Source organism: Aeromonas sp. 600282 (genome assembly GCF_049175755.1).
Lineage (GTDB): Bacteria > Pseudomonadota > Gammaproteobacteria > Enterobacterales > Aeromonadaceae > Aeromonas > Aeromonas veronii_A.
In genome coordinates this window covers 286,095-376,646 of the sequence record NZ_JAAKVR010000002.1, presented here as the reverse complement: position 1 = coordinate 376,646, position 90,552 = coordinate 286,095, and the positions used below count along the sequence as shown (strand labels likewise).

General features: G+C 59.6%; 77 protein-coding genes, 1 tRNA gene and 2 pseudogenes (1 of these 80 cut by a window edge). 24 read left to right on the top strand and 56 right to left on the bottom strand.

Annotated elements, in window-relative coordinates; all coding sequences use genetic code 11:
- Positions 1–1,233: hypothetical protein (locus G5137_RS04400; protein WP_421254994.1), on the bottom strand; the 1,233-nt coding region annotated here is incomplete at its 3' end.
- 305 nt (positions 1,234–1,538) lie between these two features.
- Here G5137_RS04400 and G5137_RS04395 point away from each other — a divergent pair.
- The 3 genes from G5137_RS04395 (at position 1,539) to G5137_RS04385 (ending at position 5,626) form a co-directional block, all read left to right on the top strand.
- On the top strand, positions 1,539–2,777 hold the full coding sequence (locus G5137_RS04395; protein WP_005347636.1) for a uracil-xanthine permease family protein: 1,239 nt from the start codon (positions 1,539–1,541) through the stop codon (positions 2,775–2,777).
- Positions 2,778–3,327: 550 nt separating this feature from the next.
- Positions 3,328–4,059: a substrate-binding periplasmic protein gene (locus tag G5137_RS04390; RefSeq protein WP_227342193.1), complete on the top strand. Its 732-nt coding sequence runs from the start codon at positions 3,328–3,330 to the stop codon at positions 4,057–4,059.
- Positions 4,060–4,099: 40 nt separating this feature from the next.
- The gene (locus G5137_RS04385; protein ID WP_421254993.1) at positions 4,100–5,626 is read left to right on the top strand and encodes a methyl-accepting chemotaxis protein; all 1,527 of its coding nucleotides are present in this window, start codon (positions 4,100–4,102) and stop codon (positions 5,624–5,626) included.
- A 154-nt stretch (positions 5,627–5,780) separates the two neighbouring features.
- Here the strand turns inward: G5137_RS04385 and G5137_RS04380 are convergent, their stop codons facing one another.
- Positions 5,781–6,203, bottom strand: a complete 423-nt coding sequence (locus G5137_RS04380; RefSeq protein ID WP_266134392.1) for a GNAT family N-acetyltransferase — start codon at positions 6,201–6,203, stop codon at positions 5,781–5,783.
- A gap of 155 nt (positions 6,204–6,358) precedes the next feature.
- Between G5137_RS04380 and G5137_RS04375 the strand changes: the two genes are divergently transcribed.
- Positions 6,359–6,859, top strand: coding sequence for an SRPBCC family protein (locus tag G5137_RS04375; RefSeq protein ID WP_005347626.1), 501 nt, complete (start codon positions 6,359–6,361; stop codon positions 6,857–6,859).
- A gap of 205 nt (positions 6,860–7,064) precedes the next feature.
- On the opposite strand, the pseudogene glk reads toward G5137_RS04375, so the two are convergent.
- Positions 7,065–8,036: pseudogene (glk, locus tag G5137_RS04370) on the bottom strand (glucokinase); the annotation flags it as partial.
- Positions 8,037–8,380: 344 nt separating this feature from the next.
- Here glk and G5137_RS04365 point away from each other — a divergent pair.
- The 4 genes from G5137_RS04365 (at position 8,381) to G5137_RS04350 (ending at position 14,430) form a co-directional block, all read left to right on the top strand.
- The gene (locus G5137_RS04365; RefSeq protein ID WP_005347620.1) at positions 8,381–9,238 is read left to right on the top strand and encodes a MurR/RpiR family transcriptional regulator; all 858 of its coding nucleotides are present in this window, start codon (positions 8,381–8,383) and stop codon (positions 9,236–9,238) included.
- 174 nt (positions 9,239–9,412) lie between these two features.
- On the top strand, positions 9,413–10,852 hold the full coding sequence (pyk, locus tag G5137_RS04360; RefSeq protein ID WP_216953140.1) for a pyruvate kinase: 1,440 nt from the start codon (positions 9,413–9,415) through the stop codon (positions 10,850–10,852).
- Positions 10,853–11,065: 213 nt separating this feature from the next.
- Positions 11,066–11,842, top strand: coding sequence for a beta cell expansion factor BefA (gene befA, locus G5137_RS04355; protein WP_323912847.1), 777 nt, complete (start codon positions 11,066–11,068; stop codon positions 11,840–11,842).
- A gap of 224 nt (positions 11,843–12,066) precedes the next feature.
- Positions 12,067–14,430: a YgiQ family radical SAM protein gene (locus tag G5137_RS04350; RefSeq protein ID WP_421254992.1), complete on the top strand. Its 2,364-nt coding sequence runs from the start codon at positions 12,067–12,069 to the stop codon at positions 14,428–14,430.
- A gap of 128 nt (positions 14,431–14,558) precedes the next feature.
- Here the strand turns inward: G5137_RS04350 and G5137_RS04345 are convergent, their stop codons facing one another.
- The 3 genes from G5137_RS04345 to G5137_RS04335 all read right to left on the bottom strand — a co-directional run bounded on the left by G5137_RS04345 (position 14,559) and on the right by G5137_RS04335 (position 18,044).
- On the bottom strand, positions 14,559–15,368 hold the full coding sequence (locus G5137_RS04345) for a GIY-YIG nuclease family protein (protein WP_421254991.1): 810 nt from the start codon (positions 15,366–15,368) through the stop codon (positions 14,559–14,561).
- Between the two features lie 322 nt (positions 15,369–15,690).
- On the bottom strand, positions 15,691–16,167 hold the full coding sequence (locus G5137_RS04340; RefSeq protein ID WP_236301740.1) for a hypothetical protein: 477 nt from the start codon (positions 16,165–16,167) through the stop codon (positions 15,691–15,693).
- A 377-nt stretch (positions 16,168–16,544) separates the two neighbouring features.
- On the bottom strand, positions 16,545–18,044 hold the full coding sequence (locus G5137_RS04335; protein ID WP_421254990.1) for a histidine-type phosphatase: 1,500 nt from the start codon (positions 18,042–18,044) through the stop codon (positions 16,545–16,547).
- 345 nt (positions 18,045–18,389) lie between these two features.
- Here G5137_RS04335 and G5137_RS04330 point away from each other — a divergent pair, with 345 nt between their 5' ends.
- From G5137_RS04330 to G5137_RS04320, 3 genes are all read left to right on the top strand, one after another.
- Complete coding sequence (locus G5137_RS04330) at positions 18,390–19,340, top strand: transposase (RefSeq protein WP_421244320.1); 951 nt, start codon at positions 18,390–18,392, stop codon at positions 19,338–19,340.
- 187 nt (positions 19,341–19,527) lie between these two features.
- On the top strand, positions 19,528–19,779 hold the full coding sequence (locus G5137_RS04325; protein ID WP_227342210.1) for a hypothetical protein: 252 nt from the start codon (positions 19,528–19,530) through the stop codon (positions 19,777–19,779).
- Between the two features lie 128 nt (positions 19,780–19,907).
- Positions 19,908–20,822, top strand: coding sequence for a Gfo/Idh/MocA family protein (locus tag G5137_RS04320; protein WP_421254989.1), 915 nt, complete (start codon positions 19,908–19,910; stop codon positions 20,820–20,822).
- 113 nt (positions 20,823–20,935) lie between these two features.
- Here the strand turns inward: G5137_RS04320 and G5137_RS04315 are convergent, their stop codons facing one another.
- The 3 genes from G5137_RS04315 to G5137_RS04305 all read right to left on the bottom strand — a co-directional run bounded on the left by G5137_RS04315 (position 20,936) and on the right by G5137_RS04305 (position 24,370).
- Positions 20,936–21,286, bottom strand: coding sequence for a TusE/DsrC/DsvC family sulfur relay protein (locus G5137_RS04315; RefSeq protein ID WP_019446869.1), 351 nt, complete (start codon positions 21,284–21,286; stop codon positions 20,936–20,938).
- A 24-nt stretch (positions 21,287–21,310) separates the two neighbouring features.
- Positions 21,311–23,464 carry a YccS family putative transporter gene (yccS, locus tag G5137_RS04310; protein WP_100646502.1) on the bottom strand — a complete coding sequence of 718 codons (2,154 nt, stop codon included), beginning with the start codon at positions 23,462–23,464 and terminating at the stop codon, positions 21,311–21,313.
- A 249-nt stretch (positions 23,465–23,713) separates the two neighbouring features.
- Positions 23,714–24,370, bottom strand: coding sequence for a Bax inhibitor-1/YccA family protein (locus G5137_RS04305; protein WP_005338308.1), 657 nt, complete (start codon positions 24,368–24,370; stop codon positions 23,714–23,716).
- Between the two features lie 208 nt (positions 24,371–24,578).
- On the opposite strand from G5137_RS04305, the gene G5137_RS04300 reads away from it, so the two are divergent.
- Positions 24,579–24,666 (top strand) — tRNA-Ser (locus tag G5137_RS04300).
- Between the two features lie 84 nt (positions 24,667–24,750).
- Here the strand turns inward: G5137_RS04300 and chbG are convergent.
- From chbG to G5137_RS04175, 25 genes and pseudogenes are all read right to left on the bottom strand, one after another.
- Positions 24,751–25,515 (bottom strand): chitin disaccharide deacetylase, encoded by a 765-nt coding sequence (gene chbG, locus G5137_RS04295; protein ID WP_421254988.1) that lies wholly within the window; start codon positions 25,513–25,515, stop codon positions 24,751–24,753.
- Between the two features lie 53 nt (positions 25,516–25,568).
- Positions 25,569–26,915, bottom strand: a complete 1,347-nt coding sequence (locus G5137_RS04290; protein WP_421254987.1) for a 6-phospho-beta-glucosidase — start codon at positions 26,913–26,915, stop codon at positions 25,569–25,571.
- A gap of 145 nt (positions 26,916–27,060) precedes the next feature.
- A complete protein-coding gene (gene chbR, locus G5137_RS04285) occupies positions 27,061–27,888 on the bottom strand; it encodes a transcriptional regulator ChbR (RefSeq protein WP_069554568.1) in 828 nt (275 codons plus the stop codon).
- A 54-nt stretch (positions 27,889–27,942) separates the two neighbouring features.
- Positions 27,943–28,296: a PTS N,N'-diacetylchitobiose transporter subunit IIA gene (gene chbA / locus G5137_RS04280; RefSeq protein WP_005350025.1), complete on the bottom strand. Its 354-nt coding sequence runs from the start codon at positions 28,294–28,296 to the stop codon at positions 27,943–27,945.
- A gap of 36 nt (positions 28,297–28,332) precedes the next feature.
- Complete coding sequence (locus G5137_RS04275; RefSeq protein ID WP_421254986.1) at positions 28,333–29,715, bottom strand: glycoside hydrolase family 1 protein; 1,383 nt, start codon at positions 29,713–29,715, stop codon at positions 28,333–28,335.
- A gap of 68 nt (positions 29,716–29,783) precedes the next feature.
- Complete coding sequence (gene chbC / locus G5137_RS04270) at positions 29,784–31,145, bottom strand: PTS N,N'-diacetylchitobiose transporter subunit IIC (RefSeq protein ID WP_421254985.1); 1,362 nt, start codon at positions 31,143–31,145, stop codon at positions 29,784–29,786.
- A 10-nt stretch (positions 31,146–31,155) separates the two neighbouring features.
- Positions 31,156–31,476, bottom strand: a complete 321-nt coding sequence (locus G5137_RS04265) for a PTS sugar transporter subunit IIB (RefSeq protein WP_005350034.1) — start codon at positions 31,474–31,476, stop codon at positions 31,156–31,158.
- 631 nt (positions 31,477–32,107) lie between these two features.
- On the bottom strand, positions 32,108–32,875 hold the full coding sequence (gene exeN, locus G5137_RS04260) for a GspN family type II secretion system protein ExeN (protein ID WP_421254984.1): 768 nt from the start codon (positions 32,873–32,875) through the stop codon (positions 32,108–32,110).
- Positions 32,872–33,363 carry a GspM family type II secretion system protein ExeM gene (gene exeM / locus G5137_RS04255; protein ID WP_216953154.1) on the bottom strand — a complete coding sequence of 164 codons (492 nt, stop codon included), beginning with the start codon at positions 33,361–33,363 and terminating at the stop codon, positions 32,872–32,874. Before exeM ends, exeN begins: the two co-directional genes overlap by 4 nt.
- Positions 33,360–34,544: a GspL family type II secretion system protein ExeL gene (exeL, locus tag G5137_RS04250; RefSeq protein ID WP_421254983.1), complete on the bottom strand. Its 1,185-nt coding sequence runs from the start codon at positions 34,542–34,544 to the stop codon at positions 33,360–33,362. The genes exeM and exeL overlap by 4 nt, the downstream gene beginning before the upstream one ends.
- 122 nt (positions 34,545–34,666) lie before the next feature.
- Positions 34,667–35,668: a GspK family T2SS minor pseudopilin variant ExeK gene (gene exeK / locus G5137_RS04245; RefSeq protein ID WP_421205436.1), complete on the bottom strand. Its 1,002-nt coding sequence runs from the start codon at positions 35,666–35,668 to the stop codon at positions 34,667–34,669.
- Positions 35,669–35,780: 112 nt separating this feature from the next.
- A pseudogene (gspJ, locus tag G5137_RS04240) lies at positions 35,781–36,428 on the bottom strand (type II secretion system minor pseudopilin GspJ); the annotation flags it as partial.
- Complete coding sequence (gene exeI, locus G5137_RS04235; protein WP_201938365.1) at positions 36,425–36,784, bottom strand: GspI family T2SS minor pseudopilin variant ExeI; 360 nt, start codon at positions 36,782–36,784, stop codon at positions 36,425–36,427. The gene exeI and the pseudogene gspJ, both read right to left, overlap by 4 nt.
- A gap of 82 nt (positions 36,785–36,866) precedes the next feature.
- Complete coding sequence (gene exeH, locus G5137_RS04230; protein ID WP_421205433.1) at positions 36,867–37,439, bottom strand: GspH family T2SS minor pseudopilin variant ExeH; 573 nt, start codon at positions 37,437–37,439, stop codon at positions 36,867–36,869.
- Positions 37,440–37,486: 47 nt separating this feature from the next.
- Positions 37,487–37,918 (bottom strand): GspG family T2SS major pseudopilin variant ExeG, encoded by a 432-nt coding sequence (exeG, locus tag G5137_RS04225; protein WP_421205431.1) that lies wholly within the window; start codon positions 37,916–37,918, stop codon positions 37,487–37,489.
- A gap of 97 nt (positions 37,919–38,015) precedes the next feature.
- On the bottom strand, positions 38,016–39,236 hold the full coding sequence (gene exeF / locus G5137_RS04220; protein WP_005338296.1) for a GspF family T2SS innner membrane protein variant ExeF: 1,221 nt from the start codon (positions 39,234–39,236) through the stop codon (positions 38,016–38,018).
- Position 39,237: 1 nt separating this feature from the next.
- On the bottom strand, positions 39,238–40,743 hold the full coding sequence (exeE, locus tag G5137_RS04215; protein WP_075115638.1) for a GspE family T2SS ATPase variant ExeE: 1,506 nt from the start codon (positions 40,741–40,743) through the stop codon (positions 39,238–39,240).
- Positions 40,743–42,782: a GspD family T2SS secretin variant ExeD gene (gene exeD / locus G5137_RS04210; RefSeq protein ID WP_040065842.1), complete on the bottom strand. Its 2,040-nt coding sequence runs from the start codon at positions 42,780–42,782 to the stop codon at positions 40,743–40,745. The genes exeE and exeD overlap by 1 nt, the downstream gene beginning before the upstream one ends.
- Before the next feature lie 21 nt (positions 42,783–42,803).
- The gene (exeC, locus tag G5137_RS04205) at positions 42,804–43,637 is read right to left on the bottom strand and encodes a GspC family type II secretion system variant ExeC (protein ID WP_005359021.1); all 834 of its coding nucleotides are present in this window, start codon (positions 43,635–43,637) and stop codon (positions 42,804–42,806) included.
- 227 nt (positions 43,638–43,864) lie between these two features.
- Positions 43,865–44,560 (bottom strand): GspB family T2SS assembly factor variant ExeB, encoded by a 696-nt coding sequence (gene exeB, locus G5137_RS04200; RefSeq protein ID WP_346196432.1) that lies wholly within the window; start codon positions 44,558–44,560, stop codon positions 43,865–43,867.
- Complete coding sequence (locus G5137_RS04195) at positions 44,560–46,128, bottom strand: ExeA family protein (protein ID WP_421254982.1); 1,569 nt, start codon at positions 46,126–46,128, stop codon at positions 44,560–44,562. The genes exeB and G5137_RS04195 overlap by 1 nt, the downstream gene beginning before the upstream one ends.
- A 327-nt stretch (positions 46,129–46,455) precedes the next feature.
- On the bottom strand, positions 46,456–47,901 hold the full coding sequence (locus tag G5137_RS04190; protein ID WP_421254981.1) for an HD domain-containing phosphohydrolase: 1,446 nt from the start codon (positions 47,899–47,901) through the stop codon (positions 46,456–46,458).
- A gap of 49 nt (positions 47,902–47,950) precedes the next feature.
- Positions 47,951–49,072, bottom strand: coding sequence for a beta-ketoacyl-ACP synthase III (locus G5137_RS04185; protein WP_206900249.1), 1,122 nt, complete (start codon positions 49,070–49,072; stop codon positions 47,951–47,953).
- Positions 49,073–49,126: 54 nt separating this feature from the next.
- Complete coding sequence (locus tag G5137_RS04180) at positions 49,127–50,290, bottom strand: vWA domain-containing protein (RefSeq protein WP_421254980.1); 1,164 nt, start codon at positions 50,288–50,290, stop codon at positions 49,127–49,129.
- Positions 50,291–50,293: 3 nt separating this feature from the next.
- The gene (locus G5137_RS04175; protein ID WP_421254979.1) at positions 50,294–51,136 is read right to left on the bottom strand and encodes an AAA family ATPase; all 843 of its coding nucleotides are present in this window, start codon (positions 51,134–51,136) and stop codon (positions 50,294–50,296) included.
- 159 nt (positions 51,137–51,295) lie between these two features.
- On the opposite strand from G5137_RS04175, the gene cysK reads away from it, so the two are divergent.
- From cysK to crr, 4 genes are all read left to right on the top strand, one after another.
- A complete protein-coding gene (gene cysK, locus G5137_RS04170; protein WP_005338267.1) occupies positions 51,296–52,264 on the top strand; it encodes a cysteine synthase A in 969 nt (322 codons plus the stop codon).
- A 440-nt stretch (positions 52,265–52,704) separates the two neighbouring features.
- A complete protein-coding gene (locus tag G5137_RS04165; protein ID WP_005338266.1) occupies positions 52,705–52,962 on the top strand; it encodes an HPr family phosphocarrier protein in 258 nt (85 codons plus the stop codon).
- A gap of 46 nt (positions 52,963–53,008) precedes the next feature.
- The gene (ptsI, locus tag G5137_RS04160) at positions 53,009–54,736 is read left to right on the top strand and encodes a phosphoenolpyruvate-protein phosphotransferase PtsI (protein WP_421254978.1); all 1,728 of its coding nucleotides are present in this window, start codon (positions 53,009–53,011) and stop codon (positions 54,734–54,736) included.
- Between the two features lie 44 nt (positions 54,737–54,780).
- On the top strand, positions 54,781–55,290 hold the full coding sequence (crr, locus tag G5137_RS04155; RefSeq protein WP_216953167.1) for a PTS glucose transporter subunit IIA: 510 nt from the start codon (positions 54,781–54,783) through the stop codon (positions 55,288–55,290).
- Positions 55,291–55,389: 99 nt separating this feature from the next.
- Here crr and G5137_RS04150 read toward each other — a convergent pair whose 3' ends face one another.
- The 3 genes from G5137_RS04150 to pykF all read right to left on the bottom strand — a co-directional run bounded on the left by G5137_RS04150 (position 55,390) and on the right by pykF (position 61,397).
- Positions 55,390–56,322, bottom strand: coding sequence for a GGDEF domain-containing protein (locus G5137_RS04150; RefSeq protein ID WP_421254977.1), 933 nt, complete (start codon positions 56,320–56,322; stop codon positions 55,390–55,392).
- 182 nt (positions 56,323–56,504) lie between these two features.
- Positions 56,505–59,834, bottom strand: a complete 3,330-nt coding sequence (gene mscK, locus G5137_RS04145) for a mechanosensitive channel MscK (RefSeq protein ID WP_064338454.1) — start codon at positions 59,832–59,834, stop codon at positions 56,505–56,507.
- A gap of 150 nt (positions 59,835–59,984) precedes the next feature.
- Entirely contained in the window at positions 59,985–61,397 is a 1,413-nt protein-coding gene (gene pykF, locus G5137_RS04140) for a pyruvate kinase PykF (protein WP_031227651.1), read from the bottom strand.
- 308 nt (positions 61,398–61,705) lie between these two features.
- Here pykF and G5137_RS04135 point away from each other — a divergent pair, with 308 nt between their 5' ends.
- Both G5137_RS04135 and G5137_RS04130 read left to right on the top strand, forming a co-directional pair.
- Positions 61,706–61,948: a hypothetical protein gene (locus tag G5137_RS04135; RefSeq protein ID WP_421254976.1), complete on the top strand. Its 243-nt coding sequence runs from the start codon at positions 61,706–61,708 to the stop codon at positions 61,946–61,948.
- A 167-nt stretch (positions 61,949–62,115) separates the two neighbouring features.
- Positions 62,116–62,880: a DODA-type extradiol aromatic ring-opening family dioxygenase gene (locus G5137_RS04130; protein WP_421203093.1), complete on the top strand. Its 765-nt coding sequence runs from the start codon at positions 62,116–62,118 to the stop codon at positions 62,878–62,880.
- A gap of 93 nt (positions 62,881–62,973) precedes the next feature.
- Here the strand turns inward: G5137_RS04130 and G5137_RS04125 are convergent, their stop codons facing one another.
- From G5137_RS04125 to G5137_RS04115, 3 genes are all read right to left on the bottom strand, one after another.
- Entirely contained in the window at positions 62,974–66,726 is a 3,753-nt protein-coding gene (locus tag G5137_RS04125; protein ID WP_421254975.1) for an AAA family ATPase, read from the bottom strand.
- A complete protein-coding gene (locus G5137_RS04120; RefSeq protein ID WP_421236153.1) occupies positions 66,723–67,949 on the bottom strand; it encodes an exonuclease SbcCD subunit D C-terminal domain-containing protein in 1,227 nt (408 codons plus the stop codon). Before G5137_RS04120 ends, G5137_RS04125 begins: the two co-directional genes overlap by 4 nt.
- Positions 67,950–68,052: 103 nt before the next feature.
- Positions 68,053–68,481: a GNAT family N-acetyltransferase gene (locus tag G5137_RS04115; protein WP_216978334.1), complete on the bottom strand. Its 429-nt coding sequence runs from the start codon at positions 68,479–68,481 to the stop codon at positions 68,053–68,055.
- A gap of 179 nt (positions 68,482–68,660) precedes the next feature.
- Here G5137_RS04115 and rdgC point away from each other — a divergent pair, with 179 nt between their 5' ends.
- The gene (rdgC, locus tag G5137_RS04110; protein ID WP_005350107.1) at positions 68,661–69,572 is read left to right on the top strand and encodes a recombination-associated protein RdgC; all 912 of its coding nucleotides are present in this window, start codon (positions 68,661–68,663) and stop codon (positions 69,570–69,572) included.
- A 191-nt stretch (positions 69,573–69,763) separates the two neighbouring features.
- On the top strand, positions 69,764–71,545 hold the full coding sequence (gene ggt / locus G5137_RS04105) for a gamma-glutamyltransferase (protein WP_421254974.1): 1,782 nt from the start codon (positions 69,764–69,766) through the stop codon (positions 71,543–71,545).
- Between the two features lie 54 nt (positions 71,546–71,599).
- Here ggt and G5137_RS04100 read toward each other — a convergent pair whose 3' ends face one another.
- Together G5137_RS04100 and G5137_RS04095 are read right to left on the bottom strand one after the other, a co-directional pair.
- On the bottom strand, positions 71,600–72,070 hold the full coding sequence (locus G5137_RS04100; RefSeq protein WP_005347462.1) for an FKBP-type peptidyl-prolyl cis-trans isomerase: 471 nt from the start codon (positions 72,068–72,070) through the stop codon (positions 71,600–71,602).
- A 174-nt stretch (positions 72,071–72,244) separates the two neighbouring features.
- On the bottom strand, positions 72,245–73,393 hold the full coding sequence (locus G5137_RS04095; RefSeq protein ID WP_005359054.1) for a sodium:phosphate symporter: 1,149 nt from the start codon (positions 73,391–73,393) through the stop codon (positions 72,245–72,247).
- A gap of 249 nt (positions 73,394–73,642) precedes the next feature.
- On the opposite strand from G5137_RS04095, the gene G5137_RS04090 reads away from it, so the two are divergent.
- Positions 73,643–74,017 (top strand): hypothetical protein, encoded by a 375-nt coding sequence (locus G5137_RS04090; protein ID WP_236726868.1) that lies wholly within the window; start codon positions 73,643–73,645, stop codon positions 74,015–74,017.
- A 94-nt stretch (positions 74,018–74,111) separates the two neighbouring features.
- Here the strand turns inward: G5137_RS04090 and G5137_RS04085 are convergent, their stop codons facing one another.
- The 5 genes from G5137_RS04085 to G5137_RS04065 all read right to left on the bottom strand — a co-directional run bounded on the left by G5137_RS04085 (position 74,112) and on the right by G5137_RS04065 (position 80,839).
- The gene (locus tag G5137_RS04085; protein WP_005350109.1) at positions 74,112–75,458 is read right to left on the bottom strand and encodes an APC family permease; all 1,347 of its coding nucleotides are present in this window, start codon (positions 75,456–75,458) and stop codon (positions 74,112–74,114) included.
- Complete coding sequence (locus tag G5137_RS04080) at positions 75,458–75,598, bottom strand: hypothetical protein (RefSeq protein WP_005338239.1); 141 nt, start codon at positions 75,596–75,598, stop codon at positions 75,458–75,460. Before G5137_RS04080 ends, G5137_RS04085 begins: the two co-directional genes overlap by 1 nt.
- Positions 75,599–76,245: 647 nt before the next feature.
- A complete protein-coding gene (locus G5137_RS04075; protein WP_227343014.1) occupies positions 76,246–77,595 on the bottom strand; it encodes an APC family permease in 1,350 nt (449 codons plus the stop codon).
- A 366-nt stretch (positions 77,596–77,961) separates the two neighbouring features.
- Complete coding sequence (gene gabT / locus G5137_RS04070) at positions 77,962–79,251, bottom strand: 4-aminobutyrate--2-oxoglutarate transaminase (protein WP_421254973.1); 1,290 nt, start codon at positions 79,249–79,251, stop codon at positions 77,962–77,964.
- A 124-nt stretch (positions 79,252–79,375) separates the two neighbouring features.
- The gene (locus tag G5137_RS04065) at positions 79,376–80,839 is read right to left on the bottom strand and encodes an NAD-dependent succinate-semialdehyde dehydrogenase (protein WP_216953177.1); all 1,464 of its coding nucleotides are present in this window, start codon (positions 80,837–80,839) and stop codon (positions 79,376–79,378) included.
- Between the two features lie 418 nt (positions 80,840–81,257).
- Between G5137_RS04065 and puuR the strand changes: the two genes are divergently transcribed.
- Positions 81,258–81,794, top strand: a complete 537-nt coding sequence (gene puuR, locus G5137_RS04060) for an HTH-type transcriptional regulator PuuR (RefSeq protein WP_337072501.1) — start codon at positions 81,258–81,260, stop codon at positions 81,792–81,794.
- A gap of 45 nt (positions 81,795–81,839) precedes the next feature.
- Entirely contained in the window at positions 81,840–83,117 is a 1,278-nt protein-coding gene (locus G5137_RS04055) for an NAD(P)/FAD-dependent oxidoreductase (RefSeq protein WP_227342264.1), read from the top strand.
- A 128-nt stretch (positions 83,118–83,245) separates the two neighbouring features.
- Here the strand turns inward: G5137_RS04055 and G5137_RS04050 are convergent, their stop codons facing one another.
- From G5137_RS04050 to tsaA, 6 genes are all read right to left on the bottom strand, one after another.
- Positions 83,246–83,494 carry a DUF3297 family protein gene (locus G5137_RS04050; protein WP_005347440.1) on the bottom strand — a complete coding sequence of 83 codons (249 nt, stop codon included), beginning with the start codon at positions 83,492–83,494 and terminating at the stop codon, positions 83,246–83,248.
- Between the two features lie 206 nt (positions 83,495–83,700).
- Entirely contained in the window at positions 83,701–84,189 is a 489-nt protein-coding gene (locus G5137_RS04045) for a TIGR00645 family protein (protein WP_040065876.1), read from the bottom strand.
- A gap of 181 nt (positions 84,190–84,370) precedes the next feature.
- Complete coding sequence (locus G5137_RS04040; protein WP_421254972.1) at positions 84,371–85,753, bottom strand: ATP-binding protein; 1,383 nt, start codon at positions 85,751–85,753, stop codon at positions 84,371–84,373.
- A complete protein-coding gene (locus tag G5137_RS04035; RefSeq protein WP_216953181.1) occupies positions 85,753–86,427 on the bottom strand; it encodes a response regulator in 675 nt (224 codons plus the stop codon). Before G5137_RS04035 ends, G5137_RS04040 begins: the two co-directional genes overlap by 1 nt.
- A gap of 230 nt (positions 86,428–86,657) precedes the next feature.
- Positions 86,658–87,206, bottom strand: a complete 549-nt coding sequence (locus G5137_RS04030) for a cytochrome b (protein ID WP_064341216.1) — start codon at positions 87,204–87,206, stop codon at positions 86,658–86,660.
- 288 nt (positions 87,207–87,494) lie between these two features.
- Positions 87,495–88,199, bottom strand: coding sequence for a tRNA (N6-threonylcarbamoyladenosine(37)-N6)-methyltransferase TrmO (tsaA, locus tag G5137_RS04025; protein WP_421254971.1), 705 nt, complete (start codon positions 88,197–88,199; stop codon positions 87,495–87,497).
- Between the two features lie 212 nt (positions 88,200–88,411).
- Between tsaA and G5137_RS04020 the strand changes: the two genes are divergently transcribed.
- Entirely contained in the window at positions 88,412–89,407 is a 996-nt protein-coding gene (locus G5137_RS04020; protein ID WP_421254970.1) for an NAD-dependent epimerase/dehydratase family protein, read from the top strand.
- A 151-nt stretch (positions 89,408–89,558) separates the two neighbouring features.
- On the opposite strand, the gene G5137_RS04015 is transcribed toward G5137_RS04020, so the two are convergent.
- The 3 genes from G5137_RS04015 to cydC all read right to left on the bottom strand — a co-directional run.
- Entirely contained in the window at positions 89,559–89,945 is a 387-nt protein-coding gene (locus G5137_RS04015) for a DUF488 domain-containing protein (protein WP_005338205.1), read from the bottom strand.
- Positions 89,946–89,954: 9 nt separating this feature from the next.
- Complete coding sequence (rcsF, locus tag G5137_RS04010) at positions 89,955–90,326, bottom strand: Rcs stress response system protein RcsF (RefSeq protein ID WP_421254969.1); 372 nt, start codon at positions 90,324–90,326, stop codon at positions 89,955–89,957.
- A gap of 174 nt (positions 90,327–90,500) precedes the next feature.
- Positions 90,501–90,552 carry the end of a heme ABC transporter ATP-binding protein/permease CydC gene (cydC, locus tag G5137_RS04005; protein ID WP_421254968.1) on the bottom strand. 1,679 nt of this gene lie beyond the right edge of the window, so 52 of the gene's 1,731 nt are visible here — the last part of the coding sequence; the start codon falls outside the window, past its right edge; it ends in the stop codon at positions 90,501–90,503.

The following is a 90,552-nucleotide window of genomic DNA, read 5'->3' as shown; positions in this document are numbered from 1 at the left end:
ACCGTTGTCATCGACCGTGCCATCACCTCTTAGTTTGTTGCCGTTGGCATCGACAGCATCCACACCGTTGTCATCGACCGTGCCATCACCTCTTAGTTTGTTGCCGTTGGCATCGACAGCATCCACACCGTTGTCATCGATGGTTCCATCCCCCCTGAGCTTGTTGCCGTTGGCATCGACGGCATCTACGCCGTTGTCATCGATGGTGCCATCGCCTCTGAGCTTGTTGCCGTTGGCATCGACGGCATCCACACCGTTGTCATCAACGCCATTGCCAAACCCGCGGCCACCCCCATGGCGTTCTCCCCCTGCATGTTTTTCTCCACCAGCATGCCGTTCACCTCCACCATGCTGCTCTCCGCCGGCATGCTCGCCTTGGCCGCCACTGTCATCGCTGCCCCCATCGCTGCCACCGCCGCTGTCGCTGCCTCCGCCGTTGTTGCTGCCTCCGCCGTTGTTGCTGCCTCCGCCGCTGTTGCTGCCTCCGCCGCTGTTGCTGCCACCGCCGCTGTTGCTGCCTCCGCCGCTGTTGCTGCCTCCGCCGCTGTTGCTGCCTCCGCCGCTGTTGCCACCACCACTGCTGCTGCCCCCACCACTGCTGCCCCCACTGCCACCATCGCCATCTTTGTTGTGAACGATCAGCTCATTGGCGATGTAGCTATGGCTGCCATCGAGCAGCAGATTGAAGAGTGCGGTAGTGGGAGGCGCCTCGATCCAGCAGAGTGACTCAACCAGCAGTAATTCCGGCTGGGATTGCAGGGCCAGGTTGCCCGTCACCATGACAGGTGCCGGGCGACACATTATCTGCATGCCTGTAAATAGCGGCAGCACTGCCAGTTGCGGGTTTTCGGTTCGTGTCATGGCCGGTGAGATGGCTGCCCAGCCCCGCGTGGTCAGCAGAGGGTGTTCTGCGGTAAAGAACGGGGGCAGATCATTGATCCCGTAGAGTCTGCGTTTGCCCAGTATGACCCGTTCGACCGCCAGGATCCGGTTACTGCCGCCGTGTTGATCCAGCACTCGTTCACCGACCCTGAGCGTCTCTATGGGGCGGGTGGAGCCATCGGCCATCGTGATGCGAGTGCCGGCGATAAAGCAGGACTTGGCATAGGCCTGATTCATTTGCCACTCATTGTGGGCGAAATCATAACTGAACGGGTTCGCAAACAGGGCGAGTGCGATGGCCGAGCCAATAAGCAATCTGCGCTGGCTGGCCTTGAATGAGGGCTGTGACATGGGGACTCCTTGTCCATCTTGATTCACAGGATCCAGTATAGAGCGCCCCCAAGCGGCGGCATTTTTGACTATGAACACAATAAACATGATGGAAAAACGATTGGCGTTCGTCACAATAATGCGTAAAATCGCATACTCGATGCTTGTAGCAACGAATCCCGCCTAAAAAGCCAGTTTCATGCCCTTCCCAAGCAGTAAAAGGTAACAGGTGACGCATTTGTGTTCATTTTGTGCCTTGAAAAAGTCTTGTGATGACTGAAAAGTGATAAATATCCCCATCAGTTATCAAAAAATTAAGGACATCCATGTTTTCCTTAGTCAAGCAAAGTGTCGCCGGGCTGCAAATCCTGTTTGTCGCCTTCGGTGCCATGGTTCTGGTGCCCCTGCTCACCGGACTGAACCCCTCCATGGCCCTGCTTGGCGCCGGTGTGGGCACCCTGTTGTTCCAGCTCTGCACCCGCCGCCAGGTCCCGATTTTCCTCGGTTCCAGCTTTGCCTTTATCGCTCCCATCATCTACGCCACCCAGACTTGGGGATTGCCATCCACCATGTTTGGCCTGTTTGCCGCCGGTTTCATGTATTTCATTCTGGCTGCGCTGATCCGGGCAAAAGGGATGGGTTTTGTGCACAAATTGCTGCCCCCGGTGGTGATTGGCCCGGTGATCATGGTGATCGGTCTTTCTGTGGCGCAGGTTGCCTGCAACATGGCGATGGGCCGCGCCGGTGGTGAGCAGGTGGTTCCTGCGGGGACTGCGCTGACGCTGGCCGGTATCTCGCTGGCGGTCACCCTGATTGCAGCTGTGTTCTGCAAGGGGTGGATCAAGCTGATCCCCATCCTGTGCGGTGTGATTGCCGGTTATGTCTCGGCGGTGTTCATGGGCCAGGTGAGTTTCGATGGCATGGTGAACGCCCCCTGGCTGGCGCTGCCCCACTTCGAAACCCCGGAGATCAACTGGGCTGCTGCGTTGTTCATGTTGCCGGTAGCCATCGCCCCCTGTATCGAGCATATCGGTGGCGTGTTGGCGATTGGTGGCGTGACTGGCAAGGATTACACCAAGGATCCGGGTTTGCATCGTACGCTGGCCGGTGACGGTATCGGAGTCTGCTTCGCCGGTTTCATCGGTGGCCCACCCGTGACCACCTACGCCGAAGTGACCGGTGCCGTGATGATCACTCGCAACTTCAATCCGGTCACCATGACCTGGGCTGCGGTGTTTGCCATCATTCTGGCCTTCTTCGGCAAGTTCAATGCGTTGCTCACCTCCATCCCGATGCCGGTGATGGGCGGTATCATGCTGCTGCTGTTCGGATCCATCGCTGCCATCGGTCTCAAGACGCTGGTGGAATCCAAGGTGGATCTGGGACTGTCGCGCAATATCGCCATCGTCGCCGTGACTCTTACTGTCGGTGTCGGTGCGCTGGAGATGAAGATTGGCGACTTCGCGCTGGCCGGTGTTGGCCTGGCCTCCGTTGCCGCCATCCTGCTCAACCTGATCCTGCCTGCGCACTCCGAAGAAGGTGTGATGGACGCCGCCAAGGATTGAGTATCGCCAGACGTTCATCGTTAACTTGTAGAAGGCCACCTCGCGGTGGTCTTCTCTGTTTCGGTTCTCTCGCGCCACTTTTCGGCTCTGCGGAGCTCATCTGGAATCTAATTTGGAAGTAGATGAGGGGGTTAGCACTCTCATTTGACGTATCTCTTTTCGTGACCTTAGCTAAAGGACAGGTTTGGCTCTGAGGTCTCCTCGAGCAGTATGGGAAAATGGATGTTGGCGTTTTCTATCATTTCTCTCCCAGACCCTGGTCATTAAACGATGCGCTTCTGCTTCGCCACAGCGCTGTTGTATGGCAGAGGTTTATCCGCCCCCTCCACACTCCCCTCATGCTGCCCTGGCATGTTTCCACCTCGATTTGTCGTGAGCCTCCCCCGCCGATTGCGTTTCGTTGCGCACTGGCAAAATCCGGATCTGTTTGCTGCTGCACATGGGTGGGCGGCGAGCCGTGAAAGCCGGCATGACCCCAGCGGGTCAGATGTGCACCGCCATCGGTAACGGCGGATGTTCAGGGATGAATGGCAAGCAAAGCGAGGTTGCAATGAACTATCAACTGCTGTGGAAAAGTGCAATTTTTTCAGTCTCTTCCATGATGGCGATAAGCGCAGTTCAGGCTGCGCCACTGAACGTGATGACCGAGGATTACCCTCCGTTCAACATGCAGGGGGAGGGGGGCAAGATTGTCGGGCTATCGACCGAGGTGGTCGAAGAGCTGCTCAAGCGTGCCGGCGTCGAATACAAGCTGACCCTGATGCCCTGGAAGCGGGCGTATGAAGATACCCTCAGCACTCCCAACACCGCACTCTACTCCACGACTCGTACCCCGGAGCGTGAGGCGCTGTTCAAATGGGTGGGGCCGCTGGTCAATAACAACTGGGTGTTCTTCTCCAGCTCGACGGCCAATATCACAGTCTCTTCACTGGAAGAGGCCAAGCAGTATTCGGTGGGGGGCTACAACGGTGATGCGGCAGCCGAGTATCTTAAGGCACAGGGATTTGCCAAGTTGCAGCTGGCAGCCAATGACACCGCCAACGTGAAAAAACTGGAGGCCGGTCGTATCGATCTCTGGGCAACCGGCCAGTATCTGGCGCCCTATCTGGCCAGCAAGGAGAAGGTGGCCTCACCCAAGCCGGTCTTCGTGTTCAAGGAAACCCAGATGAGTTTGGCGTTTAACAAGGATACGCCCGATGAACTCATCAACAAGCTCAACGAGGTTCTGGCAGCCATGAAAGCCGACGGCACCATCGAGAAAATCAACGCCAAGTACCAGTAAGTTGTACTGTTCCTGCTGCCGTTAATACCGGGAGGAAGTCATGGATTGGAAAAGTCTGAAGTTCAGGATTGCCGTACTGACTTCCCTCTCGGTGAGTCTGCTACTGGTACTGTTTGGTGGTTATAACTACAGCTCGGTGAGGGAAGAGAGCTACAGCAAACAGGCTCAGCTGGTCGAGCAGGCGATCAAGCGACTGCAGCTCTCCTTGCCTGGCCCTTTGTGGAATTATGAGTCGGCCTTTATCGAGGCATCGCTCAAATCCGAGCTGGCGGCCGATATGCTCAGCACACTGCTGGTGGTCAACAAGGAGAAGCTGGTGGCCGGGTTTGCCCGCGATGCAGCGGGCACTATTTCCCCTGTAACGGCCATACCCGCCGATACGGTGGCCTATGGGGGGTATGATCTGGTCTACGACGACAGCGGCCAGAAAAATACCGTGGCCAGATTGCTGGTCGAAACCAGTGATGCGGCCATTCAGGCCAACTTGCGCCAGCAGTTGATCACCACTGTCTGGCAGATCCTGGTACTTGATATCTGTATCATTGCCTTGTTGATGGTACTCATTCATCGCAATGTGCTGAGACCACTTCATCAGATGAATCTGGCGGTGTTCGATTTGGCCAGGGGAGAGGGGGATCTGACCCGGCGTCTCAAGATCCTCCGTCAGGATGAGATGGGCGCGCTGGCCACCAACATCAATCACTTTATTGCCAAGCTTCAGGAGATGGTGGCCGAAATCAACGAGCTCTCTGCTGGCGTGCTGCAGACCGCGGAACGTTGTGACACCCTTGCGGCGGATACTCGGGGCGCCAGTGATGCCCAGCAACTGGAGCTGGATCAGGTCGCGACTGCCATTACCGAGATGAGCCAGGCGGTGCAGGAGGTGGCAGGTAATGCAGTGAAGACTGCTACGGCGACCGATGAGGCCAACCTTTATGTCGAACAGGGCTACAATCTGGCCGGTCATGCCAATCAGGCGATTCACCAGCTGGTGGGAGAGGTGGAACGGGTGGCGGGGCTGATGCGCTCCCTCTCTACCGAGAGCAGCAGCATCGGCAATATTATCGAAGTGATCAATGGTATTGCCGAGCAGACCAATCTGCTGGCGCTCAATGCCGCCATCGAGGCGGCGAGGGCTGGGGATCAGGGGCGCGGTTTTGCGGTGGTGGCCGATGAAGTGCGAACCCTCTCGGGGCGCACTCGTCAGTCGACCGAAGAGATCAGTGCCAGCATCAAACGGCTGCAACAGGCGACCCAGAATGTCGGTGCCGGGATGCAGTTGAGCCAGGAGCAGGCCTCTCGTGCGGGCGCCGAAGCCGCCGATGTACAGGTATCGGTGGAGAAAATTAAAAACCAGGTCAGTCTGATCCGCGAGATGAACATGTATATTGCCCAAGCCTCGGAAGAGCAACACTCGGTAGCAGAGGCGGTGAGCCATAGCGTGAACCGGATTGCCACCCTCAATAGCGAGAGCGCGGCCAGGGTGGTGCAAGTGGCTGAAGCCAGCAGCGATTTGCGCCAGCTCTCCGGTCAGCTCGATACCCTGCTCAAGCTGTTTCGGGTCTAGAGAGCACATACGCCCTGCGTGGGATCCTCGGTGCGAGCGGTGGTCGCGATCACGCGCGCAACGGGGGTCGTGGTGTTCTCATATTCTGCCATGCAATCCCGGATCGATATTTTCCCTTTACGGGCCCATGCATGACAGTCTGGAGAGCTGTTGTCTACTCACGACAAAGCTTGCACCAGGGACCGGTGAGCTCGCAGTACCCGGTCTCGTCGCCATGCTGCCAGCCAAGCCGATGATAGAAGGCCACGGCCGCCGTATTGCGGGTTGCCACCTTGAGTGATGCCGTGCGGGGATTATTTGCCAGACCATGTTCGAGCAGCGCTCGCCCAATCCCCTGACCATGCCAGTCGCTCGCAACGTACAAATGATGCACAAAGTGATCGGGTTGCCATACGGCGATAAATCCGCAGAGCGTCCCCCCTCGCTCAGCCACCCATATCTCTTCTCCCCGGGTCTGCTCGATAAAGTCATCCAGGTGAAACAGGGAGGGGTCTACCCAGTGAAAGGTTTGTCTGCGGCCTTGTAAAAACAGCTTGGCCAGCGGGGTGATATCACGTTCTTCCATGCGCCTGATCATCATGCTCTCCCAAGGGCGGTCACTGTTCCCTGTTGCACGCGGGCAAGGTTATCTGGGGCAAATGACAAGGGTGTGATTAAGGGCTGTCCAATACATTTGTCATGGGGCTATACTGCCGAAGTCCCCTGTATGGATGGCGTGAGGATTGTTGATTTATGGACAATAAACAGATTGAAGGCAACATTTTTGTTCCGGCTCATATCGATGACGTGTGGCACGCCTGGACGACAGAGAGTGGTCTGCGCAGTTTTCTGGCTCCCGAGTGTTTGATGGTAGCCGAACCGAATGGCCCCTTCGAAATCTACTTCAGGCCGGATGCTCCACTGGGTGAACGGGGCAGTGAAGGGTGCAGGGTCATGGCCGTCATGCCCTATGATTTGCTCAGCTTTAGCTGGAATTTTCCGCCCAGTCTGCCCCATATTCGTCAGCAGAAGACTCAGGTTTGTCTGCGCTTTGTGCCGGAAGGGCAGGGCACTCGCCTCTACTTCCTGCAAACCGGTTGGGCCAATGATCCTGACTGGAATCAGGGGTATGCCTACTTTAGGGAAGAGTGGCTGGAGACCAGCCTGCCACGGCTGCAGTACCGCTTTACCCACGGCCCCATCGACTGGAACAACCCGCCCGACAAGACACAGTTGAAGGCGCTGGCCCAGTAGTGTCCGATCTCAGAGATAAAAAAAACCGGCCAGAAGGCCGGTTGAAACAGTTCAGGCTTGTCAGGTGACAAACGTATCCAGCGGATGAGAGTCGCTTTCCACTCCTTGTGAAGTGCGGCCCTCTTGGTTACGTGCTGCTACTATATGCCATCCACACTGAATCGATGCTGAACCACGGATGTTCCAGCTTCACTCCACCTTCCAATCAGATGGTAATCCCCATCGACTGGCGCAGGTAAGCGCCAGCACCGAGCAGGCCAGGCCCTTCATGGGTGATCAGGAATACCGGAATATCCTTGAGGTAGGATTTGAAACGGCCCTTGTCTTCAAAGGCAACCCGGAAACCGGAACTGGTGAAGAACTCCTGGAAGCGCGGCACTATCCCACCTGCGATATAGACGCCGCCAAAGGTGCCCATATTGAGCGCCAGGTTGCCGGCAAAGCGGCCCATCAGCACGCAGAACAGGCTCAGGGTGCGGCGGCAATCCAGACACTCGCCCGCCAGCGCACGTTCGGTAATGTCTTTAGGGGCGAACGGCTCCGGCTCACGACCATCGGATTTCACCAGCCCGCGATAGAGATTGACCAGGCCCGGGCCGGATAAGAAACGCTCGGCCGAGACATGGCCCAGTTCGCCACGCATCACCTGCAGCACCGCATCTTCCTCTTCGGTGTTGGCGGCAAAATCCACATGACCCCCTTCGCCCGGCAGGCTCAACCACTGATCGCCCGCCTTGACCAGATGCGCAACCCCAAGGCCGGTGCCCGCTCCATAGATGGCGATGGGTTTGCCAGCCACCGGTGCGGCGCCGCCCAGCTGGATGCGATCCGATTCGGCCAATACCGGTACCGCCATCGAGACCGCGGTAAAGTCGTTGATTACTTGCAGGCGTGCCAGCCCGAGATTGTTCTGCATCTCGCTGATGGAGAACTCCCAGCTGTGGTTGGTCATGGCGACCCAGTCACCATTTATGGGGCAGGCGATGGCGATGCAGGCTTCAGCCACCTCGACCTTGTGTTCCTCCAGATAGAGGCGAACCACGGCTTCAAGGCTGGGATGGGCCAGACCTGAGTAGGTCTTTGCCTGAGAGATAGTACCGGTGGCCAGCTCACACAGGGCCAGACGCGCATTGGTACCGCCGACATCGCCGACCAGCGCATGGGTATGCTGCATAACAACTCCTTCGTTACAGGATGGGGACGACTGTGGTGTCCCGACATTATTGTTGGATTATGACGGCCCATTCTATCCGAGCTCAGGCTCACTCACCCGCCGGATCGATACAAACGTGCGCCTGCTCACAGTGTTGTTGCTTTGCAACATTTGTAAGCGGTTTCACAGCGAGGTGACGTTTTGTAACGAAAAGTACGAAATAATTAGAGATGAGTCATACTTTGTACGGCAGGCGTTAGTTGCGATAACCGCTTGTCTTGTATAGTCATCAGCTTGATTGGAAACCTGCTTAGCCGTAGATTTAGTGCAAAGACACTGAAGCTAAATTACAAAAACGTCTGGTGGTGATGATGAATACCCTTGATAAAATTACGAACAACCTGGAAAGTTTCAGTAAATCAGAACGCAAGGTTGCCGAGGTGATCCTGGCGTCTCCCCAGACCGCCATCCACTCCAGCATCGCCGCCCTGGCCAAAATGGCCGACGTCAGTGAACCGACCGTCAACCGTTTTTGCCGTCGCCTCGATACCAAAGGCTTCCCCGATTTCAAACTCCATCTGGCCCAGAGCCTGGCCAATGGCACTCCTTACGTCAATCGTCATGTGGAAGCAGAAGACGGCCCCGATACCTACACGGCCAAAATCTTCGAATCCACCATGGCTTGTCTGGATGCCGCCAAGAACAGCCTGGATATCTCGGCCATCAACCGCTGTGTCGATATCCTGACCCAGTCCAAGAAGATCAGCTTCTTTGGTCTTGGCGCCTCCTCAGCCGTTGCCCGCGATGCCCAGAACAAGTTCTTCCGCTTCAATATCCCGGTGGTGAGCTTTGACGATATCGTCATGATGCGCATGAGCTGCATCAACAGCAGCGAAGGGGATGTGGTGGTGCTGATCTCCCATACCGGCCGCACCAAGGCGCTGGTCGAGATCGCCGCGCTGGCGCGCGAGAACGACGCCACCGTCATCGGCATGACCGCCAAGGATTCCCCACTGGCGCGCGAGTGCAACCTGGTGCTCTCCATGGATGTGCCGGAAGATACCGATGTCTACATGCCGATGGCTTCCCGCATCGCGCAGCTGGCGCTGGTGGATGTGCTGGCAACCGGATTTACCCTGCGCCGGGGGATGAAATTTCGTGAAAACCTGAAGAAGGTAAAAGAGGGATTGCGCGAATCCCGCTTTGAAACACCACACTCTTCCTGAATCGTCGGGGGCTTTGGCCCCCGACTGTCTATGCCACCCTCCTTGGTGTAGTCTTGATGTGGTATTGTAACTTAATAACAAAAACCACCCGGATGGTTTGCAAGCGGGTGCATCGAGCCATCGGTTTGATGGGGCAGAATCTCAAGTTATCTCAACTTCATATTGGAGTCTTTCATGCCTAGACGTACAAAGATTGTAACCACACTTGGTCCGGCCACCGACCGCGAAGGGATCCTCGAAGGGATTATCCGCGCTGGTGCCGACATGGTGCGGATGAACTTCTCTCACGGCACTCCTGAAGATCATATCCAGCGCGCCAATCAGGTGCGTGACATTGCTGCCAAGCTCGGCCGCCACGTTGCCATCATGGGTGACCTGCAAGGCCCGAAAATCCGTGTATCCACCTTCAAGGATGGCAAGATCTATCTCGCCATCGGTGACAAGTTCGTGCTGGATGCAGCCCTGGGCAAGGGTGAAGGCTGTCAGGAGCAGGTTGGTATCGACTACAAGAGCCTGCCAAACGATGTAGTGCCGGGCGATATCCTGTTGCTGGATGATGGCCGTGTGCAGCTGAAAGTAGAGAGCGTCGAAGGCACACGTATTCTGACCACTGTCACCGTGGCTGGCCCGCTCTCCAATAACAAGGGCATCAACAAGAAAGGGGGCGGTCTCTCCGCGCCAGCCCTGACCGAGAAAGACAAGGAAGATATCAAGACAGCCGCGCTGATGAACGTGGATTATCTGGCCGTCTCCTTCCCGCGCTGCGGTGATGATCTGCGTTACGCCCGCGAACTGGCTCGCGAAGCTGGCTCCAATGCCAAGATCGTGGCCAAGGTCGAGCGCGCTGAGACCGTCGCCACTGACGAAGCGATGGAAGATATCATCCTCGGCTCTGATGCCGTTATGGTTGCCCGTGGCGATCTGGGCGTCGAGATCGGTGACCCCGAGCTGGTTGGTGTACAGAAGAAGCTGATCCGTCACTCCCGTCGTCTCAACCGTGTGGTGATCACCGCTACCCAGATGATGGAATCGATGATCAATGCGCCGCTGCCGACTCGTGCCGAAGTGATGGACGTCGCCAACGCCGTGCTGGATGGTACCGATGCGGTGATGCTCTCTGCCGAAACCGCTGCCGGTCAGTTCCCCATCGAAACGGTCACCTCCATGGCGAGCGTCTGTGTCGGTGCCGAAAAGCACCCGAGCCTGAACGTCTCCAACCACCGCATGAGCTACACCTTCACCTCGGTTGAAGAGGCGGTCGCCATGTCCACCATGTACGCAGCCAACCACCTGGAAGGGGTCAAGGCGATCGTGGCGCTGACCGAATCGGGCACTACTCCGCTGCTGATGTCCCGTATCAGCTCCGGTCTGCCGATCTTCGCCATGTCCCCCCACAACAAGACCCTGGCCTGGGCCAACCTCTACCGTGGTGTGACCCCGGTGCTGTTCGACGGTGACGAGACCAAACCGGTCTACGAAGTGTGCCGCGACGCGCTGGCCGTGCTCAAGGAGAAGGGGCTGCTGCAAAGCGGCGATATGGTACTGCTGACCCACGGTGACAAGATGGAAACCGTCGGCAGTACCAACACCTGCAAGGTGATGATGGTCGAATAAGCCCGTCCGGTTTCACAGTGTTCAACAAGGCTGCTCCTCTCTGATGAGCAGCCTTTTTATTAACGGCTGTCGCGCTTTGGCGGGATAAACAGGACTCAATGATTGCTTAACCCGATTCCCCTTCCGATAATGCGGGAGTGATTTTCACCGGGTAGCCTGTTGTAGGGGATCGCACCGGGTAACCCAGACACTCGACAATACGGGAGTGAAAAAATGAACAAACGTAACTGGTTGCTGGCCCTGTCACTGACGTTGGTGGTGTCACCCAGCCATGCCGACTGGGAGAAACTGAAGGCTGCCGCCGCCGATCTCGGCACCGCCGTGAGTGAGACTAGCAAGGAGGTATGGCAGGATGTCAGCGACTTCTCCAAAAAGAGCTGGGCCTCCATCTCTGCCTGGGGTGAAGAGGCGTTCAATACCGCCGGGGTCTGGACCGACAAGAGCATCGCCACTGGCAAGGAGTGGCTGAAGGTAGCCGACAAGAAGCTCGACGAAATGCTGGAGCCCAAAACCCCGCAGGAGGCGCGGGTGGCGCTCAACACCATGGCCGACACGGCACTGGTGCGGCTGTTCAATGAACAGCCTTCAGCCAAGTTGCTGTTTGACAAGGCGTATGGCTACGCAGTATTCGATTCGCGCAAGTTCTCCCTGATGCTGCATACCAATCAGGGCGCCGGGGTGGCCATCAATCGCAAGAGTGGCAAACACACCTATATGAAGATGTTTGGCGCGGGGCTGGCGGCCGGTATCGGTGGCAAGTTCTATCAGCAGGTGATCCTGTTTGAAGACAAAGCCAGATTCGATGCCTTCGTGACCCAGGGTTGGGAGGCCACCTCAGAAGTGGGCGTGGTAGCTGGCAAGGAGAGCGCCGAGCTGACCGCCAAATACAACGGCGGCATGGCCATCTACCAGATCGGCGAGAAGGGATTGCTGTTCGATGCCAACATCTCCGGCTCCAAATACTGGATCGACAAGGATCTGAGTCAGTAACCATTCAGGCGGTGAGCCCCCCGCATTGGCCCGGCTCACCGTGCGGCAGTTGCAGTCAAAGATCGCCCGCACTCATCCTGCGGGCGTGCTTGTTTGTGGTGGCGTGATGCGGGTGTTGGATGGCAAAGCGCCTTTTCCCGCGCGAATGCTGGGGACAAAAAGCCATCGCCCCCCTTGGCTGCAACCGGTATAATGCGCGACCCGAATTTTTCCAGGTGTTCAAAATGCAGCCGGTACCCAACCTTTTCTCCTATCCCCGCTATTGGGCCGAGTGCTACGGCACGGCGCCCTTCCTGCCCATGTCCCGCAAAGAGATGGACAAGCTCGGTTGGGACAGCTGCGACGTCATTCTGGTGACGGGGGATGCCTACGTGGATCACCCGAGCTTCGGCATGGCGGTCATCGGCCGCATGCTCGAAGCGCAGGGCTTTCGGGTCGGCATCATCGCCCAGCCGGACTGGTCATCGAAGGATGACTTTATGCGTCTGGGCAAACCGAACCTCTTCTTCGGGGTGACCGCGGGCAACATGGACTCCATGATCAACCGCTACACCTCCGACAAGAAGCTGCGCCACGACGACGCCTACACTCCGGGGGATGTGGGGGGCAAGCGGCCGGATCGCGCCACTCTGGTCTATACCCAGCGCTGCAAGGAGGCCTTCAAGGAGGTGCCCGTCGTTATCGGCGGCATCGAGGCATCCCTGCGCCGCATCGCCCACTACGACTACTGGTCCGAGACCATCCGCCGCTCCATCCTGCTCGATGCCAAGGCCGATATCCTGATTTACGGCAACGCCGAGCGGCCGCTGGTGGAGGTGGCTCACCGCATCGCGGCGGGGGAGACCATCGACACCATGCAGGATATTCGCGGCACCGCCGTCATCCGCAAGGAGCCGCTGCCGGGCTGGAAAGGGGTGGATTCGAGCAAGCTCGACCAGATTGGCCGCATCGATCCCATCATGAACCCCTATATGGAAGGGGCCCCATGCTCGGATGACGCCACCGACGCGGCACCTGCCGCGCAGGAAGCCCAGCCTGTGCTGGTGCAGCCGCCCAAGCCCAAGCCGTGGGAAAAAACCTATGTGAAGCTGCCGGCGTTCGAGCGGGTGAAAGAGGACAAGGTGCTCTACGCCCACGCCTCGCGCATTCTGCACCACGAGACCAACCCCGGCTGTGCCCGCGCCCTGTCACAGGCTCACGGCGATCGCATCGTCTGGGTCAACCCGCCCGCCTTCCCGCTGGAAACCGAGGAGATGGACGGCGTCTTCGGCCTGCCCTACCAGCGGGTGCCGCACCCGGCCTATGGCAATGAGAAGATCCCCGCCTTCGAGATGATCAAGACCTCGGTCAACATCATGCGCGGCTGCTTTGGCGGCTGTTCCTTCTGCTCCATCACCGAGCACGAAGGGCGCATCATCCAGAGCCGCTCGGAAGAGTCGATCCTCAAGGAAATCGAAGATATCCGCGACAAGGTGCCGGGCTTTACCGGCGTCATCTCGGATCTCGGCGGCCCCACCGCCAACATGTACAAGCTGCGTTGCAAGAGCCCCAAGGCCGAGCAGACCTGCCGTCGCGCCTCCTGTGTCTGGCCCACCATCTGCCCGCACATGGACACCGACCACAGCCCGACCATCAACCTCTATCGCAAGGCGCGCGACCTCAAGGGGATCAAGAAGATCCTCATCGCCTCCGGCGTGCGTTACGACATTGCGGTCGAAGATCCCCGCTATATCAAGGAGCTGGCCAAGTACCACGTCGGCGGCTACCTCAAGATCGCGCCGGAACACACCGAGGAGGGGCCGCTCTCCAAGATGATGAAGCCGGGCATGGGCAGCTACTACCAGTTCAAGGAGCTGTTCGACAAATACTCGAAAGAGGCGGGCAAGCAGCAGTACCTGATCCCCTACTTCATCTCCGCCCACCCGGGCACCACCGATGAAGACATGATCAATCTGGCGCTCTGGGTCAAAGAGAACCGCTTCAAGCTCGATCAGGTGCAGAACTTCTACCCGTCGCCGCTCGCCAACGCCACCACCATGTATTACACGGAGAAAAACCCGTTAAACAAGGTGAGCCGCACCGGTGGCGATGTCTTTGTTGCCAAGGGCGAGCGTCGTCGCCGCCTGCACAAGGCGCTGCTGCGCTACCACGACCCCGCAGGCTGGCCGATGATCCGCGAAGCCCTGCTCGCCATGGGCAAGGGCCACCTGATTGGCAACGGCCCCGGTTGTCTGGTGCCGCCAGAAGGACGTAACGAGCGCGCCGCCAGCGGCAAGGGGCTGAAACCGGCCCTGACTCGCCACAGTAACATTGCCCATCAGCGCGGCAATGGCGCGGGCAGCAAGCCGACAGGCGGCAAGCCGGTGGGTTCCCAGTTGCAAAAAGGCGCGGCTAATGGCAAACCGGCCGCACAGGGCGAAGGCAAGAGTGCGGGCCAGAATGCGGGTAAAAGCAAACCTGCCGGAAAACCCGCCCATAAGGGCAAGGCGCCGACCCGCGCTGGCTCTGCCAAGCCGGGCGTCAAACCCGCAGCTCAAGGCGGCAAGCCTGCGGCCAAAGGCAATGGTGCCAAGCGACCGGCGCGGTAAGTTTTCCTGACTGGAAAGCGATATAAATTATAAAGGCGACCGGGTGGTCGCCTTTGTCTATTTCGGGATTTGATTTTTATATTATAGATTAGTGCCAGAGGCCAAATGCATATGTTTTTCTTAGGTGTTTAGTTTTTATTGTAACCAAAAGTATTGGTTTGCAGTGCTCTTTTCCAGTATTGCTCTCTATTTCTAATTGTTTCGTCGTCTGTTCTCATTGATCGAAATTCTAGTATTGAAAACTGGAAGTTTTTACGTGCATGCTCGACACCATGGGTATTAATAAGTTTTGTTAATTCCTCATTCCCTCCATGACCTGTACTGATATAAGAAGTCCACCTTGACCAAATACCTGTGTCGCCATAAGCTGAACCCACGTACATTTTTCCATTACTTTTATCTACTATCAAATAAACACCTTTTACCTTCTCAAGAGCAGCTTTCCAGTCTGATTTATTTTGCTTGAATATAGGTTCAAGTTGCGAAAATCCATGCTCAATATTTTCGTATCCACAGAATGCTTCCCCTTCAAATTTCTTATCGAACAATTGTGATACTGTTAATTCATGGAAATGATTTTCTAGATAAAATGCTCTGCCTCTTACACCTGGACCTGGATAATGAATAAGGAGACGGCCAATGTATTCTTTATGAAGGTCACACAGTTGAACTTTATATGATTCAGAGTCGCGATGAGTTACTTCAAAAATCCCACCAAAGAGCCATTTATCTGACTGATGATAATATCTAATCAAACTGAATATGAATTTTCTACTAAAGTCATTTCGACTACCTCGCCAACTATTCCACCCCTTCCATTCATCTGGATCTCGAACATAAACATCCAATGGTTGCTCTTCACCATTCCAAACTGCAAAATGAATTTTGTACTCAGTTAGGTTATCAATGGGAAGTATTTTACTGGCAGGAATATCCATTAGCGCTCCGGAAAATAAATATATTTATAATGCGCATATGCACTTAATATTTACAGCTGCAGATTTAAGTGTCGTATATTTCTCTTGTGTACTGAATTTTATTGAGGAAGACAATCGGTTGAGCTTATTTTACTAGGGGTGGCTTAAGGTTAACCAATTTCTAGCTACTGAATTTAAATTATATTTTCCAATTTAGTGATAGCAATAATTATATCATTGCATTATGTAATCTTGTTAGTGTTGAAAATTTCGACATCAACATATAAGCTATGTATTACTCTCGACAAAACAATGGAAATTATTGCTTTTAGATGAGCCTGAATTATATGGCATTTCTTTCTATTGTAATTTCCTTCTGTTTTTCGTTATAAATTTTGGTGAACCCTTTTGCGGAAAATAAAGCTTTAAAGCTTTTATCATACGTCATCACTTCAACATTACTTTTCCTCATAAACTCCCTAATTATATGATTAGTTCCTTCCATAGATATAGGATAAAAAGTTCTCCAGTCATTATTGCATGCTTGAGCAAACTTCACTAACGTACCATTTATATATAGAGGGTCATGGGAACTAGAAACTCCATTTTTATCTTTACAACCATCTATATCTACATATTGAATGTAAATATTTAACATGCCATCACGAGACTTTTCCAAAGTAGCGATAAGACCATCATTTATGGAGTCTCGAATTATATACATACCATTTTTTGCTAGATACCACTCATTTTGCTCATCAATAATGCTTGCTTGAGAAAAGAAAGACAAAAGAAGTGTTGATAGTATTATTTTATTCATTATTCACCTTTTGATTAGAGTTTGAAAAATAAGGTAAATTTGGGACATCTACATTTTTAATGTGAAGCGTAACGCCACCAAATCCCACGCTACCGCCCGTGGATTACAGCTTCCAATATGCTCCCCTGATCCGCGCTGGCAGCAACCCATCGCAGCTCAACGGGTTCTGGATGGCTATGGTAAGCCAAACGAAACTGCCGAGGCGAGCCTTTAAGTGATATAACCATCAGAAATTAATCATTTTTTGCGCTTGATCAGCAAATGGAGCCGGAAGGCGGCTTTATAGCCATATTCATCTCTGGCAAGCATGGAAGGGGAGTGAATAGGGGCGACCTGCTGGTCGCCCCTTGTTATTGCCATATCCGGCGCGTGAAGGGTTAGCCGTTATAGCCGTAGCAGCGTTTGAGCTCCTCGAAATCGTAGTAGTGGCTGCCGCTCTGGTAGGGCTGGCAGCCCGTCTTAAAGGCGATCTCCTTTTCGTTGTAGAGCATCTTGACCAGCACCTGCCGCTGCCCGTTCTGGTAGATATCCCACTGAATATTGGCGGTATAGGGGGAGACCCAGCCGCCGCGCCACTCGTTGTTCTGCTGGCTGAACAGCTGATCCGGGCTGGCCCCCTGACGGCTCCCTTCCAGCTTCATCAGGGCGGCGAGGGGGATGATGGCTTCGGCGTGGGCAAAGCGCAGGGTGGCCCGTCGGCTCTGCTCACCCTCCACTACCTGACGTTGCACCTCGCCAAACAGGCCGTCGAGCAGCGGCTGGGCAATGGCGTAGGGGGCGCTCTGGTTGGCAAAGCTCGGCCCCTTCTCGTAGAAATCTTCCGCATCGGAGAGGTAGGAGAACCAGGCAGACTCTTCCGGGGTGAGGAACTGCTCCAGCGCCCAGGGTTCGCTGCCCTGTGCCTGCGCTTCGCGGATCATGCCGGGGCCGATGATAAAGAGGTTGTAGAGCATCAGCGCGGCATCCACCTCGTCGTGCACATAGGTCATGCCGCCATCTTCCGGGTTGACGGCGACAAACTCGACGCCGCCCGCCAGATAGTCGACAAAGCCCTTGCTGTAGATACGCTCCAGCATGCTGCGGGCCATCTCTTTGGTCTTGCTCAGGTTTTTAAGCTGATCCAGCGCTCTGGCCAGCTCGGGGGCCGCGGCGATTCCGGCATCTTCGTCGCCGATAAAGCGCTGGTAGCTCTCATAGGCGGGCAGGTAGCGGGCGTAATCCCCCTCGGGGGTGGTCTTGTGGAAGTAGAGCTCGAACTTGTTGACCAGCTTTTTGTCGATCTTCGAGGGGTCATCCTGCGTGAGGTAGCACTGCGCCGAGTCGCTGACATAGCTCACGTTGCGCTTGAGGCTCTCCATAAAGTAGAAGGCGCTTTCGTTGGCCCTGTCCTTGCCCGAGGTGACCACCTTGATGCAGTGGGGCTCGCTGCTGTTGAGCAGGGTCGGCAGCCGCGCCGCCAGCCGGGTAGCGAGATTGGCGTGCTCCTCCTTGCCCAGCGCCGAGAGCAGGCCGTAGCCCAGCTTCTGGTTGGCGGCCGTCACCAGCTCGACCTTGCCTCCCAGCCCCTGCCCGAGAGTGGTGAGCGCCCCCTGACGCTGCGCCTCTTCCCAGACCAGCTTGGTCAGCACGTCATATTTCGGGCTGGAGAGGGAGCGCGAGCCGTGGCGCGCCACCATCTCGGTAAAGACCGGGCTGAACCCCTGAGGTGCTGGCTCGTAGCTCTCCGCCTGCTGCTGCGGGCTGTAGACCGCTTTGGTGCTGTATTGATAGGCCGTTTTGCCCTGGCTGTCGGCAGACGATTCGTTCTCTGACTGGCAGCCACCAAGCAAGACCAGCGAGACGGCCAAAGCCACATAAGAAGAGCGCGGGAAAGTCATGATGTTCCTTATCTATCCATATGAAAAATAAGTGAAAAACTCTATGGCTTGAAAATGACCGCTGGATGTCAGCCAGATGACAGGCTGATGACTTCTGATAAAGCAGTAAGCAAAGGGAGAGAATCTCTTTTTCGGAACCCCCACCTTGTTGATGCAAAAAGCCCCGAGAGCTGGCGCTTTCGGGGAAGAGGAAAAACATCGACAAGGCATTACAAAGGCATTCGGTTCACACCTGAACCGTATCAGGCATCGACATAGAGCACTTCATTTTTTCGGGACACCCACCTTTTTGACAGTGGCGTAGGGCTGTTCTTGACTTAAGAGGTCACCGTTGAGGGATGTGCCATGACCATTGCCCGTTCACGTCAAATCAGCTTGCAGGATACGCCTTACTACCATGTGGTCAGCCGCTGTGTGCGGCGAGCCTTTCTGTGTGGTGACGATGCCCATTCTGGCCAGAGTTATGAGCATCGGCGTCAGTGGGTGGTCGACAAGTTGGGGCAACTATCGCGGCTGTTTGCAATTGGCATTTGTGCTTATGCGGTGATGAGCAATCATTATCATCTGGTGCTCAAGGTGGAGCCCGATACCGCAGCCAACTGGAGTGAGCGGGAGGTGGCTGAGCGCTGGGCGGCGCTATTCCAGTGGCCGCATTTGGTCAGGCGCTGGTATCAGGGGGAGATGTTGATCGAGCCTGAGCTGGCTGTCGTGCAGCAATTGCTGGCCCAATGGCGGGAGCGGCTTCACTCCATAAGTTGGTTTATTCGGCTACTCAATGAAAATCTGGCCCGTCAGGCCAATCAGGAAGATGGTTGCAAGGGCCATTTCTGGGAGGGGCGCTTCAAGAGTCAGGCTTTGCTCACCGAATCCGCCTTGTTGGCCTGTATGGCGTATGTTGACCTCAATCCGATACGAGCTGCGTTGACCGATCGGCCAGAGCAGAGTGAATACACCAGTATCAAACAGCGCCTTGACGCGCCTGCTACTACTGAGGTTTTGCCACCACTTTTGCTGCCGTTTGCCCGCCAGGGTAAGCCTGAAGAGCTGCCTTATACCTTCAGCGACTACCTGATGCTGGTTGATTGGACAGGTCGTGCTATTCGGCCCGACAAGCGGGGTCATATTCCGGCCCAATTTGGACCCATTCTGGAACGATTGGGACTCGATGCTGTTCGCTGGTTGAAGCAGGTGACGCTGTTCAGGCGACAAGGGATCAGAGTGGTGGGAGACAGATATCAATGTCAGCAGTTTGCCCGCCACTGTGGCCAGCGACGATGCCATCAACCAAGGCTGTGATAGCTTTGCATCCACCCTGCTGATAGCTCCGGGTATTGCACATAGTCCAATAAATGGCTGTGCAGGGGCTGTTGCTTTCTAAACCTGACAATCTCTCCCACCAGCCTACTTTTGCAGGCATCAGCTCGGATACACACCCCTTATTGGGCCTGCAAGTAGCCTGATAGTGGCTTGCTCAAAAAGGTGGGTGTCCCAATTTGATTCGGCGACGCTCCCCTGTTACACCTCGCTGCAAGCCTTTATGTCGGTCAATGACGTGGCGGCCTGCATTCCGTCGGCCATCGCCACCCTCGGCGATTTTCGCATGCTGGAGCTGGCCGGGGCGCCGCAGCAGTTCGAGGTGGTGGTTGGCAGACACCGTAAAAGTCAGGGCAACCTCGCCATCGAGTGGCTGGCCGAGGTGATCAAGTCGGTCTGCGATCTTGCCATGCCCAAATAACGTCGCCGTTTGCACAGGGCTGCGTACGCCAGCCAGTTTGCTAACGGCAGGCTGGATCTGCGGGACAAATCCTGCGATGGTGCGGGCAGTTATCCGCTTGTCCCGTTATCGAGTGAAAAGGAGTTGAGATGCGCATTGCCATGATTGGTCTGGGGGATATCGCCCAAAAAGCCTATCTGCCGCTGCTGGCGAGTGACGAGCGGGTCACCCCGCTGCTCTGTACCCGCAATCCGGCGGTGCTGGAGAAGCTGGCCCGCCAGTATCGGGTCGCCGAGTGCTTTACCGATGTGGCGGCCATGCTGGCCAGTCGCCCCGACGCCGTGATGATCCACGCCGCTACCGCCGTTCACCGCGAGCTGGTCGAGCAGTGCCTGCGGGCAGGGATCCCTACCTTTGTCGATAAGCCCCTGTGCGACAATCTGGCCGAGGCCGAGGGACTGGCCAACCTCGCCATTGCGCAAGATTGCGCCCTCTTTACCGGCTTTAACCGCCGCTATCTGCCCGCCATGGATGCTGCCCGTGCCCAGCCGCTCACCGAGCTTAACTGGCAAAAACACCGCTTCGCTCTGCCGGGCAAGGCGCGGGATTTCCTGTTCGACGACTTTATCCATGTGCTCGACAGCCTCTGCTTCTATGGCGGCGTGCCGGGCGGCGACTTTCATGCGGTATTGCGACCTGATACGAAGGACAATAGCTTGCTGGCTGGGGTAAGCGTCAGCTGGCAGAGCGGCGATCGTGCCATCAGCGGCAGCATGAACCGCAGCGCCGGGATCACCGAGGAGCGCATCGATGCCTACGGCGACAACCTCTCCCTGCACCTTGAGAACTGCACTCGCGGCATCATCGCCCGCGATAAGCAGGCCGAGATGCTTAGCCCCAACGACTGGCAGCCGGTGCTGGCCCAGCGCGGCTTTGCCGCCATGCTGGAGCACTGGTATCAGCAGATTGAAATCGGCAAGGCCGACAGCGAGCTGATCGCCTCCTACCTGCACGGTCATCGGCTGGCGGAGCAGCTGGTGGCGCTGGCTGACAAGCGGGAATAAGGCTGGCTGGAAGCCTGAGAGATATGAAGACGAGGTGTGCCAAGGTAGCGCACCAAACACAACGGGGGGCCGCAGTTGCGGCCCCCCGTTGTTATGGGATGAGATGCATGGGATCAGATGCACTTCACCGGCTTGGGCAGGCCGCCAATCTTGGTTGCCTGCTTGGCGGGCCCTTCCGGGAACAGCTTGTAGAGGTAGCGGCTGTTGCCCTTCTCGGGGCCGTACTGCTTCTCCATCGCCTTGACCAGCGCGCGGATGGCGGGGGAGGTGTTGAACTCCAGATAGAAGGCGCGCACAAAGCGCACCACTTCCCAGTGTGGCTCCTCAAGCGTGATCCCCTCCTGCGCTGCCAGCACCAGCGCCAGCTCCTCGCTCCAGTCGTTGCTGTTGAGCAGGTAGCCCTTGGCATCGGTCTCGATGAGTTGGCCGTTGAATTCCAGCTGATGTTTTTCGGACGCAGACATGAGGGCTCCTCGCTAATGGGGCTATCAGGATTGGGCGGGCATGGTAGCGCCTTGATCCCCGGTGAGCAACCGGCTCTCGTTGGCCAGATGCAGCAGCTGATCCGCCAGCTCGCTGATCAGGTTGAGCTGCTGGGTCAGCATCAGCTGCTCCTCGCTGCTGTCCGGACTTATCACCGGGCACTGACCACCGATAGAGCTGGATGGGTTGCCCGCCAGATGGCCGGCGGCCTGCTCCAGGGTGTGGCAGATGTGGTGGCGCACCTCATCCAGCCCGCTGATGGCCTCCAGTTTGTCGCGATGGGCTCCAAGCGCCGAGATGTAGGAGAGCAGGGCGTGGTTGCGCCAGGTGAGGGTAAAGCAGAGATCGAGGAAGCGGCGGCGCTTTTGTGGCTCCACCAGCATGCTCTGCCAGGCGGTGGCCAGCTCGCTGTCCGCCAGATGGGCGCTCTTGCGCGCCACCCGATAGTCGATGGACTCGTCCCGCTGCTGCTTGAGGCTCGCCAGCACCGCCGAGAGATAGCGGGCGTTGGCCGAGAGCGAATTGGCGATAAGAGTCGGCAGCCGCTTGTACTGCCAGTCCGGCCAGAGCCAGGCCACCAGCCCGTAAGAGATCAGGCAGCCGAGCAGGGTATCGAGCAGCCGTGGCCCGAGAATGGCAAAGCCGATGCCATCAAGCAGATTGAACGCCATCAGCACGTAGAGGGTGATAAAGCAGACCGCGGCGCTGTAGTTGTTGCGCACCTGGGTAAAGAAGAGGAAAGCGGCCAGCCCCATCACCACCAGCTGGACGTGCAGCTCGGGAAACAGCCAGAGCACCGGAATGCCCACCAGTATGCCGGCGAAGGTGCCGAGCATCCGCTGCACCAGTCGGCGGCGGGTGGCGCTGTAGCTGGGCTGGCAGACAAACAGCACGGTCAGCAAAATCCAGTAGCCCTTATCCATATCAAAGGTTTGCAGTATGCCGTAGCCGATCACCAGTCCGAGCGACAAACGCAGCGCGTGGCGAAACACCATGGAGTGCAAGGTGAGGTGCTGCTTGAGCTGGGCTAGCAGCGGCAGGCGGGGGGGGCGCGCCAGCGCTGGCAGATCCTGCTCCGGCTGCTCGGGGTTTTGCAGCACTTCGGCGCTGCCCAGCAACTGGTTGATGCTGGCCAGATTGCGGCGCAGGAATTTCATCGGCGTCAGCAGGGTTTTCGGGTAGTGCTGCTTGAGATTGGTGAACTCCAGCTGATCGCCTAGGGCCTCCAGCGTCCAGTGGATGCGCTTGTTATGGGCGTAGGGCTTGTGCACCAGAATGGCGTAACCCAGCCGCTGGCATGCCTCGGAGAGTTGCAGGAACACCTCCTGAAATCCTTCCAGTACGATGCCTTGCTTGAGCTCCGCTTCCAACCGGCTGTAGGGATAGTGGCTGGAGGTGGCGCGCTCGTGAATCTCCAGCGCCAGAAGATAGAGGCGCAGCAGGCTGGCCAGCTCGGGGCTCGCCGGATGGCGGCGGCTCAGGCGGGCGTTGAGGGCCGACTTGGTGAGGGTCAGCGCGCTCACCAGATTGATGTTGAGCTGGGCCAGATTGTGGCGAATGGCCTGGGCGCCGTGCTCGTCCGCCGGGAAGAAGCGGGACTTTTCCAGCAGGTAGCGGCCAAGGGCGAAGTAGCTCTGGGCCAGTTGCTCGTGCAGGGTCTTGTAGGGCAGCAGCCAGAGCCAGATAAACGAGACCAGCCCGTACCAGAGGGCGCCGGCGCCGAGTGCCAGCGGCTGGTAGAAGAGATCCGGCGCCTTGGCGGCCCCCAGCATGGTGTAGATGGCGATCAGCAGCGAGCCAAAGCTGATGGTGGCGTAGCGGGCACCGAGGGCCCCCACCATCACAAAGATAAAGGTGGAGCTGGCCAGCCCGATGGCAAACAGCCAGGGTGTGGGGTAGAGATACTGCACGCACAGGGACGCAAACATGAAGCAAATCAGCGTCATGGCGAGGTTTTTAAGGCGTCCCCACAGGCTGTCGTCGGTTTCGGCAATGGCGCCCGCCACTACCCCGAGGGAGAGCAGCACGGTGAGCTGGATATTGCCGGTGGCCAGGGTGAAGGCGAGCAGACCGAGAATGGCCAGCAGCACCTTGAGAGCGAAGTAGATGTGACTATCGGTCAGCAGTCGGCGTAACAAACCGGAGAATTCCATGGGCATGCTAGGCACCACCCTTGAGCGAAGCAAAATCGATGTGACTATCAATCAGCAGTCGGCGCAGCAGGCCAGAGAGATCCATCGGCATGAGACAGGTGAAACCCTTGATCGAAACGAGAGCGAGATAGTAACCCGCCAAGCGTGAAGTGGCCCTGATCCAAATCAGGGCCACTTCGCTTCATATCCTTGATTTACAACTTATCCTGACAGAAAGAGGAGCCAATAAAAACCCCGCCGAAGCGGGGTTTCTGATTAGTTACGGTTGCCGCCAAGCAGGCTCAGCAAGCTCAGGAAGATGTTGTAGATGGAGACATACAGGGTGACGGTGGCAGAGATGTAGTTGGTCTCGCCGCCGCGCACGATCTGCTGGGTAGTCAGCAGGATGGCACCGGAGGAGAAGAGCATGAACATGGCGGACAGAGCCAGGCTCAGGGCGCTCATCTGCAGGAAGATGTTGGCAATCATGGCCACCAGCAGTACCCAGAAACCGACGAACAGCATGCCGCCGATGAAAGAGAGGTCACGCTTGGTAGTCAGGGCATAGGCCGACAGACCGAAGAAGGTGAGCGCTGTGCCGCCAAGGGCGGTCATCACGATCTCGCCACCACCATTGTTCATGTACATGTTGATGATGGGGCCCAGGCTATAGCCCAGCAGACCGGTCAGGGCGAAGGTGAAGACCAGCCCCATGCCGTTGTTGCGATTCTTCTCGGTCAGGAACATCAGACCGTAGACACCGATCAGGAACACGGCCCAGTGCAGCGGCGGCATGTTCATCACGGTAGCGACCCCCGCCACCACGGCAGAGAAGCCCAGAGTGAGGGAGAGCAGCATATAGGTGTTACGCAGCACCTTGTTGGTATCGCGTACGGCACTTTGGGTGCCGGTGTAGATAGAACGGGTATCCATCTTGGGTGTCCTCTTGATGTCCGGGTGAGACGGCGAGCAGCTGCCTCGTGATCGCTGTTTGTTACTGCATGTTTACGCATTGTATGTAGAACAAATAGGGATGACGAGGAACAATTTCAAGCCACCTGCCATTTTGCTCCCGCACACTATCCCACAGGAAATATGTATTGCATATGAACAAGGGCTTAGCGTAGTATGCACGCCGTTCGGAGGGGTGGCAGAGCGGCTGAATGCACCGGTCTTGAAAACCGGCGATGGGCGACCATCCGTGGGTTCAAATCCCACCTCCTCCGCCATATTCAAAGAGAAAGCTCAAGCGATTCAATCGCTTGGGCTTTTTTGTATCTGCGGTTTTTACCGGTCCACCTGATGGCCTGCGGCTATTGCCACTCCCGATAGCTGGCGAGGCGGTAGCCGCGCTCGGCGATAAGGGCGGGCAGGGACGGGTCGGTCAGGATCGCCAGTTCGTTGAGGCGGGGCTGGCAGTAGGAGCTGCCCTGCATTTCAAGATCGACAAAGGAAGGGTGGCACATGATCTCGAGCGAATGGGCCCCCTGTTCACTGGCCTCATCGAGCAGTTGCAGCAGGCTGGCTTGGGTCAGCTGCGCGCCGTAGAAGCTGTCGTCGAACCGATCGCAGCTTTGCGGATGGGTGACGGTCAGGCCGTGGCGGGCTATTTCGTCCCGGTCGATGCGAAGGGGCAGGCCATGCGCCTTGGCGAAAGCCTCCACCAGCGGGTAGATAGTCGGCAACATATGAACATGGTGGTGGCTGTCGATATGGGTCGGCTGCTTGCCGAAAATCGCGACAAAGCGCTGATACTGACTCGCCAGCTCACCGGATATCTCGGCCAGATCCAGCTCTCCCGCCTCGCTCTTGTGCCAGATCCCCTTGTTGAGCTCGCCCTGCTCGTTCACCAGCGAGGTGAGCGGCGTGAGCGGCTTCCCCCAGCTGAGCATAAAGTGCAGCCCGACTGGCAATTCGGGGAAGCGTTCGGCCAGCCAGGCGGCGTGTGCGATAGCGGGGGAGGTGACGATGGCGCTGGTAGAGCTGACGACCCCGTGCTCGAACGCCTCTACGATGCCGTAGTTCTGGGCGCGGCAGAGGCCGAAGTCGTCGGCGTTGATGATCAATCTCTTGCTCATGAGGATTCCCTTGCGGTTAAGCGCCCCGCCAGTTCGGGCGGGGCGTGCTGGCCTCAGGCGAGGGCGTCGATGGCGGCGGCGAAGTTGGGCAGGTGTTCGCGGTGGGCCAGCAGCAGCTCGCGGGCGACGATGCGGGCATCGTTGTCGGAGTGGATCAGCGGGTTGAGGTTCATCGCCAGCAGCAGGTCATCGAAGTCGCCACTGATGGCAGCCTTGGCGGCGGCTATCTCGAAGCTCTTGATGAGGTGCACCAGCCCGTTCACCTTGTCGTCAAAGCGGGTGAGGCGCGGGTGGGGGATGGCGCCATCACGGCCGATCAGGCAGCTCATCTCTACCGTCCAGTCGGCCGGGATATTGGTGACATGGCCCTGATGGGGCACGATGACGTAGTGCTCGCTCTGCTTGTCGTTGTAGATGGCGCTGATCACCTCGCAGGCCGCATCGGAGTAGTAGGCGCCGCCACGCAGCTCCAGCTCCTTGGGCTTTTCGCACAGCTCGGGGTTCTGGTAGAGCTCGAACAGCTTCTTCTCGACCTGCTGCACCACCTGAGCTCGGGCACCGCCCTTGTAGAACTCGCCCATCTCGATCCCCAGCATCTCTTTCTCCTTGAAGTAGTAACGCAGGTAGGAGCAGGGGAGCAGGCGCAAGCCGCGGATAAAACCGGGGTCGAACGGCAAGTCGAAGATGTTTTTGACCGAGCTGGCGCGGGTCAGGCTGCCATCGGCGACCCCTTCCAGCAGCTCGTCAAAGCGGGATTCGCCGTTGACCAGCACATCGCCGATAAAGACCAGATGATTGAGGCCGAACAAATCCATGGAGAGGTGATCATGCTCGGTGAGCTGGAGGGCATCGCGCACAAACATCTGCATGCCGACCGGAATGTTGCACACCCCGATAAAGCGGCGGAAGTTGGTATGACGGCGCACCGCTTCGGTCACCATGCCGGCCGGATTGGTGAAGTTAATCAGCCAGGCATCCGGGCAAAGCGCTTCGACGTCGCGGATGATGTCGAAGATGACCGGTATGGTGCGCAGCCCCTTGAACAGGCCGCCTGCGCCGTTGGTCTCCTGCCCCAGCATGCCGTGACTGAGCGGGATGCGCTCATCCTTCTCCCGCGCCTGCAACTGGCCGACGCGAAGCTGGGTGGTGACGAAGTTGGCACCCACTAGTGCCTCGCGGCGATCCAGGGTTTTGTGCAGGGTCATGGGGATGCCTGCCTGGCGGATCATCCGTTGGCACAGGTCGAAGATGATGTTCAGTTTCTCTTCGCCAGCGGGAATATCCACCAGCCACAGCTCGCTGATGGGCAGCTCGGCATAGCGCTTGATGAAACCATCGACCAGCTCGGGGGTGTAGCTGCTGCCGCCGCCTATGGTGACTACCTTGATCTTCTCGCTCATAAATCCCTCTTTATCGATCTTTCTAGGTTTGATGGTGGCCGCTCAGTCATCAGGGTGAGAGGGGCCGCAGCCGCCTGTGGCAGGGGCTGGTGACAATGGATTGGTTCTCTTGAACCGGGTTGTTTAGGTCAGCAACTCGCTGGTCTCAGGCTGAACTTTCGAATTTCGGATAGAGATATTTGCGGTAACTGCCCGGGGTAAACGAGGTGAGCTTTTTGAAGTTTTTGATAAAGAGGCTGACGTCGTTGTAGCCGGTCTCGAAGGCGATATCGGCCACCGAGTTGTTGGTCACCTCCAGCTGCATCTTGGCGTAGTTGATCCGGATCTCGTTGATGATCTGCATCGGCGTCTTGTTGTAGTAACGCCGGGTGGCCCGGGTCAGATACTCCTGGCTCTTGCCACAGAGGGAGACCATGTTGGCCAGCGCATCCTCGGCAAAGAGGGGGCGATCGTGCATCCGCTCCACGGTTTCATGGAGCCAGAGTGGAAGATCATCGCTGGCGGAGGTGTCCTTGTAGTGACGCAGCCGGTTCATCACCGCGTAGGTCACCACTTCGAGAAATTCGGTCAGCGCCTCTTCCCTAAACCCCGGTGAGACCAGCACCGACTCGATGTAGCTGAGGAACTCGCTCTTGAGCGGATAGGCCTGTGAGGCGACGAAGTGTTCCGGCAGCAGGTATTTGAAGTGCTCGTCAAAATAGGTACGAGTGATCCCGACGTTGAAGATGCGGGTGGTGCCGAACTCGTAGAAGCTTTGATGGCGGGAGCCGAGTGGGATAAACACCACGTCCCCCCGCTCCAGCAGCACCCGCTTGCCGTTGACCTCCTGATAGTAACGACCGGTCAGTACCAGGGTGAACTCGTAGTAGTCGTGCTGGTGCAAACCGGTTCCGCTCACCTGTTTGTTGTAGATGAACATGTGGAACGGTTTGTTGTTAAACAGTTCGGTTTCCCGGATTGTTTTAACGCTCATGAGTCGCTTCCTGATCTGCGGGCCGATGACGGGGCCTCTCGCCCCGTCCGGAGGTTATTGGTTCTGCAGCTTTTCGTGCAGCTCGATCAGCTCGCTGATCAGCTCACGGGCCAGCATGGAGGTCATCAGGTGATCCTGGGCATGGACCAGCACCAGGGTGACCGGGATCTTGCCTTCCCCCTGATCGTCCTCGATCAGCTGGGTCTGCACCAGATGGGCGGCATTGAGCGCCTCGCGGGATTGTGCCATCAGCTGGTGAGCGGCAGCCAAGTCCCCCTCCTTGGCCTTTTTCAGCGCGGTATAGGCGAGACTGCGGGCCTGCCCGGAGTTGATGATAAGCCCCATTACCACCTCTTCCAGATCGTTGCTGGTGGTGGCCTCTTCAGTGATGTTGTCCAGATCGAACATGTGTCGTTCCTTGCGTAAATGCGTTAATTGAAACCGTTAATTAAAACCATGGTTGCGCGCTACCTCGGCAAACCAGTAGCCGCTCTTCTTGATGGTGCGCTGCTGGCTCTCCAGATCGAGGCGGACGAAGCCGTAACGGTTCTTGTAGGCGTTGAGCCACGACCAGTTGTCGATAAAGGTCCACAGGTGATAGCCGCGACAGGCGCTGCCCTCTTCCAGTGCGCGATGCAGCCACTGGAGGTGCTCGCGAATGAACTGGATGCGGTAGTCATCCTCCACCCGTCCCTCGGGACCGATAAAGCGCTCTTCCCCTTCGACCCCCATGCCGTTTTCCGAGATGTAGCAGGGCAGGTTGCCGTAGTTGACTCGCAGGTCGGTGAGGATGTCGTAGATCCCTTTTTCGTAAATCTCCCAGCCGCGGTGGGGGTTCATCTTGCGGCCCGGCATCTCGTAGTAGTCGAACAGATCTTCCGGCGTGCGCGGTACACCCTGCCACGCCACCTCTTTGGCCTTGACCCGGCGCGGCTGGTAATAGTTGATGCCGAGGATATCCACCTTGCCGGCGGCGAGCAGCGCCTTGTCACCCTCTTCGATCTGCGGCAGCAAGTCGTACTGCTCTAGCAGCGCGACCAGCTCGGGGGCGTAGCTCCCCTTCAGGGCAGGATCGAGGAAGCTTTTGTTGAGCAGCAGATCCGCGATGCGGGAGGCGGCGAGATCTGCCGGATCCTGCGAGCGGGGATAGGTCGGGCTCAGGTTGAGGATGATGCCGATCTCGCCATCATGCTGGCAGGCGCGATAGGCCTGCACGGCACCGGCATGGGCCAGCGCGGTGTGGTAGGCGACGGTGGCCGACCTACCAAAATCGACCACACAGGGGTAGTGGTAGTGGCCAAGGTAGCCGCACTCGACCGGCACAATCGGCTCGTTGAAGGTGAACCAGTGCTTGATGCGACCGCCAAACAGGTCGAAGCAGCGGGTGGCGTAGCGCACATAGGCGGCCACCACTTCCCGGCTCTCCCAGCCGCCACGCTCCTGCATGCACATCGGCATGTCGAAGTGGTAGAGGTTGATAAGCGGGGTGATCCCCTCGGCCAGCAGCCGGTCAAAGACGGCGTTGTAGAAGCTGACCGCCTCCTGGTTGATTTCGCCCACCCCGTCCGGGATCAGCCGTGACCAAGAGATGGAGGTGCGAAAACTGTTGTGCCCCAGCTGCTTGAGCAGCTTGATGTCGCTCTCGAAGTTGTCATAGAAGGTGGAAGTGTCGGTCGGGCCGACCCCGTTGTGGAAACGCTGCGGTTCGATGGAGAACCAGTAGTCAAAGATATTGGCGGATTTGCCGCCGCGGTTGGCGGCGCCTTCCATCTGCGGGGCCGAGCTGGCGCTGCCCCACCAGAAGTTATCCGGAAAACGATACTGCATGGGTTACTTCTCCAGGCTGTTAGGGGAGGAGTTTTGCTCCTCCCTTGCTGTCATTGGAATGGCTGTTATCAGAACTTCAGAGCCAGAGCGATATCCTCTTCGCTCTCCTCTTCTTCATCGATGACGTTCTGCGCTTTGTTGGCAATCAGCACGAAGGGGATATACATCATGGTCGCGACACCCAGGTTGAATATCGCCAGACAGAAGGCTGCCACGCTGCCGTTGGTGTTGAAGAAGGCACCCAGGCCGGTCGGCATGGTCCATGGCGCTATGTTGGTGATGGGCGGGATGATCCCGGCGTAGTAGGCCGCCATGGTGATCCCCATCAGTACCGGGTGCACCAGAATGAAGGGCACCAGCAGGATGGGGTTCATGATGACCGGCAAGCCGAACAGGATGGGCTCGTTGATCTGGAACAGGCCGGAGGGCAGACCCAGCTTGGCAACCTGACGGTAGTCATCGCGACGGGAGACCATAAAGATGGCCAGGATAAGGCCAAGGGTGGCACCGGTGCCGCCGAGGAAGACGAAGGAGTCGGTGATCGGTTTGGCCCAGAAGTGGAACTGTTTGCCTGCCTCCAGCGCCGCTTCAACCGAGCCGTACTGGTTGTAGAGGGCGACGTTTTCCAGGGCGAAGGGGAACAGAATGCCGGATTCCAGCGCGGTGAGCGCCAGCATGCCGTGTACCCCGAAGAACCAGAGGAAGGAGGAGAACACCACATAGACCCAGCCGACCAGACCGCTCATATTGGACAGCGGCTTGGCGATGCTGTCCATGATCAGCTGGTGGAAGTTGGTGCCCGCATCGTTCAGCAGATAGGAGATGACCCCCATGATGGAGAGGATGATAAAGCCTGGAATGAGCGCGGAGAACGAGCGGGAGACCGAGGCCGGCACGCTGTCAGGCAGGGTGATCACCCAGTTGCGACGGACGATAAAGGCGAACATTTCGGCCACGACGATACCGATCAGCATGCCGGAGATGATGTTGGCTCCGCCCAGCCAGTTGGCGCCCACCGCATAGGCGTCGCCCACGCTGAACGGCGTGACGGTCATAAAGGCCGCTACCGAGAGCAGGCCCGATGCCAGGGGATCGCTCTTGCGCTCTTCGGCCAGCGCCAGACCGATAAAGAAGGGGGCCATCAGGGACATGATCCCCAGAGTGCCGTTATAGACGTTGCCACCGATGCTTTTGAGGCCGTCTAGGGTGGCGATGGTGGCAGGATCGAGCCGCACACCGATGGAGTAGAAGAAGGAGCCTTCGCCAAAGCTCAGAAAGACGTTGTTGATGAGAACGAACATGGCCCCGACCAGCGTCAGGGGCATCAGCTTGATAAAACCGTTCTTGATGGCGTTGACATGAGGTTGTTTGCCCAGCTTGACTGCTATGGGCAGTATGACCTTCTCCAACGATGCGATGATGTTGCTCACAGGGGTCTCCTTACTGCGCGAGGCTCTTCTTGATGGAGGCTACCGCCGCCTTCAGTACGCCGAGGCCATCGACCTTGCCGTAGAGCAGGGTGTCGATCACCTCGACCGGCTTGCCCGGCAGTTGCTGCTGGATCTCCGGCAGCATGTAGGCGATTTGCGGGCCCAGCAGCACCAGATCGGCATCCTGTCCCTTTTCGCCAGCCAGGGTCTCCGGATAGGCATCGATCAGCACCGGCACATCATATTTTTCCGCCTGCGCCTTCATCTTTGAAACCAGCAGTGAAGTGGACATCCCGGCAGAGCAAAACAGGTAAATACGCTTCTTTTCCATAACCCTTCCCTCAACGTTTGAAAACCAAATGAACAGATCGGTCGAGATGGTTGCCTGTTGTGTTATCAAGACACATCAATCATCTCAAATTGACTTCATTGTATCGGTCTATGGGTTCCATCTGGTATTTCGATGTTTTTATCAATAGTCTCTGGTTGACCTGTTGTTTTGCCGTTGCTCACATTTCTGATGGGTTTGCACAAAGGAAATGAGATTGAATGGGGCGTGAAGAGGATGATTTTCTTTTTTAATCGTTATTTTTCAGCTAGTTATTTTTATGCTTTTGTGGGTGGCTGTAATGTGGCTGAAAAAGATCAATAACGGGTGACAGCTCACATTTATCAAATGATGCAATCTTATTGATATTTAATTTGGCTAGGGCGAGTTGCCGCTTTTTGAGCAAGGTGTGCGCTCATTGACCATTTGCGGCAAGTGGATTGACGAGTGAGGCTGGTTGTTGCTGCACAGCGCGGGTTGAAAGAGAGGGGGGATCAGACACTCTTACAGGGGACGTGGCGGTACGTCAGAGTTAAATGAGTAAGGGCTGAGGGGGTCAGTGCAGTGAGAGGAGAAGGCACAAAGGGATAAACAAGCTGACCCCGGAGTGGCTCCGGGGTCAGCGGGATAGGGGTTAGATCCGCCCCTGATAGCGCAGGGGGAAGCGGCCCTGACTGTCGGGCTGGCCGAGGAAAGGGAGCCCTTGCTGCATCTGCGGTGGCAGTTCCGGGCCCGGTTTCAGGGTGCCCTGGAACAGGTATTGGCCATTGGGTTGCAGCTCGAGGCGACCCATGGTCTGCACCGCATCGGAGCCCTGCTTGAGTTCGGCCACCAGTCTGGAGTCGAGGCAAGTGAGCTTCAGCTCGGGGTCGGCCAGATCCAGCTTGCCCGCCGGGGTATCGGCACTGGCATTGTACCAGTCGAGGTTGCCGTAGAGGTTGTCACACCAGGGGTTGCCTTGGGCAAATTGCTCCACTTTGAGCTGCAGCTGGCCGCTGACGGTGAGCGGGATCGGCAGGCGCATCGGCACCCGGCTCAGCAACCAGGGGGCGGGGGCGTTGAGGGTCAGGTCCCGGCCGAAGGCGGCGCCATTCCAGCCGACAATGCCCTGACCGTTCAGCCCGTTGCGATCGCCAAAACGTATGGCCACTTCGGGGGCGAAGCGCAGCAGCGACCAGCCGTTGAGATCCCAGCGCAACTGGTTCACCGATTCGCTGGCATATTGCAGTCGGGCAATCTGGCCACTCCAGAGGGTGCCGCTCACCCCTTCCAGTTTCAGCAGGTTGGCAATGTTGGCAGGCAGCGGCAGATGGCGAGCCACCAGCGCTGCAGGCAGGGTGGCCAGCAGAAAGACCAGATAGGCTGCCAGAAACAGACTGGCAATCAGGATGCGTTTTTTCATTGTGGACGACTCAACTGCAAACGTCTGACCTTGACCAGACCCGGGGCCAGATCCTCGCGGGCGATCTCGATGATTTGAACCTGAATGCCGTGCTGCTCCACCAGCGTGGAGAGCCAGAGCAGCAAGTCATCGAACTGGACAGTGTCGATCCACACTTGCAGCTCCTGCGCCTGGGGTTGCAGCCGGGCAATCTTGATCTTGTGGTTGAAGGCGGTGCGGTTGACCACCCCTTCCAGGGTGCCGCTGGTATCGATCTGGCGACCCGAGCCCCCCTGCATGGCCAGCACCTCTTCACCCTTCTCCTTGAGCCAGGCGAGGGTCTGCTGCTGGTTCTGCACCTGCCGCTCCCGTTCCGCGATGCGGTTGGCGATGGGCTGCCAGACGCTCCAGTAGAAGAGACCAACCAGCAGCAGAACGCCGCCTACGACCACCAGCCGCTGTTCCCGTGCTGTGATGCCGTGCCACCAGCTCTGCAATTTTTCCATCATGATGATTTACCCTTGAGCACCAGTGCGCCCTCTACCTTGCCCTCGGTGCTGCGCACCTCGCCTTGCTGTACCTCGAATTGCTTGCCAGCCAGCTCGCGGAACCGCTCGATCTCGGCAAAGCCGGGAGCGGTCACCTGCAGCCTCAGCTCGCGGCGACTGGCATCAAAGCGCATCACCTGCGGCTTGAGGCCGGGTACTTCGGCAAAGGTGGGGGCCAGCTCGGTGAGCATCAGCAGTACGCCGTTTTGCGGGGCTTGTCCCATCTGTTGCAGATGCTGGGTCATCTGGCTGCGCACGTTCACGATGCGGCTCTCACCCGGGAAGATACGGGTATAGACGGCGCGGATCTCCGCTTTCAGCGCCTTGTCCTGCTCGGTGAGCTGATAGAGCTGCACCCCGCGCTGGCCGAGGGCCACCAGCAGCAACAAGCCTGCGGTGATTGCCACCTTGCGCCACTGCAACCAGTAGCGGGCATATTCGGTCTGCGGTCGATAGGGGCCGGTCAGCAGGTTGGCGCGGCAGGTGAGGGCCCCCTTGGCCAGCAGCAGCATGGGGAGTTCGGGCTCCGCCGTCTGCCAGTTGGCGGCGGCAATGGCGGGCACCGGTGTGTGGCTGTGGATGGTGACCGGCTCCGCTTCAGTCGCCAGCAAGATGGCCAGCAGCGGCTCGTCGGCGACGATCCCCAGACAGGGGCCCTGACGTACCAGCCACTCATTGCCGAGTTGCAGCGCAGACCAGCCATCAGCGGCCTGTGGCAGCGCCAGCACATCGGGCAGCAGTTGCAGGCTCTTGAGGCCAGCGGCATCGAGCCAGCCGAGCCACTGGGCCATCTTCTGCCGATCCACCGCCATCAGATCCACCTGCTGGCCCTCATGGGCCAGCACCACCAGATGGAGCTCGTCCACATCGGAGGCGATCTGCTCCTCCAGCAGGTAGGGGAGGGCCGCTGCCGACTGGCGGTTGTAGCGACCCGGCAGGGTGACGCGCCGGAAGATCAGATCGCTGCCCGGCACTAGCGTGACCACTGGGCGGCCACCGGCCCGATCCTGCAGCTCGCTCAGGGCATCTGCCGAGGGCAGGGTGCCGGAGGCGATGATCTCCTGCTCCTGACCGGACCAGACCAGCCAGGCCACGGGTTGTTGTTTATTGGTCCCCAGTCGGATGACCAGACTTTCGCTCACGCATCTCTCTCCTGCGATACCGGTTTGCAAATGGCGTTGTGCGCCCTGGCAACCAGTGCGCAGCCCGCAGGCTGCATCCAACATCTCTCGTACCCGCGGGCGATGGCCTGCAGGTGCGCTGTTTATTCGGCGCCGCTACTGAGGCGGCGCAGCATCACCAGTTTATTGTCCTTGCCCCGCTGGAACAGGGTTTCGAGCCAGGCCCGGTTATCGCCGACCTCTGCCACGACTCGGGCTTCGAAGAAGTCGCTCTTGACCACCAGCACCTCTTTCAGCCCTTTCACCGAATCGACCGGAGCGAGCATGTCTGTCATCAGCTTGCTCTCTTTCCACCCCTTCTGTGGCCGCTCGTTCAGCACCCGCTTGGCGTCATCCAGCCCGATAGTGCCCAGATAGAGGGCGACCAGCAGCTCGGGGCGCTGGGGGGCAAGGGTATTGATATTGATCTTCAACTTGTCGCTGGGCAGGGTGCAGACATAGGGGGCCAGTTTGGCATAGACCCTGGCCGTCACCCCGCGCACCGCCCTCAGCTCGTCCTTGCCCAGCATCCACTGGTTGGCGGTCAGATAGGGTGGCTTGAGCCCCTCGTAATAGGCGTCCTCTGCGCCAAGGCTGGATACCAGCACCGTATCCTTGTCGGTCCAGTCACGGATGGCATCGGTGAGCTGGGCTGCCTCGTAATCATCCATCGCCAGCTGTTTGAGCAGTTCGCGAAACACTTGCACCGGATAGGGCTGCTGCGCCAGCTCCTCGCCGCTCCCCGCCTTGGAGGCCACGCTCAGGCTGTTGAGGTTGAAGCAGGATTGCAGGTCGGTCACCTCGCCCTTGAGCTGGCCATCATCGACCGGAAACACAGTATTCTTGCGGGCCCAGTTCTGGCCGAGGTTTACCACCTCGGGATCATCCTTGAAATCCTGCGCCAGTACCTTGCTCACCAGCGCCTCCGCCGAGAGGGCATACCACCAGGCTTGTTTGCCAGCGGTGACATTGCTGGTGCGGCGCAGTTCGAGCTGCAGACGGCCGCTCATGTTGCTGGCGATGATCACCATCACCGAGAGGATCAGCAGCACCACCAGCAGGGCCATGCCGCTCTGGCGACCGGGGCGTACAGGGTTAGCTCGCATTGGTGCTCCCCCCGTTCTGGTTGCCGCCATTGCTGTTGTTACCACTGTTATTGCCGTTGCCGCTGTTGTTGCCGTTATTGCTGTCGCCGCCCGGATTGGGATTGCTGCTCTGGCTGTTCTCTTCGGCGCGCTGGCCGCCGGCGCCAATCAGAAATTGCCGGCGAATGGTGCCGTAATCCTCCAGATCCAGCTCGACCGCGAGCCCGTAGGGGAGCACGCTGCGCTGGGTCCACTCCTCCTTCCAGCTCCCCTTGTCGTAGAAGTAGAGGCGAAACGCGGTGACGCCGGTCAGAAGCGGCTGGGTGCGTGGCTCGGTGCCGATCACCGGATCCGGATAGAGGTAGCTGAGGCGCTCCAGCTTCTGATCCTTGAGCCGCCAACCGACCCGCTGCAGATGGGAGCGGGGCAGCATGCCGTCCGGGTTGAGCCAGCCGCTGCGCATAAAGGCCATGCCCCAGTCATCGCTCTGCTGGCCGAAGCGGGAAGCCGCCAGCAGCACCTTGTTATTCTCCCCCTCGATGCGACCGCTGCGCGGCACCATCTGGGTGACATCCCGCTCCAGCAGGGTGAAGGCGAGCTGCAATTCGTTGAGACGGGCCTCCTTGCGCTTGGCTACCTCGTCGCTGGTGAGCACCCCCTGCAGCACCTGATAGGCGCCCATGCTGAGAGTGGCGAAGATGGCGATGGCCACCAGCATTTCGAGCAGGGTAAAACCGGCGTGACGGACGGGGCGAGGCGTGCGGGCGGATAGCTGGGTCATCGGCTGATATAGGTCCGCATCATGGCGACCGGGTTCTCGGCTTTGGCCTCGGTACGCACTTCCATATCGAGCGCCCGGAAGTTGTTGTCGGCGGTGGCGACGCCGCGATAGCGCCAGTACCAGGTGCTGCCCGCCATCTGCTCATCCCCTTCCACCCAGCTGTCACCAGGCCACTTGTTCTCGAGCTTCTGTTGCACCAGCTGGTTCTCTACCACCCAGGTGGCGAATGTCTTCTGTTCCAGATAGTTGAGGGCCGAGAGGTGTTCGCTGGCGGTTTTCATTACCGCGAGACCCGCTATGGCAAAGACCGCCAGCGCCACCATCACTTCGAGTAAGGTCATGCCACGCGCGTTCATCGTGCCACCTGTTGAGGGTGTGGTTGGCACAGAAGTAGCGCCACCATCACACCTTTCTCAAACAACGTCATGCCGCGGGCGTTCATTCGCTCACCTCTTCATCTTCATCGCCGGTGAGCAGGGTGAGGCGGCCGAACTCGTCCCCCTTGACGATGCGGGTGTAGCGGGCATCGTCATCTTGCTGGGTGAAGGTGAGCACGAACGGGCTCAGCTCGCCGCCCGGGAAGATGAGCAACTGAGGAGTACGCTCCTTCTCGTCGCGCTTCTGTTCGGTTTTCTCATCGGGATCCGGCTGCCAGCCAAAGCCTTCCAGCTCCAGCGCCAGCGTCATGTTCTCGGCCAGTTGCACCGGCCCCAGTTGCTTGTCGCCAGTCAGGGCCAGCCACTTGCGATCTTTGGCCTGACGCTGCATAAACTGCCAGCCGTTATCCTCGATGCGAATACCCACCAGCCGACCATCCATCACCGCATACTCCTGCGCCAGCTGCAGGGTTGCCATCAGGCGGCGCGCCTGCTTGTCGATCTCCCTGTCACCTTTTGCGCCACCCATGCTGAGGGTGACGGCGGTGGCCACCAGCCCCATCAGCATGGCGACCAGCAACACTTCCAGCAGGGTAAAGCCGGATTGGCGACGAGCAGATGGCGCAGCCTTCATTCAGGCTGCTCCAGCAAGGCGGAGTGAATGCGCTGGCGGCACATCACTTATTGGAAATCCTTCAGGTTCCAGTTGCCGATGTCGTCATCGGTACCGGCTTCACCATCCAGACCCATGGAGAAGATGTCGATCTTGCCGTACTGGCCCGGGCTCAGCAGCTGGTACGGGTTGCCCCAGGGATCTTGCGGCAGGCGCTTGATGTAGCCGCCATCGCGGTAGCTGCGCGGCGCCGGATCGATGGAAGGCTTGGTCACCAGCGCATCCAGACCCTGTTCTGTGGTCGGGTAGCGGTTGTTGTCCAGCTTGTACATGTCGAGGGCGTTTTCCAGCGCCACGATATCGGAGACCGCTTTCTGCTGGTCAGCCTTCTCCTTGTTGCCCATCAGGTTGGGCACCACCAGACTGGCCAGAATGCCGAGGATCACGATGACCACCATGACTTCCAGCAGGGTAAAACCGGATTGACGACGTTTGTTCATGAGTTGCTCCGTAACGAATGAGATGGGATGGCCCATCAGAGAGTGATCACTGGGTGGGTTCGACGGGCCGCCAGCGGCGCCACCGAACACCGGAAACTTACATATTCACCATATTGTTGAGCTCGAGGATCGGCTGCAGGATCGACATCACGATAAACAGCACCACCCCGGCCATGGAGACCACCAGCATGGGTTCGAACACCCCGAGGGCGATATTGACCTGGGATTCAAACTCCCGATCCTGGTTGTCTGCAGCCCGCTCCAGCATGCTGTCGAGCTCGCCGCTCTGCTCGCCGGAGGCGATCATGTGCAGCATCATGGGCGGGAAAATCTTGGTCTCGGTCAGCGACTTGCGCAGACTGGTCCCCTCGCGCACCCGTTCGGCGGCCTCGAGAATGCGCATTCTGGCAAAGTCGTTGGAGAGCACTTCGCCGGAGATCTTCATCCCCTCCAGCAGCGGCACCGCACTGGCGTTGAGGATGCTTAACGTGCGGGCGAAGCGGGCGGTGTTGAGACCGCGACTGACCCGGCCAATCACCGGCAGGCCGAGCAACACCTGATGCCAGCGCCGGCGGCGTTTTTCATCGGTGAGCCACCAGCGCCAGACAAAGCTGCCAAGGAAGATCAGCAGCAGGAACCAGAGGCCGTAGGCCTGCATCAGCTCGCTGGTACCGATGAGAAAGCGGGTGGTGCCCGGCAACTGCTGGCCCATGTGTTCAAACTGGGCCACCACCTTGGGTACCACGGCGGTGAGCAGGATCGAGATAACCCCGATGGCGACACAGGTGAGCACGATGGGGTAGATCATCGCCTGCAGCAGCTTGGTGCGCATGTGCTGGCGTTGTTCGGTGTAGTCGGCGAGGCGGTTGAGCACCTTCTCCAGATGGCCCGATTTTTCACCGGCCGCCACCATGGAGCGAAACAGCTGGTCGAACACATGTGGAAAAGCCCCCAGCGAGTCGGCCAGCGAATAACCTTCCACCACCTTGCTGCGCACGGTCGCCACCAGAGAGCGCAAGTGGGCTTTTTCACACTGCTCGGCCACCGCCTTGAGCGCCTCTTCGATGGTGAGACCGGCACCGACTAGGGTGGCCAGCTGGCGAGTGATCAGGGCCAGCTCGGCAGTGCTGGCACCGCGCCGAAACAGGGCGAAGCGGGTCGCTTCCCGTTTTGCCTTCTCGGTGGTCTCGTTTACCTCGAGGGGGGTGAGCCCCTGCTCGCGCAGCAACTGGCGTACCTGACGGGCGGAATCCCCCTCCATCACGCCGCTCTTGCTGCGCCCCTTGTTGTCGAGGGCCTTGTATTCGAATGCCGCCATCTCAATCTTCCCGGGTCACGCGCAGTACCTCTTCGAGGCTGGTCTGCCCCTTGAGGACCTTGTCGATGCCGTCACGGCGGATGCTGGGGGTGTGGCCGCGGATCAGCCGCTCGATGGCGAGCTCGCCGCTGGCACTGTGAATGGCTTCACGCACCGCTTCATCGATCACCACCAGCTCGTGGATACCGGTCCGGCCACGGTAGCCGGTGTGGTTGCACAGCTCGCAGCCGACCGGGCGCCACACCTGCTGATCGGGAGCCAGCTCGATGCCCATGGCGAGGCGCTCCTGCTCGGTGATGGGGCGCGGGGCGCGGCAATCGGGGCAGAGGGTGCGCACCAGCCGCTGGGCCAGCACCGCCAAGAGCGACGAGGAGAGCAGGAAGGGCTCGATCCCCATGTCCCGCATCCGGGTGATGGCGCCGATGGCGGTGTTGGTGTGCAGGGTCGACATCACCAGGTGACCGGTCAGTGACGCCTGCACCGCAATCTGGGCGGTTTCCAGATCTCGAATTTCCCCCACCATCACCACATCCGGGTCTTGGCGCAGGATGGCGCGCAGGCCGCGGGCGAAGGTCATGTCCACCTTGGTATTGACCTGGGTCTGGCCCACCCCTTCGAGGTCATATTCGATGGGGTCTTCCACCGTCAGGATGTTGCGGTCCCGCGAGTTGATTTCAGACAGCGCCGCATAGAGGGTGGTGGATTTACCGGAACCGGTCGGGCCGGTGACCAGAATAATGCCGTGGGGCTTGCGAATGAGCTCGCTGATGATGGTGCGGTTGGCCGCGGTCATCCCCAGCTGCTTGAGCTCGAGGCGCACGTTGTTCTTGTCGAGCAGACGCAGTACCACCCGCTCGCCGTAGCTGGACGGCATGGTGGAGACCCGCACGTCGACGGCGCGGCCGCCGATACGCAACGAGATACGGCCATCCTGCGGCACCCGCTTCTCGGCGATATCCATCCGCGACATCACCTTGATCCGCGAGACCAGCAGTGATGCCAGCTTGCGATGGGGGCGAAGGATCTCCCGCAGCACCCCGTCGATGCGAAAACGAATGACCAGTGCCCGCTCGAAGGTCTCGATATGGATATCGGAGGCCTCCTCCTTGATCGCCTCGCTCAGCATGGCGTTGATGAGACGAATGATGGGGGCGTCGTCGTCGGCGTCCAGCAGGTCTTCGCTCTGGGGCAGCTCTTCGGCCAGGGCGAAGAAGTCCATCTCGTTGCCGAGATCTTCCATCAGCTGGCGCGCCTCGGAGGAGTCGCGCTGGTAGTGAGCCATCAGCAGCTCTTCGAAGGCCTCGTTGTCGAGCTGCTCCACCGCGAAGCTGCAACCCGCGACCCGCCGCACTTCCAGCAAGGCCTGCGGAGTGACGCCTGGGCGGCACTGCAATACAGGTGCCCCCTCCCGCTCAATCAGGATCACCCCGAAATTGCGGGCAAAGACAAAGGGGAGCTCGGGCAGTGGCGCAGGCCCGGCGCTTCCATCCAGATGGTAGGCACTCATCAGGGCTTACTCTGCACAAACGGGGTGGTGGTCTCGACAGTGTTCTGCTGTCTGCTCCGCATCTCGTTGATCTGCTTCTGGATCTCTTTTTGCAGCTCGGGCGACACCATCACATCCTGGCCATAGGCAGGCAATACCTGACGTTTGGGCGAGGTGAGATAGCCCTCCTGGGCAGCCGCATCCAGCTGTTCGGCGCGGAACAGGGAGTACTTGTTGCTGGAGACACCGGTATAGACGTCCGCATCGCGCAAGATGGTCGGCCGGATAAAGACCATCAGGTTGCGCTTGGAGGTGGTGTTGGAGGTGGAGCGGAACAGATAGCCCAGCACCGGGATATCGCCCAGCAAGGGCACCTTGGAGACCTGCTCCTTGGTCTCCTCATTCATCAAACCGCCCAGCACCACGGTTTCGCCGCTTTTGACCAACACTGCGTTCTTGACGGTACGGGTATCGAAGGTGGGGCCAAGGTTGGCAGTACCGGTCGCCTGGGTCTGGGCGACGCTGGAGACCTCCTGCTCGATATTGAGCAGCACCGAATCCCCCTCGTTGATCTGCGGGGTTACCACCAGCTTGGTGCCCACCGTCTTGCGCTCAATGGTGTTGAACACCTGATCGCTGGTGGTAGAGCTTTGCGAACCGCTCTGGACCGGGACCTCCTGACCGACGTTGAAGGAGGCCTCCTTGTTGTCCATGGTGACGATACTCGGGGTGGAGAGAATATCGTTCTTGGTATTGGAGGCCAGCGCCGTGGCCAGCATGGCCCAGTCGCCGTGATAGAAACCGGCGGCCATACCGTTGAACTCTTTCAGCAGACCGGCAGCGGTGTCGGTCTTGCCATTCTGGTAATCCTTGCCCGCCGCGATGGCGCTGCCGAGGGGCAGACCTGAGTTGGTGAACTGGGTGCCACCGCCGTTGGCATTGCCCCACTGGACGCCAAGGGTGAGGCCGTCGCCATCCTGCATCTCGACGATGATCGCCTCCACCAGCACCTGGGCGCGGCGGATATCGAGCTTGGCCACCACCTGCTCCAGTTCGGACATCACGTCCGGCTGGGCGGTGATGACCAGCGCATTGGTGGTCTCGTCGGCGGAGATGGCCAACTTGCCACCGCCGATGCTGGCGCCACCTGTGGTTGCGCCGCCGCCCTTCTTGTCGGCCTCGATGCTGGAGCTGACGCCCTTGAGCACCTCGACCATGTCTTTGGCCTTGCCATATTTGAGGTAGAAGACCCGGGTGTTGCCCTGGCTCTGCAGGTCGCGGTCGAGCTGGCGCACCATCTGGATGATGCGGGCGCGCGCTTTCGGCTCACCACTCACCACCACAGAGTTGGTGCGCTCGTCGGCCACCACCTTGGGGGAGAGCAACAGGGAAGCGGTGCCGCCCTGTGGGTTACCATCCTTGTTGAGATTGGTTACCAGCCGCACCATTTCACCCGCCGAGGCGAACTTGAGCTTGATGATGTCCACATCCTGATCGCCTGCGCGGTCGACCCGGTTCACCACCTCCACCAGACGGTTGACCACGGCGGCGCGGCCGGTGATCAGCAGCACGTTGGAGGGCTCGTAGTGCACCACGTTGCCACCACCGGCGTTGTCGTTGAGCTGGCGCAGCAGTGGCGCCAGTTCACGGACCGAGACGTTGCGCACCGGCACTACTCTAGTCACCATCTCGTCGCCGGAGCCCGGGTTGCTGCCATCCACCACCGGAATGGCGGAGGTCTTGGCATCCCGCGAGCGCAGCACCTTGAGCACCCCGTTGTCCATCGGCACCACGGCAAAGCCGTAGACGTCGAGCACGCTCAGGAAGAACTGGTAGTACTGCTCCTCATTGAGCAGGTCGTAGCTGCGCACGTTGATCTTGCCGCGCACCGAGGGCTCTATGATGATGGTTTTATTGAGGTTCTTGCCCACCGTATTGATGAACTCTTCAATGTCGGCGTTCTTGAAACTGGCAGAGTATTCGGTGGCCCAGGCTGAGCCCGCCATCATCAGTGCCGCTGCGATAGTGGCCAGACGCCAGCTTTTCCCTTTAGTGGTCATTATTGGTACGACTCCAAATCATTATTCTGACAAGCGCACATAGATGTCGAACTGTTCGCCCTGTCGCTCGACGGTCACTGTCATTTCCGTTGCGCCAGCCATCTGCTGCATCGCCTGCATGGCTTGCATGTTGTCCCGTAAATCCAGCCCGTTGATGCTGATGGCCAGGTCATTGGCCTGCAGCCCGCTCTGGTTGAAAAACTCAGGATTGCTGCCCGGATTGAGGCGATAGCCGGTCATGCGGCCATCCACCTGAACCGGTGAAATATTGAGGTAATCGGTGATCTTGCCCGGATCGGCCATCAGCTCGCTGCGCAGGGAGCCAAGGGGGGCGGCGTTGGTCTGCGGCAGCGGCTTGCCATACTCCTCGCCATCCAGCATCAGGGTCTCGTCGCGGCCATCCCGCTCGATGATCACCCGATCCGGATAGACCTGCCGGATCCGCGCCTGGGTGCCGTCAATCATGTCACCGACCCCGTAGGAGTTCTGGATGCCGGACATGGCGATGATGGCGATGGATTTGGCGGGATCCGAGCTGGCCAGCACCCCGTTGAGCTGGGCATTGAGCTGGGTACGCGGCGCATTGGCGGCCACGGCGGCTTTGGCTTGCGCCTTGGGGATCGCCTTGCCAAACAGCGCCAGTCGGCTTACCTCGCCCAGTTCAAGGCGCGGGTTGCTCTGGCCGTTGACCGCTACGGCGGAGGGTTGCCACGGTTGGCTGGTTTGCGGGCTTGCCAAGGTGAGCAGACGCCAGGTGAGGGCGGCGCTCTGCTGGGCCAGCATGATCAGCAGCGCCAGAAAGGCCACCTGGGTGACTCTGGTCATGGGAAGCCGCCGGCACTGGGCCAGTAGCATGGTCAAGATGTCATCCCTGAATCGTAGCGTCATATTAATCAACAAATTCCAGGCTCTGGGGCGGCTGCGTATTGTGTACGGCCGGTGGCTGTGACACAACGGGTCGGGGCGCGCCAAACCGTAAAAATGGATATTTCATCACACCGTAAACCTTTGAATGCTCACAAAAGTGGCACTCAGGTGAGGTGCATCCTGCTTGCCAGCAAACATCAGGGTACGGTGTGTACTCATCCTCGCCAATCCTGCAGCGCCTTGAGGGTCACGCTCTGTCCGGCGACCTGCAGCACTATGTATTGCTGGTCGATGGTGGCGAGCACGACTCCCGGGGCGATTTCGCTCCCCTCCCGGTATTCCCGGCCATTGAGCACCACGGCCCGCTTGGCGGGGTTGGAGGAGAACACATGAGAGCCATAGCTCAATTGCGGTACCTGCTGGCGCACCGATTGGGGTGCCGAGCCCAGCGCCATCAACTGGGCCGGTTGCACGTTGTTCTGGCCGGTGGGGTGTGGCGTCTCCTGCAATGGGGTTTCATTGAGGGCTTTCATCAGCTGCTCGGCCAGACTCAGCGCGGGGGTATTCCCCTGACTGGTTCCTTCGTTTTTGGCTACTGCTCTGGGTTGGGCCACCGGCTCCGGCAGGGGCGGGGGCAGCGGACGGGTCACCATCGCCTTGGGTTCGACCCGCACGAAGGGTGGAGTGATCACCTCTTTCACCTCCACCTTCTCCTCGATGGGGCGCAGGTGGAGCAGATGCCAGCCATAGTTGGCGCCCGCCCCCAGCAGCAAGGCCAGGGGAGCCAGCAGCCAGCCGATGCGGCGTGGGCTGCGCTCCTCTTCCCGGGGCATGGGCAAGCCCATGGCCGGAATATGGGCGGAGAGTTGCGGTTGCTGCGCACGGCGCAGCGCCTTGAGCAGGGTAGACATCAGGAGGCCTCCTCCAGTCTGGGCATGGGTTCACCGGAGAGGGCGTTGAGACGCAGCAGGGTGTTGCTGCCAGCGATGCCGTCAGGGGTGAGTCCTTGATCCCGCTGGAACTGCTGCAGTTTGTCTTTGAGCTCGCCATCGAAACGGCGCACCTTGCGTTCGGGTTGTTGCAACGCACGGCTGAGGGCATTGTCGAGCCACTGGATCTGGGTCTGACCGGCATTGCTGGCGATCAGGCTGACGCCCCCTTTCGGCATGCGCCAGAGCAGGGTGTAGCTGCCGCCCCAGTTGTCGCTGAGCCACTGGCGATCCACCTGCCAGCTTTGGTCACCGATCATCAGACTGGCCTTGTTCGGCCCCAGATTGACCAGGGTCGCGTAGTAGAGGCCGCCAGTCTGGTCAGTGAGTGTGATCATGGCTGGGTACTGCAGGGCGCGCAGCTCGTCAAGGCTCGCCTCGCCCTCCTGACAGCGCAGACCGGCACGGGGGGCGTTATCGCAGGTTGCCTCGAACGGTTCCGGTTCATAACCCCAGACCCGATAGAGATTCTGCATGGCGCTGTCGGGGTCGATGGCCTGATTGATTGCCTCGGTCAGCTGCTCCTGCTGCTCGGCGGTCTCGTCGATGGTGACCGGCACCTCGACCTTGACTACCGGACGGGTAGGGAACACGCCGAAAAATTGCCAACCCCACCAGCCTGCGGCCACCAGCAGGGCGCCCGCCAGCGTCACCATCAGACCGGAGGCCCAGCTTCCTTCGTCCCGAACGCCATTGACCTCGAAGGCGGCCTGGCTGATATCGCTGTGGACAATCTTGTAGCTGCCACGGGCGAAAGCGGCGATCAGGGCGCGGTCGCAGATGAGGTTGATGAAACGAGGGATGCCGCCACTCAGGCGATGGAGCGTCTTGATGGCGCGCGGGGTAAAGATGGGTTGTACGCAGCCTGCAACTTGCAGCCGGAAGCGGACGTAGGCATCCACATCGCTGTGAGAGAGCGGCAGCAGGTGATAGCGGGCGGTAATGCGTTGGGCCAGCTGGCGCAGCAGGGGTTGGCGCAACATCTGTTGCAGTTCGGGCTGGCCGATCAGCACCACTTGCAGCAGTTTTCGTTCGTCGGTTTCGAGGTTGGTGAGCAGACGCAACTGCTCCAGTACGCCGGGCAGCAGGTGCTGCGCCTCATCCACCAGTACCACGCTGCGCTTGCCTGCCGCCAGGTTGGCCAGCAGGTGATCGCGAATAAGGTCGAACAGCCGCTTGATCCCGGCATCTTCGGGATAGGGGAGTTGAAACTCGTCACAGATGGCGGCCAGCAGATCCCGTTCGGTCAGAGAGGGGTTGAGGATATAGGCGATCTCGGTCTCGGCGGGGAGCTGTTGCAGCAGGCAGCGGGAGACGGTGGTTTTGCCAGTGCCCACTTCGCCGGTCAGCAGCACAAAGCCGCCGCCATCCTGCAATCCATAGTTGAGATGAGCAAGGGCTTCGCCGTGGCGCTCGCTCATATAGAGGTACTTGGGATTGGGCGAGATGGAAAACGGGTGTTCCGAGAGGCCGAAGAACTGTGTGTACATGAGGGTATTCTTTTGTAGCCGGCGACAGATGAAAAATGTCTCCGGATGATAGCAAACCTCGCTTTCATTGGAAGCCATCATTGGCGCCGGAGGGCAAATTGCGGCCTTTTCCTGCCATCTTGTGATCCCGGTTGCGTCATTGGCACGAATCCGGATCACAAAATGACAAAAAATAGCTGTAAATAAAGGGAAATATCAATATGGGCGCGGCCTGGCAAATGCCGTCAGCATGGCGCGGAATCGGCCATGGTCAGACCTGTTTGTGTACAATTTATGACGCCGGTTGCCCTGTCAGCCATCAGGGCAAGCTGGTCGGAATGTACTTGCTCAGTGGTGATCCTGAAACTGCGCGGCAATCTCCCTGAACTGCGCTTCGCAGGCGAGAAACGCCGCGACAATGCCGGGATCAAAATGGCTGCCGCTCCCCTTCACGATGATCTCCTTCGCTTCTTCATGGCTGAAAGCAGGTTTGTAGACCCGTTTCGAGATGAGGGCATCGTAGACATCCGCTACCGCCATCAAGCGCCCGGAGAGGGGAATATCCTCACCCGCCAGCCCTGCCGGATAGCCGCTGCCATCCCACTTTTCGTGGTGGGTGAGGGAGATCTCCCGGGCCAGCCGCAAGAAGGAGTTGGAGCCCAGCTGCGCCTCGGCGCTCGCCAGCGCATCGGCGCCGATCTGCGGGTGGCGCTTCATGATGGCGAACTCCTCGTCGGTCAGCTTGCCCGGTTTGAGCAGGATGGCATCGGGAATGCCCACCTTGCCCACATCGTGCAGCGGGGCCGACTTGAACAGCAGATCGATGGTGGCGTCATCGAGCGGATAGCGATCCCAATCACTGCGACTGAGGTATTGCGCCAGCGCCTTCACATAATGCTGGGTGCGGATGATATGGGCGCCGGTCTCGTTGTCCCGGGTCTCCGCCAGCGAGGCGAGGCCAAGGATGGCCACGTCACGGGTCAGGTTGAGCTCGTCGCTGCGGGATTTCAGCTCACCGATCATCTGATTGGTGCTGGCGGCGATAAGGCCAAACTCGTCATCCCGGGTGACCGGCACCCGGGCGTCGAAGTCACCACACTGTACTCTGGCCATTGTGCTGGTCTGCTGGCGCAGGGATAGGCCGAGATTGCGACCATAACCGTGGATGATGAGGGCGAGATAACAGAAGGTCACCGTCATTACGAAGGCGATCTCCCACAGGATGTAGTGCTGGGCATCGACCCTCGGCAGGCTGCGCTCCACCGTCACCAGCCACTCCAGATCCTTGTTGAACAGCAAGAAGAAGACGCCTCCCAGCAGGGTGAGGGTCGCCAGAGTAAAGAGGGTGAACTTGCGTGGCAGCGGCATGGTCAGCGGGTGGCTCAGTGCCAGGCTCTGCTCGGCTTGCCGTGCTCTGGCCCGATGCAAGTCTCGCTCCAGAGTCAGGTCGGCCGCTACCAGAAAGCCGAGGGTGGTCATCCCCAGCAGCACCTTGAGGTGACTCTCCAGCGGGAAGTTGTGGGCCAGGGCGTTGTAGCTCGAGAGCAGCAGTGTCCCCAGCAGGTAGAAACCCACCTCCAGTCCAAACCCATCCAGCCCGTTGCGCGCCAAGGGCCGACTTGAGAGCAGCAAATTGCGCACGGCGAACATGATGGTGAACGTCACCAGGGTCGGCCCCAGCAACTGGGGCAGGGTGAGACTCTCGAGAAACGGGCAAACCTGCCAGCCATAGAGACAAAATAGTGACAGGGTTACCCCGTAGTGCAGGGCGCAGCGCCCCGTGATCCTCTGCATATTCCCACCCATGTTGCTGGTTATTGTTATGTCGGCGGGAGGCCCGCCATTACAGGCGCCGCAGCAGCAGGCTACCGATGGAGTAGCCAGCGCCAAAGGAGCACAGTACGCCGCGAGCCCCCGCAGGAAGGTCGCGATTGTACAGATGAAACGCGATGATGGAACCCGCCGAGCTGGTATTACCATAGCTATCAAGAATGACCGGCGCCTCCTGCTGGCTGGCATCGTGACCGAGCAGCTTGCGACCGATGAACTGGTTCATGGTGAGGTTGGCCTGATGGAGCCAGAGCCGGTTCAGGCTCTCGGCAGGCCAGCCCTGCTCGTCGAGCTGGTTGGCTATCTGGTCGCACACCAGCGGCAATACCTCCTTGAACACCTTGCGCCCCTGCTGGCGAAACAGCTTGTCGTCGCTGTAGCGGGTACGCGGGCTCAGCCGGTTCAGAAAGCCGAAGTTGTTGCGGATGTTGTTGGAGTATTGAGTCACCAGCTTGCTGGCTACCAGTTGCCACGGATTGGCCGCCTTGCAATCGGTCTCCCGCTCCAGCAGCACCGCGGTGCAGGCATCGCCGAAGATAAAGTGACTATCCCGATCGCGAAAATTGAGATGCCCCGAGCAGATCTCCGGATTAACCACCAGCGCCACGTTGGCGGTGCCTGCCGCCAGCATGTCGGCGGCTGTCTTGATGCCGAAGGTGGCGGACGAGCAGGCCACGTTCATGTCAAAGGCCATGCCGCTCGCCCCCAGATAATGCTGCAGCTCGATGGCCAGCGCCGGGTAGGGGCGCGGCATGTTGGAGGCGGCGACGATGACCAGATCGATCTCTCCCGGCTCGCGACCGGCGGCGATCAGTGCCTGCTCGGCGGCAGCCACCGCCATCTCCACCATGATGGAGGGCATCTCGTCGGGCCGCTCCGCCAGCAGCGGCTGCATGATGTCGGGGTTGAGCACCCCTTCGCGGCTCACCAGATAACGGCTCTTGATGCCGGACGCCTTCTCGATGAACTCGCAACTGGAGTGCTGCTTGGCGGGGAGCTGGCCGGCGTCGATGGCGGAGGCGTTCTCCTCGTTGTAGAGATCCACATACTGGTTGAAGGCGGCCACCAGCTCTTCATTGCTGACGGCAAAGGGTGGGGTATAGAGGCCTGAGCCACTGATCACGATAGAGGTCATCTTTGCTCCTCGCCGGGTGCGTTCCCGGCTTGTCGGTTTATAGGGTAGAGAGGGTTACAGCTGGTCGATCGCCGCAGCGAGACCCGCGAGAGTCAGCGGATGCATCCGTCCGCCAACCACGTCATTCATCAGTTTGATGGAGGGATGCCAGAGCCACTCCCGCCGCGGGGTGGGATTGATCCACACCAGTTTGGGAAAGTGCTGCTGCAAGCGGGTAAGCCACACCTGACCCGACTCCTCGTTCCACTGCTCGACACTGCCGCCCGGCCAAGTGATCTCGTAGGGGCCCATGGTGGCATCCCCCACAAGGATCACCCTGTAGTCGCTGCCGTAGGTGCGCAGCAGCCGCAGGGTATCGAACCGCTCCTCAACGCGGCGGGAGTTATCCTTCCAGACGAAGTCGTAGAGGCAGTTGTGAAAATAGAAGTACTCCAGATGCTTGAACTCGTGGCGCAACGCAGAGAAGAGGCGCTGCACCTCGGCCACGTGGGCATCCATGGAGCCCCCCACATCGAAGAAAACCAACAGCTTCACCCCGTTGTGGCGCTCGGGCCGCAGCTTTACATCGAGCCAGCCCTGGCGGGCAGAACTTTTTATGGTGTCGTCGAGATCCAGCTCGTCGGGATTGCCTTTGCGCACCCAGCGTCTGAGCTTGCGCAGCGCGAGCTGGATGGCACGCTGGCCGAGCGGTGAGTCGTCGCTGAAGTTGCGATAGTGACGGGCCTCCCACACCTTGGCCGCCTTGCCGTGCTGCCCCTCTCCACCCATGCGCACCCCCTCGGGGTGAAAACCGCCGTGGCCAAACGGGCTGCTGCCACCTGTTCCCACCCACTTGTTGCCGCCGGCGTGGCGCTCTTTCTGCTCGTTCAGCCGCTGATTAAGGGTTTCCAGCAGCTTGTCGAGTCCGCCGAGGGATTTGAGCAGCGCCTTCTCCTCTGGGCTCAACAGTCGCTCGAACTCCTTGCGCAGCCACTCCTCGGGCAGGCTCTCCGGCAGCAGGGGGATGGCTTCCAGCCCCTCGTAGTATTCGGCGAAGGCGCGATCGAAGCGATCGTAGTGGGCCTCGTCTTTTACCAGCAGGCAGCGGGAGAGTTGGTAGAACTCGTCCATATCGATAGCGACCAGCCGGGCTGCCAGCGCGGCGTGCAAGTCCAGCAGCTCGCGCAGGCTGCAGGGGAGCTTGTGGCGGCGCAAGTGGGTAAAAAAGTCGATCAGCATAAATTAGCTGCCGCGCCGGGCCAGAAAGGCGAGCTTCTCGAATAGATGCAGATCCTGCTCGGTCTTGAGCAGGGCGCCATATAGTGCGGGCACCAGCTTGCCCGGCTCGCGGGCACGCATTGCCTCGGGGGCGATATCGTCGGCCAAGAGCAGGCGGATCCAGTCCAGCAGCTCCGAGGTAGAGGGCTTCTTGCGTAGCCCCTCTACCTCGCGCAGCTCGAAGAAGAGATCCATCGCCTCGCCAAGCAGGCTCTCCTTGAGGTCGGGGTAGTGGAGTTTGACGATGGCCTGCATCTCGGCCTTGTCGGGGAAGCGGATGTAGTGGAAGAAACAGCGGCGCAGGAAGGCATCCGGCAGCTCTTTTTCGTTGTTGGAGGTGATGATGACCACCGGACGCTGGCGCGCCTTGACTCGCTCGCCGGTCTCGTAGACGTCGAACTCCATCCGGTCCAGCTCCAGCAGCAGATCGTTGGGGAATTCGATGTCGGCCTTGTCGATCTCGTCGATCAGCAGCACAGGTCGCTGCTCAGCGTTGAAGGCCTGCCACAACTTGCCTTGACGAATGTAGTGACTGATATCGGCCACTCTGGGGTCGCCGAGCTGGGAGTCCCGCAGCCGGGCCACCGCATCATATTCGTAGAGACCCTGTTGAGCCTTGGTGGTGGACTTGATATGCCAGGCAATGAGATCGGTGCCGAGATGGTCGGCGACCGCTTCCGCCAGCACCGTCTTGCCGGTGCCCGGCTCCCCTTTGATTAGCAGCGGTTTTTCGAGGGTGATGGCGGCATTGACCGCCATCTTCAATGCATCGGAGGCGAGATACTGGCTGCTTCCTGAAAATCCCATAACGTCGGTTCCTTTGACGATTGGCTCCCGGTGTCAGGGGCCAGAGAGAATAAGCTCTATATGTTGTAATACCATATGGTTATAACGAATAGTCACTTCTCATTCAGAAACCACAGGGTAATCTTGTTTCATCGTCGTAACAAACACAGGGATAGCGCCATGAGCAAAATTTTTGAGGACAACAGCCAGACTATCGGTCACACCCCGCTGGTTCGTCTCAACCGTGTTACCAAAGGCCGCGTGCTGGCCAAGATCGAGAGCCGCAACCCCAGCTTCAGCGTCAAGTGCCGTATCGGTGCCAACCTGATCTGGGATGCCGAGAAGCGCGGCATCCTGACCAAGGGTAAGGAGATTATCGAGCCCACCAGCGGCAACACGGGTATTGCTCTGGCCTTTGTCGCGGCAGCTCGCGGCTATCCCATCACCCTGACCATGCCGGCCACCATGAGCCTGGAGCGCCGCAAGCTGCTCAAGGCGCTCGGTGCCAATCTGGTGCTGACCGAAGGGCCCCTCGGCATGAAGGGGGCCATTGCCAAGGCCAACGAGATCCTCGAGTCCGAGCCGGGCAAATATGTGTTGCTGCAACAGTTTGAAAACCCGGCCAACCCGGAGATCCACGAAAAGACCACCGGCCCCGAGATTTGGGATGCCACTGACGGCGAGGTAGATGTGTTCGTGGCCGGGGTTGGTACCGGCGGCACCATTACCGGGGTCTCCCGCTATCTGAAACAGACTAAAGGCAAGGCGGTGGTCTCTGTTGCGGTCGAACCGGCCGAGTCGCCGGTCATCAGCCAGAAGCTGGCCGGTGAAGAGATTAAACCCGGCCCCCACAAGATCCAGGGGATCGGCGCCGGCTTTATCCCGGGTAACCTGGACCTCTCCCTCATCGACCGGGTGGAGAAGGTGACCAGTGACGAAGCCATCGAGATGGCCCGTCGCCTGATGGAGGAGGAGGGGATCCTGGCCGGTATCAGCTCCGGTGCTGCGGTGGTGGCTGCCAGCCGTCTGGCCGAGCTGCCGGAATTTGCGGGCAAAACTATTGTGGTCATCCTGCCGAGCGCGGCGGAGCGTTACCTCTCCAGCGCCCTGTTTGCCGGGGTGTTCAGCGAGCAGGAGCTGCAGCAGTAACTGATCGGAATCTTTCAAAACAGCGGCGCTCCTAGGAGCGCCGCTTCTTTATGGGCTAGACTCAACCCCTGTTAGTGTCACTTGATCCTTATTTTTTGGGGTAAAATAACAAGTTCCGGAGTGAGAAAAAAAGCAGACATTCCGCTCTAAATCTCATATCCTGTGCGGCGTCACGCGGTGTTTGCTGGCTGGGTATCACAAAGTAACAAAGTGTTATTTTTCGTTATAAAATAATTTCAGGCCAGTCCTGATGCGGCTTGTAGCCCAATAACTGAAAATTGCCAACCAGCGCGCCGATTACTGCACAGAAACTTGACCTGGATTAAACCATTGCGGGTCTGCTTTCGTTACTTTACAACATATCCATACTGACACGGTGGGTCAGGTTGCTTCAAAAACGACCAATCCACCAAAAAATATCAATAATATGGGGTGAAACCATGTACGAGAAGTCTGTTGTTATTACTGCTGAAAACGGCCTGCACACCCGTCCGGCAGCTCAGTTCGTGAAAGAAGCCAAAGAATTCCAAAGCGAGATCACTGTGGTCTCCGGTGGAAAGTCCGCCAGCGCCAAGAGCCTGTTCAAGCTGCAGACCCTGGGCCTGACCAAGGGCACCAACGTAACCATCCAGGCTGACGGCCCGGATGCCCAGCAAGCTGTTGAGAAGCTGGTTGCCCTGATGGACGAGCTGGAGTAATCCAGCTTTAGATTCCTCCCCCACAGTCGTTTTAATAGGAAGGATTATGATATCTGGCATTCTTGCGTCCCCCGGTATCGCATTCGGTAAGGCGCTTCTTCTTAAAGAAGATGAAATCGTTATCAATCAGGGCAAAATCTCTGCTGATCAGATTGATGGCGAGATCAACCGTTTCCTCGAAGCTCGTACCAAGTCAGCTGCCCAGCTGGAAGCCATCAAAGAGATGGCCGGTCGCACCTTCGGTGAGGAAAAAGAGGCCATCTTCGAAGGCCACATCATGTTGCTCGAAGATGAGGAGCTGGAAGGGGATATCAAATCCTTCATCAAAGAGAACAAGGCATCCGCCGACAAAGCCATCTATGAGGTGATCGAGCAGTACGCCAAGATGATGGCCGAGCTGGATGACCCCTATCTGCGCGAGCGCGCTACCGACTTCCGTGACATCGGTACCCGTCTGGTGAAGAACGTGCTGGGCATCGCCGTTGTCAACCTGAGCACCATCGACGAAGAGGTGATCCTGGTCGCCAAAGACCTGACCCCGTCTGAAACCGCTCAGATCAACCTGAAATATGTGCTGGGTTTCGTCACCGATATCGGTGGCCGTACCTCTCACACCTCCATCATGGCCCGCTCCCTGGAGCTGCCGGCCGTGGTAGGCACCAACGACATCACCGAGCGCGTCAAGAACGGTGACATGCTGGTGCTGGATGCGATCAATAACCAGATCATCATCAATCCGACCGCTGAACAGCTGAACGAAGCCAAGAAGTTCCAGGCTCAGTTCCAGGCCGAGAAAGATGAGCTGGCCAAGCTGAAAGATCTGCCTGCCATCACGCTGGATGGTCACCAGGTCGAAGTGTGCGCCAACATCGGTACCGTCAAGGATACCGAAGGTGCCATCCGTAATGGCGCCGAAGGCGTGGGTCTGTACCGTACCGAGTTCCTGTTCATGGACCGTGACGCGCTGCCGACCGAAGACGAGCAGTTCAAAGCCTACAAAGAAGTGGCCGAAGCGATGCCGGATCAGCCGATCATCGTGCGTACCATGGACATTGGCGGCGACAAAGAGCTGCCGTACATGAATTTCCCGAAAGAGATGAACCCCTTCCTGGGCTGGCGTGCCGTGCGTATTTTCTTCGACCGCGAAGACATCATGCACGCTCAGCTGCGGGCAATTCTGCGTGCGTCTGCCTTCGGCAAACTGCGCATCATGTTCCCGATGATCATCTCTGTCGAAGAGTTCCGTAGCCTGAAAGTTACCGTAGAGACGCTGAAAGCCGAATTGCGTGCCGAAGGCAAAGCCTTTGATGAATCCATCGAAGTGGGTATCATGATCGAGACCCCGGCCGCTGCCGTGATGGCTCATCATCTGGCCAAGGAAGTGGATTTCTTCAGTATCGGTACCAACGACCTGACCCAGTACACCCTGGCTGTCGATCGTGGTAACGAGATGATCTCCGCTATGTACAACCCGCTGTCACCCTCCGTCCTGACCCTGATCAAGATGGTTATCGATGCGTCCCACGCCGAAGGCAAGTGGACCGGTATGTGTGGTGAACTGGCTGGTGACGAGCGCGCCACTCTGCTGCTGCTGGGTATGGGTCTGGATGAGTTCTCCATGAGCGCCATCTCTGTACCGCGTATCAAGAAGCTTATCCGCAACACCAGCTTCGAAGATGTGAAGGCAATGGCTGACCAGGCATTGAGCTTTGCCACCGCTGCTGAAATCGAAGCGTGCGTAGATAACTTTATCAAGCAGAAGGCAGTCTGCTAAGATCGGCTGCAAACAGCGACAAATCATCTTTAGGAGCTTTTACTATGGGTCTGTTCGACAAACTGAAGAAACTGGTGTCCGACGATAGCGCAGATACCGGCGGCATCGAAATCTTTGCTCCGCTGTCTGGCGAAATCGTGCCGATCGAAGATGTGCCTGACGTTGTCTTCGCCGAGAAGATCGTGGGTGACGGCATCGCCATCAAGCCGGCTGGCAACAAGATGGTTGCTCCGTGCGACGGCACCATCGGCAAAATCTTCGAGACCAACCATGCGTTCTCTCTGGAGTCCGACTCTGGGATCGAGCTGTTCGTTCACTTCGGTATCGACACCGTTGAACTGAAAGGCGAAGGCTTCAAGCGTATCGCTCAGGAAGGCCAGCAGGTCAAGCGCGGTGACACCATCATCGAATTCGATCTGGCCGTTCTGGAAGCAAAAGCCAAATCTACCCTGACTCCAGTGGTCATCTCCAACATGGACGAGATCAAAGAGCTGGTGAAGATGACTGGTGCCGTGACTGTGGGCGAGACTCCGGTTATCCGCATCAAGAAGTAATGGTCGGCTGGCCTATGCCAGTTGCCGCAGTAAAAAACCGAAGCCTGGTGCTTCGGTTTTTTTATGGTTGCGTGCGAGCTTCCCTTTCTGGCTATCAGGCTATTGTGCCGAGATGACCACCCGGTTACGTCCCTGCTCCTTCGCCTGATAAAGGGCTCGGTCTGCCATCATCAGCAGATAGTCGATGCTCTCCTGACCCTTCATGCCGGCACACCCCAGACTGATGGTTAGCGCGATCTGTTCTCCTTGCCATGGCAAGCGGGTGGTACTGACATGCTGGCGCAGTTGCTCGGCACGTTGTGCCGCCTGCTCAATGCTGCAGTCTGGCAGGATCAACAGAAACTCCTCTCCACCCCAACGGGCCAGGCTTTCCCCGGGCAACAACTGGCCCGCCATGGCATGGGCGACGGCGCAGAGTGCGGCATCGCCCGCAGGATGGCCGTAGCGGTCGTTGACCTGCTGGAAATGGTCGATATCTCCCAACACCACCGAGAGGGGCTGGCCCTGCAACCAGAGAGCCTGCAGCTGTTGCTGGGCGCCACGCCGGTTGGTCAGTTCGGTGAGGGGATCGGTGCAGGAGAGGCGGCTCACCTCTTCTACCATGCATTGCAGGTCGTGGATATCGCGAAAGGTGACGATATGGCTATCCGGGATGGCATCTGCCCCCAGCTGGGCGGTGACGATAAACCAGCGAGAGTGGCCACTCTTGCATCGGATCAGCGCCGGCATCTCGGCGACCTCCAGTCCATGGTGCAGGCTCTGCTCTATCTGGTTATGCCAAGCCTGAATTACCGAGTTGCGATAGCTCTCATCGGGATAGGCGAGGTGAAACCAGCTCTCCATGTCCGGCAGATCCTGCAGCTCATAGCCCAGCTGTTCGCGAAAGGCCCTGTTGAGGAAGAGATGGCGACGCAGGGGGATCCGGTCGGGTGACATATGACCCTGGCTGGCTGTCGACTCGGACACCAGGATTGGGAGCGGGATCACATCAAAGGAGCGAAACAGAATGTGCTCTAGTTGTTGGTCATCCATGGGCGAAAACGCGGCTCCCTGCTCTCCCGTTCGTCAGCCTACATTAGGTGAGAGACCGCAGCGGGTAAACTCATTTATCACTCTCCGGCGGTTGCCTGAGTGGACGGTCGTGGCAACGGGAACATAAAAAAGCCGCTCACCTGGGTGAGCGGCTGTTGTCATCAGATCAGTGCAGTTCGCTATCAGGCTGGCTGCTTGCCATCTTCCGCGGGCGGCGGCAGGGCGGCGGAGTTGGACTCCACCTTCTGCTCTTCGCCCTGCATGTTCTTGATGTAGACATCCATCTGGTTGAAGGCGATTTCGATGCCGTTCTCGCGGAACAGCTGGTCGATCTTGCGGTTCAACTCGTCCACCGCCGGGTTGCGGTCTCCCAGTTCGCTCACGAAGAAGCGCAGCTCGTGATCCAGAGTACTGGCGCCAAAGGTGAGGAAGTAGACGATGGGGGCCGGGTCTTTCAGCACGCGGCTGTTTTCGTCGGCCGCCTGCTTGAGCAGGGTGCGGGTCAGCTCGAGATCCGAGCCATACGCCACGCCCACCCGTACGATCACCCGGGTGACGGTATCACTCAGCGACCAGTTGATGAGCCGTTCTGTCATCAGCTGCTGGTTGGGGATGATCACCTCTTTGCGGTCGAAGTCGGTCAGGGTGGTGGCGCGAATGCGGATCCGCGAGACGGTACCGGAGAAGGAGCCGATGGTGACGGTGTCACCGATCCGCACCGGACGCTCGAACAGGATGATGATGCCGGAGACGAAGTTGGAGAGGATCTCCTTCATGCCAAAACCGATACCGACTGACAGACCACCTGCTACCCACTGCAGCTTGTCCCACTGCACGCCCATCATGGAGAGAGCGGTCAGGGAGCCGAAACCGATCAGCACGTAGTTGAGCATGGTGGTGATGGCGTAGGCGGTCCCCTGAGCCAGGTTGAGCTTGGAGAGCACCAGCACCTCCAGCAAGCCGGGCAGGTTGCGCGCCAGTGACCATGCACCGCCGAGCAGCAGGAAGCCGATCAGCACGTCACTCAGGCTGATGGGGAACAGCACGGCGTTGGCGCCGGTGCCTTCACTGCGGTGCCACAGCACCATGCTGTCGAGGTAGGAGAAGACCGCGACCAGATCAGACCAGAGCCAGTAGAAGGCGACACCGAAGATCAGCATCAGCACGGTACGGGTCAGACGCAGGGATTGCTGGCTGACATCCTCCAGATCCATGGGCTGCTCTTCAATGGACTCGCCACCTTCTGCATCTTCCGAAGATTTGTGCTCACGCTTGGCCACCGCACGGCGGTAGGCCAGACGACGGGCAGCCAGCTCAAGACCACGCAGGGCGGTGCGGTAGACCAGGCTCCAGATGATGATGAGGTAGAAGGATTCGATCAGGCGACCGGTCAGCTTCAGCGCGGTGTAGTAGTAACCGAGCACCGCCAGCACGATCAGCGCCACCGGCGCCAGCGCCAGGGCGATGGCGATCAGCGACTTCTGCATGCTCGCCTCGCCCTTGATGCGGGCGCGGGAGATGGGGAACACCAGATAGGCGGCCAGCCCCAGCAGGGTCAGGGTCATGGCCTGGCCGATCACGTCGTTGCCCAGGGTGGAGGGTTCAACCACCGCCTTGGTTGCGAGCATGATGAGCGGCAGCAGTGGCAACCAGATGTAGCGCATGCTGTTGCGCTTGGCCTGCAGCTCCGCTTTCGGGATCCGGAAGTGGGTTTCGGCGATGCCGCCCGGGCGCATCACCGTCAGATAGACGCTGAACACCAGATAACCGAGGGCGAGGTTCAGGGTGATCTGGAACATCAGCTTGGCACTGAGCAGACCGCAGTAGGTGAGCAGCAGACCACCAGCCAGAATGAACATGCTGCCCGGCAGGCGTTGCAGCACGGTATAGAGCAGGGCGCGCGGGGTGTGCCACTGGCTGTCCTGACGGAAACGGCCAAGGTCCTTGGTGATCTTCTTCTCGCGCTCAACCAGCGCCGGACGTTTCCAGACCAGCAGGCCGCCGATCAGCAGCAGCGGGAAGGCGAGCAGGGAGATCCCCAGCAGCTCTTCGCGCCAGCGTTTCCAGTCCGGTTTCAATACCCAGTCGGAGGCCTGTTTGTAGGCCTGGGCGGGCCAGCTGATAAACCACTTGCTGTCGATGGGCTTGTTGCTGCTTACCCAGAAGATATGTTGCTGCAGGGTAAATTCGATAGAGGCATAGACCCGCGCCAGCTGCTGCTGGGTCAGCTGCAGGCTGATGGCATTGGTGAGCTGGCTGTCGAGTTGGCGGTTGAGCTGATCGAGCAGATTGATACGGGTATCGAGCAGCTTGGCAAGGCTCTCCTTGTCCTCTTCGCTGACCGGATCCTTGCTGCCGGCGATCAGATTGTCCAGATAGAGGTTCTTCTGGAACAGCTGGTCACGCTGCTGGCTCAGTTCAAACTGAGCCAGATGCAGATCGGCGATCTGCTCTTCCAGGTTTTTGACGGCGATGGTGGGTGCCGCTTCCAGCTGCTGGTAGAGCTGATAGAGGATGCGCGACAGCAGCAGATTGCCCTTGAGCATCTGCACCTGTTCATTGAGGTTGCGCTCGGTCTGGATGCCGCGCTCCAGCCAGCTCTTGGCTTGCAGATTTTTCTGGACCAGCGAGTTAAGGCTGGTGGTGGCACCGATCAGCTGTTGGCTGAGCTGGTGGTTGAGTTCCTGCTCTTTTTGCACCAGCGGGCTGTCTTCGGTCGCCACCAGTTCACCGGTCTGCTCGGCGGTTTTTTCGGTGTCGCCAAGGCGTTTGGCGCTGCTCTGATCCTGCAACAGCTGCAGTTTCTGCTCTTCGCTGGCGAGACGGGCACTCTGGTAGTCGCGCTGCTTGATCGCCAGATCCTGCATGCTGGTACGGTTATCCAGCTCCTTTTGCAGGTGGGCCAGCTGCAGGTCGAGCAGGGCCAGCTCGGCACCGAGTTTCATCTTCTCGGCGCTGGAGACGCTTTCACCTGCGTTGAGGCGGGTACGGATCTCCTGACTGCGCTGGTAGGCACGGCTCATGCTGGCCTGGGCCCGCTCCGGCAGGGTCTGCAAGCTGGTGAGCTGGCTGCCGATGGCGCCGAGGGCCTCCTGGGCCGCCTGCATGTTGGCCAGCACTTCCGGCTGACGGCTGTCGAGCTCTGCCAGACTCATGCTGGCGTATTCGCTCTTGATCTGCTCCGCACTCTTGCCCTTGGTCAGGGCATCGAGCTTGGCGCTGATCTCTCTGAGTTCGGTGGGCAGGTTGCGGATCCGCTGGGCCTGAGTCTTGGCCTTTGCCTCTTCCTTGTCGATGCTGTCGAGCAGAGCGAGGGTTTCGGTCAGCAACTTCTGATCCGCTTGCTGACTGACGGTCAGGGTCTCTGATTTACCCAGACCATCCAGCGCTCGCTGAACTGCGTTGCGAGAGGGGACATCTTGCGCCATGGCTTGCGGGACGCAGAGGCTGGCGAGGAGACAGAGCAGCGGCAACAGAGTGGCCGAGACTCTTTTAAAACATATTGAGGGCATATAACTTCCGGGTTATTACGCGATATTCGGGAGATTTCCCGCATAGATTAAATTCGCGTGGATTCTAACACCGGGCTTGTCAGGTAAGCAGGGGGGAGGGACAAAAAAAACGGCGCCCGCAGGCGCCGTTTTCAACTCGTTCAGCTCTGATTAAAGAACGTGAACAGAAGCGGTGTTGGTGGTACCGCTCGGTACCAGAGCACCGGAGACCATCACAACCACGTCACCTTTCAGACCCATGCCGATTTCCAGCGCGGCTTCTTTACCGATGCGATAGAAATCGTCGGTAGAGGCGATGCTGTCAACCACGTGGGCAACCACACCCTTGGTCAGAACCAGCTGGGCAGCAGTTTTCTTGTTGGTGGTGATAGCCAGGATCCAGGCTTTCGGGAAGTACTTGCGAATGGCCTTGGCAGACTTGCCGCCTTCGGTAGCGACCACGATCAGCGGGGCGTCCAGCTTCTCGGAGGTCTCTACGGCGCCTTTACATACGGCTTCGGTGATGCGCAGCTTGTTGCTGTCGTTGGCAGCAGACAGGTTGGACGGCATCACGGCATCGGTACGCTCGCAGATGGTGGCCATGATGGTCACGGCTTCCAGCGGGTACTTACCCTTGGCGGATTCACCGGACAGCATGACTGCGTCGGTACCGTCCAGGATGGCGTTGGCCACGTCACCAGCTTCGGCGCGGGTCGGACGCGGGTTCTTGATCATGGAGTCCAGCATCTGGGTGGCAGTGATAACCACTTTGCGGGCTTTGTTGCACTTGGCGATGATCATCTTCTGGGCGAAGATAACTTCTTCAACCGGGATCTCTACACCCATGTCGCCACGAGCAACCATGATGCCGTCGGAAACAGCCAGGATCTCGTCGAAGTTGTCCAGACCTTCCTGGTTTTCGATCTTGGAGATGATCTGGATGTTCTCGCCACCGTGGGCTTTCAGGTGCTCACGGATTTCCAGAACGTCTTCTTTCTTACGGATGAAAGAAGCAGCAACGAAATCAACGCCTTGCTCGCAACCGAAGATCAGGTCGCGCTTGTCTTTCTCGGCCAGGGCCGGCAGCTTGATGGAGACGCCCGGCAGGTTAACGCCTTTGTTCTCGCCCAGGTCACCGTTGTTCAGCACTTTACAGATAACTTCGCGCTCGGTGATTTCGATAACGTCCAGACCGATCAGGCCGTCATCAACCAGGATGCGGTTGCCGACGCGCAGATCGTTGGCGAAACCGGCATAGGTCACAGCCACTTTGTCTTTGTTGCCAACCACGGTCTGGTCGGTGGTGAAGGTGAAAGTCTGGCCAGCGACCAGCGCGACGTCGTTGCCGCCTTCCAGCTTCATGGTACGGATTTCCGGACCCTTGGTGTCCAGCAGGATAGCTGCGTGCTTGCCGGTCTCGGCCATCACAGCGCGCAGGTTGCTGATGCGGCTGCCGTGCTCGGCGTAGTCACCGTGGGAGAAGTTCAGGCGCATGACGTTCATGCCGGCGTCCAGCATTTTGGCCAGCATTTCTTTGGATTCGGTCTTCGGACCGATGGTGCAGACAATTTTGGTCTTTTTCATGTCAATCTTCATGGTTAAGGAATTTCCGCCGAGCAATATACACCAGTTTTTGGAATCTTTTTATGATCCAGAAACAACGTTTTGACCAGATAACGTTTTCTTTTCAGGGATAACGTTTTCCTGTGAGTCACATTTTAGAGCATACGGCCACAGGTTCGGGCTGAAGGGATACAAATGTTGCCATCTGTGGTTGTTTGGCCGGGTTGAGGTTCAGATGTTGTAAAATGACCACCCGTCCGCTGTCACCGTCTTGTCACCGGCTTGCGCAAAAATGTTAGTTCATTGGCGCACGGGTGAAGGAGGCCGAGATGAAAAACAGCCATGAAACCGGATGGGCTTTTCTCTTGCTGTGCGCCGCCCTGCTGCTGGTTCAGACACTGCCAGCCCGCTACTGGCCTGATAATGCGCGACTGCTGGCGATCTTCTCCCATCCGGTGAAAGGGGAGGTGGCCGCCGAGGGATTGGCGTGGCGAGAGTGGCAGGCTCACAGTGCAGCGACCCGGATGGCGCTTCGTGCAGCCCGACCGCTGCCGGATGCTCCTCAGCCTTGATATCTATTGCCGATTACCTGTCGTGAAGGCGTGAAATTATCAACCATTGGTTGATAGTTCTTATCTATCTTGCTGGATTGTTCACCTTTAATGGCAGGGGGATAATCGATTCCAACAGCGATATCCCCTCCGGTATCGCCCCCTGATACTTTGTTGGAGTCTGCTTTATGTCCCTCGCCCCCGTCTGGTTTATCTCTCACGGCGCACCGGATCTGGTGCTGCGTGAGCAACCCGCCACCCGCTTTCTGCGAACCCTGCGTCTGGGTGAGCTCAAGGGGCTGGTGGTCATCTCCGCCCACTGGTTCAGCCGCGAGCTGCAGATCAACGTCGAGCCCAAACCGGAGCTGATGTACGACTTTTACGGCTTTCCCGAGCCCCTCTACCGGATGCGCTGGCCTGCCAGCAGCCCCGAGTGGCTGCAACAAGGGGTGAGCGACCAGCTGGCACTGGCCGGACTGACCGCCACCCCGGTGCGGCGCGAGCTGGATCACGGGGTCTGGTCGCCGCTCTCCCTGATCGACCCAAACAGCGAGATCCCGCTGGTGCAGGTCTCCATTCCCGCGAGCTTCACCCCGGCCCAGTTGTGGCAGTTGGGAGAGGTGTTGGGGGCACTGCGCAGTCAGGGAATTGGCATCCTCGCCTCCGGCGCCATCACCCACAACCTGCGGGCGCTGGCACCGGAAGGCTCGCCAGTGCCGGAGTGGGCCAGCCTGTTTGTCGACTGGCTGGAGCAGAAGATGGCCGACGAGGATCGGCTGGCGCTGCTCGACTATCGTCGGCTGGCTCCAGGCGCGGTGGAGTCCCATCCCCACGACGATCATCTGCGCCCACTCTTTGTGGCGTTGGGGGCCGCTGATGGTGTGGCGCCCGCTCGGCTGCACGAGAGCTGGGATGGCGGCAGCCTCTATATGGGCGCCTACCGCTTCGGCTGATAGCCTCTCAACAAGACCCCGCCAATTGGCGGGGTCTTGTTATTTTCGGCGTAGTGATTTAGCCGATGGTACTGGTGATGGAACTGATGCTACTCAGGGGACCACTACCCGGCTCTCGCCGCCGCCGAGGGCTTCGACTCTGATCTGCACGCCAATCCGTTCTACCAGCGTCTGGACGTGGGAGATGACCCCGATCTGGCGACCGGCGGCCTGCAGGGAGTCGAGGCTGGCGAGCGCCAGATCCAGACTGTCCGGATCGAGGGTGCCGAACCCTTCGTCAATAAACAGCGACTCGACCTGGGTCTGGCGTGACGAGAGGCTGGAGAGGGCCAGCGCCAGCGCCAGCGACACCAGAAAACTCTCGCCGCCGGAGAGAGAGTCCACCGAGCGCACCTCGTCCCCCATATCGAGATCCACCACCTGCAGCGCCAGATCGGTGCCGGGCACCCGCTCCAGTCGGTAGCGGGGCGAGAGCTCGGCGAGCTGGGCGTTGGCCTCCAGCAGCAGACGCTCGAGGGTGAGGCTCTGGGCGAAGGTGCGGAACTTGGCGCCGTTGGCCTGCCCGATCAGATCGCACAGCTGCTGCCAGTGATCCGCGACTGCCTGCTGGGCGGCCAGCTCCTGTTGCAGGCTGCCCGCCTTGAGCGCTGCGGCTTCGGCCTGTGCCAGCTTGCTCTTGCACTCGAACAGCTGCTCTTCAAGGGCGCGACAACGGGCATCGAGCGCCGTCAGCTGCTCGCTCAGCTCTGCATCCGGCAGGGCGGCCAGCTCGGGATGGTGCTCGCGATAGCGATCCCGCTTGCTCTCCTCCAGCGCCAGCGCCCGTTGCCGCTCGGCAAGGCGGGTACGCGCTTCACCAAGGGCATCTTCCAGCCCTTGCAGGGCAGAGCGGCGAGCCTTGAGTTCATCGGGGCTGATGGCGAGCAGGCGGCGAAGGTCGTACTCGGCAATGCCAAGGGTGCTGGCGTGGGCAGCCCAGCGCCCCAGCACCTCCCGCTTGCGGCGGCTGCTGGTCTGCTTTTCCTGCTCCACATGGGTGAGGCGGGTCTTGAGTTCAGTCTGCCGCTCCCGCAGAGCACGGCCGCCGCTTTGCATCAGCTCCAGTTCGCTGGCGAGTTGTTGCAGTCGTTGCTGCCAGCGGCTCTCGACCAGCGGGATCTCCTCGCCACCCAGACAGGCGGCACGGCTGGTGAGCAGCCCCTGACGCTGCTGTTCGTGCTCCTTGTAGTCCCGCTCGAGTTTGTGCAGCAGCTCGCGCTGGGTCTGCAGGCGTGCCTCCTGCGCACTCAGGGCGGGGGTGAGGCTGGCGATCTCGCTGGCCAGCCGCTCCCACTCGCTCTGGCCGTGCAGCCAGGCTTCGCAGGCTCGCTGCCACTCGTGCCACTGCTGGCTGCCGAGCCACTGGCGCCACGGTTGGCCGCCCATCTGCTCGTCGAGGCGGTGGGCGCCTTGCTCAAGGCGCTGGCGCAGGGTCGCCTCCTGCTCGCCCATCCCCTTCACTTCCCCTTCCAGCGCGATGCGCTGGCGATCGGCCTCCTGCCACTGCTGGTCAAACTGCTGGTGCTGGGCAGCCAGTTGGCTCAGTTGCTGACGCACCCCTTGCAGCTGTTGCTGACCAAGCTGGGCCTGACGCAGCTGCTGCTGGCTCTGGGCCAACCCCTGCTCCAGCGCCTGGCCACGGCCAAGCAATGTGCTCATCAGCTCGTTCCACTCAATGGGGCTCTGGCGCAGCGGCAGCGGATGGTCGAGCAGGGTATCGCCCCCCAGCTGTTGCCAGCGCTGGGTCAGCTGCTCGGCGCGGGTTTCCAGCTCCGGCAGATGTTGCTGACGCACCGCCAGCTGGCGGGCCAGCTCCTGACGCTCGCTCTCGCACTGAATGTACTGATGGTTGAGCTGCTCCCATTCGAGTTCGAGGCTTCTGACCCGCTCCGCCAGCTGAGCCAGGATCCCCGCCACCTGGGGCTGGCTCTGGCTGTAGGGGTGCTCCCCGGAACCGCACAGCGGGCAAGGTTCGCCATCGCTCAGGATATGGCGATACTGCTCGAAGCTGGCGATAGCGCGGGACTGCTCCAGCGCGTGGCGCGCCTCATCCCGCTGCAGGGCGAGCCGCTCGCGGGCCGGTGCCAGCTCTTCGCTTAGGGTGGCGAGCTTGCCCAGCGCCTGCTCCAGCTGGGCAATCTCCTGCTGCAAGCGGCCATGTTGCTCGCCGTGGTTGCGGCCATAATCGGCCAGCTCCAGCAGCTGACGCAGCTGACCCAGCTGTTCGGTCTGCTGCTGCCACTGCTCCTGCGCCTTGGCGAGGCGGCTCTCCCACTGTTGCTCCTGCAGCTCGTTCTGTTGCTGTTGCAGCCTGTCTTGTTCATGTTGCCAGTAGTCGCGCTCCTGCTGACCTTGCTCCAGTTGGCGCTGCAACTGTTGCAGGGCGCGCAGCTTGTGATCCCGCAGGGTGAGCAGCTGTTGCAGCTTGTCGGCATCCTCGGCCCAATCCTGCATGGCGGTGAGCAGGGGCTGCCACTGGCGGGCCACCGGTGCCAGCTCCTTGTGCTCTTCGAGCCAAAGCCCCCACTGCTGGTGCTGCTGCTTGAGCAGCTCCACCTGTCTGCTCTGCTCGCGCCAGCCCTGCTCGAGGGTGAGTTGCACTTCTCGCTCCTGCGCCCCCTCCTGCTGGATCTTCTGCAACTGCTGCACTTTTTCCCGGATGCGGGTATCGAGCTCCTGCGCCCGCTTGAGTTCGGGTTGCAGGGCGCCCCACTCCCGCTCGGCGGCAATCTTCTCCGCCAGCAACTGCTGTTCGGTCAGCGCGCTCTGCTGGGTCTGCTCCTCGAGCTTGGCCAGCTCTGGGCCCAGCTCGGCGATCACCTTCTCCTGCTGCTGCACCTCAAGGGTGAGGCGGGCCAGCTCGTCGTGATCGGCGCGGGCTACTTGGGCCTGTTCGGCACGTGCAAACTCCTCGCGCTCGGGGGCCGCGGCGCCGTGGGCCTGCAGGGCGGCATCGAGCGCCGCCTGTCCCTCGGCGCAGCCCTGCAGCTGGGCGGCAATACGGCTGTTGAGGTCGCGCAAGTCCTGCATCAGCTGCTGTTGCTGCTGCTCGTGCTTGAGGGTGGTGGAGAGGCTTATCTGCTGGCTCACCCACTGTTCGCGGGTCGCCTCATCCATCAGCGCCACGTCGCCGAGGCGCTGGGCGATGGTGGCCAGCTTCTGCTGCTCTTCCCGTGCCCGTTCATAGGTCTGGATGGAGATGGCGGAGTAGAGCTCGGTGCCGGTCATCCGTTCGAGCAGGGCGGAGCGCTCGTTGGCATCCGATTTGAGGAAGGCGGCAAATTCCCCCTGAGGCAGGATCACCGCGCGGCGGAACTGCTCCCAGGAGAGACCCACCAGCTCGTCGATGCGATCCTGCAGCTCCCGCTTGCTGCCGGAGAAAACCTGCCCTGACTCCACATCGGTCAGGGTTCGCTCCTGCGCCTGAAAACGCCCCTCCGAGCGGTTTCGCGCCCGGCGCACCGCCCAGCGGGCCAGCCAAATGCGGCCATCGCAGCCACGAAACTGCACCTCGGCAAAGCCGCTGGCGTGGCCGCGACTGAGGATGCCACGCACGTCGTTGGCCTTGAGCTTCTCTTCGTCATCCATGCGGCCCACTTCGGCCACGTTCTTGCGATTGGCAATAAAGCGCGGCATCTCGTCGTAGAGGGCCAGACAAATGGCGTCGAGCAATGTGCTCTTGCCCGCGCCAGTGTTGCCGGTGATGGCAAACAGACCGGCGGCGCCGAGCGCCCCCCTGGTAAAGTCGATGGTGAAGGGGCCGGTCAGACTGGCCAGATTCTCACCTGACAGAGACAAGATTTTCATTGGTTTGACTCCTTCACCTGCTCCAGGATCTCTTCAAACGAGGCGACCAGTTGTGCTTCGGGTTCCCCCTCGAACTGGCGCTGATAGCAGAGGCGAAACACCTCGGTGGGGGAGAGCTCATCGAGCCTGCGCCGCTCGCGACCATCGGCCAGCCCTTCGCCCGAGCCCTGATACTGGGTGCTGATGCGGGCCAGACGCACCGGCTTGTCTGCGATGGCCGCCAGAATACGCTCGCGGATGCGGGCTTCTGGCTTGGGCAGCAGCAGCCGTACTTCGAGGAAAGGCTGTGCTTCTTGTGGACAATCAGGCAGCTCGAGCGATGCGATGGCTTTGAGTGCGTCGTCGAGGCTGCTCTGGGGCAGGCGGATCATCTCCACCGCGCGGGGTACCGGGATCCGCTCCAGCCCGGCCAGTTTCCCCTCTGAAAAGGTCACTTCCAGCACCTGATGGTTGTAGTTGGCTTCGGCCAGCGAAAGCGGCAGCGGCGAGCCGCTGTAGTGCACCCCCTCGGCCGGGCTCTGGGCCAGATGGAGGTGACCGAGCGCCGTGTAGTCGGCACCGGCAAAGAGTTCGGCAGGCAGTGCGTGTTGGTTGCCGCCGAGCACCCGCCGCTCCGACAGCTCCGAGAGCTGGCCCGCCGCCAGATAGGCATGGCCCATGGCGATGAGCGGCAGACCCTCCCCGCAGCGGGCGCGCCCTTCGGCCAATACCTCGGCGTAGATTTGGCGTACCCCTTCGATCAGCCGGTCCTGCCCTTCTTCCAACGGCTCCACCCGCAGATCGCTGCTGCGCAGGAACGGCACGGCGGCGCACCAGGCGGCAATGTTGCCCTCCTTGTCTTGCAGCGGTACCAGCAGGCGGTCGGCCTCGAGCTTGCCCTCACTGTCGCGACTGATGCTGCCCACCAGATGCAGATCAAAGGCCCGCAGCAGCTCGTGGGGGGCATCCAGCTTGGAGGGGGAGTCGTGGTTGCCGCCGATCAGCACCATGTTGAGGTGGGGCATCTCGGCGCGCAGCCGCGCCAGAAAACGGTAGAGCTGTTGCCAGGCGCTGGCGGGCGGATTGGCGGTATCAAACAGGTCGCCTGCCACCAACAGGGCGTCGATCTCGCGCGCCTTGAGGGTGTCGCTCAGCCAGTCGAGGAAGGCATCGTGTTCAAAACGGCGGTCATGACCATGCAGTTGATGGCCAAGATGCCAGTCGGCGGTGTGAAGGATTTTCATTGGAAAGCAGCCCGATTTCAGGGATGGTGCCTGGGGCACCCGATGGAGACAAGATGAGGATGCCCCGTGCTTTTTTCAAGTAAAACAGCGGGCTGTCATCAGTTCATGCGGGTTCGCAGCACATCTTGTACTGGGGGTGACCGGTGAGGGGATCGGACTCTTCACCCTTGATGACGAAACCGTGGCGACGATAGAAACGTACCGCCTGATCGTTCTCGACGAAGACCCGGGCGTAGAGCGACGCCCCCTGACGCTTGGCCTCCTGCAGCAGGGCGTGGCCGACACCGCGACCCTGACGGTCGGGACGCACAAAGAGGGCGGCGAGATAGTTGTCCACCAGCGCCATAAAGCCGAGCAGATCGCCGCGCTCCTCAAACACCCAGATGGCGGCACGATCGAGATAGCGGGTACGCAGATCCTCCTGGGCCTGCCACCAGCAGGAGGCATCGACGAAATCGTGGGCCTGCAGGGAGGCCAGCAGCCAGATTTCGACGATCTCTTCCATATCTTCCGGGCGACTGGGCCGCAACATAAATCCATCCTTGGTAACAACTTGTACACTCGCAGTCTAGGGGAACTTGACGGCCGTTCAGGTGATATAAATGAGACCCTGTGAGGTCGATCGCCCTTTATTTAGCGAGAATGATTGGCTGATCACAAAGCGCCTCTCTAGTACAATGCCCGCCGGACAATCTAGAGACCGAGGACGCCATGTGGTTTAAAAACCTGCAGATTTATCGCTTTACCCGCCCCTTTGACCTGACCGTGGATCAGCTGGAAACCCAGCTGGAAGCCTGTGCCTTCACCCCTTGCGGCAGTCAGGACATCTCCCGTTTCGGGTGGGTCAAGCCCCTTGGCAAATTCGGCTCAACCCTGACCCACTCTGCCTCCGGCCACATCCTCATCTGCGCCCGCAAAGAGGAGAAGATGCTCCCCGGCACCGTGGTCAAGGAGATGCTGGCCGAGAAGGTAGAAGCGATCGAGTTCGAACAGGGACGCGCCCTCAAGAAGAAAGAGAAGGAAGCGCTGAAAGAGGAGATCCTCCACACCCTGCTGCCCCGTGCCTTCAGTCGTACCAGCCAGACCTTCGCCTGGATCAATCCGGCCGACAATTTAATGGTGGTGGATGCAGGTTCTGCCAAGAAGGCGGACGATCTGCTGGCGCTGCTGCGCAAATCCATCGGCTCCCTGCCGGTGGTGCCGGTGGCCCTCAAGAACCCGCCCGAGATCACCATGACCGAGTGGCTGAACGAGGGCAATCTGCCAGCCTCCTTCACTCTGGAAGACGAAGCCGAGCTGCGCAGTGCCATGGAGCACGGCGGCATCATCCGCTGCAAGCAGCAGGATCTGATGACGGATGAAATCAAGAACCACCTGGCCAACGACAAGCTGGTGACCAAGCTGGCCCTCAACTGGGGCGAGACCGTCAGCTTCGTGCTGGGGGATGATCTCTCCATCAAACGCCTGAAATTCAGCGAAGAGCTGCGCGAGCAGAACGACGATGTCACCAGCGAAGATCCGGCCGCCCGTCTGGATGCGGACTTCGCGCTGGTGACCTCCGAGCTGTCCCAGTTTATCCCGGCGCTGTTTGCCGCCCTGGGTGGCGAAGAGCAGTCCATCTAACCGGACATGCGCCTGTTTGGCCTCTGCCATCCCATCGTAAAAGCCGCCTTCGGGCGGTTTTTTTATACCTATTGCGGATAGCCATTATTGATAGATGAGTAAGATATTGATCTTGTTCAATAACTTGAGCTGTCAGCGCCAATCGTGACATAGTCCCTCTTCATGGTCATAAAACAGACAAGGAGAGTGTCATGTTGCGCAAACCTCTGGGGCTGGCTGTCGCCCTTGCCCTGCTGGCCGGTTGTGCCAGTGACAGCGGCTTTCACTACACCCCGCCAGCCCAGACCCTGATCGCGCCGGAGGCGGCCAGTGGCTGGACCGACAAGCAGGGCTGGCAGGGCCATGACTTCATGGTGGCGGCCGCCAACCCGCTGGCGGTGGATGCGGGCTACCAGATCATCAAGGCCGGTGGCAGTGCCGTCGATGCCGCCATTGCGGTGCAGCTGGTGTTGACGCTGGTGGAGCCGCAATCCTCCGGGATCGGTGGCGGAACGCTGCTGCTGGTGTGGGATGGCCGCAAGGTGAGTGCGGTGGATGGCCGCGAGACGGCGCCGGCCGCTGCCACCGACCAGCTGTTTATGCAAGATGGCAAGCCGCTGGCGTTTTATGACGGTGTGGTCGGGGGCCGCTCGGTTGGCGTTCCCGGCACCCTGCGCGCGCTGGCACTGGCCCATCAGCGTTATGGCAAGCTGCCATGGGCTGTGCTGTTCGAGCCCACCATCACGCTGGCAGAGCAAGGATTTGTGATAAGTCCACGGCTGGCCACATTGCTGGCCAAGGATCCCTATCTGGCACGGGATCCGCAGGCGCGAGCCTACTTCTATCAGGTGGATGGCAGCCCCAAAACGGCAGGCACCCGGCTGACCAACCCGGCGCTGGCCAGGGTGCTGCGCACTCTGGCCACAGAGGGGGCGGATGCCTTCTATCGGGGGGCGCTGGCGGATGCCATGGTGGCCAAGGTTCGCCAGCATCCCACCAATCCCGGGGTACTGGCGGCCACCGATCTGGCCAGCTATCAGGCCAAAGTGCGTGATGGCCTCTGCTTTGACTATCGCCAGAGCAAGATCTGCGGTTTCCCCACTCCCTCGTCCGGCACTCTGGCGCTAGGCCAGATCTTCGGCATGCTGGAGAGCCGCGATATGGCGGCCCTCAAGCCGATCACCACGAAGGAGGGGGGGCTGGCTGCTTCCAGCGAGGCTATCCACCTCTATAGTGAAGCGGCGCGTCTGGCCTTCGCCGATCGCAACCAGTACGTCGCCGACAGCGATTTTGTCAGCGTGCCAGTGCAGGGGCTGCTGGACAAGGGCTATCTGGCCGAACGCGGCAAGCTTGTCGGTCAGCACTCCATGGGGATTGCCAAGCCCGGTACGCCGCCACAGGCGCTGGCGCGGGGCCAGGATGCGACTCCGGAACTCCCCTCTACCAGCCATGTCTCGATTGTCGACAAGGCGGGGATGGCCATCTCCATGACCAGCTCCATCGAGGATGGTTTCGGGTCGCGTCAGATGGTCAACGGCTACCTGCTCAACAACCAGCTCACCGATTTTTCCTTCACCTCGGTGGATGCCGCCGGTCTGCCGGTGGCGAACCGGGTGGAGCCGGGCAAGCGGCCCCGCTCCTCCATGTCACCCCTGCTGGTGTTTGACAAGCCAAGCGGCGAGTTGACCATGACCCTGGGCTCGCCGGGGGGCTCCGCCATCATCAACTACGTGGGCAAGACCCTGCTCGGTACCCAGGATTGGGGCCTGAACCTGCAACAGGCCATCAATCTGCCCAACTTTGGCAGCCGCAACGGCCCCACCGAGCTGGAAGTGGGACGCACCCCCATGTCGGTGGTCGAGGGGCTGAAGGCGAGGGGACATGAGGTGGTATTGAACGAGCAGACCTCCGGCCTGCAGGGGGTTGAGCGCAATGGCGGTGGCTGGTTTGGCGCAGCGGATCCGCGCCGGGAAGGGATCGCCAAGGGGGAGTGAGGTTCCCATAGCAACAAGGCCAGCATAATGCTGGCCTTATTGCTGATGGTGCGCTTACTGGATACCCAGCAGCTCCACATCAAAGATCAGGACTGATCCCGGCGGGATTTTGCCTGCGGCACGGTCGCCGTAAGCGAGGTTGGCGGGGATGTAGAAACGGGTCTTCTCACCTTCCACCATCAGCTGCACCCCTTCGGTCCAGCCAGCGATCACCTGATTGAGGCCAAACTCGATGGGCTCGCCACGGGCGACCGAGCTATCAAAGACGGTGCCGTCCAGCAGCTTGCCCTCGTAGTGCACCTTCACCTTGCTGGTGGCGGTGGGGTGAACGGTGCCGGTGCCCGGGGTCAGCACTTCGTACTGCAGGCCAGAGGCGGTGGTGGTCACCAGCGGCTTCTCCTTGTTGCTGGCGAGGAACTCGGCGCCAATCCGCACGTTGTCGGCCGCCAGCTTCTTGTTGTTGCTGCTGGAGTAGAAATAGTAGGCCACACCGGCGATGAGCAGCGCGATCAGTATGAATTTCATCGGTTTTTCCTGTTCCATGAAATGTAAAAAGTGCAATGAGGGCGCCATCTTATCGCGCACAGCCCCTGATGGCGAGCCACAGGGCGGGAGGATGTGAGCGGGCAGGCAAAGCCCGGCGAGCTGGATGCAAAAAGGGGCGAGTCGGTGACTCGCCCCTTGTCATGGCAGCGGCGCTTACTTGGCGGCCACCATCATCAGGGCGGGCAGGGCGAAGAAGAGGCCCGTTACATAACCCAGAGCCAGCAGCTTGTTCTCGCTGCCTACTCGGGCCAGCCCCTCGGCGGCGCGCACCGGCAGGTCGCGCAGGAAGGGGATGCCATAGATGATGACCACGGCAAAGAGGTTGAACAGCACGTGGACCAGCGCGATGGTCAGGGCCAGCTGGGCACCGGCTCCACTGATGGCGGTGGCAGCCAGCAGGGCGGTGATGGTGGTCCCGATATTGGCCCCCAGAGTGAAGGGGTAGAGCTGACGGGTGCTGAACACGCCGCCGCCGGCCAGCGGGATCATCAGGCTGGTGGTGGTGGAGGAGGACTGCACCATGATGGTCACCAGCGCACCGGAGGTAATGCCGGTCAGCGGGCCACGGCCCAGCGCCTTGTGCAGCACCTCTTTGGCACGGCCAACCAGTACCTGTTGCAGCACTTTGCCGAGATACGTGACGCAGGCGAGGATCAGCAGGATACCGATGACGATAGTGGCGATGGCGGCGCCCTTGCCCGGCAGGAAGGCAACGGCGCTGTCAATCAGCTGCTGGGCCGGTGCGGTCAGCGGCTTCATGAAATCCATGCCCTTCATCGACATATTGGCGGAGCCTACCAGCAGGTTGGCCAGCCACTCGGCGCTGTGTTGCAGCAGACCGAACATCAGTTCCAGCGGCAGGAAGATGAACACCGCCAGCAGGTTGAAGAAGTCGTGCACGGTGGCGGCGGCGAAGGCGCGGCGGAACTCGGCGCGATCCCGCACATGGCCCATGGAGACGATGGTATTGGTGATGGTGGTGCCGAGGTTGGCACCCATCACCATGGGGATGGCCATGCTGATGGGCAGGCCGCCAGCCACCAGACCGACGATCACCGAGGTGACGGTGCTGGAGGATTGCACCAGCGCGGTAGCGAGAATACCCAGCAGCAGGGCGACAAAGGGGTTGTTGGCAAAGGCGAAGATCTGGGCTGCGCCCTCGGCGCCGCCGGAGAAATCTTTGAAGCCGTGGGAGATGGCGCCCACGGCAACCAGGATCAGGTAGACCAGTACGATGACACTCATCCAGTTGAACAGGGCGCGGGTCGCGGGCGGCTGTGACAAGGAGTGATGGTGTTGCATAAAGCCTCTTGAGACGGTCGTTCCGTCTTGGGTTGTTGATGACCCGCGCATTTAATCAATGGTTAATGACAGAAATATGACAACGTGACATTTCGATGATGTTTTTATGACTACGAACTGCGGCGACAGGCGCTGACCGAGCCGGTTGGCTCTGGGGTGGCAAAAGGGGGGACGAAAGCACTGCCGCCTTGTCAGCCGGAATGTGATCGCTACACTGCGCCCCTTTATTGGCAAGCAGGAGTAAACAAGATGATGCGTGCATGGATCCTCTCTCTGTCGCTGGGGCTGCTCTCGGCAGGGGCACAGGCCAGCCTGTTGAAAACCGACTGCAACCTCGACAAGGCCCTCAAAAACGAAGCGGTGAATGCCACTCTGGGAGTCAAGGGCAACTGTGATACCAGCAAGCTGGTGAAGCAGGAGAAAGAGAAGGTGAAAGCTGAGGTGCAAAAAGGCCGCAACGACCTGCTGGGCGAGAAGCGTGCCGACCTCAAGGAGAGCGGCAACGGTATGCAGCAGAAGATGGACAAGGCAAACCAGCAGCTGCACAAGGCGGAGCAGGATGCCAAGACCATCGCTCGCGATCCGCTCAAGGCTGCGGCGACCGCCGTACTGAATAAGCAGTAAGCAGACCGGGCCCAAGCCCGTGTGACCGGCCACAGACCGGCAGCAAAAAGGGGAGCCATGGCTCCCCTTCTGTCTATCCATTATCCGCAAAGGATCAGGCGTCAGCCGCTTCCTCGTATTGACGGAACGGGATGCGGAACACCGCCAGACGCAGGAACAGATAGGTTGCGCCAAGGCCCGCCCAGATCAGGCCCAGCTCCAGCGAGCTCTGCTCCAGGTTTATCCACAGAGCACCGATGGTGGCGGCGCCGAGCAGCGGCATCAACAGGTAGATGACGTGATCCTTGAGGGTCTTGTTGCGTTTCTCGCGTACCCAGAACTGACCGATCACCGACAGGTTGACGAAGCTGAAGGCCACCAGTGCGCCGAAGTTGACCAGCGCCAGTGCGGTATCCAGATCAAACGACACGGCGGAGAGGGCCAGACCACCCACCATCAGCACGTTGATAGCCGGAGTACGATATTTCGGGTGGATGTAGCCAAACACCCGCTCCGGGATCATGCGATCACGCCCCATCACGTAGAGGATGCGCGACACACCGGCGTGAGCCGCCATGCCGGAGGCCAGTACCGCGACCGTGGTGCAGACCAGAACCACGGACTGGAAGAAGGTGCCGCCGACGTAGAGGGCGATCTCCGGCAGTACCGCATCCGGATGCTGGAAGCGGGAGAGGCTCGGGAAGTAGAGCTGCAGGCAGTAAGAGACCACCACGAAGATGATGCCGCCGATAAGGGCCGTCAGCACGATCGCCTTGGGGATCACCTTGCCGGCATTCGGGGTCTCTTCGGAGAGGGAGCTCAGACCGTCAAAGCCAAGGAACGAGAAGCAGAGGATGGTGGCACCGGTGAAGAGCGGCACCAGCTGTGCTGACTCGAAGTGGAACGGACGGCTGCTCATCAGGGTGCCAGCCCCTTCACCGTGGTAGATGCCCCACGCCATCAGGCCGATAAAGAGGGTGATGATGGCCAGCTGGATCACCACGATCAGACCGTTGAAGTTGGCCACCAGATTGATGCCGCGCAGGTTCAGGAAGGTCATCACGGTCACCAGACCGAAGATGAACACCCAGGGCTCGACGCCCGGGAACATGGCGGTCAGGTAGATCTTGGCCAGCAGAATGTTGATCATCGGCATGAACATGTAGTCGAGCAGGGATGACCAGCCGACCATGAAACCGACGTAGGGGTTGAACACCTTCTGGGCATAGGTATAGGCAGAGCCCGCAGAGGGGAACTTGCGTACCAGATGACCGTAGCTGAAAGCGGTGAGCAGGATGCCACCCAGAGCCAGCAGATAGGCGGTGGCGACCCGGCCATCGGTGATGTCACCGACGATGGCGAAGGTGTCGAAGACAGCCATGGGGGTCAGATAGGCCAGACCCATCACAATCACTTGTGTCAGGGTAAGGGTCTTGAGCAGCTTGGCGTTTTGCGATGCCATTACGCTTTCTCCTCAATCAGTGCCGCAGCACGTGCTTGCAACGAGCGCAGGGATACGATGGATTCGCAAGCCTGTACATCAAGGGCGCCGGGGAGGCGCATACCGGGCTGTACCGGCAGGAAAGCATTAAAACGCCCCATTGTTATCCTCTCAACGTCGGGAGATTGTTTGGCAATCTCGGATATCACTTCCGGAAATGTTCCGGCCTCTTGTGGTGGGTTTGTACTGCACTTCAAAATAGAAAAACCGATGTCGCAGTGAACATCGGTCCTTTATTGGCGGCGTATTGTGCATTCGGTCAGCCCCCTTGACAAGCAAAAAAGGGCGGATAAACGCATTTTTTTGCATACGCAGGGGGCGGGTAAGTGGTCACTCGCCCCCGGCAGCCGTCCCCGAGCCGCTCCCCCCTTTTCGGGGGGGAAGAGAACCCTGTCGTAACGTATGAAAAGTCGGCAAATTGGGGCTGCAGGGTGCATAGCGCCTCAACATTGATCCTGATCATATTTGCCGGCGTTCCCCCGGGCTCGAGTCCAGCGATCTTATCGGCTGGCGGGGGATGGGAGGGGGTGAAATGGAAAAAGAGTGATTGCATATCCATTCACATTAGTGACTAATGATAGGAGGCGACGCGGCTCGGGCCATGGCACGGCGAGCGGTCCGGCTGGGTAGTTATTTGAAATCAGTCACACTTCCTGCAGAAACCGCGTTTCTGGCAACCAGCTCGCCGCAAAAACAACAAGGAGCCCGCAGGCTCCTTGTTTTGTATGGCGGTATGGTTGAGCCGCGATTACTGGGCGATCTCCACCTTGTCAGCAGGTTGTAGCGGGATGCGGAACACGGTGAGGCGCAGGAACAGGTAGATGGCACCCAGCGCCGCCCAGATCAGCCCCAGCTCGAAGGAGGCGGGTTCCAGATTGAGCCACAACACCCCGATGCAGGCGGCGCCACAGAGCGGCAGCAGCAGGTACATCAGGTGATCCTTGAGACACTTGTTGCGGCCCAGCTTCACATAGAAGTGGGCAATCACCGCCAGATTGACGAAGGTGAAGGCCACCAGGGCGCCAAAGTTGATCAGTGCCAGTGCCATCTCGAGATCGAACGATACCGCGGAGAGGGCCAGCAGACCGACCAGCAGCACATTGCATGCCGGGGTCTGCCACTTCGGATGCACATAGGAGAAGAAGCGACTCGGCAGAGCGCGATCACGACCCATTACATAAAGCAGGCGCGACACCCCGGCGTGAGAGGCGAGTCCCGAGGCCAGCACCGCCACCGTAGTGCAGACCAGTACCACCGCCTGGAACAGTTTGCCACCGACATAGAGAGCGATCTCCGGCAGGACTGCATCCGGTTGCTTGAAGCGGGAGATGTCCGGGAAGTAGAGCTGCAGGAAGTAGGACGTGCTGACAAACAGCACACCGCCGATCAGCGCCGTCAGCACGATGGCGCGGGGGATCACCCGATCCGCGTCCGGTGTCTCTTCCGACAGGGTGCTGATGGCATCAAAGCCGAGGAACGACAGACAGAGGATGGAGGCACCCATCAACAACGGCGAGATGTTGATCTGCTCGGAGAAGAAGGGACGGCTGCTGGCCACGGTCCCCAACCCTTCACCGTTGTGGACGCCCCAGGCGATCAGGCCGATGAAGACGGCGATAATACTGAACTGCATGATGACGATCAGGCTGTTGAAGTTGGCCACCAGCTTGATACCGCGCAGGTTAAGGGCGGTCATCACCGCCGCCAGACCAAAAATATAGGTCCAGGGCTCCACCTCGGGGAAGAGAGCCTGCAGATAGATCTTGGCCAGCAGCATGTTGATCATCGGCATGAACATATAGTCGAGCAGGGAGGTCCAGCCCACCATAAAGCCGACATAGGGGTGAAACACCTTCTGGGCATAGGTATAGGCGGAGCCTGCCGACGGGAACTTGCGTACCAGATGGCCGTAGCTCAGGGCTGTGAACAACATGCCGATGAGGGCAAAGAGGTAGGCGGTCGGCACATGGCCTTCGGTAATTTCGGTGACGATGCCGAAGGTATCGAATACCGCCATGGGAGTGAGGTAGGCAAGACCCATGACCACGACCTGCCACAGTTTCAGGGTCTTTTTCAGACCAACCGGTTGGGCGTTCATCATGCCTGTTCCTCACGCGGTGCCAGGGCGGCACACTCCATCAACGAAACCGGGAGAGAGGCCCGGGAATCAAGGGCGCCAGGGCGGCGCACACCGGCCATGGCCGGTTGGAAAGCATTGAGATGCCCCATGTTGTTCCTCACTAGACTTGGTGTCGGGAGACTGCTGCCAATCTCGCTATCTTTTCCGGGGGTGATCCGGCCTCGTTTATGGGTGTGTTCACTGTCTAAAAAAGAACCGATGCCATTGTTTTACATCGGTTCTTTCAGTGGCGGCGCATTGTGCATTTGCAGGGCCCCCTTGACAAGAAAAAAAGGGGGCAAAATTGCATTTATTTGCACAGGTAAGTGGTCACTTTCCTGCTGGTCAGGCCAGCACGGCCTCCAGTGATTTTTCAAGGAGTTGCAGCCCCTCGTCAATCACTGCCGCAGGGGCTGTCAGGGGGGCGAGAAATCGGATGACATTTGCGCGCACCCCGCATGAGAGCAGGATCAGACCGCGCTTGCCCGCCTCGGTCACCAGACGTTTGGTTAGGTCGGGATCGGGCCGGCTGGCATCACGTTGTTTCACCAGTTCCATGGCCACCATGGCTCCGGGTCCACGAATTTGACCTATGCAGTCAAAACGCTCGGCTATGCGTTCCAGTCCCGCCTTGATCTGCTCACCTTGCGCCTGGGCCTTCTGGTTGAGCTGCTCCTCTTCGATCACCTGCAACACCGCCAGCGCGGCGGCGCAGGCAATGGGGGAACCGGCATAGGTGCCACCCAGGCCCCCCGGCTTGGCGGCATTCATGATCTCTGCCTTGCCGACTACTGCAGAGAGCGGGAAGCCCCCCGCCAGACTCTTGGCCAGGGTCATGATGTCCGGCTCGATGCCGGCATACTCGGTGGCGAAGGTCTTGCCGGTGCGGCAGAAGCCGCTCTGGATCTCGTCACAGATGAGCAGAATGCCGTGCTGATCGCAGATGCTGCGCAGCTTTTGCATAAAGCTCGCGGAGGCAGGATAGAAGCCCCCTTCTCCCTGTACCGGCTCGATGATGATGGCGGCAACGCGGGAGGGTTCGATGTCGGCGCTGAAGCAGAGATCGAGGGCGTGCAGGGCATCCTCTTCACTTACCCCGAGATAATCGGCGGGGAAGGGGATGTGGTAGACCTCACCCGGGAAGGGGCCAAAGCCGCTCTTGTAGGGGACCACCTTGCCGGTGAGCGCCATCCCCATCATGGTGCGGCCGTGAAAGCCCCCCTTGAAAGCGATGGTGCCGCTGCGACCGGTATGGGCGCGGGCGATCTTGATGGCGTTCTCGACTGCCTCGGCACCGGTGGAGAGAAACAGGGTGCGTTTCGGGGTCGGGCCGGGCACCAGGGCGTTGAGCTTTTCGGCAAGCTCGATATAGCCCGGGTAAGGGGTGACCTGAAAGCAGGTGTGGCTGAATTTTTCCAGCTGCTCGCGCACCGCCGCCACCACCTTCGGGTGGTTGTGGCCGGTGTTGAGCACGGCGATGCCGGAGGCAAAGTCGATGTAGCGGTTGCCCTCCACATCCCACAGCTCGGCATTTTGCGCACGGTCGATAAAGACCGGCAGCAGGGTGCCGACGCCGTTGACCACGGCCGCTTCGCGGCGTGCTTGCCACGCCTTGTTTGATTCTGACTGACTCATCTTTCCTCCCTGAGGGGCCGCAGCCCCGGATATTCCCTGAAAATGTGGTGGGCGATCTGGCGCCCATTACCGCCGAACAGCCCATCGGGCCAGATCGGCGGCCTGTCGTCTCTGTTTTACTGCCCTAGCGAATGGCGCCAAAGCAGAGATATTTGGTCTCCAGATACTCCTCCAGCCCCTCGGCGGCCCCTTCCCGGCCCAGACCTGACTCCTTGATGCCGCCGAAGGGAGCCAGCTCAGTTGAAATGATCCCCTCGTTGATGCCGACCATGCCGTATTCAAGCTGCTCGGCGACGCGCCAGACACGGGCGATATCGCGGCCATAGAAGTAGGCGGCGAGCCCATAAGGGGTATCGTTAGCCAGCGCGATGGCTTCGGCTTCCGTCTCGAAGCGCACCAGCGGGGCGACCGGGCCGAAGATCTCCTCCTGCAGGATGGGGTTGGTTTTATCCACCTTGCCCAAAATGGTGGGTTGGTAGAAGAGGGGGCCGGCGGGGTGGGCTTCGCCCCCCAGCAGTACTTCGGCACCGGCGGCGACTGATTGCTGCACCAACTCGGCTACCTTGCTGGCGGCGGCGGGGTTGATGAGCGGGCCGATCTGGGTGCCTTCCGCCATGCCATCTCCCACCTTGAAGGCTCTGACGGCAGCGGTCAGCTTCTCGGCGAAGGCGTCATAGATACTGGCCTGCACCAGAATGCGGTTGGCGCAGACGCAGGTTTGCCCGGCGTTGCGGTATTTGGAGGCGAGTGCCCCGGCCACGGCGGCGTCGAGGTCGGCGTCGTCAAAGACGATAAAGGGGGCGTTACCGCCCAGCTCCAGCGACAGCTTCTTCATGGTGTCGGCGCACTGGCGCATCAGCAGCTTGCCGATGCGGGTGGAGCCGGTGAAGGAGAGCTTGCGCACCACCGGATTGCTGCACAGCTCGTTGCCCACAGCGCTCGCCTGATGGCTGGTGACGATATTGATGACACCGGCGGGGATGCCCGCCTGCTCGGCCAACACCGCCAGCGCCAGCGCGCAGAGCGGCGTTTCTGCGGCGGGTTTGATGACGATGGTGCAACCCGCTGCCAGCGCAGGGCCCGCCTTGCGGGTGATCATGGCAATGGGGAAGTTCCACGGAGTGATGGCGGCGACTACCCCGACCGGCTGCTTGATGGTGGCCAGCCGGCGATCGCCGCTAAAACCCGGGATGGTGCGGCCATAGGCGCGCTTGCCCTCCTCGGCGAACCACTGGATAAAGCTGGCGCCATAGGCCACCTCGCCCTTGGCTTCTGCCAGCGGCTTGCCCTGCTCGCAGGTCATGATGCGCGCCAGCTCGTCGCTATGGGTTGTGATGGCGGCAAACCAGGCGTAGAGCTTGTTGCTGCGCTCCTTGGCGGTCAGCGCAGCCCAGGCGGGTTGCGCCGCGTGGGCGGCCGCGATGGCGCGGCGGGTATCCTCGGCATCCATGTCGGGCACCTGGGTAATGACGGCCCCGCTGGCAGGATTGGTCACCTCGAAGGTGCGGCCGCTGGCGGCCTCGCACCAGTGACCAGCTATATAGGCACGGGATTTGATCAAGCTTTGATTGGAACTGGTAGCGGACATGGCAAGCCTCGATGATGAAACCTGGCAGCAAGGTGGCGATGATGCGGCTCATCCTGTACTGCTGCCGTATAAAATAATAAGCACAGAGAGACCATAAATTGAGCGCAAATGTTTTTCAAGTGTTAAATATATTTGAATTGTTGGTGTGTTGCATGCTAGAAATTGGGCTGTGTAGCGCAGTTTAACCAGATGAACAGGGTATCGCACGATAAGTGGTGTGCAAAATAATGAACGCCAGGCTGTGTAAGATAGCAAACAGTGATGCCATGGCTGGTCCGCTATTTTAACCAGTGGCAACAGGGAGGTGGCCAATGTACCAACGTGACAAGGGAATCGATGGCGGAGGCCTGCCATGAGCGGGGCGCCAACCCAGAGCAGCAGTACCCGCTCCGGTCAGGGGGCTGCACGGCAGGCTAGCATGGGGGAGCGGCTGGCGGCGGTGCGTCATCAACTGGGGCTCTCCCAGCGGAGGGCGGCCGAGCTGAGCGGCCTGACCCACGGTGCTATCTGCATGATCGAGCAGGATAAGGTGAGCCCCTCGGTCGCCTCGCTGCAAAAGCTGCTCACCGTATATGGCTTGCCATTGTCACGCTTTTTTGCCGAAGAGGAGCTGAGTCGCCCGCCGCAGGTGGTGATCAAGGGTGATCAGTTGATCGAGCTGGGCAGTCAGGGGGTCTCGATGAAGCTGGTGCACAACGGCAACAACCGCCGCCAGCTCGGCTTTATGCTGGAGACCTACCCCCCGGGCACCGACACCGGTGGTCAGGTGACCCACCAGGGAGAAGAGGTGGGCACTGTGCTGGAGGGTTCGGTGATCCTGACCGTGGCAGGAGAGAGTTATCAGCTGGAGGCGGGTGACAGCTATGTAATCGACACAGGCGAACCCCACAGCTTCAGCAATCCGTCGGGGGAGACCTGTCGCATCGTCAGTGCCCATACCCCGGCCAGTTTTTAATCTTGGAATAGGGTTTGCCAACCAAACCGGTAAGGAAACAGGATCATGACCGAACATGTAAACAGTTACTACGCAGCCAGCGCCAATAAACACGCGCCCTACCCGACACTGACCGAGCAGCTGGAGTGCGATGTCTGCGTCATCGGGGCGGGGTATACCGGCCTCTCCAGTGCCCTGCATCTGGTGGAGAAGGGCTACAAGGTGGTGGTACTGGAGGCAGCCCGGATCGGTTTTGGCGCCAGCGGCCGCAACGGCGGCCAAATAGTCAACTCCTACAGCCGCGACATTGACACCATAGAAGCGAACTGCCCGCCGGATCAGGCCAGGCTGCTCGGTTCCATGCTGTTTGAGGGGGGGCAGATCATCCGCGAGCGGATCAAACGCTACAACATCCAGTGCGATCTGCAGGAGGGGGGCGTCTTTGCCGCCGAGACCGAGAAACAGTTCCACGAGCTCAAGGCGCAGCAGGCGCGCTGGCAGAAGTGGGGCAACGACAAGCTGGAGCTGCTCGATGCCAGAGGCGTGCGCGAAGTGGTGGCGAGCGATCGCTACGTCGGCGCCCTGCTCGACAAGAGCGGCGGCCATATTCACCCCCTCAATCTGGCTCTCGGCGAGGCTGAAGCGATCCGCATGCAGGGTGGGCAGATCTTCGAGCAGTCTGCCGTTACTAGCATCACCCCGGGCCAGCCTGCTCTGGTCAAGACCGCCAAAGGAGCGGTGAAGGCGCGCTACATAGTGGTGGCCGGTAACGCCTACCTCGGCAATCTGGTGCCCGAGCTTGCCGGCAAGAGCATGCCTTGCGGCACCCAGGTGATCGCCACCGAGGTGCTGGGGGAGGAGCGGGCCCGCGAGCTGCTGCCGCAGAATTACTGCCTGGAGGATTGCAACTACCTGCTCGACTACTACCGCACCAGCGCCGATCACCGGCTGATCTATGGCGGCGGCGTGGTCTATGGCGCACGGGATCCGGCAGATATCGAGCGGCTGATCATCCCCAAGATGCTCAAGACCTTCCCCCAGCTTAAAGACGTCAAGGTGGAGTACACCTGGACAGGCAATTTCCTGCTCACCCTGTCGAGGCTGCCACAGTTTGGTCGCATCGGCCCCAACATCTACTACATGCAGGGCTACAGCGGCCACGGTGTCACCTGTACCCATCTGGCGGGCAAGCTGCTCTCCGAGGTGCTGAGCGGTCAGGCGGAGCGCTTCGATGCCTTTGCCAAGCTGCCGCACTACCCCTTCCCGGGCGGTCGCCTGTTCCGCATTCCCTTCACCGCCGCGGGCGCCGCCTGGTACACCTTGCGCGATCGGTTGGGGGTATAAGGGCTGCCCGGCGAGAAATATGGTCTGGTGCTGGCGACGATGCGAGCGCAGATGCCAGCACAAATGCCGAAAAACAGAAGGCCACCGCGAGGGTGGCCTTCTGTTTTACCCGAAGCGGGTTGCCGCGATTAGCTGTAATAGGCTTCGACGGTGCCCTTGAGTTTGATCAGGATGGGTTGACCACGGCGATCCAGCGCCTTGGGGGAGGGGATCTTCACCCAGCCTTCACTGATGCAGTACTCCTCGACATCGGTGCGCTCTTTGCCGTTCAGGCGAATACCGATCGGGTGCTCGAAGCAGGCTGCCACATAGTGAGGGCTGCGGGGATTGCAGGAGAGGTGATCCGGCAGAGCCGGTTTGGTGCTGGTATCGCTCATCGATATAACCCGAAATGAATAAAAAGTGGGTCATTGTAGAGAATGCCGCCATGGCATTCAAGGCGGCCACAATACCGGCCAAGGCGGGCGGCCATCTATGTTGGTGACTTGCTTATCCCCGTTGCCAATCCATCCCCAGCTCGGGGCGACCGCTATGCCCGATCCGGATTGCGTTATCGGGCATAGCGTCTATTACAGGCTGACTTCTATTTGCGGGTCAGCTTGTCGAGGTAGCCCATGGCGAAGGCCGAGAGGACAAAGGTGATGTGGATCAGCAGGTACCACTTGATCTTGTCGTTGGGGAGGTTTTCGGCATTCATAAACACCTTGAGCAGGTGAATGGAGGAGATGGCGACAATGGAGGCGGCGACCTTGTTTTTCAGGGAGCCGGCATCGAGCTTGCCGAGCCACACCAGTTTGTCGCTCTCATCCCCTACATCGAGGCGCGAGACGAAGTTCTCATAGCCGGAAAACATCACCATCACGATAAGTCCCCCTACCAGGGTGATATCGATCAGCGACAGTGTGACCAGCACCAGATCCACCTCTTTCATCTCCAGTATGTTGGGCAGGATATGGAGGATCTCCTGAAAGAATTTCACCCCCAGTGCCAGCAGTATGAGGCTGAGCCCAAGATAGATGGGGGCCATGATCCAGCGGGATGCGTACATCAATCTTTCAAACATGTTTTCCATAGTGCGATTAAAGATCCATCAAATGGTTAACAAACGAGTCGGCCATAGCTTAACCGAGATGCATCACATCTCAAGTATCTCGATAGCATATTGCTGAATTGGGTGGTGCCAGGCGGGATTTTTTAACCCCGGGGAGGGCGATGGAGCGGTTGGCAGGGCTAGTGGCCTTGCCCATCCGGTGTCAGGGAAGATCCAGGGTAAAGCGGGCACCGCCGAGGGGAGATTCATCGACCCGGATCTGGCCGCCGTAGCTGTGAACGATCTCGGTCACGACAGCCAGACCGATGCCCTGGCCGGGCGAGCTGTCAGCGCGCACGCCACGCTGAAAGATCTGCTCCGATTTGGCCGGATCGATGCCCGGGCCATCATCTTCTACCTCGATGCGTAACCGATCGAGATGGCGGCGTACCGTCACCTTCACTTCGCTGATGGCAAATTTGCAGGCGTTGTCGAGCAGGTTGCCCATCAGTTCCATCAGATCGCCCTGTTCGCCGTGGAAGAGGGCATCATCATCGAACTGGAAGTGGGTCTGCAGCTTCTTGTGGCGATAGACCTTGGCCAGACTGGCCAGCAGCTTCTCGATGAGCGGTACCGGCTCGGTGCCCTTGCTGGCGAGGCGCTGGCGACCGGTGACGGCTCGTCTGAGTTGGTACTGGATCATCTGATCCATGGTGAGGATCTGTTCATTGATGTTGTCGTGGATCTCCCTCCCCAGCTTCATTTCGCGGGTGGTGATCTGGATCAGCGCCAGCCGTGTTTTCAGGCTGTGAGCGAGATCGTTGAGGGCATGCTGGTAGCGCTGGGTCTGCTGGCGTTCGTTCTCCAGCAACTGGTTGATGGAGTCGGTCAGCGGGGCCAACTCCCGTTCAAAATCATGGGCGATAGCATCCCGCTTGCCTGCCCGGATATCGTCGAGCTGATTAGCGATAGTGCGCAGGGAGCTGAGGCTCCAGAAGGTGGTGAGCAGCAGCAGCCCGGCAAGCAGCAGATAGGCGAGCAACGCCTGTTTGGCCGTCTGGTAGAGGTAGGCGCGGGACTCTTCGTGATAGCGTTTGGCCGAGTCAATCATCACCACGTAGTAGGCTGTGGTGCCGCTGCCGGGATTGCGGGTAAAACGCAGGCTGTAGACGAAGTAGCTCTCGCCGTTCTTGATGGTGTGCTTCTTGAAGAAGTAGTCGAGATCCATTCCCCCCAGATACTTCATCAGGTCCCGACAGATGGTCTGTTTGGCCTTGATCACCTCCGGCATATGGAGGCTCGACCAAATCAGCTCGCCATCGGCACGACAGATCAGCGTATCGAGATTGCTGTTACTGACCTGGCGGGAAATGCGCCCGATCTCGGTGGCTTCGCTGTTGACTGGCTTGGTAGAGGAGAACATCTTGGCCAGGTTCTCCTGCATGCCGGCGCTCGCCTTCTGGCTCTGCTCCTCCATATGGCCGAGGTAGAGGGCATAGACGGCGAACCCCATGCTCAGTGCGATGACCAGCAGCGAACTGAGCAGCAGTTTGATGTGCAGAGAGCTGCGGAGCATCCTGATGGGACGTGGCAGATGAAACTGCATCAGCTACAGGAGAGGTTGAAGATGTAGCCCTGACGACGGATGGTCGAGATGGGTTGAATCGTCCCTTCCGGATCCAGCTTTTTGCGCAGGCGGCTCACCATCACCTCTATGGTGTTGGGATCCCCCTCTCCATCGCCGTAGAGCTGGTCGAGTAACTGCTGCTTGGAGACCACCTGACGGGCGTTGCGCATCAGGTACTCCAGAATCAGGTATTCAAAGCTGGTGAGCACTGCCACTTCACCGTCGATGGTCAGCTCCTTGCGGGAGAGATCCAGCTCGTAATCACCGGCCTTCACTCTGGGGGAGATAAAGCCGGCGCTGCGGCGCATCAAGGCATTGAGGCGGGCCAGCAACTCATCTTTCTGGAACGGTTTGACCAGATAGTCATCAGCCCCCGCCTCCAGTCCTTCGACCTTGTCCTGCCAGTTGCCACGGGCGGTCAGCACAATGATGGGGAAGGGGATCTGCCGTTCGCGCAGTTGGCGGATCAACTGCAAGCCATCCATATCGGGCAGACCGAGATCGATGATCGCCACATCAATGGGGTAGTCGGCGGCATAGTGCAACGCAATTCCGGCCTGATCGGTGCTGTATACCTGATTGTTGGCTTCGGTCAGCAGAGAGGAGAGGTGGTGATTGAGCAGCTTGTCGTCTTCGACCAACAGAATTTTCATGATGTGAACGGTCATAGGGGTCCAGACTGTCAATTAGAAAGTGTATGTCGCTTTGAGTCAATTCGAATCCTATCGTGCAGCTCCTGTATCGGGACTGAATCATAAGGCGTTCTGCTTGTAGAGACCTGTCAGAGGCCTGAGCAGTGGGCCGCTTCAGAGACACCGGTCTTGTCGCGTTCAAAAAACAGAAGGGGCAATGTGTGCCCCTTCTGTTTTTGTTCTGCTGCTTGTTAGCTGCGGCGTGGCGGCAGCATATTGGTGAGGGTGTTGTCTTTGAGAATATGGTGGTGATAGAGGGCCGCCACCGTGTGCAGGCCGATCAGGGCGTAACCGATATTGCCTAGGGTCTCGTGTACCTCCTTGATCAGCCCCTTGAGGTCCGGACTTGGGGAAAGCAGGGCAGGCAGCTCAAGCCCGAAGAAGGGGATGGGCTTGCCCGCGGCGCTCAGCAGCAGCCAGCCAAACAGCGGGGTGAGAATAAGAAAACCGTAGAGGGCGAGGTGGGCCAGTTTTGCCAGCTTGTGCATGACTGGGGAGAGCTCGGGCACGATGCGCGGCGTCGGGCTCATCCAGCGCAGGGCCAGTCTGACAAACACCAGGGCGAAGATAAGCAGCCCCAGCATAAAGTGCCACTCCTTCATCAGATCCCGGCCAGGGTCCCCTTTAGGGAAAATATCGCGAAATTCGATCAGGGCGTAGACGGCGATCATGGCCCACAGGGTCAGCCAGTGCAGCCCGATATTCAGGGTGCCATAACGTTGTTCACTGTTCATCAGCATAGGTTTGTTCCTTCGAAGTGCTGTCACATCCGTGTGGCATCCCCGCACTCAAACGTGTCGGAGCGAGGCCAGATCCTTTGGCGGCAACCGTCGGGCTGCCATGCTTGCCATCAACCGGCAGCCTGCGGCTGGCATTAGTCAGAGAGGAGATATCCTCTACTTTCTGCATGGTATCACTGGCAACCGGGTGGATAGTCTGATCAATGCCACACAATTTACAGGCTCATTAAGCCCCTTGTGACGTGAAGAAGGCGTGAAATAGCATCAGTGACTTCGGCCCGCCCAGGTTCAGGCGGGCTCGATGGCCAGCACCACGCAATCCGGCTCGCTGATGCGAAAACGGACGTTGCAGTCAAACAGTCGCACCCCGTACTCCTTCTCATCCGGCTTGCCCTTCTTGTAGGCGGGGCGCGGATCTTGCGCCAGCACTTCGCTCACCAGCTGGCGCAGCTCGGGATGGGCCTTGAGCCAGGGTTGCAACAGCTGCTCGGCTTCGGCACTGAAGCTCACCGCCAGCGGCGGGGTGGGCGCGTCGGGGGCAAAACCACCACGGGCATCCGGCAGGCTGTCGGCATAGGGAATATAAGGCTTGATATCGACGATGGGGGTGCCATCGAGCAGATCCACCGCCCCCAGCTCTAGCCACAGCTTGCCCCGCTCACGGCCGATCCCGTGCAGCTCGACCACCGAGAGCCCTAGCGGATTGGGGCGGAAGGTGGAGCGAGTGGCAAAGACGCCGACCCGCTCGTTGCCGCCAAGGCGCGGCGGGCGCACCGTCGGGTGCCAGCCTTGCGCCATGGTCTGGTGAAACACGAAGCTGAGCCACAGATGGGAGAACTGCTCGATGCCGCGCAGCACATCCGGCTGATCGTAAGGGGGGAGCAGCTCGAGGTGGGCGCGGGCCGATTTGACCAGACCGGGCTGGCGGGGGATGGCGAACTTCTCCTTGTAGGGAGAGCGGATGATCCCGAGGGTGTCGATTTCGAACTTCATGGCGGATCCTGACTGAAAACCCCGGCAATTTAGCACAGCCGGCCCCAAAACGCAGGCTCGGCCTCGCTACGCCCTTTTCTGCGGCGCTGCCGTGATCCCTGTCCCATCCCGGCCAGTCGGGGGCTGTGCCCGCGCGCCGAGTTGCGTAGGGTGGAGGCATTGGCGTGTCAGGATGAAATATGCGCACTCGCGTCCAAGGGGGAGGGAGAGGGATGAAACTGCTGATTATCGGTGGCACCGGTTTTTTGGGGCGCCACCTCACCGCGCTCGCGCTGGATTGGGGCCATGAAGTGACTCTGTTCAACCGTGGCCTGCACCAGCATCCGGATTGGCGCGATCTGGTGCAGCTCACCGGTGACAGGGACAATAGCCTGAGCGCCCTGCAAGGGGCCGGGTTGCAGTGGGATCTCGTCATCGACACCTGCTGCTATCGCCCCGAGCAGGCGGCAAGCCTCTCTGCCGCCTTGCTCGGGCGCTGCGCGCGGCTGATCTTTATCTCCACCATCAGCGTCTATCGCGATTTTTCACTGCACGGAATGGACGAGTCGGCGCCGCTGCACCCTATCCCCGAAGGGGAAATGCCCACTGACTATGGCCCGCTCAAGGTGTTGTGCGAGCAGGAGTATCGTGCCCGCTGGGGCGAGCGGCTTTGCATCCTGCGCCCGGGCGTGCTGTGCGGCCCCCATGATCCCACCGGTCGCATGGCCTGGTGGATTAAGCGGGTGCTGCAGGGTGGGCCCTGGTTGCTGCCGGGCAGTGGCGAGGATCGCTTGCAGTATCTCGATGTGCGCGACTGTGCCGAGTTTGTGTTGCGGGCGGCCGAGCAGCAGTTGGGGGGCACATTCAACCTGCTCAAGCCCGGTATTACCCTGAGCGACTGGCTGGAGCGGCTGAGCGCCCGGTTGCAGCCCGCTAGCCCCATCCAGCCCGAGTGGCAGCCTTGGCCCACCCTGATGGCAGCCGGTATCGAGCCCTGGCAGAGCTATCCCACCCTCTTGCCCTGCGCGCAGGCGGAGTTTGCCGGTTACGGCTCTATAAGCGCCGAGGTGGCCATCGTTAAGGGGTTGAACTTCCGGCCGCTGGAGGAGACCGCCGCCGACCTTGCCCACTGGCTGGCCATCGAGCCTGCCGCCGGGGTAGCTGAACATGCCATGACTCAGGCCGAGGAGGCTTTGCTGCGGCAGCAGCTGCTGGAGCCCAGTTTGTAATAAGAGAGAGTGCATCGAGCCGCTGCTGTCGAAAATTGCTGCAATAGCGCGAACATAACGAGAGAGGGCATCCTGCGGGATGCCCTCTCTGTCTATCCATGCCTGATGGTTGCCGAATAGAGGCTGACGTGATTCCCCATCGCTCACCGAGTTAGCGAATGGCGGCCCCCGCGGCTACCAGCAGCTCTTTCAAAATGGTGCGATGGCAGCGGGACTCCTGCTCGCAGTAGCAACCCACCGACAGATTGGTGGTGTGGGAGAGGGCGGCCAGCAGCGCCAGATCATGCCTGGCGGCAGGTTGCGCCATCTCGGCCTTGTACTGTTTGCCAAACGCCGCCCACTGGGCGGGCGTCTCGGCTGCCTGCCCCAGCTTCATGGTCTCGCTGCTGGGGGCCAGGTTGGGAAACCAGACATCGTACCAATGCTGGCTGGCAAATTCGCTCTTGGGTACGCCGCGGGGCGGGCGGCGCACCGTGCCGATCCGCAGCCCCTCATCGGGCAGGCGCGGGCTGCCAAGGCGAACGATAGCGAGGGCCATGACAGCGAGTTACTTCTCTTCGGCCACTTTCAGCGCCTGCCCGTAGCAGATCACCTGTTTCAGGCAGCCCGGGGTGTCGCTGAACTCGGCGCACTTGTCGATGGTGACGCCGTTGCCACCCATGTCGGCCGCGCGGCGGCGAGCCAGGGTGCGCGCTTCACCAGCGTTGGGCGCCGGCTGGTTGGCATCGGCCTGGCAGGATTCACCCTCGATGGTGCCAAGGTAGAGGTAGTTGAGGTCAGCCAGCTCATCCTGTTCATAGATGCGCACGCTACCGGGTTTGAAGTATTCGTCGAAGTTCTCTTTATCCAGATTGCTGTTGAAGGCGTAGTTGGCACAGCCGGAGGCAATCAGGGGCATCATCAGGATCAGGCGTTTCATCGTCTCGTATCTTGTGTCGGTGATGAGGACAGTAGAAATGCGCAGGCGCTCCATGTCGGCATCTTGTTGAATAATGAGGGGGATATTATAGGGGCCAGCCGCCTGCGGCGACCAGCCCCGTTTTGCGCCCGGTTGTCAGGGTGTGAGCCCCATCAGGCTGATATCAGCCTGATATCAAACGGGAGCCAGCCGCTGATAGAGGCTGCGGTAGTAATCATCCCCCAGC

What these genes read in the sequence shown, in the direction of transcription:
- G5137_RS04395 (WP_005347636.1), top strand. Translation starts at nt 1,539, where the DNA reads ATGTTTTCCTTAGTCAAGCAAAGTGTCGCCGGGCTGCAAATCCTGTTT.
- G5137_RS04390 (WP_227342193.1), top strand. Translation starts at nt 3,328, where the DNA reads ATGAACTATCAACTGCTGTGGAAAAGTGCAATTTTTTCAGTCTCTTCC.
- G5137_RS04385 (WP_421254993.1), top strand. Translation starts at nt 4,100, where the DNA reads ATGGATTGGAAAAGTCTGAAGTTCAGGATTGCCGTACTGACTTCCCTC.
- G5137_RS04380 (WP_266134392.1), bottom strand. Translation starts at nt 6,203, where the DNA reads ATGATCAGGCGCATGGAAGAACGTGATATCACCCCGCTGGCCAAGCTG.
- G5137_RS04375 (WP_005347626.1), top strand. Translation starts at nt 6,359, where the DNA reads ATGGACAATAAACAGATTGAAGGCAACATTTTTGTTCCGGCTCATATC.
- G5137_RS04365 (WP_005347620.1), top strand. Translation starts at nt 8,381, where the DNA reads ATGATGAATACCCTTGATAAAATTACGAACAACCTGGAAAGTTTCAGT.
- pyk (WP_216953140.1), top strand. Translation starts at nt 9,413, where the DNA reads ATGCCTAGACGTACAAAGATTGTAACCACACTTGGTCCGGCCACCGAC.
- befA (WP_323912847.1), top strand. Translation starts at nt 11,066, where the DNA reads ATGAACAAACGTAACTGGTTGCTGGCCCTGTCACTGACGTTGGTGGTG.
- G5137_RS04350 (WP_421254992.1), top strand. Translation starts at nt 12,067, where the DNA reads ATGCAGCCGGTACCCAACCTTTTCTCCTATCCCCGCTATTGGGCCGAG.
- G5137_RS04345 (WP_421254991.1), bottom strand. Translation starts at nt 15,368, where the DNA reads ATGGATATTCCTGCCAGTAAAATACTTCCCATTGATAACCTAACTGAG.
- G5137_RS04340 (WP_236301740.1), bottom strand. Translation starts at nt 16,167, where the DNA reads ATGAATAAAATAATACTATCAACACTTCTTTTGTCTTTCTTTTCTCAA.
- G5137_RS04335 (WP_421254990.1), bottom strand. Translation starts at nt 18,044, where the DNA reads ATGACTTTCCCGCGCTCTTCTTATGTGGCTTTGGCCGTCTCGCTGGTC.
- G5137_RS04330 (WP_421244320.1), top strand. Translation starts at nt 18,390, where the DNA reads ATGACCATTGCCCGTTCACGTCAAATCAGCTTGCAGGATACGCCTTAC.
- G5137_RS04320 (WP_421254989.1), top strand. Translation starts at nt 19,908, where the DNA reads ATGCGCATTGCCATGATTGGTCTGGGGGATATCGCCCAAAAAGCCTAT.
- G5137_RS04315 (WP_019446869.1), bottom strand. Translation starts at nt 21,286, where the DNA reads ATGTCTGCGTCCGAAAAACATCAGCTGGAATTCAACGGCCAACTCATC.
- yccS (WP_100646502.1), bottom strand. Translation starts at nt 23,464, where the DNA reads ATGCCCATGGAATTCTCCGGTTTGTTACGCCGACTGCTGACCGATAGT.
- G5137_RS04305 (WP_005338308.1), bottom strand. Translation starts at nt 24,370, where the DNA reads ATGGATACCCGTTCTATCTACACCGGCACCCAAAGTGCCGTACGCGAT.
- chbG (WP_421254988.1), bottom strand. Translation starts at nt 25,515, where the DNA reads ATGAGCAAGAGATTGATCATCAACGCCGACGACTTCGGCCTCTGCCGC.
- G5137_RS04290 (WP_421254987.1), bottom strand. Translation starts at nt 26,915, where the DNA reads ATGAGCGAGAAGATCAAGGTAGTCACCATAGGCGGCGGCAGCAGCTAC.
- chbR (WP_069554568.1), bottom strand. Translation starts at nt 27,888, where the DNA reads ATGAGCGTTAAAACAATCCGGGAAACCGAACTGTTTAACAACAAACCG.
- chbA (WP_005350025.1), bottom strand. Translation starts at nt 28,296, where the DNA reads ATGTTCGATCTGGACAACATCACTGAAGAGGCCACCACCAGCAACGAT.
- G5137_RS04275 (WP_421254986.1), bottom strand. Translation starts at nt 29,715, where the DNA reads ATGCAGTATCGTTTTCCGGATAACTTCTGGTGGGGCAGCGCCAGCTCG.
- G5137_RS04265 (WP_005350034.1), bottom strand. Translation starts at nt 31,476, where the DNA reads ATGGAAAAGAAGCGTATTTACCTGTTTTGCTCTGCCGGGATGTCCACT.
- exeN (WP_421254984.1), bottom strand. Translation starts at nt 32,875, where the DNA reads ATGAAAAAACGCATCCTGATTGCCAGTCTGTTTCTGGCAGCCTATCTG.
- exeM (WP_216953154.1), bottom strand. Translation starts at nt 33,363, where the DNA reads ATGATGGAAAAATTGCAGAGCTGGTGGCACGGCATCACAGCACGGGAA.
- exeK (WP_421205436.1), bottom strand. Translation starts at nt 35,668, where the DNA reads ATGCGAGCTAACCCTGTACGCCCCGGTCGCCAGAGCGGCATGGCCCTG.
- exeI (WP_201938365.1), bottom strand. Translation starts at nt 36,784, where the DNA reads ATGAACGCGCGTGGCATGACCTTACTCGAAGTGATGGTGGCGCTGGCG.
- exeH (WP_421205433.1), bottom strand. Translation starts at nt 37,439, where the DNA reads ATGAAGGCTGCGCCATCTGCTCGTCGCCAATCCGGCTTTACCCTGCTG.
- exeG (WP_421205431.1), bottom strand. Translation starts at nt 37,918, where the DNA reads ATGAACAAACGTCGTCAATCCGGTTTTACCCTGCTGGAAGTCATGGTG.
- exeF (WP_005338296.1), bottom strand. Translation starts at nt 39,236, where the DNA reads ATGGCGGCATTCGAATACAAGGCCCTCGACAACAAGGGGCGCAGCAAG.
- exeE (WP_075115638.1), bottom strand. Translation starts at nt 40,743, where the DNA reads ATGAGTGCCTACCATCTGGATGGAAGCGCCGGGCCTGCGCCACTGCCC.
- exeD (WP_040065842.1), bottom strand. Translation starts at nt 42,782, where the DNA reads ATGACCACTAAAGGGAAAAGCTGGCGTCTGGCCACTATCGCAGCGGCA.
- exeC (WP_005359021.1), bottom strand. Translation starts at nt 43,637, where the DNA reads ATGCTACTGGCCCAGTGCCGGCGGCTTCCCATGACCAGAGTCACCCAG.
- exeB (WP_346196432.1), bottom strand. Translation starts at nt 44,560, where the DNA reads ATGTCTACCCTGCTCAAGGCGCTGCGCCGTGCGCAGCAACCGCAACTC.
- G5137_RS04195 (WP_421254982.1), bottom strand. Translation starts at nt 46,128, where the DNA reads ATGTACACACAGTTCTTCGGCCTCTCGGAACACCCGTTTTCCATCTCG.
- G5137_RS04190 (WP_421254981.1), bottom strand. Translation starts at nt 47,901, where the DNA reads ATGCAGAGGATCACGGGGCGCTGCGCCCTGCACTACGGGGTAACCCTG.
- G5137_RS04185 (WP_206900249.1), bottom strand. Translation starts at nt 49,072, where the DNA reads ATGACCTCTATCGTGATCAGTGGCTCAGGCCTCTATACCCCACCCTTT.
- G5137_RS04180 (WP_421254980.1), bottom strand. Translation starts at nt 50,290, where the DNA reads ATGCTGATCGACTTTTTTACCCACTTGCGCCGCCACAAGCTCCCCTGC.
- G5137_RS04175 (WP_421254979.1), bottom strand. Translation starts at nt 51,136, where the DNA reads ATGGGATTTTCAGGAAGCAGCCAGTATCTCGCCTCCGATGCATTGAAG.
- cysK (WP_005338267.1), top strand. Translation starts at nt 51,296, where the DNA reads ATGAGCAAAATTTTTGAGGACAACAGCCAGACTATCGGTCACACCCCG.
- G5137_RS04165 (WP_005338266.1), top strand. Translation starts at nt 52,705, where the DNA reads ATGTACGAGAAGTCTGTTGTTATTACTGCTGAAAACGGCCTGCACACC.
- ptsI (WP_421254978.1), top strand. Translation starts at nt 53,009, where the DNA reads ATGATATCTGGCATTCTTGCGTCCCCCGGTATCGCATTCGGTAAGGCG.
- crr (WP_216953167.1), top strand. Translation starts at nt 54,781, where the DNA reads ATGGGTCTGTTCGACAAACTGAAGAAACTGGTGTCCGACGATAGCGCA.
- G5137_RS04150 (WP_421254977.1), bottom strand. Translation starts at nt 56,322, where the DNA reads ATGGATGACCAACAACTAGAGCACATTCTGTTTCGCTCCTTTGATGTG.
- mscK (WP_064338454.1), bottom strand. Translation starts at nt 59,834, where the DNA reads ATGCCCTCAATATGTTTTAAAAGAGTCTCGGCCACTCTGTTGCCGCTG.
- pykF (WP_031227651.1), bottom strand. Translation starts at nt 61,397, where the DNA reads ATGAAAAAGACCAAAATTGTCTGCACCATCGGTCCGAAGACCGAATCC.
- G5137_RS04135 (WP_421254976.1), top strand. Translation starts at nt 61,706, where the DNA reads ATGAAAAACAGCCATGAAACCGGATGGGCTTTTCTCTTGCTGTGCGCC.
- G5137_RS04130 (WP_421203093.1), top strand. Translation starts at nt 62,116, where the DNA reads ATGTCCCTCGCCCCCGTCTGGTTTATCTCTCACGGCGCACCGGATCTG.
- G5137_RS04125 (WP_421254975.1), bottom strand. Translation starts at nt 66,726, where the DNA reads ATGAAAATCTTGTCTCTGTCAGGTGAGAATCTGGCCAGTCTGACCGGC.
- G5137_RS04120 (WP_421236153.1), bottom strand. Translation starts at nt 67,949, where the DNA reads ATGAAAATCCTTCACACCGCCGACTGGCATCTTGGCCATCAACTGCAT.
- G5137_RS04115 (WP_216978334.1), bottom strand. Translation starts at nt 68,481, where the DNA reads ATGTTGCGGCCCAGTCGCCCGGAAGATATGGAAGAGATCGTCGAAATC.
- rdgC (WP_005350107.1), top strand. Translation starts at nt 68,661, where the DNA reads ATGTGGTTTAAAAACCTGCAGATTTATCGCTTTACCCGCCCCTTTGAC.
- ggt (WP_421254974.1), top strand. Translation starts at nt 69,764, where the DNA reads ATGTTGCGCAAACCTCTGGGGCTGGCTGTCGCCCTTGCCCTGCTGGCC.
- G5137_RS04100 (WP_005347462.1), bottom strand. Translation starts at nt 72,070, where the DNA reads ATGAAATTCATACTGATCGCGCTGCTCATCGCCGGTGTGGCCTACTAT.
- G5137_RS04095 (WP_005359054.1), bottom strand. Translation starts at nt 73,393, where the DNA reads ATGCAACACCATCACTCCTTGTCACAGCCGCCCGCGACCCGCGCCCTG.
- G5137_RS04090 (WP_236726868.1), top strand. Translation starts at nt 73,643, where the DNA reads ATGATGCGTGCATGGATCCTCTCTCTGTCGCTGGGGCTGCTCTCGGCA.
- G5137_RS04085 (WP_005350109.1), bottom strand. Translation starts at nt 75,458, where the DNA reads ATGGCATCGCAAAACGCCAAGCTGCTCAAGACCCTTACCCTGACACAA.
- G5137_RS04080 (WP_005338239.1), bottom strand. Translation starts at nt 75,598, where the DNA reads ATGGGGCGTTTTAATGCTTTCCTGCCGGTACAGCCCGGTATGCGCCTC.
- G5137_RS04075 (WP_227343014.1), bottom strand. Translation starts at nt 77,595, where the DNA reads ATGAACGCCCAACCGGTTGGTCTGAAAAAGACCCTGAAACTGTGGCAG.
- gabT (WP_421254973.1), bottom strand. Translation starts at nt 79,251, where the DNA reads ATGAGTCAGTCAGAATCAAACAAGGCGTGGCAAGCACGCCGCGAAGCG.
- G5137_RS04065 (WP_216953177.1), bottom strand. Translation starts at nt 80,839, where the DNA reads ATGTCCGCTACCAGTTCCAATCAAAGCTTGATCAAATCCCGTGCCTAT.
- puuR (WP_337072501.1), top strand. Translation starts at nt 81,258, where the DNA reads ATGGGGGAGCGGCTGGCGGCGGTGCGTCATCAACTGGGGCTCTCCCAG.
- G5137_RS04055 (WP_227342264.1), top strand. Translation starts at nt 81,840, where the DNA reads ATGACCGAACATGTAAACAGTTACTACGCAGCCAGCGCCAATAAACAC.
- G5137_RS04050 (WP_005347440.1), bottom strand. Translation starts at nt 83,494, where the DNA reads ATGAGCGATACCAGCACCAAACCGGCTCTGCCGGATCACCTCTCCTGC.
- G5137_RS04045 (WP_040065876.1), bottom strand. Translation starts at nt 84,189, where the DNA reads ATGGAAAACATGTTTGAAAGATTGATGTACGCATCCCGCTGGATCATG.
- G5137_RS04040 (WP_421254972.1), bottom strand. Translation starts at nt 85,753, where the DNA reads ATGCAGTTTCATCTGCCACGTCCCATCAGGATGCTCCGCAGCTCTCTG.
- G5137_RS04035 (WP_216953181.1), bottom strand. Translation starts at nt 86,427, where the DNA reads ATGAAAATTCTGTTGGTCGAAGACGACAAGCTGCTCAATCACCACCTC.
- G5137_RS04030 (WP_064341216.1), bottom strand. Translation starts at nt 87,206, where the DNA reads ATGCTGATGAACAGTGAACAACGTTATGGCACCCTGAATATCGGGCTG.
- tsaA (WP_421254971.1), bottom strand. Translation starts at nt 88,199, where the DNA reads ATGAAGTTCGAAATCGACACCCTCGGGATCATCCGCTCTCCCTACAAG.
- G5137_RS04020 (WP_421254970.1), top strand. Translation starts at nt 88,412, where the DNA reads ATGAAACTGCTGATTATCGGTGGCACCGGTTTTTTGGGGCGCCACCTC.
- G5137_RS04015 (WP_005338205.1), bottom strand. Translation starts at nt 89,945, where the DNA reads ATGGCCCTCGCTATCGTTCGCCTTGGCAGCCCGCGCCTGCCCGATGAG.
- rcsF (WP_421254969.1), bottom strand. Translation starts at nt 90,326, where the DNA reads ATGAAACGCCTGATCCTGATGATGCCCCTGATTGCCTCCGGCTGTGCC.